This is a genomic window from Draconibacterium orientale, assembly GCF_900111425.1.
In the GTDB taxonomy this organism is placed as follows: Bacteria; Bacteroidota; Bacteroidia; order Bacteroidales; family Prolixibacteraceae; genus Draconibacterium; species Draconibacterium orientale.
This window is the reverse complement of the sequence record NZ_FOHT01000024.1, coordinates 1-89,928: the sequence shown is the minus strand read 5'-3', so window position 1 is coordinate 89,928 and position 89,928 is coordinate 1. Positions and strand designations below refer to the sequence as shown.

Sequence of the window (89,928 nt, the reverse complement as noted above, 5' to 3'; positions counted from 1 at the left end):
TCATCTTTTTTTGTTTCGCAAAAACTAATTTACAAAACTTGGATGCTTATGCACTTTTACAAACATACAGCCTTTCGGGAGCTCCCCTCACGAGGAGAGCCTGTTGTTAGGAAACTGTAATAGCAGCACCAAATCCTCTTCCGGTTACTAAAAAACTGTTTTCCCTTTATAAGGGAAAATGTCGACAGTTAAGCTTGGGAAATCCCGTACTTTACGTCGGGAACAAAAGGGTAGAAAGAGTTATGAAGTCCTATTAATTCCATATATTGACTTCCTTATGAGTTCATTTATCGTTAAAAAGTGAAAATGACAAAATTTATGCTCCCCCAGAAATTTCATGTGACCCAAATTGATCTAAAAATATTGGATCACCTATAATTCATAAATTTTGTTTTACATTACGAAATAAACTTATTTCTAGTAAGCATTATCTGCCTTAGTGTTAAGGTAATTAGTGCAGGCCAACGATAGGGATGATTGCCAATCTCAGAAAATAGCATAAAAAAACCTGAATGAGGTAGTCTCCTGAAGCCTTTCTTGCTTCTGAATTCCCCATTCAGGTTTTTTAAGTGAATTATTTCGTCGGTCAAAAAAAACAGTAGCAGTCTAATCGTTTTCCTTATTGGCTGTGGTTGGTTTTAATACCAGGAGCTGCAAAATAACTGCGGCTGCAACCGGAATGGCCAACATAGCCATGTCGCGGCCCAGGTTGCCCGAATCGGTTGATTTACCAAGCAATTCGGTAACAAACGCACCTGCAAATACCCCGGTAAGGTTCATCAGTCCGTAGCCCGCGGCACGATGGCGTGGCGAAACAAACTGACAAAGAATGGGCATATTGTTGGCATCGAACATTCCAAAACCAATTCCGAACAAAACGCCACCACCAATAATGCCGGCAAATCCTTGTCCCATGCCAAGCAAGAGCAAGGCCGGAATCATCAGCGAAAGTCCGATAGCGCCGGTATAAATGCGCCCGCGCACGTTAAAACCAATCCAGCGGTCGGCCAAAATACCTCCCGATATTACCCCGATAAACGACGAGGCAGCAATGGTAATGGTGGCCAGCGGTCCGGCTTTTGCCATGTCCATGCCCAGGCTTTCGGAGAATAAGGTTGGAAGCCAGTTTTTTGTTGCCCACCCCGGGAAACTTGGCGCTGCAAAATAAAAGAGAATCACCCAAAAACTGATGGTTCCGAGCAGCATGCCTAAACTTTTGGTGATGGATGAAAAACCACCGCTTTTAACAGCTGATGTTTCTTTTGTTGCCGGCGCACTGGCAAAGCGATCTTTTTTCTCGCGCAGGAAAAAAACAAGCACAAGACTGTAAGCAATACCAATCAACCCAAAGGAATGGAACGCGGTTTGCCACGAAAACTCGTGCGCCACGGTAGCACCAAAGCCACCAACTGCCTGCCCCAAATACAAACCGGTCATGTGAATACCAATGGCCAGCGAGCGGGTGCGTCCTTCGTGGTAGTCGGCAATAAGTGCCAGTGCTGCAGGAATATAAAGTGCTTCGCTAATGCCCATAATGGCGCGCAAAACATACAACACCTGGAAATTACTGGAGTAGCCCATCGACAGGGTTACGCCCGACCAAACGGCCAGACTGCCAACAATCAGCCACTTGCGATTCACGCGGTCGGCAATAATGCCGGCCACCGGGCTCATCAATCCGTAAATCCACAGGAATACTGCCATCAGGCGGCCAAAATTCTCGGCCGTTTCCAGTTCCTGAATGTCGATCATCATCGATACTTTCATGGTTGAAAGCATCTGACGATCCATATAGTTCAATAAAGCTACTACCCACAACAGGCCTACAACTACCCAGGGATAATATGATTTTTCTTTGATTTGATTCATTTTAATTCGTTTTGATTTATTTTCTAGTCAATGGTTAAAACCCTGCAATTTTATTGCAGCTACTCTAGTTTCTGTAAATTTCCATTTTAAAAGGAAGTAGATTTGAGTACAGAGATTTGAGTATTGAGAAACTTGTTCGTGTCTGTATTCTTCTCGCACTACTCATTACTTTATACTCATATCCTATTCTTTGTTCATTTTTAATTTCATTCAATTCTAAACCTATGTCTTTTCAGGGCATAGTGGTTTATTTTCCTTTGCTGTCTGTTTTTCAGCTTTCATCAGGTAAAAAAACTGGTATTATTCATACATGTCATTTAAATCAGCCGATGAAAGTTCTGCGATAAACTTTGCAATCTTCTTCGTTACATCTTTATAAAATTGTTCGCCTTTTTCGGCACTGGCTTGCTTCGGGTTTCCAACGCCGGTACTTTCCGTAATTGAAGTCCATTCCCGTTGAGCCCACGCCCAACGTTTCTTTAAACCTTCCGTTTTGAATGTTTTTGAAGCCCCGTCTCCGGCTATTTCTATTGGTAAAACCAAGTCAGGTTGGATGTGCATCATTACACTTGTTTCCAGTTCCCCTGCGTGATCTCCCGGTTCGGCAAAATACGCTTCTGCGTTAAAAGCTTTCCACCAGTCAATCGTACAAATAAAAACCTCCGGGTGAGTTACCGATAGCTCTCTGATCATTGGTGTAAAAATATTACCTCCGTGGCTATTAACAATAATCAGCTTTTTAATACCATGGCGCATAAGGTTTTCAACCATGTCCTTAAGGATAAGCATTTGCGTAGATGGCATCATGTTTAAACACAATTTCAAATCCAGCTGCCCGGTATTAACGCCCCAGGGTACTGCGGGAAGAACAACCGATCTGGCACCTTCCTCCCAGGCAAGCCGGGCGCTTTCCAAAGCAACTGCGTCCGACTCGTAAACGTCGGTTGCATAAGGCAAATGGTAATTGTGAGGTTCAATAGCACCCCAGGGAAGAATAGCTACATCGTATGTTTCATCCTTCACATCGGCCCAACAGCTCGCTGCTAAATTATACGTCTGTTTACTCATGCTTTTTTATTTTTCATTCAGTTTCTCCAGCGTTTTCCACACCTGGAACATGCCACGTGGTACATGGAAACAACCTTTCCATTTCCCGCCTTTTAAGGGCAGCAACACTTCTCCCTGACGATTCAGGTAGCCATACCATTCGCCGTATTCTGCGTCGGCAAAATGCGCCCACGAATAGTCGTGTACTTTTTCAAACCAGGCCAAACATTCTTCGTTTCCGGTAAGCGCATAGCCTTTAATCAGCGTAATTAATGTTTCGATGTGTACCCACCAGAGTTTCTGGTCCCATTCAAGCTGTTGCGGCGGATTTCCTTTTATGTCGAGGAAATAGAAAATACCGCCGAATTTTTCGTCCCAGCCGTATTTCAGCGTTCGCAATGCAATGTCAACCGCTTTTTGTGCCAGCTCCGGCCTTTTCAAGCGTTCCGACAAGTCCATGATAAACCACATGGCTTCGATGGCATGCCCCGGATTTAACAGGCGTCCTTCAAACGAATCGGAAAAACTTCCATCGGGATTTACATTTTCCAGAATCAGTCCCGAATCGGGCTGGTAGAACACCTCCATCACCTCGTGCAACACTTTCTCCACAGTGCTGTTTACCAATTCGGGGTCCAGCAAATGCTCGATTTCAAGCGCCAGGTTACACAAAATCATGGGCAGCGAAAATCCTTTTAATGGGCGGGTGCCGGGCACCAGTTTATTGTAGTCGCCTTTGGGGTTGTCGCTTCGTTTTAAAATATTCTGAAAGGTATCTTTTGAGATCGCAGCAAACTCGTCGTTTCCGGTGGCTTTGCTCAGCTGTCCAAAAGCCATTGTTGCAAAACAATCGGAAAAAATATTGTAAGGCTGCACCAGCGGTTTTCCTTCGCGGGTAAGCGAAAAATACCAGTTCAGCTTGCCGTCGTGGCCGTATTTCTGCAGAAATTCAGCACCATCAAGCGCAATCTGTAACCATTCCGGTTTTTGCTCTACTTCGTTGTATAATTTGGCAAACATCCATACCTGGCGGGCTTGCAGCCAAATAAATTTATCGGTATCAAACACTTCACCGTCGCGTTTCAGGCAGGTGAAATAACCGCCAAATTCTTTGTCGAGCGAATTGTTCTCCCAAAAGGGAACTACTTTGTTCAGCAGCTCGTTCTTATATTGTTCTGATAAAATTTTAAAATCCATCTCTTTCCGTTTAAACCATTATTTCTATTTGTTAACCGAAATTTCGGCGAAAGTAACTTTCGGAGTGCGCACACCCGGGCGGATTTCTCCGTTCGGAATAAATATCCGGTTCCCCGATTTTACCGTCAGGGTAGTTACCTGTGCCGGGAAGGGCAATGTGGCAGTCTCCCGGCATTCGTTGCTAAGCGTATTGTATAAAAATACTTGCTTGCTAAATCCCGGATGGCTTTCCAGGTGCTTAATTTTCCGGCTGTTGATTTCCGCTTTTTCACCGGGCGTTTCGGCTGCAGCAACAGCGTTGAGAAAGGCCTCGGTTTTGTTGAACAGTGTTCCATTATCGCCGCCAAAAAGCAGGATGTGATTTTCCCCCACAGCAGCGCCTGTTCCGGCGGCTAGAGTTACCGGGTTATTCTTATCCTGAGCGATATCGCCAACCTGCTCCCATACTTTTTTAGCAGGTGAATATTTCAGCACCGAACTAAAAAATGTGCTGAGCTCGCCCTCTCTGTTGCGGCCTCCCAAAACGTAAATACAATCTTCGTTTCCGTCGTTCTGACTTACTACCACGGCATTGGATAATGGGCCGGGCATGTCGGGAAGTGCTTCCCATTGGAAATCAGCTTTGGCCACATCGGCGCAATACAACGACGAGATATTCCCATCTTTTCCTGAGCCTCCAGCCACATAAACCACCGATCCTATAGTTGCCGCGCCGCCATTTGAAACGGCTACGGGAAAATCGGGCAGGCTGCTGATTTGCACTTCGCCCTGATCGAACTTCAGTTTTAAAACATCGGAAACAGGCCCGTTCACGTTTTCGCCACCAATGCAAATAACAGCGTCATTCACCGACACACAGGCTGAATAAGCCAACGGCTGCGGAAGTTTGTTATCGGCCACCTGCCATGCCGCATCCTTTTCGTTCAGGTTAAAAACGAAAATATCGTTGTAATAGGTTTTTGTTCCTCCCTGCCACGGAAAGGAATCCGGGAAATTGGAACCTCCGGCAACAATCAACATCCCGGAAGATACACCGGCCAAAGCACCTGCAAGCCCTTTTTGTTCCTGCTGCCCGGTGGCCGGTGGTATATCTGGCAAACTTCCCCAATTGATTTTCATTGTTGTATTTTTTTCGCCGGGAGAGCATTGTAAAATAATACCTCCCAGCATGAGTAATAAAATCAGGTTTACTTTTCGCTTAAAGGGTGCTGAAAAGTTCCTGCATTTGTAATTTCTGAACATCTTTTTCAAACGCTTTGTATGCTTCATTGCTCATATTTTTAATCGGCAAACGGAATTCGCCGCATTCAAAACCAATGTAACGCATGTAGGCTTTTCCGGTTGCAATACCACCGTATTTGCCCAACAGGCGAATCATGTCGATCGACAATTGTTGCAACTGACGTGCTTTGTCCAGGTCGCCCTTGTCGAAAGCATCAATAAGCTGGTAATACAATGGTGCTGCGTAGTTAAAGGTACTTCCAACACCGGCGCGTGCTCCCAATACCAATGCCGACAGCAGGTTTTCGTCGCGTCCCCACAGCATATCGTATTTACCATTTTTAAAGTTCATACAGCTCTGGAAATCCATAAAATCTTCGTGTGTGTACTTAATTCCAACTAAGTTAGGAATCATTGAATCGGCTTCCTGTACAAAGTCGAACATCGACACATTACAGCCTGTTAACACCGGAATGTGGTAAAAATACACCGGCATATTGGGTACGGCTTCGGCAACTTTTGCGCAAAACTCGGCCAACTGACCGGCAGCTCCCGGTTTAAAATAATACGGTGCCAGCAAAGCAATGGCATCAATACCTGCCTCGGCCGAATGTTGTGCATTCTCGATACACTCCTGGTACGATGTGCCACCAACCAGGTTAATGGTTTTAAGCTGTTTTTTATCCGACGTTGCTTTTACCCACGCTTCGGTAGTTTTCATTTTTTCTTTCTGGCTCAGGGCAACACCTTCGCCCGTAGAACCGTTTATAAATGCGCCAACTACCTTGTTTTTGTCCAACAATTCGGCATAGGCCGAAATTTTTTCATACACTACTTCTCCGCTTTTGTCCATTGGTGTAAACGGAGCAGCTACTAAGCCTTCGAATTTACTAATTGTTATACTCATAATTATTGTCTTTTATTTTATTACTAACCAATTTCATGGTCTATAAATGTCTTTTTATTGTTTTTGCCCAAACCCGGTAGCCTTCGCCTTTCAGGTGCAATCCGTCGTTGGTATAAATCGGATTCATCCAGTTGTTGCTGTCGTTTTTAAATGCCGCGAACAAATCCACAAAGCGAACATTGTTTTCGGCGCTCCAGTCTTTCAGGTGTTTGTTAATCCAGATTATCTCCTCAGTTTTTGAACAATGCCCGGCAAATTTCCCGAATTCGGGATTTACAGGTAAAATGCTCTGCAGGTAAAGCTGTGTTTTTGGCGAATCGGTTTTAATCTGCTCCGCAATTCTGCAGATGTTGTTAAAAACGGTGTCTTTCGAAATTCCCCTTGCCAGGTCGTTTATACCGATTAACAGAAACACTTTTGTCGGTTTCGACTTGGTTACTTCATTCAAACGAAACAACACTCCTTCGGTGACATCGCCGCTAATGCCGCGGTTTTTTATTCTTTTATTCTGAAAAAGCTCGGCCCATTCGCTACCGTCTGTTATGCTGTTTCCCAGAAAAATGATTTCTTTTTTGGTATTTGGAAGACTTTCAAACAGCGTTCGCCGCTGTTCGTAATACGTCGATTGAAATGCCTTTTTTGTTTCCTGTGCCTTTACTTGAGGTAAGAAACAAAAGGCAAAAAAGATGATTGTTATGACTTTCAGGTTTGGCATATTATTTTGTTTTAGTGGGGCACGAATCCGGGCATTCAACGCAAAAAGTTGAGGCCGGCCAGCCGTTTTCGTTTACCAGGTTGCCCCTGGAAAAAGGTTTCCAGCCGTAACGAACCTGTTCTATTATTTTATCTTTTGAATCGATAATGATTTTATTGTCTTTCAGCGTTGCCACAACCGGATGAAAAAGACCATCTGTTCCGGCCACTTCAAGCTCGCGAAGCGCTTCACCATCCGAAGTTTTTAACTGCGCTGCCTGCGAAAATGAAAGTATTACTTTTCCATTTTCCTGCGTTACCGTGCTGATTTGCGGGCCACCATCCGGAACGTCTTGCATCCCATAATTGCGCGATAAAGCCAGGTTGGCAAAACGTTCGCCAATTTCGATTTTATGCTTCGGATGCACATCCAGCGAATCGCCCAAATCGCTCGTTACCACCATCGCTGTGTTGGGAATAGTAAGCGCCAGCTCCCGTTGTGTTTCGCGGAAATATGGCCACGACGGACGGTTGATACTTGATAACTGTGCAAAATAGAAAGGCATTTCTGCATCGTTAAACGCCGAGCGCCACGATTTTACCAGCGCCGAAAAAGCATGCCTGAAATGTTCAGCATTGTGGGCATTCGACTCGCCCTGGTACCAGATGACTCCGGCCACCGGAATTCCTTGCACGAATGACATACCGGCTTCGTATATGTATGCCGGCTCGTAGGGATGACGCTGCAGTTTGTTTTCGGCCAGTGCAATGTTGGTAGCTGCCCGCTCGCGGCACCAGCCCTGTATAAAATCGTTGTGTTTCCAGTTGTTCAGTACATCCACCATGTACGGGTCGAACTCCAGCGTTTTGAGGTCGGTAAACGCTTCGGCCGGTGCGCCTCCAACGCTGAGTTGTATCAGTCCAACCGGAACATCCAGTTTTTCATTCAACAGTCGGCCAAACGTATAGCCAATTGCCGAGAATGTGGCTGCATCACCGGAATTGCTGCGCTTCCATTCGCCATCAAAAAAATCAAGTTGATTTACTTTTACCAGCGTGGTAGAGTCCCAGTTTTTATTATCGGTACGGGCAAGGTCTTTTAACTTGTAGAGGCGAAGATTGGTAAAGTCTGCCGCATTGTCAATCAGCGTTGAAGCATCGTTCGCCTGCTGCATCTGGAATTCCATGTTCGACTGTCCGGCACAAACCCACACTTCGCCCACTAAAATATCGTTAAACGTAATGGATTCCTCAGAATCGGAAGTTACTTTCAGCTCGTAAGGTCCCCCGGCAGCAACGGCATCAAAAGTTACCGACCATTCGCCATGTTCGTTGGCGGTAAACGTTCTTTTTTGCCCGGCAAAAGTCAGCGTAAGTTTGGTTCCGCTGTTGGCTTTTCCGAACACCGGAATGGGCTGCTTTTGCTGCAGTACCATGTGGTTCATAAAAACCGGCGCCAGGCTCAATCCGCCAAAATCGCCCGTAATATTTTCGTAAACGGTTTGCGCTAAAATTCCGGCTCCTTCCACATTTGGGTGAAGGGCATCGGGAAATAACTCGGGGCGGCCGTACAACGCCGGGTGCAAATCGATTAAACCCGTTTTGCTGTTTTTTGCCACTTGTTCGATGGCATCCTGAATTTGCCAGAACCAGTCGCGGGTGCCGGATTTAAAACGCGGGTGCGTATTAAAAATAGGAGTCATTTTGCAAACGAACACCTGTGGATTGCTGGAATTGTGCGTGCGAAACGAATCGATCAGCGCCATATAATCCGGCACAAACTCATCGCGGTAATTGGGCCAGTTCCGCGGGTCGGTATCGTTCAAACCAAGATGAATAATGATAATGTCGGCATCAAATTTCAGGGCCTCGGGATACTCGGGCATTTCCATATACGGACGGTGCCCTTTGGTTAAAAGCGTGGCTCCGCTGTGCCCGAAGTTTTGCACCTCGTAAGCATCGCCCAACAAACGCTGTAACTGCGAGGGATACGAATCGCGCTCTGGATTTTTCAGCAAATAGCCGCGTGTTACTGAATTCCCCACACAGGCTACTTTTATTTTCTTTTCTACATTTTGGTGTGATGAAATAGCATCCGCATTTCGGCCGATACCCGTCAGGAGCATCGCCAAAATAACCAACAGTACTATTTTTTGTAATTTCATTTGCTGAATTGTTTATTTTATTTCAGCTGAAAACTTCAGGCCTTCAACTTCTTTTATGGTTCCATTATCATCCTGCACGGGCACAAAAGTGAACATACGTTTCCATGTATCTTTTTTCACCGGAATTTTGAGCAGCACTTTGTTCCAACCTTTTTTCAGGTGAATGGAAGCCGGCTTTCTGAAAAAGTAATTTTCGTCGGTGAATGGAATTTCTTCGGTGTTGCTGGCCAGTCCCGGTTTATTCCATTTTGGCGCGGCAATCAGTTCGCCATTCAGCCAGGCTTTCGGATGGGTATTGTGCCATTCGCCATTTTGCGGAAACGGGCCTCCCCGGCGGCCTGCCGAGCGCGACCAGTCGTGAAATCCGATCCAGGCTCCAACCGTTTGCTCCTGTGGCGACCAAATTTGGGTGTACGCGTAATAGGTTCCCTCTTCCCGGGGGAAATATGACGGATAGCCAAAGTAGTGTGTCAATTGAATGGTGCCGCCAACAAAAGGCCCCTGCCAGGTGTAAGTGGCCGTATCAATTTGGTACGTTTCCTGCAAGGTATCTTCCACCGAAAACGCAGCATTAATATCGCCACCATTCGCTATCGGCCCCAGCACCTTCCACTTCGTGTTTGTTTGTTTCACATAAGGGAAAGGTTTGCCAGCGAAATATTTATCGCGGTGTTCGATCAACCGCTCTTCAAATGCACTGAATTCATTGAATAATTCACTTCCTTTTTCCGGCAGTATAGCCAGATAGTTCTCGCCAAAATCGGTTTTCTGGCCGGTCCACGAAGTTTCGGCGTAGGTAACAATTCCCGGATACACCGGATTTTGCACCAGAATGTCGTAAGCCTCGTTTACGTTGTTGTCGTTCCAGCAACAGAAAATGCCTCCCATTCGCAGCGAATCGCCGTGGGCAGCGCCGTTAATGTGGTCGAAGTACAACTGAGTGATGCCCGACAGTGGATCGAGATGGTTGACATAGTTTAAGCGGCAATCGATATAACGGTGCCCCGGTTTCGGATGCCCGTTCGACGACCACAATTGCGTAATGGAAACCGAATCTCCTTCGATATGCTGCCCCGGACGCCAAACAATGAGTTCGCGGCCATGGTGTTGCGTTACCCGCTCAAGCAGCGCCGGCAAAAGCGTTGGCGCCGGTCTTTCGTAGTCGTGCCATACCTCATCGGTTCCCAAATGAATGTAAGGCATAACCTCTGCCGGAGCCAGGCTGCACAATTCGTCAACCAGGTTGATTAAAACCGGCTGTACATGCGGATCGCTCATGGTTTCAAAGCCCATTGCTTTGCGGAAAGCAGCACTGTGCCCGGGAATGTCGAACTCGGGAATGAGCGTAATTTTTCGTTCCTGACAGTAAGCCACCAGTTCTTTAAAATCTTCCTGAGTGTAGAATTTTCCTTTTTCACGTGTCATACTTTCCGCCGCGTTCAACTGCGGATAGATTTTGCTCTCCAGACGCCAACCCGGATTTTCGGTCATGTGAAAATGAAACACGTTATACTTGTAGGCTGCCAATACATCGATTTGCTCTTTCAGCATATCCAAGGGCTGGAAATTCCGGCCCACATCCTGCATAAAACCACGAATGCGAAAAGCCGGCCAGTCAATAATGGCACAGCCTTTCAGATAACGTTTTCCATTTTTTTCGAAAACCAGCTGTTTTACAGTTTGCAGGCCGCGGTAAATTCCGGTTTCGCTTGTGGCTTCCAGAATCACCGAATCGGCTGAAACGCTTAATCGATAAGCCTCGTTATTATTCAGTTGAACTTCGGGGATTTCGGGAACAATGCGCTGCACAAAACACTGGCTGCTGTCGGCCAGGTTAAACTGTTGCGTGCGCCATTCCACTTGTTGTGGCATGGGGATTAAAGCAGGAGTAAAATCATTTTTACTCCTGCATGAAAAGAGTATTCCAACAACTAATAGAATTGTAAGGTATGGGTAATATTTTCGGTTTAAGTTCATTGAGGCATTAACTTTTTATTGTTGTAAAATATCCGCAACAGGAATGCTCTGAAAATAAAGTTCTTTTACCCCTTCATACAGAATCCCAACGGTTTCGTCATCAATCATAGTCATGCACGAATAGCCAAAGCCACCGGCTTCGTTAAGTTCTACCTGAGCGGCTTCGGGCCAGGTGATTCCTTCATCGAGGCTGGCTTTTATGGTCATGTTGGTACGATGATTTTTGTTATTTGGGTTTGAAAAGAACAGCACTCGTTTGTCTGCTCCATCGAAGGTTAAATCAGTAGCAATCAAACTGGCCATACAATTCGGTTCCTGCAGTGCCGAATTCGACGAAGGATGGATCTCCCAGGTTTTACCAAGGTCTTTTGTAATGGCAACGGCACGACCGTTTGTTTCCGATTTATCTTTTCGGTTGCGGTCGTCGCGCATGTTCAGCATCAGGCTGCCATCGCTTAATTCTACCACCTGTGCTTCGGTCGTATTTGTTTTGGCACCTGTTCCAATGGTCCATGTTTCGCCGCCGTCTTTGCTGTATATCAGTGTAGAATGTGGCGTGTAAGGGCCGCCATCAATTGCTTTTTCGTCCAGTTCGGCTTTAAACTGTGCCGGGAACACCAGGGTTCCGTCTGCCAGTGTAATTCCTTTTCCGGGGCCTTGCAGCAGGTACTGCCACGCCGGGTCTTTAATTTGTTCGGTAATATTAATTGGCTCCGACCAGGTTAATCCGTCGTCGGTACTTTTTACCAGCATAAACTGGCCGGTTTCCTCGGGCGACATTCCGGGTTTTGAAGCCCACCAGCCCATTTGACTTTTGTCGAATCCGTTCATCCAAACTGCGGCTACCCAAATGGTGTGGTTTACAGGATCGTACAACACGCTGGGATCGCCAATGCCATTTAACTCCTGCGGCAAACCGCCCCATTCGCCCATATCCATAATTACTTTCATGGGTTCCCAGGTTTGTCCGCCATCGGTACTTCGGCTCATACCTATATCAATGTCTTCCTGTAAATCTTTGCTGTTGTTGTAGCGGTTATCGTAAACGGCAATCAGCGTTCCTTTGTCGGTTGTAACTAATCCGGGAATGCGGTAAGTGTCGCAATTGTCCTGACCGGCAGCGCGTACCACCTTTGCGGGACGGAAAGCAAAAGGCTGCTCAACGTCGATGGCCAGGCGTTCGTTGCCCAATGTTAAAATGGCTTTTTCAACTGAAAAATGCTGTGTTAATACGGCATCATCTTTCACCTGAAACTGAATAGCCAGGGTATGGTTTCCGGAGGTAAGTACTGCATCGCCTTCAAGTACTATTTCATTACCGGCAAGAAGAAAGTCTGTTGCATAATTTGTAGTTATGGTGTCGTTGCTAAAAGCAGCAGTCCATTTCGCACTAAGTGATTTCAGCATTTCAGCGTTACTGCCTTCGGTAAGTACGAGGGTAATGTTTTTAAGGTTGAAAGTAATGCCCTGCTCAATGCCGAGATTTAGTTGAAAAACTTCGGGATTTTCGCGGTCCAAAAATAGCGGAACTCTTTTTTGACTGACAGAAGCGTTGGTTGCGCCTTCTATTTCGTTCTGGATTTTTGGGGTACATCCGGAGATGTACATTCCGCATACGGCTAGTAGAATAAGCAGGTAATTTTTCATTTTGTTAAATTGTTTGATTTCAAAGGTAAAAGATGAAACTCGCACTAAAAAAATTATCCTCGCGGATGAAATATGTTTGATATGCTTGTTGCATCTTAATTTATTTATTGTTGAGCAATTATAAAGACTAATCGGTAATTATCGAAATCTAAGGTCAGGGGCATCATTGCCCCTGACCGGATTTCATAACTAAACTAAATCTATGCGAAAATGCTATTTAATAACCACTTGTTTGTGTTAATTCCGAGTCGTTTGCAAGCATACTTTCTGAAATCGAATAATATATCTTATAAGCTTCAGAAGCATCAAGAGAAGCTACTTCGTTGAAAACATAAGATTCTCCGGCTCTTACAAGGTCCCACCATCTTTTACCTTCGCCAATAAACTCTTTGTAGCGTTCGTCGAGAATAGCCTGTGCATTTTGTTCCTGCGAACCATTTGTAAACTCGTGACCTGCAAAGTTATCGCCATAGGCACGGGCTCTTACGGCATTAACTTCTGCTGATGGATCTTCACCAAGATTATTTTTGGCTTCGGCCAGCAGAAGCAATACATCGGCATATCGATATACCGGTACATTGTTGTAGCTCTCGCGTGTACCATCATCACCAATAATACCCAGGAATTTTTTCATGATTGAGCCCTGATAATTTGGATCACCGGCCTGGAAAGGCACATGTGTGTTTCCATCGTCGTAAATACGGATAAAAGTATTGCGTCGTTGATCTTGCGGATCATCTAAAAGAAGCAAGGTTTTTTCCGATGCGCCGTAACGGCTTAATCCATTCACTACAAAATCACTCATTGAATTACTGTTTTCATCAAATAAAGGAGCCAAATCTACGGCTCGGGTAGTAAAGTAATTTCCATAGAAATTTCCTGCCTGATCCTTCTGATAATCAATGGTGAATATAAACTCAGCGTTGTTCTCATTCTCTTGTCCCCAAAGATTACTGTAGTCAACAAGGTCGAAACCATCAATTTGCTGAAGGGCTGTTTTAGCTGCAGTAAAATCGGCATTACCTCCACCAAGAACTTTACCTGACCAGATATAGGCATCGCCTTTAAGCGCTAGCGTTGCTGCTTTCGACCAGTAGGTTTGTTTACCCAGCCACAAGCTGTTATCGCTGCCAAAGTATTCCAGCGATTTTTCGATATCGCTTTTAACTTGTTGCATAACCTCTGTTTTTGGCGAGCGTGGTTTTTTCAATGCCAAAAGATCAACCTCCAAAAGTGGTTCAGTGTTAATGGGTACATCGCCCCAGGCTTTTAACATTGTATAGTAAATCTGAGCACGTAATCCATAAACCTGACCTAACATGTGGTTTAGTTCTGCTTCATTACTAAATTCTACATTCGGAGCACTTTGAATGAAATCGTTGATGTAATGCAACAAACCATAAAAATTTGCCCAGTTGCCAAAGTAAACCAGTGTAGAACTAATGTTGTTTGCCATCAAATCAACATCACTTGGCGAGTTGGCAAAAGTATTTCCTCCCCATATATCAGAACGAACTTCGCCCATTTGCCATTGCGTATAGGTATAATTCCGGTAATTGGCGTAAATACCTACATGTGCAGCTTTTACTGCTTCTTCTGTATCCCAAAATCCATTATAAGTTAAATCACTCTCCGGTTTCATGTCCAGGTCGCAGGACATCAGGAATACAATTGATATAAATAATAGAATATATTTCTTCATAATTGTAATTTCTTAAAATGTTACATTCAAACCAAGCGTATAAGTTCGCGGAAGAGGGAATCTTCCACTATCGATACCCGATGATGATTCTTCAGGAGTACTACCTGAGAATCCGTTAAAGTAGGCTAAATTCGAGCCACTTACGTAAAGTCGGACATTTTGAAAAACATTGTTTGCAATTTTTCCGTCAAGATCATAACTCAATGTTACTTCGCGTAATGCCAGGTAATCGCCTTTTTCCCACATGCGGGAGCTACTGCTGGTCATCGATCCCTGGTCGCCACCTGCTGCCATGTGGTTTCTTTGGCGGTCAACCAAAGTAAAGATAGGTACATTTGATGTTGGGTTTTCCGGTGTCCACGAATCAGCAATTTCTGCCGGTCCGTTTTGGTTACCCTGTGTTTGTGCAATACCTTTTACCCGGCGACCATTGATGATATAATGACCGATGGCAAAGTCGGATTTCATAAACAGGCTAAAATTCTTGTAATTCAGTTCGGTTGTTAAACCACCAGTAAAATCAGGAGTTCTGCGTCCGATAACAACACGATCAAGATAGTTGATTACATTATCACCATTCAAATCTTTCCAACGTGTATCTCCCAGGAAGCGAGTGTCTTTTTGGGTGGCAAACTCAACTACTCTTCCGGCATCCGCATCAATGTCGGCCTGAGTCTGGTAAACGCCATCAAATACATAGGCAGTAATTACGTCGTAACCAACTCTTTCACCTTCCTGCAATCCGCCAACGTATTTTGTACCACCCGTTTTAGGATCGTAAATTTCGGTACCGCCCTGACGGTTCTTTTCAACCCCATTTTCAGGAAGCGATTTTGCATAGTTTTTAACCGAATAGTAAGTTAAGCCAACATTCCATTTAAAATCGTTAGTTTTAATCACATCAGCATTAACCTGCAATTCCAACCCTTTGTTTTGAAGCGTACCGTTGTTGGTTGTAATTGATGAGAAACCTGTCCATAATGGCAAAGTAAGTCCGGCAAGTTTGTCTTTAACATCGCGAATAAAATAATCGGCAATTACAGTAACCCTGTCGTTGTAGAAACCAACATCAACACCCATGTTAAAAGTGGTTGAACGTTCCCATTTCAAATCGAGAAGTGGAAGATTTGTGTTGGCATAACCCGATTGGGTATCGTAAATGGCCGTTTTAGCATAAGTACCGAATACTCCAAAATTGCTTAATACGTCGATGTTTCCATTTACACCGTAGCTTAAACGAGGTTTAATTTTACTAACAACATCTTTAATTTTTGAGGTAGCGAAGAAGTCTTCGTTGTGAATGTTCCATCCTGCCGATACCCCGGGGAAGAAATCATATTTGTTATTTCCCAAACGTGATGTTCCATCATTTCGGAACGTAAAACCAAGTAAGTATTTGTAATCGAAATCATAATTAACCTGGCCGAAAACAGAAGCAATCTCATATCCGGTTTTGTACGAATAAGGTACACCGTTTGCTTCAGAACCAACATTCATGGTATAAATAAGGTCGGTTGGTGAAAGGCGTGTAGCTGCACTGAATGTAAAGTATTTTTCCTTAAAGTATTCAGTACCAACCAGCGCAGTAATATTATGCGAATTAAACGACTTCTTGTAATTTAATAAGGCAGTAACCTGGTCGCGCAGCGTGCGTGTGTGCGATGCCGATGCACTTCTTTCGGTGCGTAAACTACCCGAATTCAGATAAGCCTTATTAAAAGATTCGTTTGAATTATTTACCGAGAAATGGCTTCCGCGAACAGTTAAACTAAAATCATTCAGAAATTTATAATCAAATTGAACTGATCCTGTAAGTCTTTCTTCCAGGTTATTTCTGATGAACTTATCCTGGTAATACAGAGGGTTCCCAAATCCGAGATATGTTCCAGGTTGGTATTCTGTTGACAAACTTCCGTCAGGATTATTATTATATATTCTTGAAGTTGGAGCTAAACCTGCTGTACGTTGGAACAGGTTATAATCGCTGTCATAAGGAAGATCTCTTTTTGAATGAGAATAGATTAAATTTGATGAAACTTTTAGGTTATCCGTTATTTTGTATGAAGCATTAAAAGTTCCGGAAACACGTTCAAAAGAAGATCCATACACAAGACCATTATCATCCATATAACCAAGTCCCAAATAATAGGTGCCTTTATCATTACCACCATCGAATGACAAACTGTAATCCTGAGAATAACTATCCTGATAGAATAATTCATTCATCTGGTTATCCATAAAAATCAGTTGAGTTCCCGGATTAATAGGATCTTCAATGGATTGCCATCCTTCATAATTTAATAGATACCTGTTTTCATCGGTGAGAACCATTGTGGTATAAATGGAATTAGTGGTGTTATTACCTGTAGCGGCAGCATGGCCACCGGTTAGGAACACATCTAACCAATTGTACCCCATCACTTCCTGCGCAGCACGAACACCCAGACGATTGAACTTCACGTAATCGGCTGCATTCAAATATTCCATAGGATCTTCACGACGTTGATTTGAAGTAAATTTTGCCCTGAAGTTGATATTCGATTTTCCAACTTTACCTTTTTTAGTGGTAACCAAAATTACTCCGTTTGCAGCACGCGCACCATAAATGGCGGTTGACGCAGCATCTTTAAGTACCTCCATCGATTCAATATCGTCGGAGTTTAATGCATAGAAAGAACCGGGAACGCCGTCAATTAAGATAAGCGGACTTCCGGTGCCGTCGAAACTAGTACCACCACGAACAACAAGACTTGGAGTTGATCCCGGTTGCCCGGTAGTTTGCGTAACTTTAAGTCCTGCAATTGTTCCTTGTAGCGCAGTGGCTGCATTTGAGCGCGGTACACTTTCCAGCACCTTTGTGTCGAGCTTGGCAATTGATGTCGTCATCTCAGCGCGGGATTGAGTAGAGTATCCCGTTACAACAACTTCATCTAATGCTGTTGTTTCTGTTTCAAGTACAACAGTTAAGAATTGTCTGCCGGCAACCTGAACGGATTGAGATGTAAACCCAATCATTGAAAACATCAATTCTGATTCGTCAGAAGGAACTTCAATGCTAAATTCTCCATCGATGTCGGTTATTGTTCCTGTTGTAGTTCCAACCAGAACAATGGAAACACCTGGCAATAATTCGCCATTGTCAGCGGTTACTTTTCCTGTAACGGTTTGAGTTTGTGCAAAACTTTGCATTTGAATAAATGCTAAGCACAGCATTGCAAGAAAAATTCCCTTAGAATTAAAGAGCCATCTTTTCATCTTAAGCCCTCTCTTTGTCAATTTTCTCATAAGTGATTGTTTTAAATGTTTGATTCATATTTTGTTATCATCACTTAGTCTGCCGGGGCAGAACCTTGTCCGAATAACACATTTTTAATATTTATTTTTTTCACAGAACGATTTTAAATGCTTTATGTATGACATAATGCAGGCAAATATATATTTTTGTTTTAAATTTCAAAAGGTTTTACAACATTTGTATGTTTTTAATTTTTATAGTGTTATAATTACAATATGGCAGAAAATAACTTGATAAATCAGATAAAGACAGTTGATAACAGCAGTCTGGTTGATCGTGTGGAAATGCAGTTGATGGAGATTTTTGTTAACCGGGGATTGAAAACCGGAGATATGATTCCCAAAGAAATGGAATTAGCCAATGCGATGGGGGTAAGCCGAACGGTGATACGCGAGTCGTTAACACGGCTGAAGACAATGGGCCTGGTAGATTCTATTAAACACAAAGGAACAGTGTTAACAAGCCCAAACCTTGCACAAGTTTTGCAAAAATCGATGATTCCCAAAATTCTTGATGACGAAACGCTTAAGAATATATTTGAGATTCGATTGATTCTAGAGATAGGAATGGCGGACTCTATTTTTAGAAATATTACTGATAAAGATATCCGGGAGCTGGAGAATATTACAAACTCTGAACCGGAATCAACACGTGAAGTGTTATTTGATATCGACCACGAAGTTAAATTTCATGGTAAGCTGTACCAAATAACAAATAATTACACCTTAATGAATTTTCAAACGATTTTGCTGCCTGCTTTTAATTATGTTTACGATAGTGGGTTGATAAACCGACCGCTAAAAAAGAAAAAACACGTTTCACATAAACAGTTGGTTGAAGTACTAAAAACCGGAAGCCCAAAAAAATTCAGAGAAGGTATGCGGAAGCATTTGGATAATCACTTTGATAGGTTATTTGAATAAATAAATCTATTGAATTTAGCGATTTTGAATGTATATACAAAATGCCTAATTCAATTGTTTTATTTCGAAAGGGAAATTATGAGTTTAAATATTGCTTAAGGAAATTGCCGTATGGCCGTCGCCAATTTTTCGCGTCAATCGCATCAAATCCATTACAAGCTGAAAATCGGTTTTATTGCCGATCGAAGATTTGATTATTTCCAACTCTAAATCAAACTCAGTATCAGAAATTTTGTTGTAAACGTTAATGTGTTTTTGCTCTAATCCGGTTTTATAAGCTTCCAGGTCTTGTAGCCATAAATGGTTATCCATTTTCTGGGCGAGAACCTGAAAAGCGAAAGCAGTTACGATTAAAGTTACCAGTATATTTTTCATTTGTTTAACAGTTTACTAAGTTCGTCAATATTAGTTCCGCCAAGGATTTGCACCGATTGAGTAATTTTTTCAATATCCCAGTTCCACCACTTGAGTTTCAGTAACATTTCAATTTGTTCTTCCGAAAAACGTTTACGAATTGGCCTGGCAGGATTTCCTCCAACAATGGTGTAAGGTTCAACATTTTTTGTTACGGTTGAATTTGTTGCAATAATTGCCCCGTCGCCGATTTTTACTCCAGGCATTATTGTTGAATTGCTTCCAATCCAAACATCGTTGCCAATTTCGGTGTCGCCTTTATACGGAAATGTTTTTCCTTCCATTGCATTTGCCCAATCTTTTCCGAATATGGAAAACGGGTAAGTAGAAATAGCGTCTGTAAGGTGGTTTCCGCCATTCATAATAAATTTGGCGCCGGATGCAATCATACAAAACTTGCCGATGATAAGTTTGTCGCCCACAAAATCGAAATGGTATTTCACATTTTTTTCAAAGTTGTTTACATCTTCAAAATCGTCGTAATAGGTATAATCGCCCACAATAATATTCGGATTTTTGATGATGTTTTTCAGGAAACACAAGCGATTGTAGTGGGCGAGTGGAAATGTTTTGTTTTTATCCGGGATATTCATAGTTGATGATTTTAAAGTTGAGGCATCTACCTGACTGAAACATAAAAGCAATCAATAAGTTTATGTGTGCCAAATTTTGGAGCAACCATGTTGAACCCCATGGCGGTTAGGAAAAACTCGACAGGGCCGTAAGTTTTTTGTGAGAAAAAGATACGCATACAGCGAATACCAGCTTTTCGTAAGATATCGGGGAGGTGCACGATTTTAATCTTTTTCCCGCTGGCATGTAAAGCCATTTCGGCAATTTGGTTGTGCGAATAGATTTCAGGGCCACCAACTTCTAGTTCTGTTTTGTTTGCTTTTATGGCATTGAAACACACTTTTGCAAGATCGGCACCGTGTATTGGGTTTAGTTTTTTATTACCGTCTCCAAAAAGGTAAACGCAGCCTTTTTTTGCCATGTTCAGAAAGTCTTTCATATCCGAGAAAAATCCTGTGGGCCGGATAATGGTATAGTCAATTCCCGAATTTTTAAGCTCGTCAACAAATCGTTCCTTTGCTTCACAAATTTTCAGTTGCCGCATATTTTGTCCGTTCAGAACCGATATATAAATGAATTTCCTTACACCTGATTTTATTGCTTCAGTTAACAGGTTTTTGTTTGCCTGGTAGTCAACATTCATATAGGTAAGTCCATCTTTCTGGCGTGTTATTCCCACTGTTGAAATAACCGTATCAACTTCACTAAGCAACCCTTTTAACGATTCAGGCTGCGTAAATTCTGCTTTTACTTTCTGTAAGTACTCACTATTAAAAGCGGCCAGTTTTTCGGTGTTTCGTGCCAGTGCAATTCCTTCGGTATTTGATTCGATTAATTGCTCAACCAGAAATTTGCCCAAATATCCGGTAGCGCCGGCTATGGCTATTTTCTTCATTTCTTTTGAGTGTTATTTTATAATTCATTTTTTAGAATGGTCTCGATAATCTTGTTTCGGGTTGTGCCGCTGTTATATATGTTGATGGCAGCTTTGGTTGTGCCTTCATTTAGAAGATGTACATCCTTTAAAGATCGGAATAATTTTTTTGCCCTTTTTCGTAATCGGTTTGCCGGGTAGAATTGATCATCTTCAGCAGTAAAAATGTACAATGGGGTTTGAATTTTCACGGCTTCAATTTCTGAAATTAAGGGGATTCGGAACATGTCCATAGTCAGCTTTTCTTTTCTGAGTATTCTGAATTTTATTACTGAAAAAAGCACTTTGGAAAAATACCTGAACCGACTGGGTTTAACGATTCCTGCCGGTGTAATTAAGAAGACCCGGGCAATCCGTTTTTCGTCGAATGTTAGGGTTTTTAAAGCAATAAAACCACCAAACTCAATACCTGCCAAAACTGCATTATGTACATTTAAGCGTGATAAAATTTCGAACATCCATTCGCCATACGAGTCGTCTTCAAACTTCAATTGAAATTCTGTGCCCTGATTGGATCGTGGTGGAAAATCAATCCAATAAATCCGAAAATCATTTGCCAGTTCTATGGTTATTGCCATTGTAAAAGAAATGACTGAATCAGTGCCGGCTGGAAGAACAAGCGCAGGTTTATTCGCTGAACCTGTTATAATAATATTCGTATCGCCGTAAGTGGTTTCAATTTGCATTAGCTCGTAACTAAAGGGCAGCTCGTCAAGCTTTTGCCTGTAATTTTCTGCTATTTTATTTTTTGCCTGCATGGTGCAAAAAGGTGCTTTCATTACTTGTTTGTTCCGGAGAGATTCAACCGGGGAACAATGTCGCTGATGATTGTTTTCTGCATTTTATCGGTAGCAAATCCCGGAATGTTATGTCCCACATCCTCCAACCAAAAAAGCTTTTTTTCTGGTGCTTCGAGCTTGTAAAAATAGGATTCCGTAATTTTGAAGTAGGTAGTGAGATCTTTTTTACCTACAATAAAATATACGGGGCATTTAATGCTGCCTGATGAAGTTTCAAGGTCGCTTTTATACAATTCACTATAAAGCGGGAACCACATTTTTTCCCAGTGTTGAAAATAGCCCAGGAGCTGATCAAACTGATCGTCTGACATTAGCTCTCCGTTATAAACCGATTCCCAGCGGTACTGAATAAGCATTTGCTCTGCACCGGAGTAAGGAACCTTTACAGCTGCAAGTTGTTGAATGGCTTTGCCGTTTTCCTGCATGTTAAAATAATGCTGCAACAGTTCCAAAGTAGTTTGCTGGCTTCTTAGGTTGCTTACCACCGGACTTACAGCAATTAATGCACGTATTTTTTCGGGGTAATACTGTGCCAGGTGAAGTGCCGGTAATGTTCCCCACGAGTTCGCCAGTACAATTATTTTGTCGGTAGTAAAGCGCTTGCAAATGAAGTGCAGGATCTCTTCTGCATCTTTGTTCATTTGATCAAAGGTTGGAGGAGGAGCTGTTTCATTCTGTTTTAATGTTTTTCCTGAACCTCGCTGATCCCAGTGAACCACTGTGAAATACTTTTCCAATTCTCCGGTAACAACATCCTTATGTGCAGATACCGCAGTTCCCGGGCCGCCATGCAAATAGAACAAAACGGGTTTGCCGGGAGCTTCTCCGCTGATGGAAATGTACTGTTTAATTCCCCCTATTTCAATAATCTGAGTGGTGTCGGTTTCTGTGGCCGCAGTTTGGAGTTCTGCAAATACGAAACAAAGTATTGCGATGAGAATATACATTTTAAATGTTGGTTTTAATTGTTTCTGCATGGTTGTAATTGATTAACTGATGTTTAAAATAAACGAAAGCACTTTTACCATTAGCACTACCGATTCTTTTACTTCCTCGGTTTGATTTAATGTGCCGGCGAGGTAAACGTCCAATTCCGGACAATAAAACATAAAGGAACCTGTGCTTCCGGAATGCCCGATAATGGTTAAATCCGGCAGTGTTGGAAACAGTTTTCTGAAAGCGATTTTTCGCAGGCCGAACCCATATTCCATGCCGCGTGTTTCCGGTGTCCAGTTTTGCATTGCCTGTAGTGTTTCGGCTGAAATAATTTTACCCGAAAAAAGTGCGTGCTGAAATTTTATCAAATCGTTGCCGGTAGAAACCAATCCGCCTCCTGCCCAATCTGCACTGAGACTTTTAATTGTACTTACTTCAAAATCGCCGGCAAACGCTTCAGATAATTTTGGTGTTTTCTCCAATGGCTCCGATTGTAGGTGCATTGAAGTGTGATTCATGTTCAGCGGCTTAAAAAAGTGCTCCTCAAAATAATTGTGCAAGTTTGTTCCACTCATTTTCTCTACGATTAAGCCAAGCAAAACATATTCCGTATCGGTGTAATTGTATCCGTTGCCGGGAACAAAAAGTGGCTCCATTTTCTGTTTAGCAAACTCAATAGTTTCCACTGGTTTCCATAATTTGTCCGGTTCGCTAAACAGCAACTCCATCACATTGGCACTGCCGTCAATGGTTTTTCCTTCAAAATAATCGGGCAAGCCCGAAGTGTGTTGGAGTAAATGGGCAATCGTTATTTCAGCCGAGTAATCCAGTCCATTAAAAACATGAAGGCCGTGCATTATTGAATTGGGCAAATACATGTTTACCGGATCATTAAAATTCAGAGAACCTTGCTCAGCCAACTGCGCGATGGCAGTTGCAGTAAATGTTTTCCCAATGCTGGCCGTTAAAAACGGATGATCGGCAGTAACTTTTTGGCCGGTTTGAAATGTGCCGGCTGCAAAGTTCCAGTTGATAGAGCGCGATGGAGAATACACGCTCAAAAATGCATTTCGAATGTTGTTCTTCTTCAGTTGCTTTTGGAACAGTTTCTCCGTTTTTTGTTGTATGTCTGCAGTACTATTGTTTGAGCATTGCAGTACTATTGCCAGCAAGAAGAAAAGTACGACCACTCCGAATTTAGACTTATTAACGATGGATAAATACATTGTAGGAAATGATTTAAAATGCGTAGCCGATTGAAAATTCGCCTAAAAATCCATTCATAAAGGTGTAGTCGTCGCGAAATACATCGATGGCATCGATGGCCGCCTGGCTCGAATTATTCACTTTCAGCTCGTCGTAAGCATAGCCGTAACCCAATGCAAAGTTCAGCGAAAGTCCATTCTTCCATATCCAGCGTTTGCCAACGTTCAAGCCCAAAGTGCACTCGGGAAGTTTGAAATCAAAGTCTCCGTTTTCGAGCGAACCATCGCCTTTAATTTTGCGGTAACGCGCATAAGCTCCTGCATAAAACGAGTTTAATCCTCCGCCAATGTGGTAGCGGTAGTTTAAAATCACTGCTTTTCCACTCGATTCAATATTGGCGTCAGAATAGGTGTCGGGAATCGTTTCCAGGTCGCCGCGTAAAACCAAACCGTGGTTCTCGCCAAAAAGATGCTCAACATTTGCCGAATAGAATCCAAAAGCAACTCCTCCCGGACAAACGTTTATTGCCGTGCGGGCCGGACTGATCCAACGCTCATCCTGTTTTTTCCTGTTTTCCTGGCTTTGGGCACTTGCATTTTCTACGAAAAAAACTGTCATCAGCATTACTACTAAATAAGTCAATTTTCTTGTTTTTCTCCTCATTGTAATTTTTCTGAATTGTGTTTTCATTTTAATTAAATTTTTGTTTTCTGTTTTTGAATTGTTTTACGCTACAAAGATGGAGCAGAAAAAAGAGTCAATCGTCCGAAAATGTAATTCCGCACTCATTGGTGAAAATCCGTACTTTGAGGAGATTTGGAACGTTGGGAATTTTTGGAGGCGAAGATAGGTGTTACACTTTGCTATTTTTTAGCCAGCTGCCGGGAGTGGTTCCTTCAGCTTTTTTAAAGTAAGCGTTAAATACGGTTTTCGAATTAAAGCCGCTTTCGTAAGCCAATCCCAGAATGGTGAGGTGTGCGTTTTTCGGATCGGCGGCCAGTTGTTTAAAATGTACCAGACGGAATTGGTTTATAAACTCGTTAAAGTTCATTCCTGTTTTTTCATTGATCAGAAAGGAGAGTTTATTGGGGTGAAGATCGAGCATTTCGGCCAGCGTTCGTAAACTAAGTTGTGCATTCAGAAATGGTTGTTCCGATTCGATGAAATTAACCAGCTTTTTTAGTTGTTCATCTTGTGCCGTAAATTCTGATTCTGTATTTTTTTCGTTGGCAGGGAGATGTTTTATTTCGTCTTCGAGTACAAAATTTGAAATGTGTAATTTCCAAAAGGCATCAAATTTATGAAGTGGTTCCAGCGATGGGTCTTGCCTGAAATTGATAATTTGACCACGTTTTTGAGTAATATATTTACTCAATAATTCGATGGCTTCCTGTTGGTGTTCGGTGTTGGCCAATATAAAAAGTTCGTACGGAACCATTTGTTGTTTGTCTTCGGCGGTTGATTTCCAGTTTTTTAGAGTTGCTTGGGGCAGCGTTTTAAGCCCTTTGTTTCGCACATTAAAATAAATTTGTTTTACTTCGGGATTAGGCGTGTTGGTTATGGCCTGTAAAAACTGATCTTCTTTGTTCAGCCAGATGAGGCACAAAATACGCAGTTCCCATGCCAGCACAAAATCGGGATTAATTTCCAACGCCTTTTCAACAAGTTGCAGGGCAGTATCAAAATGGCGCTGGTAGTAATTTATGTGCGAAAGCGTGTAATAATGGTTGGCCGAAAGCGGATCTACTTTCATGGCTTTTCGAATATATTCTTCGGCTTCTTTAAAGTAGCCATGAGAAAGTAGCAGTTCGGCCATTGCCTCCAAACCGTCCGTAAATCGGGGGTGTTGACTCAATGTTTCAAGTAGTTGTTTGTAGGTGGCTTTAAAATCCCACTCCATCCAAAAAGTGCGGCCAACAAACGACTGGCCATATTCGGGAAGTGATTTATCAAGATCGCTGGCAATCATAAAATTTCTGATCGCTATTTCAAAACCTTCCTCAGCAGGCATATAACCCCAGGCGGCCAGCAAACCGTAACTTTGCACCAAACCGTAGTAGGCCCGTGCAAATTTTGGGTCGAGTTGCACGGCAGCCTCGTAATATTTTGTTGCTTCGGCTATCGAATCGGCGTCCCATTTCAACTGAAAAAAATGTCCCTTCAGGAAAAGCTCGTAAGCTTTCATATTTGTGGTTGGTTGGTTTACCAGCTGCTCCTGAATGTTAAAGTGCCCATAGTTTTCGCGAATCTGGTTGGCAATAAGTAAGCTTATCTCATCCTGAAGTGCAAAAATATCGTCAATCTCGCGATCGAAATTTTTCGACCAGAAATGTGTGCCGTCTGCTGCATTTATCAACTGAGCAGTAATACGAACGCGGCTTTGTACTTTTCGCACGCTGCCCTCAAGTACCGAGGAAACGTCCAATTGCCGGGCAATCTCGCGCACATCAATATGTTTGCCTTTAAAGGCAAACGACGAGGTTCGCGCAATAACTTTTAACCCGTCGATTTTGGTTAAAGCGTTAATAATTTCTTCGGTTATACCATCGCTGAAATACTCGTTGTCCGGATCGGAACTCATGTTCACGAAAGGGAGAACAACAATGGATTTATCGGCATGTATATGGGACGTTTCTTCACCCATTTGGTTGTTAGCTACTTGTTATTATGCTGTATCTAACAAAATAAGTGATTCTTGGTTGATAAGGCCTCAAAAAAAATGTAAATAATTAAACCGTCAGCGTTTTCTGTTTTCTGACAGCGGCAACAAGGACATAAACCAATAGCGAACCTGCAATTCCAAAAATATTGGCATCCAGATCAAGCGGAAGGTCCAATCCCGAAAGAATGAGAAACAATGTTAATGAACCGCCGGTTAACATGGATAACAGTGCTGCTACCTTATTCGGGTTTTTGGAAAACAAAGCCGCCAACACCGGAATAATCATTCCTGAAACCATAAATGAGTAGGAGTGGAGCATCAGATCCAGAACACTGGTCATTTTTAAGGCCAGTAACAAGGCAATTGAACCAATTATCAAGGTTAATAACTGCGAAAGAAGTAAACTCCTTCTTCCGTTGTGCAGACGAAATACATCGGTTAACAAGTTGCCCGATGCCGCCATTAAACAGCTGTCGGCAGTTGACATGATGGCCGAAAAATAGGCCGACAAAACAATACCCAGAAAACCAACCGGAAGTATTGTTTTTAGCAATACCGGAAGTCCCATTTCGGCATCGAGGTTGGCAGCGTTATAGCCTGGTAGCAAATGATTCTCCATTGCCACACGTGCAAACATGCCTAAAACTACTCCGATGAATGCCATTAACGGGTATTCAAACAGTCCGGCAATAAACCAGCCGCGTTGTGCTGTTTGTGTATTTTTTGCTGCGTAAATTCGTTGATAAAGTGTCATCCCGATAAACCAGATCGGAATAATGGTAAACATCCAGTTAACAATTTGCTGCCAGCTTACCGAACGCAGCGATAAAAAATCAGCCGGTAGTGTTGCCGAAATGGCTTCGTAACCGCCAATACTTGTATAGGCAAAGGGCAAACCAACAAATATCAGCCCGGCCATAAGAATGATCCACTGAATGGTATCGGTGTAAATTACCGCTTTTAAGCCTCCCAACACGGTGTAAACAATGGCAATCGTTCCCATAATCAGCAGTGCGTTGGTGATGGTAAGCCCATCAAAAGTTGAGGCGGCCAGTTTGGCACCAGCCAGAATTTGCGAACTGGTAAATCCCAGATAGCCGATGGCAGAAATCAGCCCGGCAATGAGGGCTACTCTTTTGTCGAAAACGTGTTCGAGGTACTGCGGAAAAGATAAAAATCCTTTACGGCGTGCCAGCCCCGAAACTTTTGGAATGAGCAGAACACCGCTAAGCCAGGCGCCCAGCAAACCGGTAAACAGCAGCCAGCTACCCGATAAGCCCATGGTAAAACCCAGTCCGCCCAGCCCGATGGAAAAACCACCGCCAACATCGGTAGCTACTACCGACAAGCCAATGTGAATACTACTGAGTTTACGTCCACCAACAAAATAGTCGTCTGTATTTTTATTTTTGCGCAGAAAATATACACCTACGCCAAGCATTGCCAGCAGGTACACGCAAAAAATAGAGAGATCGATCCACCCCATTAATTAATTTCAACATTTAGTTTGAGGTACGAAGTTTGATCAACACGCTTCACAAGGCCTTTGCTAATTAGTGAAGAGATTAACACCTGACCCTTCCTGGCCGACAGTTTAAGGTCTTTAATAATGTCGCCATAAACGTATTCCTCTTTTTCTTCTAAAAGTTTTAAAATGTCTTTTTCAAATTGATTACTGATTTCCTGAATGTCAATTGTTTTTTTACTCATAAATTTTTTAAACTCATTTTTCGTTCTGATTTTCCTCTTCAGTCAATTTGTTGAATCTGCTGCAGTTTTTCCATCCTTTCATTCCACGGTTACAAAACACGTTTCTAAAAAGTGGCAAAGGCATATCCTTCGCTTTCTCCTCTCCTTTATAAAGAGGGCAGGTTTTGGCAAAATGACATCGGTATCCCAGGTTCATATCAGATATGTTTATATAAAATGTTTAAACTTTCAATTTTTCCGGCAATATTCGTATTCTTTATCAGTGTTCCCGAATAACAATAATCCATTTTCAGGAAAGTTTTTGTCATGCCTATCGAATTTAGCCGGGCCATGGTATATAAGGTTGTAATTCCCTGTTCTTTCATCGATTTTTCGAGTGCGTTTAATAGTAGCACCGACAGGTTTTTACCACGCTGGTCGGGTAGGGTGGCAAAATCGGTCATTTCGGCATTTTTGCCTTCTTCGTCAATCTCGGCCGATGCCAGAGCTACCAGTTTTCCATTCGATTCGGCTCCGAAATACTGTGTTCCATCCTGAAATGTTTTTAGTACATATCCCGGATTATAGATCGGAAATGGATAAGTTACAAAAACTTCCCGATATATGTCGGTTATTTGCTCGTAGTCTTGTTTTTCCAGCTTGCGAACGCTTACATTCGAATAGTCTGTACCGTTGGGCGTAATCGAATCCTGTTTTTTCAACATCTGGCTAAGGTTATTCAGCTTTTCTGTTTCAATATCTAAAAGCCTGTCGGAGTTTAGAAATTTCGAAACAAAAAACGCTGCTACATTGTCGTTGTAGAACGCCGGTATTTGCGCCTCGGCTAAAAAACCGTTTGATAGAAATATCGGGGCGGCGTGCACCGGTACTTTACAAACTATTTTGCTGTACTTGTTTTCTCTTGCCAGTTTATTTATTTCTTCAACAATTTCCGACGGGCAATCCGTGCTACCCAATTTCATCAGGTAAACACGATCGTTTAATTGCCCGTGCTGAATTATGCTTCCGCTGCCTAGTTTTTCAATTTTATCCTGCATCTTCTTCCCTTCTTATCATTCGTTCGTTGTCTTCGGGTATCAACGATATCGCATCGTCGGTATCCGATAATAATTTTTCAATTCCAATTGCGTCTTCTTCTTGCCCTTCCTGTATGGGTAAATCAAGTTTGCAATTCTCACAATCTCTGTCGCACATTTTTGCTTCGTACGAATCAGGTTCTTTGTAGGTTGTAATAACACCTTCGTAGTTGCGCAACACCACTTTGTTGGTCGACCATGAAATAATATAATTGGGCATTACCGGAATTTTACCTCCGCCGCCGGGTGCGTCAACTACATAGGTTGGGCGGGCAAAACCACTGGTGTGCCCGATAAGGCTTTCCATAATTTCAATACCCTTACCAATTGGTGTTCTGAAATGTGATAACCCTTCAGAAAGGTCGCACTGGTAGAGGTAATATGGTCGTACCCGGTTTTCCACCAATTTATGAAGCAGCGATTTCATAATCCTTGGGCAATCGTTTACATCGGCTAACAGCACCGATTGGTTACCCAACGGAAATCCACCGTCGGCCAGTTTTGCCAATGCTTCTTTTGATGAAGCTGTAATTTCTTTCGGATGGTTAAAGTGGGTGTTGATCCAAAGCGGTTGGTATTTCTTTAAAATAGATACCAGCTTATCGGTAATCCGGTAAGGAAGTACCACGGGCATTCGTGTACCAATTCTTACAATCTCAACATGTGGTATTTTGGTGATTTCCGACAAAAGCCAGTCGATTTTTTCATCGGGCAACATAAACGGGTCGCCTCCCGATAACAACACATCGCGCACATGCGGGTTGCCGGCAATATAGTCGAGCCCTTTTTGCAATTGCTCTTTTGACGGCACATAGTCGATATCGCCAACTTTACGTTTGCGCGTGCAGTGGCGGCAGTACATCGAGCAAATATTACTCACATGAAATAATACGCGGTCGGGATAACGATGCGTAATTCCTTCAACCGGGCTGTCGCTGTCTTCCGATAGCGGGTCTGCCAGTTCCGATTTTAAAGTAATAAGTTCTTCAACCTGCCCAAACGATTGTTTAAAAACCGGATCGTTTTTGAAATCTTTCTTATTAATTAGCGAAAGGTAATACGGCGTGATAGACAAGGGGAATTTGTCGAATGTTTCTTTTAGACCTTCCCGTTCTTCCTCATCAAATTTAACGCCCAATAGTTCTTCAAACTTTTCCAGGGTTTTTATGGAGTGCCGTAGCTGCCATCTCCAGTCTTTCCATTTCGAAAGTTGCGCTTCTGTTTCAATTTTGTGGGCAATTGTCTGCTGTCTGTTATTATAAATCATAAATATATATTTACTCAAAAAACCCTTTTTCTGAGCATGTTATGAACTAAAGTGATGAATCTATTTTCAAAGCGGGTTAAATTAGTTTGGAACATACATTAAGCTAACATTGCGGATGTCGTTCTCGACAATTACTTTCTCTGCTGCACTTAAGTTGGGCTCGGGCACAATAATGTGAAGTTTACCGTGTCGTTCTTTTGTAAAGTGCGCGAAAAAACTCCATTTTTCTGTGTTGATATTATTGTTCAGTTGAATTTCGTAAATGTTGGTTTCACCGTTTTTTTCGGTGGTAATAATATCCGGAATAAAACCATTATCCTCCGTTTGCGTTGTAATAGGAGAAGAAGGGCTATAGTTTTTTAACAACCCGGTTTGTAACGACATTTCGTATGCCTGTTCTTCCAACTGGGGAACAATTGATTTTGCTACCTGCTTTTTTGTTAAAGAAGTTATATTCATTTGTGAAAATAGTTTCTATGCGAACAAAAATACAAAAAAAAGCCGGCATGCAAATTAGAGGCGGCATTAAATACATTGTTAATAATGTTTTTACATTGCTGAAATGTAAGTTGCTGCGGATAATAATATATTTGTAAATCAGAAATAATTTCTATAGAAATAAAACAATATGAGTAGATTAATAATTGCCTCAAACAGGTTACCTGTGATGATAAACAGAAGCGCAGACGGAATGACAATAACTCCAAGTGCCGGAGGTTTAGCAACAGGATTAAAATCATATCACAAAGACAGCGACAGCGTATGGATAGGCTGGCCGGGTGTGATGCCCGAAACAAAAAAAGAAGAAAAGGAAGTTATTGGTTTGCTGGAAACCGAGCAGTGCCTGCCTGTATTTTTAAACGAAGAACTAATTAGTAATTACTACGATGGCTTTAGTAATGCAACGCTTTGGCCTTTGTTTCACTACTTTGCCGAGTTTACCGAGTTTAACGAATCGTATTGGGAGTCGTACTGCAAAGTAAATGAAATGTTTGCCGATGCCATTATTAAAAATGCAGAAGAAGGCGATGTGGTTTGGGTACACGATTATCAATTGTTGCTTTTGCCAAACATTCTTCGCGAAAGGCGCCCCGATTTAACCATTGGATTCTTTTTGCACATACCGTTTCCATCGTACGAGTTAATACGAATACTGCCATGGCGCGAGCAAATTGTAAATGGCTTGCTGGGAGCCGATTTGATTGGATTTCATACCTACGATTATGCCCGGCACTTTATTAGTTCGGTGAAACGCTTGCTGGGACACGAGGTTGATTTTAATCAGATAAAACTCGAAAACCGCCAGGTAATGATCGACGTATTTCCAATGGGAATCGATTATGAGAAGTTCGAATCGCATGCCCTGGAGATACAAAGCAAACCTATTCAGGACCGATCGAAGGAGCACCAGGACATCGACCGTTTCCTGTTAAGTATGCCCAACCGTAAATTAATTCTGTCGATCGACCGTTTGGATTATACCAAAGGTATTCCGCAGCGACTAAATGCTTTCCGCGAATTTTTGGTGAAACATCCGGACTACCGCGAACAAGTTTCGTTGATTATGCTTACGGTTCCTTCGCGAACCGACGTAGAGCAATACCAAAACCTGAAAAACGAAATTGATGTGCTGGTGGGAAATATTAACGGCGAATTCGGAACGCTGAACTGGAACCCGGTAATTTATTTCTACCGTTCGGTTCCGTTCGAGAACCTGATTGAGTTGTACAGCTCGGCCGATGTGGCCTTGCTAACGCCGCTAAGAGATGGGATGAACCTGGTGGCCAAAGAGTATATTGCATCGAAAGTCAACAAGAAAGGTGTGCTTATACTTAGTGAAATGGCCGGTGCATCGAAAGAGCTTGGTGAGGCCATTTCGGTAAACCCGAATAATATTCCCGATACGGCCGATGCAATTTACAGGGCACTTACGAAGCCTGATAAAGAAATGGAGAAAGCAATATCGGCCATGCAACAGCGTATAAAACGTTACGATATTCATAAGTGGGCATCGGAGTTTATGAAAGCACTGAATAAAACCATTGAAAAACAATCGGAACATCATGCGCGAAAAATTACAGCCCAAATAAAGAATAAGATTTTCGCAGATTACCGGGAAAAACAGTCGAAAGTGCTGTTCCTGGATTACGACGGTACATTGCAACGTTTCTTTGCAAATCCGCAGGCCGCTAAACCCGACGAGGAATTGTATAAGTTGCTCGATAAACTGGCCGCTGAGAAAGATATAACGCTGACATTGGTAAGCGGGCGCGACAGAGAGACTTTCGACCGCTGGTTTGGGAACCGGAAATACAATTTAATTGCCGAACACGGAGCCTGGTTAAAAGAAGTTGGCAAAGGTTGGGTGGAACGTAAGCCGGTTCATTCCGAGTGGAAAGAGAGTATCCTGCCGGTGCTTGAATCGTATGTCGATCGTACTCCGGGGAGTTTAATTGAAGAGAAAACTTATTCGCTGGTTTGGCACTACCGCAAAGCCGATATTGAATTAGGCGTGTTGCGTGCCCTCGAATTGGTACATGATATTTCAAACCTGATATTTAACCAGGATTTGGAAATACTGGAAGGGAAGAAAGTTGTTGAAATAAAAGTTTCGGGAATTAATAAAGGAACGGCAGCAACCGAATTTTTGCATATGCATCCTGCTGATTTTGTGCTGGCTATGGGCGACGACTGGACCGATGAATTCCTGTTTAAAGAGTTACCTGAGCAGGCTCACACCATAAAAGTAGGTACCGAGAATTCGGCCGCAAAATATTTCGTAAGCAACCACAAGGAGGTGCGAAGTTTTTTGAATGATCTTGTAAAATCATAGTTAAAAATACCTTCGTTTATAAGCTTTCTGTTAATACTAATTCAAAAATCATTAGGTTGCGGCCATGGATAATTTGAACTACTCGATAATGGGAAATTGCAAAAGTGCTGCCTTAATTTCCGAAAAGGGATCGATTGATTGGTGTTGTTTGCCCGATTTTAACTCATCGTCGGTGTTTGCAAAAATACTCGACGAAAAAAAAGGCGGGAGCATGGAGTTCCTGGTTGATGACAGTTACGAGATAAAGCAAACATACATCAGAACAACCAATATTGTTTCTACATTCTTTCAGAATGAAGATTCGTGTTTTGAGGTTGTTGATTTTATGCCTCGTTATATTACAAAGGAGTTTGGATACTTTACTCCGCCCGATATTATTCGGTATATAAAATACAAATGGGGCAAGCCCAAATTTAAGGTTCGGTACAACCCAAAAGTTGAATATGCACGTTTTAATACAAAAACGATAGCCGACGAGGAATACATAAAGTGTTACACCACCGAAGGCGATTACGACTCGTTGTACTTATATACCGACCTCAACAAAGAAGATATTTTGCAGGAAAACGAAATTACCTTAACCGATAATGCGTTTATCCTTATTTCTTACGATCAGAAATTGCTGAACCAAACCCTGGAGCGGCAATACCTGAAACTTCAGAAAACAAAAGTGTACTGGCTGGAATGGGCTAACAAGCTAACATCGTTTAAAAAATACAACAACGAAATTGTTAGAAGTGCGCTTGTTCTGAAGTTGCTGAGTTACGATAAATCGGGAGCCGTTTTGGCGGCTGTCACCACTTCGTTGCCCGAAACAATTGGCGAAGAACGAAACTGGGATTATCGGTTTTGCTGGATCCGCGACGCGTCGATGGTAATAAAAGTGATGTCGAGCCTCGGACATTTGAATACGGTAAAGCGTTTTATGAAGTTCATCATCGATATTATTCCCGATAAGGATGAAAAGATACAGATTATGTACGGCATAAATCGCGAGAAAGTGCTCGAAGAGGAGACGTTGGAGCATTTAAGCGGTTATAAAAATTCGTACCCGGTTCGTATTGGGAATGCTGCCTACATTCAAAAACAGAATGACATTTACGGAATTCTGATGGATGTGATCTTTCAGCAGTTTACCGAATTTAAAATTTCGTTGGAAGACAGTGAGTCGCTGTGGACCATCGTGCGTAGTATTGTAAAAACGGTAGCCAATAACTGGACGAAACCGGACAAAGGAATTTGGGAGATTCGGACCGATGACCGCCATTTTACCTTTTCGAAAGTGTTGTGCTGGGTGGCTATCGACAGGGCGGTTAAAATTGCCCGCTTTATTCACAAAGAAAGATATGTGGAGGAATGGCAACCGCTGGCCGACACCATTAAAGAAGATATTTTCACCAATGCCTGGAACGAAGAAGTTGGCGCATTTACACAGTCGTACGGATCGAAAGACCTCGACGCTGCCACGCTGCTCATGCAATCGTACGGTTTTATTGATGGAAAGGACGAGCGTTTTGTAAAAACCGTGCTGGCCACCGAAAAAGAACTTTGCGAAGATGGATTAATGTACCGCTATAAAAACGAAGATGATTTTGGTTTGCCGAGTTCTTCGTTTACGATTTGTACTTTTTGGCTCATTAATTCATTATATGCCATTGGGAAGCGAAAAAGAGCAAAGAAATTATTCGATCAGCTGCTGTCGTACAGCAACCACGTGGGGCTTTTTAGCGAAGATATCGATTTTAATACCAAACGTTTGCTGGGGAATTTCCCACAGGCATATTCGCATTTGGCTTTAATCGAAACGGCTATAAACTTCTCGAAAGGAGAAACCACCGAGGACGAGCAAATACTGGATGCGATTCATTAATGTTTGGGTTGAAGTAGTTATTGCTCAACTTCAAGTGCTCATTGCTTGAGTTAAAACTGGTATTGTTTCAGCTAAAGCTGCCATTGTTTCAGTCGGAATGGTCGTTGCTTTAGTTGAAATGGTCGTTGCTTTAGTTCAAGTGCTCAATGTTTTAATCGAAACGGTCGTTGCTTTAGTTCAAGTGCTCGTTGCTTGAATCGTAGTGTTTATTCTTTGAGGTGAAGCAGTTCTTGTTTGATGTTGGTTTAAAAAAACGTAACCAGGGAAATTATTGGCCAGGTTTAAATTTATTCGCCTAAATCAGAGTCCGAAGTAATTAACGGCGAAGCTTGAATTTTTTCGATATCGAGAATTTGTATCAGTGTGTTTAATCCTGCTTCAACAACCTCTAATTCCTTGTTGCTGAGTTGTGTGAGCTTTTCCGATAATTGTTCGTGCAACAACGATGGCATGGTGCTTAGCAATTGATCGCCCGACGAGGTAAGAGCAATATTTACAACACGTTTATCACCCGATTTGGGAAGACGGGCCAGGTAGCCTTTCTTCTCAAGGCGGTTGATAATACCGCTAACTGTACTCGGATTCAGGTTTAAAAATTTCCGTAGCTCGCCCTGCGTTGTTTGGTAATTTTGTGATTCGCGCAGAAAGTTTAAACAAAGAACCTGCGGAATACTTACGCCATGTTCTTTCTGAATTTTCTTTGATTCGATGTCAACCGACCGAACTATTTTGCGAATTTTAATTAGAATATCTCGTGTTTCCATTCCTTCCCCAACAAAAATTTTTGCTAATATATTAAGAAAAATTTAGAGCCACTATTTCGGGGAACGACGATTGTAGGAATAAAGATTCAATTAATTCAGCGACTTCGTTATTTTCGCATTATATCAGTGAAAGCAAAATGCCGACAGCAAAAAAACGTAAAATAATACATGTTGATATGGATGCATTTTTTGCGTCGGTAGAACAATTGGATCATCCCGAGCTGCGCGGAAAGCCTATCGCTGTTGGAGGAACCAGCGACCGGGGAGTTGTTGCTGCGGCCAGTTACGAGGCCCGAAAATTTGGCGTTCGGTCGGCCTTGTCGTCGAAAGTGGCAAAGCGCAAATGTCCGAACCTGATTTTTGTAAAACATCGTTTTGAGCGCTACAAGGAAATCTCGGCCCAAATACGAAGCATTTTCCTGGAATATACCGATTTGGTTGAACCGCTTTCACTCGATGAGGCCTATCTTGATGTTACTTACGCCAAGAAAGGTTTGCCTTCAGCCACATTAATCGCCAAAGAAATCCGCCAGCGCATTCTGGAAGAAACCGGTTTAACTGCATCGGCAGGCGTTTCGTACAACAAATTTCTGGCAAAAGTGGCTTCCGATGTCAATAAACCCAACGGAATGTTTGTGGTAACTCCCGATAAGGCACAGGATTTTATCGACCAGCTGGAGATCCGGAAATTTTTCGGAATAGGCAAAGTAACCGCTAAAAGGCTGAATGATATTGGTGTGTGGTATGGCCGCGATTTGAAATTGATTGATAGGCTGGAACTCACGCGAATGTTTGGTAAAGCCGGCAATTACTATTACGATATTTGCAGAGGCATTGATAATCGCGAGGTGCAGCCATCGCGCGAACGGAAATCGGTTGGCGCTGAAAATACTTTTTTGCAGGATCTGTTTTTAGAAGATGAACTAAAAAAGGAATTATTGATAATTGCTGAAAAAGTTTGGGAGCGTGCCGACCGATCGGGAGTAAAAGCAAAAACGGTAACCTTGAAGTTTAAATATGCCGATTTTGAGCAACACACCCGAAGTAAAACAATGGAACCTTACATAAACACTAAAGAGCGGTTTGTTTACGAAAGCCTGAAACTAATGAAATCGGAAGGTGGGTTTTCGAAAGGAATCCGTTTACTGGGGCTTACACTCTCCAACTTTTTACACGAGCAAGCGTGCGAAATGGGTGTTCAGCTGGTGATTGAATTTTGATAAAATTATATTCTGAATTACTTTATTTTCTTTAAGTCTTGTATCTTTCCGTTAAAATAAAAATGCAGCAGATTGTTTCGGGATAATACTTCCGGCTTCGGTCTGTGGTCTTCCTATTTTCTAAATATGAAACGAATAAAACGCTTTTTACTGATCGTGATTCTTTTGGCAGTTGTTGGTTACCTGTTGGGGCCAAAACCACCAAAACCGGAGTTGAATAAAGACCTGCCTTCGTTGTCGGCAAGTATTGCCAATATCGAGACTTTTGTGCAACGAAAAGAAGCAGCTTTTTCCATAAAACCCGATAACGAAAGCCGCATTTTCTGGGCAAACGATTCGTTAAAAGAACGAACTGATTATTGTGTGTTGTACCTGCACGGATTCTCGGCATCGTGGTTCGAAGGGCACCCTGCACACGAGCGTTTTGCACAACATTTTGGCTGCAATTTGTACATTCCGCGTTTGCACGATCATGGATTGGTTACCGAAGATCCTCTGATTGATATGACTCCCGATAAGTTATATGCATCGGCAAAAGAAGCCATGATGGTTGCCCGCAGCCTGGGCCGAAAAGTGATTGTAATGAGCACTTCAACAGGAGGAACACTGGGATTAAAACTGGCGGCTGATTTCCCTGAGTATGTTGACGGGCTGATTATGTATTCGCCAAATATAAAAGTAAAAAACAGCTCGATGGCTTTACTGTCGAAACCCTGGGGCCTGCAAATCGGACGAAAAGTAATTGGTGGTAAATATCGTGTTTCTGATGATGATCCGGAGTCGGAAGATTGTAAATACTGGAACTGCAAATACCGGGTGGAGGCGCTGGTTTATTTGCAACAACTGCTTGATGCTACCATGACTAAGGAAACCTTTAACCGTGTAACCGTGCCGGTATTTCTGGGCTACTATTACAAGGATGATGAGCATCAGGATCAAACAGTAAGTGTTGATGCCATGCTTGATATGTTCGATGAACTGGGAACCTTGCCCAATCAAAAGGTGAAAAAAGCCTTTCCTGAAGCCGGTGATCACGTTATTGCATGCGACCTTACTTCCGGTAGCGTGGAAGAGGTAATTGCCGAAACCATCCGTTTTGGAGAGGAGATTTTGGGATTAAGCCCAAGCCGCTAGCTGTCATTTCGAAGGAGGAACGACTGAGAAATCTGAAACCTATGAAAGACCACAATTATTTCGTATACATTGTTACAAACAAAAATAAAACGGTTTTATATATAGGCGTTACGAATGATCTCCAAAGGCGGGTATTCGAACATGAAAATGGATTAATTCCCGGTTTCTCAAAAAAGTATAATTGTAATTACCTTGTTTTTTATGAGCATTTCCAAAATATTGAATATGCCATTGAGCGGGAGAAAGAAATAAAGAAATGGAGGAGAGAAAAGAAAAATAATTTGGTAAAAAACTTTAATCCAAGCTGGGAGTTTTTGAACCAAAAGATATATGCTTCATTGTAACAGATTTCTCCTCCTTCGTCGTCGAAATGACAGCATTAGTCAATCTTTACTGAATTTGAGCAGCTGCCTCTTCGTCTAAAAACCAGGTTAAGATTCCGTTTGTAGGAGAAATATAGTAGGCCGGTAGCAATTGTGCAGCATCATTATCATTCATAATTTCTGCAACCCGCAAGGCTTTATTCGATCCTGTTACCAGGAAAAATATCTGGTTGGCATTATTCAGCACATTTCCGGTAATGGTAATGCGTTTTTGCCCGCTTAGCGGATGAACAGCAACTGCACAGTTTTGCTCGTCTTCAAACAACTCCATCTGGTCGGGGAAAATTGATGCTGTGTGTCCGTCGTCGCCAAGCCCCAGAATGATTAAATCGAAAACCGGATCTTTACCACGCGAGTTCAGGCTTTTTTCCATCTCTTTCGAGTAGCGCAGTGCTTCCTGCTCCGGATCTTGCTCGCCTTTTATGCGGTGTATGTTTTCTTCGGGAATGGAAATATTTGATAGCAGGTAGTCAACCGTCATTTTATAGTTGCTTTGCTCGTCGGTTGGCGGCACACAGCGTTCGTCGCCCCACCACAAATGGATGCGCTCCCATGGAATTCGGTCGGCATATTTTTTACTGATCTTCTTAAAAAGTCCTTTGGGTGAATTTCCACCGGACAGTGCGATATCAAACACTTCCTGATTCGAATTTTGTACCATCTTAATAATTGCTTTCGCGATGGCTTTGTAAACATCTTTTGGCTTCGAATAAATTTTTACTTCTGTAAAAGTTTCCATGTCAGATCGTTTGTTGCTGTTAGTTAATACAATGCAATATGCAGATTAAAGTTCACAATACAAGCCGTCGTTATGTAAATTTTTACAAGGGTAGCGCCAATCTCCGTTTACAATCAGTTTAGCCGATTCTTCGGGTCCCCAGCTTCCGGCCGGGTAGCCATAAATCGGAATTTCAGGATTGGTTTCCCAGGCGTTAATTATGGGCTGCACAAACTCCCACGCAGCTTCTACAGCGTCGCCGCGCGAATACAGTGTGGCATCGCCCTGCATGCAATCCAGCAAAAGGCGTTCGTAGGCTGTTGGCACTTTTTTGTCGGCCAGGTCAGAGTAATGGAAATCCATGTTTACCGTTTGCACTTTAAATCCGGCTCCCGGAGTTTTCATCCCAAATTTCAGTAAAATTCCCTCGTCGGGCTGAATTCGGATGATCAGCTGGTTGTTACTGTTGGAAGTGGCATTTCCAAACAAATGGTGTGGCACCTTTCTGAAATGGATAACAATTTCAGTTACGCGTGTCGGTAATTTTTTCCCGGTTCGAATATAAAATGGTACACCGGCCCAGCGCCAGTTGTCGATAAAGAATTTAAGTGCAACAAAGGTTTCGGTGCGCGACAGCTTGTCCACGCCTGGCTCCTCGCGGTAGCCGGCAACTTTCTGGCCTCCAATGCTTGAGTTGGTATATTGGCCGCGAATAACGTAACGCGACACTTCATTTTCTTTAATTGGTCGTAATGACTGAAATACTTTTAGTGTTTCGTTTCTTATGGCATCGGCTTCCACCACAACCGGTGGTTCCATGGCTACAAAACCTGCTACCTGCAGCAGGTGGTTTTGCAACATGTCGCGCAAGGCTCCGGAGCTCTCGTAATATCCGCCACGTCCTTCTACACCCAGGCTTTCGGCCGAGGTTATTTCCACCCGCTCGATATAACGCCGATTCCAAAGCGGTTCAAAAATTCCGTTCGAAAAGCGTGTTACCAACATATTTTGTACCGTCTCTTTTCCCAGATAATGATCGATACGGTAAATCTGTTCCTCTTCGAAATAATGAAGCAGTTGTTTATTTAATTCTTTTGCCGATTTTAAATCGGTTCCGAACGGTTTCTCAACGATCAGTCGCCTAAAATTATTCTCCGATTTTGAAAGACCATTCAGGCAAAGCATTTTAGGAATTACCGGGTATAAGGACGGTGGAGTTGAAAGATAGAACACGTAATTCGGCTCAATTTCCAGTGAGCCGGAAAGCTCATCAAGTCGCTCTTTTAACGGAATAAAATCATCGGCCTCGTTATTCTGAACGGATTGATAAAACAATAGCTTTTTAAATTCTTCGCGTTTTTCATCGTCGGGAATAAATTCATCAGCCCGGTTTCTGAATTCATCATCGGAAAGTGCCGAACGGGAAGCACCCAGCACCGCAAACTTCTGAGGTAACAGGTTTTGTTTGTAAAGATCGAAAAGTGCGGGTATCAATTTACGTTTGGTGAGGTCGCCCGATGCGCCAAATATGATGAGAATTTGATCTTCTGCTTTCTTCATGGTGAAATTTTAGTGTTGAACGCAATAAACCAGAATATTGTTTTTAATTGTGCGAAAAAATAAATCGTAACCTATTTCCTTTTCTGGATGCTTTAAAGCCCCGGAGAAACTGGAATGAACATGGTAATCGAAGGGTGTAATTTCAATTTGCCGGTTAAACTGAATGCCTTGAATTTCAGCGCATTTAAAAATAGCTTCTTTCGCCGCCCAAAGCAATATCTTTACGAATTGCGGATCCTTACTGTTTTCAATAAACTCTATTTCTTCAGGGCTTGCATAACGGGTAACAACTTTATCGATGTTACGATGGATTTGCTCAACATCGATTCCAATATTTTTATCGGATAGAATAATAGCTGCCAGATCGGCAGAGTGTGTGATGCTAATGTTCAAACCGGAATCCTTTAGCGATGGTTTGCCAAATTTATCGCGATAAACGATTTCAGGACACTCGGGCAACAGCTGTTGCAGCAATAATCTGCTGGCCAGAAATTCTTTTCGGCGTTTTTCGGCTTTAAAAGTTGCCAAACGCGCTGTTTCGACGGGAGTTAGTTTGACTTCTTTTAATAAATCATCAGCTGCTTCTTTCAGCTCCCAAATACCGATTGTGCTGTTTTGATTTTCTATTTTTTCAATCAGCGGCATTATTTCCAGCTTGTGGTTTCAATCATATGAATTATATCGGGTTCGATAAAGTTAATTACCGGTGTCAAGGAATCGATATCGGGAACTTCGCGAATGTAGAACGCGCCGCGTAAAAAATGTCGCGTACTGTCGGTTAAAAAAAATTGCATCGGCGAGGCGGCATTTCCTTCAATGGAATATATGGTTCCGTACACTTTCTTTGCATGATTCATAAATAAACGCTCTTCAATTGCATCAGCTTTTATGGAATGTTTGTAAGCCAGCGTGCGCGTCTCTTCCATTAACTCAGCCAAAAGGTTGTAGTCGTCTTTTTGGCTGTTCAGGTCGTAATACGAAATGTGTATTTCCACTTTATTTTCGGGCACAGCTACGTTTATCCAGTAGGGTTCGTTGCGGTTTCTGGAGTCTTTTTCAACACGTGCATATTCCGGTATTTCAAAATCGTACGGAAATGTTCGGTTCAGATCAGTGTAGCTTTTTTCAGGAAAATCGATGCGGTAATAGCCTCGCGGTTTTGGGGTGTAGTCTTCTTTACATCCCCATAAAAATAGCAGTAAGAAAAGTATATACGAGAATCTCATTCCCTTAAATTTTAAGTCATATTTATTTGTTAAGAACCACCTTTATCTGTTTGATACGGCGGTTATCAACCTCTTCAATGGTAAATGTGAACGGTTTACATTTTACCTCTTCCTTTAACGAAGGAATCTCGCCTTTTATTTCAAGAATAAGGCCGGCAAGCGTATCAGCATCACCTTTTACTTCGTCAAAAATAGTATCGTCGCAATTTATAACCCTGTAAAAGTCGCCCAGTAAAACCTTGGCGTCGAACAAGTAGGTGTTTTCTGATAGTTGGGTGAAGAAACTTTCTTCATCATCAAACTCATCGGTAATATCGCCAACAATTTCTTCCAGAATATCTTCCAGCGAAACGATCCCTGAAGTTCCTCCGTACTCATCAACCACAATGGCAATGTGTACTTTGGTTTTCTGAAATTCTTCCAAAAGCGAACTGATCTTTTTGGTGTCGGGCACATAAAACGGTGGACGAATTAAAGTTTGCCATTTAAACGTTTTGTTTTTATGGCTGTGCTGAAGAATATCTTTAATGTATAACAGACCGCTAATTTCGTCGAATGAATCGATATAAACCGGAATTCGCGAGTAGCCCGAATCGTTTATAATTTCCAGAACCTCTTCAAAATTTGCTTTTATATCGATTGAGACCACATCAACGCGGGGAGTCATAATTTCTTCCACGCTTTTGTTTCCGAATTTTACAATTCCTTCGAGTATATCTTTCTCGTCCGAAAGTTCCTGGTCAGATGTTAATTCAAGCGCCTGCGAAATCTCATCCATCGAGATATTTTTTACATGCTTTTGTAGGCGGCGGTTTACAAATCCGGTTGAGTAGATCAATATTGCATTTATCGGGCGAAACAACTTTTCGAGCGTTTGCAATGGAAATGCCATAAAACGGGCAAAACGCAAAGTAAAGTGTGTTGCATAAACTTTCGGAAATATCTCGCCAAACAGCAACAGGAAAAAAGTTATGAGCACCACCTGGAAAACAAACTGCAATGTTGGTGCATTAACAAACGATACTAAATTGTTTGAAATAAAGGCCGTTAATATTACAATGCCAATATTTACAAAGTTATTTGTTACCAGTATGGTAGCCAGAAGCTTTTCCGGGCTTTCGAGGTTGTGTAATACGCGCTCGTTGTTTTTGCCTTTATGCCTCAGTTTGTGTTTGTCGCTGGCCGACAAAGAAAAGTAAGCCACCTCGGATCCACTTATCAGTGCCGAAGTAAATAGTAAAAACAATACGATAATAATTGAAACTATTATTCCGGGACTGATAGGGTGTAATTGAATTTGCCAGGAGCCGATAGCGGCTAAACTTAAAAGCGGTTCTGTTTCCAAATTTAAAAGTTTTGGTTAGAATGGAAGATCCTCGTCTCCCTCCGGTTCTTCAATGTCGGGTTGCGAAACCTGCGGAGTGGATGTTGCACCTGAGTTTTGCATTGCACCGCCCTGATCTGGCGAGCTCTGGTTGTCGGCGCGGTTGCCAAGCATTGTCATCTGGTCGCCATAAATCTCGGTAACATAACGTTTATTGCCGTCTTTGTCGTCGTACGAGCGGGTTCTTATTCGTCCCTCGATGTACAGCTGGCGACCTTTGGTAACATATTTTTCAGCCACTTCGGCCAGGCCTCTCCACAATACAATATTGTGCCACTCGGTTGTGGTAACTCGCTCACCGCTTTTCGAGTTATAACTCTCTGATGTTGCCAAAGGGAAATTAGCTACTGCAACACCCGAATCGAGGTGACGTACTTCAGGATCTTTTCCAACGTTTCCGATAAGAATTACTTTATTTACTGACATAATCTAAAATTTATATGGTTAACATTTTCAGGTTGTTACTACGCTGCAATTATAAACCGGTTTTTTTATTATTGTCCCAAACCGGCTTCCTGTAAAAACTGTTCAACCAGTCGGGATACAGCAAATTTAGAAATATCTTTTTTATTTACCCGAATAAGAGGCGACTGATTATTAAAATTGCCCTGAACTTCAAGATATATCAATTTTGCGTGAATAATCTGGTGGCTCAAAACATGCTTTTTTTGCCCGCTTATACTTTTAACATTAACCTGCATCGTTTTTACCGGAAGATCTGCATGTAACAGTTCCGCATCAGAAAGTGCTTTTTCGCGCTCAATCAGTGGCAATTGATACAGGTTTTGCCAGATGTCGTTGCCCGATCTTTTATCCAGCAGAATTGAATCGCCCATATCATACATATAATAGTAGAAATAGCGGTGCCGCTGTTTGGTCTTTTTTTCTTTTACCGGGAGCTGCGCTACCAGCCCGTTTTTGTAGGTAAAGCAAGATTCAACAACCGGGCAGTTCTCACATTTCGGCGATTTTGGAACACATTGCAAAGCGCCAAATTCCATAAGCGCCTGGTTGTGCATGCCCGGATCCTGTCCCTGAATCAGTTCTTCGGCCAACTGCTGAAACTCTTTTTTGCCCGCCGACGAGTCAATCGGAGTCTCAATCCCATAATATCTCGACAGTACCCTATATATATTACCATCAACCGCAGGGTAGGGCAGGTTGAATGCAATGGATGCAACAGCAGCAGCCGTATAAGGGCCAACCCCTTTTAGTGCTAAAATGCTTTTATAATCGTTGGGGAAAGTTCCGTTGTACTGCGATGCAATAATTTTTGCCGAAGCATGCAGGTTTCGGGCACGCGAATAGTAACCCAGTCCCTGCCAGAGTTTTAGCACCTTGTCTTCGTGGGCATTGGCCAAATCATTTACCGTGGGATAATTCTCTACAAAGCGGTAAAAGTAGTTTTTGCCCTGCTCAACGCGCGTTTGCTGAAGTATAATCTCTGAAAGCCAAATCTTATAAGGATTTCGGTCTTTTCGCCACGGTAAATCACGCTTATTTATGTTGTACCAATTGTAAATGTTGGTATGAAAATTGTCCATTCTACGCTAACTGGTTAAAAATCTTACAGAAAAACAAAAATAATTTATTTGAAATGCTTTCCGGTTTTATAATATTTTTTATTTTTGCATCCTCGAATAAAAACGATTAATATATTGAAAATTAAATATTTTAAGAGATGACTAAGGCAGATATTGTAAATGAAATTTCGAAAGAAACGGGAATTGAAAAGGTAACTGTTCAGAAAACGGTGGAAGCTTTTATGGAAACTGTAAAAGATTCACTGGTTGATGGCAAAAATGTTTATTTAAGAGGTTTTGGTAGTTTTGTTGTTAAGAAAAGAGCAGAAAAAACTGCCCGTAATATTTCTAAAAATACAACCATTATCATTCCTGCACACAATATTCCTTCGTTTAAACCAGCGAAAACATTTGTATCAGAAGTTAAAAATCAAGTAAAATAATAGAGTTATGCCAAGCGGAAAGAAAAGAAAGAGACACAAGATGGCCACTCATAAGCGCAAAAAAAGATTGCGTAAAAACAGGCACAAAAAGAAAAAATAAGATTTTAATGATTTAATTTCTTATAGTTGATGATTAAACCTAAAGCATTTTAATGCTTTAGGTTTAGTCTGTTATAACGATTAGTATTAACCAAAAGAAGTAGATGATTAAAGGTTGTGAGTAGCGATTTAATAATTGATGTAACTCCATCCGAAATTGTTATTGCCTTACAGGAAAAGAAGAAGCTTGTAGAATTATCAAGAGAAAGAAGCGGGGCAAAATTTGCTGTCGGAGATATTTACCTCGGCAAAGTGAAGAAAATTATGCCCAGTTTAAATGCTGCTTTTATCGATGTAGGCTACAGTAAAGATGCTTTTTTACATTACCTCGACATGGGGCCACAATTCGCCACGCTAAACAAGTTCCTGCGAATTGCCTCATCACGAAAAAACAAAATTTCTTCTATCTCACGGATTCATTCCGAACCCGACATTAACAAAGAAGGTAAAGTAAACGAGCTGCTAAAAGTTGGTCAGAAAATTTTGGTTCAGGTAGCAAAAGAACCAATTAATACAAAAGGCCCGCGGTTAACTTCCGAAATCTCCATTGCAGGGAGGAATTTAGTTTTAATGCCGTTTAGCGACAAAATATCAGTGTCGCAAAAAATCAGGTCAACCGAGGAGAAAAACAGGTTGAAAAAACTGATCCAAAGCATTAAACCGCGAAAATACGGAGTAATAATCCGCACTGTAGCAGAAGGAAAAAAAGTAGCAGAACTCGACAAAGAGCTTCGACGTTTGGTTGAAAAGTGGGAAACCACCTTTCAAAAGCTTAACAGAGCACAAGCACCATCGCTGATAATCGGCGAGATTGACAGAACAACAGCCCTGTTGCGCGATATTTATCATCCCGACTTCAACAGCATTATTGTAAACGACCAATCGGTAGCGTCAGAAATTGCCGATTACATAGGTAGCATTCAGGCCGACAAAAGAAAGATAGTTAAATACTACAAAGGACGTCAGCCAATTTTCGAACATTACGGCATCGATAAACAAATAAAAGCCTCGTTCGGAAAAACCGTATCATTTAAAGATGGTGCCTATTTAATCGTAGAACATACCGAAGCGTTTCATGTAATTGATGTAAACAGCGGGAATCGCGCAAGGGCCGGAAACGACCAGGAGAAAAATGCCCTGGAAGTGAACCTGGCTGCCTGCGACGAAATAGCAAGACAATTACGGTTGCGAGACATGGGAGGAATCATTGTTATTGATTTCATCGACATGCATGTCGCGGCCAATCGCCAGAAAGTGAACGATCACATGAAGGAGATTATGGCCGACGACCGGACCAAGCACAACATTCTTCCACTGAGTAAGTTTTGCCTGATGCAAATTACCAGGCAAAGAGTGCGTCCGGAAGAAAAAGTGGAGACTGCCGAGAGCTGTCCTACTTGTAAAGGAAGTGGAAAAGTTGTGCCTACAGTGTTATTTGCCGACGATATCGACGGTAAAGTAAACTACGCGCTAAAGGAATTGAACAAGAAGAAACTGAATCTGAAAGTTCATCCTTATACAGCTGCTTATCTCACCAAAGGTTGGAAAAGCCGGCAAAACAAGTGGTTTTTCAAGTACCTGAAATGGGTAAGCGTTGAAGCTGTAAATTCATATTCCTATCTGGAATATCATTTTTTTGATGAGAATGAAGAAGAAATTATTTTATAAAAGGAAAGCCGTTCATTATTGAGCGGCTTTTTTTTATTTTCGCAGTAAGCAAAGTAATTCTCATGGCGTTTAAAAAACTGGTCTATATCATTCTTTCTCTTTTTATTGCAGGTTCTTCCAGTGCGTTGGAAATAAAAGGTACGATCGATTTGTCGGAGCAGTGGCAGCCAAAGGTTTTTCTGGCCTTGCTAAATACACCCAATGATATCTTTGTAGCCTCGCCCGATTTTATTATTGCCGAAACCTTTATAAATCCCGATGGTAGTTTTGAAATCAGTACGCAGTCGGTTCCCGACGACGATCGTTTTTACCGCCTGTATCTGGTGCAGGGCGATAATGCCTCGGTAGAATTCAGTGCCACTCAAAACAAAAACTATTTTCACTTGCTGTTAAACCGGCAATCGGAAATTGTGCTGAGCGCCACAACCCGCAATAATTCTCTGGAAGTAACAGCCTTGAATGGAAGCGATGATACAAAGGCAATTTTTGATTTTGATGAAAAGTTTCAGGAACAAAGCAGCGAGTTAAGTGGCCAGTTGCCAAAAGCGCAAAGTACTTTCCTGTCGCAGGAGCTGGAAAACTTAATTCATGCTGTGGTTGCCGAGGCTAACAATCCATACGTCGGGCTTTATGCCTTGTATCACATCGAAGATAAAGAGACCGATTTTCTGCGGAACAGCGATTTCTATTTCAACTTTCAAAAGCGCCTGGAAGATGAACTTCCGGTAACGCCTTACACCGAAGCTTATTCTGCATTGTTGGATGAATTGATCGGTTTTCGTGAATTTGTTTGCGAAATGCCGGGTGTACAACCTAAGTGGAAAGATTGGATGATGATAATTGAAGCGGTAATTATTCTCGTTCTTCTTGTTATTTTGATCGGTTTATTCCAACAATTAAAGAAAATGCGTAAGCGGGAAAACGATCCGGCAAACAATTTGAAACCGCTTTATGAAGGATTAACCTTAAAACAGCAGGAAATTCTGAGCCTTTTAGCTGCCGGAAAGACCAATAAAGAAATTGCGCAGGAACTTTTCGTAGAACTGAGTACGGTAAAAACGCACATTAATAACATTTACAGGCAGTTGGGTGTGTCAACCCGCAAAGATGCTGTCGGCTTTTTCAACGCCGTAAAAAAGCAATACCAGGGGGTCTAGACCCTATTTCAAACCCCGACTATACTCTTTTTGTTAAACAGGTTGAGTCATTTTGTTGTTTTCCATCATAAATTTGTGCTATTCGTAAAAACGCAGGAGTCGTGATAAGCGATTCGAACGTAAAACACAATTTAGAAAGTAAATCGAAGTTTATTTATAAAACCACAAAAAGAATGAAACGCATACTGTTTAGTGTCTTTTTACTTACAACAGCTTTACTGGCCTCCTCGCAAATTGTTGAGCCGGTTAAATGGAACTTTTCGCAAAATAAAATTTCTGACAATGAGTTTGAACTGGTTTTTACTGCCATCATTGAAGAAGGTTGGCACATGTATTCAACCGATTTGCCGGAAGGTGGCCCGATTAAAACCAGCTTTTATTTCGAGAATGTAGAGAATGCTGAATTAGCAGGAGAGCCAACACCGAATAAAGAAGTTGTTGAAGAATTTGATAACTCCTTTCAGATGGATTTGCGGTGGTTTGAAGAAGAAGTAAGCTTTACGCAAAAAGTAAAAGTTACGGGAACAGGAACAGTAGTCGGTTACGTGGAGTTTATGAGTTGTGACGACGAAACCTGTACACCTCCGATGGAAGCAGAATTTTCGTTTGAATTAACCGGAGGAGCACAACAAACTGCAGCTGCCGAAACCACGGACGATAGCAGTAACAGAAATTACTGGAGCATTTTCTTTCTGGCATTTTTAGGTGGTTTTGCAGCTTTGCTAACGCCATGCGTTTTCCCGATGATACCAATGACGGTAAGCTTTTTTACCAAACAAAGTAAAACCAAAGCCAAAGGAATCCGAAACGGAATTTGGTACGGAATATCAATCATACTTATATATGTAATTCTCGGAACAGTGGTAACGGCCGTATTTGGAGCTGAGAGTTTGAACAGTCTTTCTACCAACCCGTGGTTTAACCTGTTTTTCGCCTTGCTGCTTTTTGTATTTGCCTTCTCGTTTATGGGGGCGTTCGAAATTGTATTGCCCAGCAGCTGGGTAAATGCGGTGGATAAAAAAGCCGACAAAGGTGGTTTACTGGGCATATTCTTTATGGCCTTTGCTTTGGCACTGGTTTCATTTTCGTGTACCGGACCAATTGTTGGAGCCCTAATTGTTGAAGCTGCCAGAAGTGGTGGTTTGGCACCGGTTGTTGGAATGTTGGGGTTCTCGCTGGCACTGGCCATTCCTTTTGCCTTGTTTGCGGCTTTCCCGGGCTGGTTGAACTCACTGCCAAAATCAGGTGGTTGGTTAAATTCGGTGAAAGTAGTGTTGGGTTTCCTTGAGTTCGCTTTTGCGTTCAAATTCCTGTCGATTGCCGATATGGTTCTTGATTTACATATTTTGGAACGTGAGGTTTACATTGCCATTTGGATTGCCATTTTTATGGGACTGGCGCTGTACTTGTGGGGCAAAATAAAATTACCACACGATTCGCCAACTACACATTTGCCGGTTTCGCGCTTTGTGTTGGGAACCATGGTATTTGCCTTCGTAATTTATATGATTCCGGGATTGTGGGGCGCACCGGTGAAACTGATCAGTGGTTTTCCGCCGCCGGTTGATTATGCCGAATCGCCACTGGGTGTTGGACGCACACAACCTGCCGGAGCTGTTGCTACAGGACATTCATCGGGAACAATGGCATCGGGAATGCACATTGGCCCGCACGGAATTCCTTTGTTCGACGATTACGACAAAGCTTTGGCGCATGCCCGCGAAACGGGAAAACCGTTACTGATTGATTTTACGGGAAAAGGTTGTACCAACTGCCGGAAAATGGAGGACAACGTATGGGTAAAACAGGAAGTAAAAAACAAGTTCCTGGAAGATTATGTGGTGGTATCGTTGTATGTTGATTTAAAAACAAAATTACCGGAAGAGGAACAATATGTTTCGGAAACAACCGGAAGAAAAGTGAGATCTGTAGGAAATAAATGGACGGATTTTCAGATATCGAGATTTCATCGAAATACGCAGCCCTATTACGTTATATTGGACGAAAACGAAAATCAGATAGGAGAGGGATACAGTTATGATCCGGATCCGGAAGATTTTATTGAGTGGCTAAACGAAGGATTAACAAAATTCAAAAAATAAACAGATGAAGAAGCTAATTTTCGCACTGGGATTTATTGCTATTGCAGCCTTTGCTCAGGCGCAAATGATAGTGCCTGTAAAATGGGACGTTGAAATTAAACCGTTAAAAGGTGGTAATCAGTATGAGATTGTTGCTACGGCAAAAATCGATATGGGTTTTAAACTCTATGGCGTAAACATGGAAGATGGCGGCCCGGTAAAAACCTCGTTTAATTTCGAGACATTGGAGAACTGCAAGGATTTTGGAAAGGCTGTTGAAGTGACACCATCGCAAACCATGCACGACAAAATTTTTGATATGGAGGTAACTTATTTTAAAGACAAGGCGGTTATTTCGCACAAAGTGTGGGTAACAGAAAAGCCTGCCAAGGTTGCCGGTTATATTCAATGGATGAGCTGTAACGACGAAATGTGCACGCCTCCAACCGATGAAGAATTTGAGTTTGTGATCGAGTAATCGATCGCTATTCAGATAGTTAAAAGTAAAAACTGCACTAAAGCCGGGAGCGAAAGTTTCCGGCTTTTTTTCTGAAAGTCACCTTGGTAAAAACAAAAAAGTTCACGCAGAGTAGATCACTAAGTTTTCGCAAAGCACGCAAAACAGATTCTATACCTTTGCGCTTCTTCTTTTTCTTTGCGTGAAACAATATTGATGTCCTTTCATCCCTGTTGGTGATTCCCGGGAATCATGAATGTTCTATGGCGGACGTCAATTTAAAACACTACCCCTTTGTCTGTTGACATTTCCCCTCACGAGGGGAAACAGCTGCGATGTTTAATCCGAAGGCTTCGATGTAATACTAGGAACTCCATTAATGCGTGCTCCCCTCAGGAGGGAAGTTTTTTCTAAAAGTCCAATAACAATTTGACGCAAAATGTGGTTGAAAACCTATTGACTCACCTTGATTATGCCTTCAACACAATCGTCCCTTTATGCAAGAAGATAAGGAGTGAGGGAGATTCAGTTGAATATCGTTTTTCTTTCAGCCCTTTTGATAATTTCAGAACATATAAATATTTTTTTACGTCGGAGGGCTTAAACTAAAGTTTATGAACAGAAAGTTTGTCCCGACGGTGTTTAAACGAACTTTTAAGCCGCGAAAGTTCGTCCCGAAGCGTTTAAACTAAAGTTTAAGGCGTGAAATTTTGTCCCGGCAGTGCTTAAGCAAAAGTTTAAAGGTAAAACGGAAGCCCGAACGCGTTTAAACAAAAGTTTAAGGCCTCAACGGAAGGCCGGAGGCATTTAAACAAACTTTTAAGCCTCGGAAATGTTTTTTGCTTTAAACTTTCCGAAAATATATTTGGCAATTTTTTCCTTAAAAATTTAACTCACCTCTTTTCTGTCTTTCCCTTTGCAGCAGGAGACGATTGGCTTCAAAAAGTTAGGAGGAATTAGAAATTCTGATTGGATTATTTTTTGAAATATGAGGGTGTCGTCCTTCCTTGGATGCAGGGAAGGAAAAGAGGATGGGTATATTTTTATTGTATGAGTTGGCAATAAAAAAGTCCATGATTTTAAAACCATGGACTTTCTTCTATCGTTGATATGACTTATTTATTCTGCTTTTTTCGGTAGAAATACCACATCTACAACATCGGCATCGGTATAAAATGCTTTTGCGAATTCTTGAATTTGAGAAGTAGTTAAACCGTCTAAAATATCATCGAAATTTTCTGCGGCATCAGGATTAAAGCCGTGGTAATAGTCGTTATAAAGCGCATTCATCCAGTAATTGTTGTGCTCTTTAGCTTGTGCACGGTCTTTTTTCATGTTCAATATAACCTTATCCAGATCTTCCTGCGTTGGGCCATCGGTAACAATTTTGTCAATCTCGCGGAAGATAATCGATTTCAGATGATCGGCTTTTTCCGGGTCGGTATCAAAATTGATTTGCAAGGTTTTGCGTTCGTATGGGTATTGGTTCGATGATGATCCAACGCCAACTCCGTACGTACCTCCTTCTTTTTCACGTACTTCTTCGGTATAACGTAAACGAAGAATGGCATTTAGCACTTCCAGCTCAACATTGCTTTGTGGAGTGTAAGCCATTTCTTTGCGAACTAGAATGTTAACTGTTCCTTTTTCGGTTTGTAAAGGCACCTCAATTTTCTTTTCGGTGGTTCCTTTTGGCATTCTTACTTTGTGGTCAACCCACTGCTCTTCGCCCGGAAGGTCTTTTAACGAACCGATGTATTTAACGGCCATTTCTTTTGCTACAGCCTCATCGATATTACCAACAATAAAGAAGGTGAAATCGCCCGCATCTTTAAAACGGTCGGTATAAAGTTGTTCCATTTGAGCAAAATCAATTTCATCGAACATGGATGCCGACATTAGTTTAGTGCGCTCGTTGTAGTTGGTTGCAATTAACGAAAGTGAGTCGCTCATAATCTTTTGTGGATTATTGGCCATGTTTTGCAAGAATGCTACGTAGCGGCTTTTTAATGCTTCATAAGCTTCTTTATCGAAACGCGGATTGCTGAATTGCAGGTAAAGCAACTGCATCATTGTCTCAAAATCTTTTGGCGTACTGCTGCCGTTAAATCCTTCGGTAAGATCTCCCAGGCTGGTAGCTACTGCTGCCGTTTTCCCGGTTAATACTTTGCGTAAGGCAATGGCATCGAAATCGCCAACACCAAACGAACCAATAAACTGAGGAAGCATTGCGGCAGCCTGAAGATCGTTGGTACCCAGCAGTGAGTTTCCTCCCGGACTGTAAGCACGCAGTGAAACTTCATCTTTTTCGTAATCGGCATGTTTAAACACCACGGTGGCATTATTGCTCAGTCTCCATTCTACGGCGTCAAGGTCTTCCAGTTTTTTTGTTGAAACAACTTCAGCTCCCGGCAATTCATCTTCAACCAGCGATGCAGCTTCAGCTGTATCTTCATACGGATCGATAGTTGAATTTTCAACCTCGGCCAAAATCGCAAAAGCTTCGTCCTGGGTAAGGTGTTTTACGTCGCTGTTTGGCCCCGTGATTACGATTACACGGTTTTTGTCAACGAACATATCGGTGGCCATCTTGTTTACATCGGCCAGCGTAATGGTTTCCAGAATTGCCTGCCCGAATTGCCAGTCGAATTCGGCATCGGTAACCGGTTCGCCTTCCAGAAAATAGTCTTGAATGCCTCGTACATATTGATCGTTACTGATTTTATCGCGTTGTTTATAGGCACTTTCCATTGAGGTAAGCAGGTTTACTTTGGCGCGGTTCAATTCGCCCTCGGTAAAACCATGGCGAACGATTCGTTGCGCTTCGGTGTAAATTGCTTTCAGGCCTTCGTCTTCTTTATTAGGGTTGGCTGTGGCCGAAATAAACGCTGCATCGTAACCTCTCACAAAACCTCCAACCTGAACACCTCCGGAAATAAAAGGAGGATTTCCTTTTTGTAGCAGTTCCGAAATACGTTCGCCGCTCATTTGATTCAGAAGAGTCTCGATATAATCTTCGCGCAGGTAACCAATGTTTTTGTCTTCGCGCGGAGTAGCTTTGTGTTTAATATAAATTGAAATGCTTGAGTTGGTAGCTTCTTCGTCGGTTGCCAAAACAAACTTTGTTTCATCGTGCTCCGGAATTTCAAATTGCGGACGTGGTTGCGGATTCTCAACGGCAGGAATCTTCGAGAATAACTCTTTTACTTTTACTTCTACCTGGTCAACATCGATATCGCCAACAATGGCAATGGCCTGCAAATCGGTACGGTACCAGTCGTGGTAAAAACTGCGTAAAGTTTCGGGCTCGAAGTTTTTAATAATGTCCAAATCGCCAATTATATCGCGTTCGGCCCATTTCGATCCTTCAAAAACAACAGGAAACCACTGGTTGCGCATTCTGAAACTTGCGTTGCGTCGTGTTCTCCACTCTTCGGAAATAACACCGCGTTCCAGGTCGATTTCTTCCTCGGTTAGCAACAGGTAGTTCGACCAGTCGTTAAGCACCAAAAGGCACGAGTCGATCAATCCTTCGCGGGTAGCAGGTACATCGCTCAGGTTATAAACCGTTTCGTTAAATGCCGTGTACGCGTTAATGTTACGACCAAAAGCCACGCCGTTTTTTTCCAGGTAATCCAGGAATCCTTTTCCCGGATAATGCTCGGTGCCGTTAAAGGCCATGTGCTCGAGAAAGTGCGCCAGGCCGTTTTGGTTGTCGTTTTCAAGCAGGGCACCTACATTTTGTATCATGTAAAAACTTACCCGTTCTTTTGGCTCCTGGTTGTGACGGATAAAATAGGTCATTCCGTTTTCCAGTTTCCCGGTTCTAATGGCGGGATCAACCGGAACTGCTTGTTTGAGCATGTCTTGTGCCGACACAAAAAATGGGGCAATTACTAAAAATGCCAGCATTGATAAAACAAATTTCTTCATATTTTCTTTTTTGTAGTTCGTTGATGAACTGTGTTTGAATTTAAGTATTACTATGTGAGTATAGTATTAACAGCTGAAATTACAGAAAGGATGAAAATAGTAATTATTTTTTTGTTTTTGTACTTTTAGAGAATTGAAACGGAGAAGTTGATGAATGGATTGAACGCCGAATTTAAACCACAGCGAAAATGGAAAACGAGAAACTTATTTTTTGGAACGTTGATACGCAGATAGATTTTGTAGAACCCCAGGGGAAATTATATGTTGAAGGGGCTGAAAAGATAAAACCTTTGTGGCAAAAAATCACTGCTTTTGCCAAACAGAAAAATATACGGGTGGTAAACACGGCTGATTACCATTATCCGGAATCGGCAGAGCTTGCTGATGAACCGGACTTTGTAAATACCTTTCCGCAGCATTGTATGGCCAACACTCTGGGAGCAGAATATGTTGCTGAAACGCAACCTGAAAATGCAGTAGAGTTTGACTGGGACAAAGACTATGATGCTTTTGATGCCGTTGAATCAGTAAGAAATATTGTTATTCGGAAAGATGCTTTTGATGTATTTGCCGGAAATCCTTATACCGATAATATTTTGCAGATGTTCAGTCCCGAAACCGTTGTGGTTTATGGGGTAACAACCAATGTTTGTGTAAACGATGCAGTTGTTGGTTTATCGAAAAGGGTAAAGCGTGTTATTGTTTTGCAGGATGCAATAAAGGAACTACCGAACATTCCTTTGCCTTTTGACGAGTGGGAAAAACTGGGCGTTGAAATGATAGCTTTCGAGGATTTAGCAGCTAAACTTTAAACTGTCATTTCGAAGGAGGAACGACTGAGAAATCTGTCTGATAAAAAAGATACAGATTTCTCACTTTGTTCGAAATGACAATAAAAAAGAGCCGCTTCTCGAAAAAAAAACGGCTCTTTCTCAGTTAACTAAAACTGTGTGCAATATTTTTATTTCTTGCAGTCTTTACAAGCGTTGTAAATACCGTCGAATAATTCTTTTACGTCGGAAGCAGCTACTGCCGCGAAGGCCACTCGTAATACGTTACCCAAAGCAATTACTCCGATTCCGTATTTTGTAATCAGTAACTGGCGAACTTCGTCTCCAACCAAACCTTCTGCCAACTGAACACACATAAAATAGCCCGAGTTGTATGGAATAGCTTCAAAACACTCTTTGTATTTTTCTTCGGTTAAAGCTTTTTTTACCGCATCGTAACGTTTTTGCATAATGTGGTATTTTGCTTCTTTTTGCTGTGCATATTCTTCACTTTCGAAAGCCGAAAGCAGTAACGATTGCGAAATATTGGCTGCGTTGGAAATGTTTCCACGAATGGCTCCGGCTGTTTTCGATTCCAGTGCGCTGTATAATTCGGCATCGCCACCTTTAATTCCGTAGGTGATGAATCCAACGCGGAATCCCCAAACGTAATCTTCTTTTGTCGCACCATCAACTTTTACGGCCAACACATTTTCGTGTAACTGGCTCAATGGTGCGAAAATACTTTCGGTAGCAATTCCTTCTTCGTAAACCAAACCGAAGTAAGCATCGTCGGTAATGGTAACAATTTTATTACCGGCATCAGCAGCTTTTTTTATGACGGCAACAATGGCATCCTGCTCTTCAACGGTTGGTGTATAGCCCGATGGATTATTCGGGAAATTCAGAATAACTATTTTTTTACCGATTCCACCTTCGTTTAATTTGGTTTCAAACGATTCCAAATCGAAACCTCCATCTTTAAAAAGGTTGAATTTGCCCAGCGAACAACCGTAAGCATTGGTAAGCGTCAGGTTGTAGTTTCCCCAGAAAAGGTCGGGAACAATAATTTCGTCTTGAGCATCGGCAAACATATAACCTGCCATGCTTATACCATGCGTAAGAGCGTTGGTAACTACCGGCAAACTCAGTTCAACTCCGGCAATTGACGGGTTTTTCTCGTAGATCATGCTTTTCCATTTTGCCCTGATATCGGGGCGGCCAAAACTTGGTGCATACGGAAAAACCAGCGATGGATCCATATTGATCTTTGAAGCCACAGCTTCCAGGCGCATAGGTGTTCCGTCGTCCTCAATTGCGGCTCCAATGGTTGCATTAATCTTTGTTCCTTTAGCTTCAGCTGTTTGTCCCAGAATTCCTTTTTTAGGGAAGAAAATATTCTTTCCTCTTTCAGAAAGCAGTTCAAAAACGGGTGTGCTTTTTGCTTGAATTACGCTGTTAAGTTCAGCAGCCTGTGGATTCATAATCAATAATATTTGTCTGTTATAATTTTGGTGCAAGATAGGAAAACCCTTAGTGAAATACGTAGTTTTTTTAACAAGTTGAATTGATTTTTTATAAATAGCTAACATTTTGAAAGTGCAGGCTTGGGGAATATTTGGAATATGTAGGAACTAGTAGCTTAACGAAACTATACCGAACGTACGGCGCCAACAACGATAAAAAAGCCAAGTAAAGCCACCAAACCTGCCAGAACGGTGAATAAACGATATTGTTTTTTATTCAGCCAGTCGAGTACCAAAGCCACCAGTGCCAATACGGCCGAACCAATAAAGCTCAGGTAGGCGGGCAAAAGCTGTGCTTCAATGGGTGCTTCATTAATAATTTCGTCGTTTAATTCTTCGTGCATTATCTCTTCGGGAGTTAAAAGTTGTCCGGGGGCAAGGTAGTCGCCCAGAAAAACATATACCGAAAACAAGCCCAAAGCAATAAACGCTGCCAGGCCAACTAAGCGAAAGGCTTTTTTGTTTTCAACCCAGCCGTAAATTATGCCAAACAATGCGGCGAAAACGATCCACTGAGGAAAGGTGTAAAGAAATACTTCTGTCATTGATTATTAAATTAGCGGAAACAAAGGTTAAAATTTTTCTTAAATGTAAAAAGCCTTTCGTGCTAACAAGTAGTAAAACCTTATTTTCGCCTGAAATAATTGGAAAACAATGCAAAAATTAGAAATAGATCCGAAAGCAAAAGGTTTAATATTTGATTTAGACGGCACACTGGCTGATACTATGCCCGTACATTTTGTTGCTTACCAGAAAATCCTTAAAAAGTATGGTATTGATTATTCAGCAAAAATGTTTTTGGCACTGGCAGGTGTTCCGGTTGTGGAAACCATTATTAAAATTAACGAGGTTTATGGTTCGTCGCTCGATCCGGAGCAAGTGGGGAATGAAAAGGAGGCCGAATACGAACGTATGATGCACAAGGTTAAACCAATTAATCCGGTAATTGATTTGGTAAAACAATACCACGGAAAGCTGCCAATTGCAGTGGGAACCGGCGGTTATACCCGCCTTTCGTGGAAAACACTGGAAATTGTCGGGTTAAAAGATTATATCGAAATTCTGGTTTCTGCCAACGATGTGCAAAACCCAAAACCACACCCCGAAACATTTTTACGTTGCGCCGAACAGATGGGCGTAAAACCCGAAGACTGCCAGGTTTTTGAGGACGGCGAGCCGGGAATGCAAGCCGCACATGCCGCCGGAATGATGGCCACACTGGTAACCGATTATTACGATGTTTTTAAAGCATAACAAATTGTGATGGCCACGAAGCAATTCACCTTCCGACAAAATAATTGTGTGCAAAAATCGGGAGAAAGAATATGCCGGTCGTTTTTTTACGACTAAATTTGGAGGGAATAATACTTAAAAAGGCGCATGGATTTTAACGTAGTATCAGATTATAAACCTACCGGAGACCAGCCCGAGGCGATAAAGCAACTTGTTGAAGGAATTGAGAACGGAGAGCGTTTTCAAACCTTGCTTGGGGTAACCGGCTCGGGAAAAACCTTTACTATGGCCAACGTAATAAAAGAGGTGCAGCGCCCCACTTTGTTGTTGAGCCATAACAAAACGCTGGCGGCCCAGTTGTATAGCGAAATGAAACAGTTTTTCCCGAATAACGCTGTGGAATATTTTGTTTCGTATTACGATTATTACCAGCCCGAAGCCTATTTGCCCACTACCGGTACTTATATCGAAAAAGACTTATCGATTAACAAAGACATTGAAAAACTCCGGCTGAGTGCCACTTCGGCTTTACTGTCGGGAAGGCGCGATGTAGTGGTCGTTTCGTCGGTTTCCTGTTTGTACGGAATTGGTAACCCAAAGGATTTTCACGAAAATGTAACTAAAATTAAAATGGGCGACGAAGTGTCGCGCAATGGGTTGTTGTATCAGTTTGTAGAGGCCATGTACAACAGGAGTGAGGTGGAGTTTGAACGAGGTAATTTCAGGGTGAAAGGCGACACCGTTGATATTTTTCCGGCCTATGCCGATGTGGCTTACCGCATAACATTTTGGGGCGATGAGATTGAAGAATTGTCAAGTTTTGATCCTGAAGACGGACTTACAATCGAAACGCTGGATGAGATTGTTATTTACCCGGCCAATATTTTCGTTACCACAAAAGACAGCATGAAAACGGCCATTCATCAAATTCAGGATGATTTGGTGAAGCAGGTGGCGTTTTTTAAAGAAATTGGCAAACCACTGGAGGCAAAACGCCTGTTGGAACGTACTGAATACGATATGGAAATGATGCGGGAACTGGGCTATTGCCCGGGAGTGGAGAACTACTCGCGTTATTTCGACGGGCGCGCACCCGGAACAAGGCCATTCTGTTTGATGGATTATTTCCCCGATGATTTTCTGGTGGTAATCGACGAAAGCCATGTTACCATTCCTCAAATACGAGCCATGTATGGCGGCGATAATTCGAGGAAAGTAAATTTGGTGGAATACGGTTTTCGTTTGCCTGCAGCCATTGATAACCGCCCGCTAAAATTTGAAGAATTTGAGCAGCTGGTAAACCAGGTGGTGTATGTAAGTGCTACACCTGCCGACTACGAGCTGACAAAAAGCGAAGGTGTTGTGGTGGAGCAGATCATTCGGCCAACAGGTTTGCTGGATCCGATAATTGATGTGCGGCCAAGTACCAATCAGATTGATGATTTGCTGCACGAAATTCATGTCCGGATAGATAAAAACGAGCGGGTATTGGTTACTACGCTCACCAAAAGAATGGCCGAAGAACTGTCGAAATACCTGGTGAATATGGGCGTTAAAACCCGCTACATTCACTCCGATGTTGATACGATGGAACGTATTGAAATAATGGAGCAGCTGCGAAAAGGGGAGTTTGATGTACTGGTGGGGATTAACCTGCTGCGTGAAGGACTGGATTTGCCCGAAGTTTCGTTGGTTGCGATTTTGGATGCGGATAAGGAAGGCTTTTTGCGTTCTGAACGATCGCTGACACAGACAGCAGGACGTGCTGCGCGTAACCTGAACGGCATGGTAATTATGTATGCCGATAAAGTTACCGACTCTATGCAAAAGACCATCGACTCGACCAACTACCGCCGCGAAAAACAATTGAAGTACAACGAAGAAAATAACATTGTACCAAAAGCGATTGTAAAACCAACGCGCGAAATTATTGGCTACGAGTACCGGAGCGGCAAAACTCAGGAATACGAAGGAGGAATGGGACAGCTCGATATTGCTGCCGACCCGGTGGTGCAGTACATGAGTGTTGAAGGTCTGGAAAAAGCAGTTGAGAAAACCAAAAAACAAATGCAGGCATCAGCTAAGGACCTTGACTTTATTGAGGCTGCCCGTTTACGCGACGAGATGTTTGCCTTGCAGGCATTAATTCAGGAGCGTAAACAAGGAAAAACGAAGAAGTAAAGCAAGTTCCTGGTTATGAGTTACGAGCTGCGAATTACGAATATCCAGTATCCAGTATCCAGTATCCAGTATCCAGAATCCAGAATCTAGTATCCAGTATCCAGAATGCGGTATCTATGAATAAAGTTCATATTTTCAATTTTTAAATGGCGAGCAAAGGTGCAGAAATAGCATGTTCTTTAAAAAAGTGTATTTTTGCCGCAAAATTGTGAGGGATGGAGTTTTCATTTTCAAAATTGATGAGCGACGTTAAGCTGGTACTTGTAAATCCGAATGGATTTTGGGTGGAGCAAAAAGAAACTGCCGATAGTAAAAGATTGTGGCTGACTTACCTGTTGCCGATAGCATTGGCCGGAGCAGTTGCTGTTTTTATTGGCGAGTTTTTTAAACGCACCGACTTTTTTATCCAGTTCCCCTTGTTAAAAGCTGCACGCGAGGTTTCACTTTTTGTTTTGCAATACTTTATCAGTGTGTTTTTTACCAAAGAGCTGATGAAGACTTTTGGCGCAGAAAAGAATATTGAACTGGCGCGTAAACTGGTTGTCTATTCTATGACTCCGATGCTTTTGGTTTCGGTAATTACCGGATTGTTCCCGTTTTTATACGTGGTTGATATTTTTGGAATTTACAGCTTTTACCTGTTTTGGATTGGTGCAAAAGAGTTGCTAACTTTTCCTGAAAATAAGGAGCACAGTTATATTATTCTTACAATTGTGGTTAACTTTTTTATTTTTAGTTTTTTAAGTGTATTCTTGTCGAAAGTGCTACTGATTTTTTAATATAAACACCGGAAATATGTCACATAAGCCACAACAAAATATTAGCATAAAGAACCGTAAAGCCTCGTTTAATTATGAACTTATCGAGCGTTTTGTGGCCGGACTTAAGTTGGTTGGAACCGAGATAAAATCTATCCGCAACGGGAAAGTAAATCTCACCGATGCCTACTGTACGCTTATCCGGGGTGAGATGTATGTGATCAATTTACACATTGCCGAATACGAACTGGGTACCATTAATAATCATATTGCCAAGCGCGACCGAAAATTATTGCTGAATAAAAAGGAAATTGAAAAGCTGGATAAAAAGGTAAAAGAATCGGGACTTACAATTGTTCCTATAAAACTGTTTGTTAACGACCGTGGCCTGGCAAAACTCGAGATTGCACTGGCGCGTGGTAAAAAAACATACGATAAGCGCGAAACTTTAAAAAGCAAAGATGCTAAACGCGACATCGACCGGGCAATGAAGTTTTAGCTTTCGAGAATCCAAAATCAAGTATCCAGCTGCGAGCCACTAGCTACAAGTATCATTCAGCATCCAGTATCCAAACAATTTGTCAGTTTCCAATCTTTCAAAAAAAGAGTTAACCACAAAGTTGCCCAAAGGAGGCACAGAGTTTCACAAAGTCGTTGCTCATTTAAGCATTAAAGCATTAACGCATTTCAATCCTTCAATCCCTCAGTCCATCGCGAGGCAAAAGTAAAAAGTAAAAAGGCAAAAGTAGCCACTAGTTTCTGGTTACTAGCCGCGTGTTCTCATTAAAGCATTTAAGCATTATTGCATTCAAGCATTTCAATCCCTCAATCCCTCACTTAAAAGAGTTAACCACAAAGTTGCACAAAGGATGCACTGAGTTTCACAAAGTCGTTGCTCATTTAAGCATTAAAGCATTAAAGCATTTCAATCCTTCAATCCTTCAGTCCCTCACTCCTAAACGCTTTCCAGATTCTCAAAAGGAATTATCTTATCGCCTTTGTATTTTAACAGCAGGTTGGCAACGGCCATTGTATCTTTTTCGCAGTATTTTACAATGCGGTCGATATCTTTTTCTTCCCAGTAAACTTTTGCCACCTGGCTGCCGTCGATGTCATCTTTTGGCGTTGGAATATTGAATAATTCGCACAACAGGGATAACGATGTGTAATGTTTGTAATCGCCAAATTTCCAGAGTTGCAAGGTGTCTATCAGAATATCTTTTACTTCCCATGGTTTTGCACCGGCAATGTCGAGTACTTTCGGAAGCGTTAAATTGTTCACCAAAGCTCTTCTCGAAATGTAAGGGAAATCAAATTCCTGACCGTTATGCGCACAAAGCCGGCGTTTACCGGCGCGTGCAAAGCTATCCAATGCATTAAAGAAATTCTGGATCAGCTTTTTCTCGTCGTCATCATAAAACGATTTTACCCGAAAATAGGGTTCGCCTTTTTTCTGAACAACGTAACCGGCCGAAATACAGGCAATCTTACCAAACTCGGCATAAATTCCTGCGCGCTCGTATAGCTCGTGCGGTAATTTGCCATCGTTAATCTGGAACTGCATTTTGCGCTCCCACAGTTGTTGCCATTTTTCGTTTAGCACAGTATATTCCGGTGCCAGCGGAACCGTTTCAATATCAAGAAAAAGAATCTCTTCGATGTTTAAATTTTTAAGCATCAGGTTTTGTTTAAAGTTTGTAGTATGTGGTTGGTTAATATCTGGATGGCAATTTTGTTATTTCCACCCTGTGGTACAATAATATCGGCGTAACGTTTTGTTGGCTCTATAAACTGGATGTGGCTTGGGCGAACTGTTTGTTTGTAGCGTTTAAGTACCTGTTCAACATCGCGGCCACGCTCCTGAATGTCGCGCTGTATTACGCGTGTCAGCCGAACATCCGAGTCGCAATCAACATAAACTTTTATGTCCATTAAGTTGCGTAGTTCAGCATTTGTCAGGCATAAAATCCCCTCAATTATTAATACTTGTTTGGGCTCAACAATATTTGTTGCTTCTTGCCTGGTGCAGCTGATAAAGGAATAAACCGGTTCTTTAATCGATAAACCTTGTTTTAGCTTTTTTACATGATCGATCATCAGATCGAACTCAATGGAGTCGGGGTGGTCGAAGTTTTTTTGCCTCCGTTCTTCCAGCGAAAGGTGGCTGTTGTCGTAGTAATACGAGTCGTGCGAAAGTATTGCCACTTCGTTATCGCAGAACTTTTCTCTGATTTTTTTTACAACTGTAGTTTTTCCCGAACCGGTGCCACCTGCAATGCCAATTACCAGCATATTCTTCTATTTATTTGTTAAATGATAATTGAAGATTAAAATTAAACGCTAAGAAAACACTATTTTCGCAGCCAGAAAAGCACAAGTTACAAAAAATAGACAGCAATGATTAATCACGTCGTTCTTTTTAAATTGAAGGATTATCCGGCCGAAGAGAAATTGGCAATAATTGCCGAACTAAAAGCTATGCTTTTAGGTTTAAAAGATAAAATTGCCGAACTGAAGCATATTGAGGTGGGCGAAAATTACGAGTTAAACTCAAAAAGTTACGATATGGCCTTGCTTTCGCATTTCGAAAGTGTTGCAGATCTGGATGTTTACCGCGTGCATCCCGAGCATTTAAAAGTGGTAAAACGTATTGGCGAAACCACTGAAGCACGCGCTGCTGTTGACTTTAACTTTTAATTTTAGTATTTAAAGATAATCCGAAGGAATTATGAGTAATCTGTATCCCATAAAATTCAACCCAATTTTTCACGAGAAAATCTGGGGTGGAAACCGAATGAGAACCATCCTTAACAAAGATTTTGGCAACCTGCCCAATTGTGGCGAAAGCTGGGAGCTCTCGGGTGTTAACGGAAATATTTCGGTGGTAAGTAATGGCTTTTTGGCCGGCAACGACCTGAACGAGTTGATTGAAATATACATGGGAGATTTGGTAGGCGACAAGGTTTATGAAAAGTTTGGAAACGAATTTCCGCTGCTCATTAAATTTATCGACGCGCAAGACGATCTTTCCATTCAGGTTCATCCCAACGATAAATTGTCGAAAGAGCGACACAATGCCTACGGTAAAACCGAAATGTGGTATGTGGCCGGAGCCGAAAAAGGAGCACTCATTAATTCGGGATTTAACCAGGAAGTAGATCGCGAAAAATACCTGGAATATATCAACTCGGGCAAATTAACCGATTTGCTGCATTACGATGAGGCCGAAGTGGGCGATGTTTTCTTTATTCCGGCAGGGCGTGTTCATGCCATTGGTAAAGGCTGTTTGGTAGCCGAAATTCAGCAAACATCGGATGTAACATATCGTATTTTCGATTACAACCGCAAAGACGATAAAGGAAACGAACGCGAATTACATACCGATCTGGCATTGGATGCCATCGATTTTTCGTATTCGAGGCAGTATAAAACAGATTACAAAACCGAGGAAAACAAAGCGGTAGAAATTGTAAGCTGCCCATATTTCACTACAAATATCATCGAATTCAACAAAGAGCAGGATAAAGATTACAACCAGCTCGATTCGTTTGTTATTTATATGACGTTGGAAGGCGATTTTGAAATTATTACCGAAGGCGGATCAGAAACAGTGGCGATGGGAGAGACCGTTCTTTTACCGGCCAGCCTCGAGTCGGTTCAGTTGAAGCCAAAAAGCGAATCGGTAAAAATCCTCGAGGTTTATATCAAATAGAAGAATATTTCTTAACTTAAGAAATCATTCAAAAAAAACACCTTTTATGGAGATAAAAGAAGCTCAGTTTGTGATGAGCAATACTGCAGTTGACAAATGTCCGGCACCCGATCGGCCGGAGTACGCTTTTATAGGCCGGTCGAATGTGGGCAAGTCATCGTTAATAAATATGCTTACCAACAAAAGATCGTTGGCAAAAATTTCAGGCAAGCCCGGAAAAACGAGGTTGATCAATCATTTTCTTATCAATAAAGAATGGTACCTGGTTGATTTGCCCGGCTACGGTTATGCGCAGGTACCAAAAGCCGAGCGCCTGAAATGGGAGAAAATGCTCAAAAATTATATCCTGAAACGGGAAAATCTGTATTGCCTGTTTGTATTGATCGACTCGCGCCACGAGGCACAAAAAGTGGATATTGAATTTATGGAATGGCTGGGCATTAGCGAAATTCCTTTCAATATAATTTTTACCAAAACCGATAAGCTGAAGCCTCAGGAGCTGGAAAACAATTTGAAAGCCTACGAGGAAAAGATGTTTGAAATATGGGAAACAATGCCCGGGTATTTTATATCATCGGCTGAAAAGGGACTTGGAAAAGACGAAATTCTGGGATTGATAGACGAGGTGAATAAAGCCCACTAGATTTTCGTTGAACTGAACAAACTAAATAAGCGTACTATTATTTTAGAAACATGTAAAGTTGTTAACTTTGCTCAATCTTTACTATTTAAAGAAATCATGATGGCGAAACAAAAAGTAATGATGAATTTTACTTCTGAAATGAGGTCATACAAGCCCGCCATATCTACTCCAACACAATTTGTTGAAACAAAAAATCATTAAATAAATGGAGATGAAAACTCACCCACTGAAAATTTTTACCGGACGAGCAACCCGACATTTAACTGAAAAAATTTGCGATAGTCTGGACGTTGATTTGGGGCATTCGTCGTGCCCGGTTTTTGCCGACGGCGAATTTGAACCCTGCTACGAAGAGACGATTCGTGGCTCGCATATTTTTATCGTGCAGTCGACACCACCAACTGCCGATAACCTGTTGGAGCTGTTGTTAATGGTTGATGCCGCAAAACGTGCAAGTGCCTACAAGGTAATTGCAGTAGTGCCTTATTTTGGTTATGCGCGCCAGGACCGTAAAGACAAACCAAGGGTTTCTATCGGTGCAAAACTGGTGGCCGACTTGCTTACCGTTTCCGGAGTCGACAGGCTGATTACAATGGATTTGCATGCCGACCAGATTCAGGGATTTTTTAATGTACCGGTAGATCATTTATACGCATCAACGCTTTTTGTTCCGTTTATCGAAAAAATGGGCCTTGATAATGTAATTATCGCATCGCCGGATGTGGGGGGTACAAAGCGTGCCAATACCTATGCAAAAATGTTGAACACCGGTATCGTAATTTGTCACAAAACAAGGGCACGCCCGAACGAAGTGGGGAATATGACTGTTATTGGTGAAGTTGAAAACAAAGATGTGATTATTGTTGACGACATGATCGACACTGCAGGAACAATTACCAAAGCAGCCAACCTGATGAAGAAAAAAGGTGCCAGAAGCGTTCGTGCTTTTGCAGCACACGGAGTACTGTCGGGGCCGGCCCTGGAACGAATTGAAAAATCGGAGCTGGAAGAAGTGTATTTTACCGATTCGATTAAACCAAAAACAGGCTGCGATAAAATTAAATACATCTCTACCGCCGAGGCTTTTGGAGAAGCTATTCGCAGGGTTTATAAAAATCAGTCAATAAGTTCGTTATATTACAAATAATTTCTATTTTTGCACCGCTTTTTCCATAAGCAGACGCATTAATGATGTGTATGCTGTTTGCCCGACCCACAGGAAGGGAGGACTGAGTACCATATTTATTAACGTAAATTATTTAAAATGAAATCAGTAGTAGTTAAAGGAGAATTAAGAAGTTCTCTTGGAAAGAAAGACGCAAAAAAACTTCGTGCAGAAGAGAAAGCTCCTGCAGTATTGTACGGTGGCGATCAGCCAATTCACTTCGCAGTTTCTTTTGCCGAGTTAAGACAATTGGTTTATACACCAAGCGTATATCTTATCGACCTTGACATTGACGGTACTGTGCATAAAGCAATTATGCAAGACATTCAGTGGCATCCGGTTGAGGAGTTGGTACTTCACGTTGATTTTCTTGAAATTAAAGATGACAAACCAGTAAAAATTAACATTCCTGTTAAAATTGAAGGTTTTGCGAAAGGTTTAAGAAAAGGTGGTAAATTAAACAGCACTCTGCGTCGTTTGAGCGTAAGAGCATTAGCTGCCAACTTGCCTGATACGATCAATATTGATGTTACAAAACTTGATATCGGCCAAAGTATTAAAGTGGCTGACCTGGATATTCCTGGAATCGAGCTGTTAGATCCTAAATCGAACGTAATCGTTGGTGTTGGTATTACAAGGGCTGCAAGATCGGCTGCCGGTGCAATGGTTGACGACGAAGAAGAAGAATCAGCAGAAGGAGCAGAAGCTTCAGAAGCATCAGAAGAATAAATTATATTCAAGTGAAACACGTCTTGTTTAGTCAAGGCGAATCATCTGAAATAAAACGAAAAACAGATGAAGTACTTAATTGCCGGACTCGGTAATATAGGACCAGAATATAAAAATACTCGCCATAATATTGGCTTTCAAATATTGGACGCACTCGCTGAGGCGTCCAATATTAGTTTTAACGATAAGCGTTACGGTTTTGTGGCTGAATATAAGTTCAAAGGCCGAACGTTTATTTTGTTAAAGCCAACCACCTACATGAACCTGAGTGGGCGGGCAGTAAGTTACTGGTTACAAAAAGAGAAGATCGATATAAAAAACATGCTGGTGCTGGTTGATGATCTGGCACTGCCTTTTGGTACGCTGCGAGTGCGCGCAAAAGGCGGAGCCGGCGGCCACAACGGGCTCGAAAACATTAACCAGGTACTGGGACGAAACGATTATGCCCGTTTGCGTTTTGGTATTGGCGACGATTTCCATAAAGGCCACCAGGTAAACTACGTGTTAGGCGAGTGGTCGAAAGATGAGCAAAAAGAATTGCCCTTTAAAATCGACGATTCCATTGAAATAATAAAAAACTTCGGAACAATTGGAGTCGAACGAACAATGAATTTTCATAACAAAAAATAAATGGCTGAAGGAGTTCGCATAGATAAATGGTTGTGGGCCGTGCGGATTTTTAAAACCCGCAGTCAGGCTACTGAAGCTTGTAAAAAAGGCCATGTAACAATTGGTGATTCGGTAATAAAAGCCTCGCGCGAAGTACATGTGGGCGAGGTAATAAAGGTGCGAAAATCGCCCATTACCAAAAGTTTTAAAGTGCTGGCACTTTCGGGAAAAAGAATGGGAGCCAAACTGGTTACCGATTTTGCTGAGGATGTAACGCCGCCCGAGGAAATAGAATTGCTCGAGATGCAAAAAAACATGCGCTGGAGTGTTCGTGAAAAAGGCACCGGACGACCAACTAAAAAGGATCGCCGCGATTTGGATGACTTTTTTGAGTGGTAAGGGGTTGAAGGACTGAAGGATTGAAGGGATGATACTCGATAATTGATTCTGGATATTGGATATTGGATATTGGATATTGGATTCTTGATACTTGGTACTTGATACTTGCACTTGCAACTGATTTTCACAACTTTTGCCTTTTTACTTTTGCCTTTTACCTTTTAGTTAAATCATCGAAACATAAAACAAAAAGAAATGCTTGTAGCAAAACAAAAACGAAAAGAGAATATAGCCGAATACATCCTGTATTTGTATCAGATTGAAGACATGATCAGAGCTTTTAAACTGGATATGAAGCTTATTGAGGAGCGTTTGGTAGCCAATTACAAAGCCGACGATAAAACAAAAGCAGCCATTACCGACTGGTATGCCAATTTGGTGCTGATGATGGATAAAGAGAAGATCAGGGAGAAAGGGCATTTTCAGTTTCTTACCAACCTGGTTTCGGATGTAAACGATTTCCATTTAAAGCTTATGGAAACCTCGAAAGACGGTATGTATGTGCAAACCTACAAAACTGTTGCGGGGCTGGTTTCGGAGCTGAAAGAGAAAAACCCGGAGGCCAAAAACGATGTTGACCTGGGAATTACCGCTGTTTATGGTTTTCTGCTGCTTAAAATGCAACAAAAAGATATTTCAATTGATACGCTGGAAGCCATAAAACGCATCAGTAAATGGCTGGGTGATCTGTCGAAATTATACCGCGATTTCGAAAACGGCGATTTCGATTTCTAAACAAGCTTTTCGTTCATTCCCCCGACACATAGTAGCCAATCTCTTTTGATTTTCAGATACTCCTGCTATAAAAACAGGGCTGCGAGCCAGTAAAAATGCCTTGCGAGTATAAAATATAAGCTCGCGAGGTACAAATAATAGCGTGCGAGCAATAAATAAACACATGCGAGCTGCAATAAAACGGTAGCGAGCTATACTCGCACGGTAATATTATTAGCTCGCACACTTGTATTTATGGCTCGCATGGCGATAATAATAGCTCGCGCCTTAATATTTAAAGCTCGCATTATATTTTTATCTACTCGCAGGGTAATAATAGATGCAGGGAAGGAGTTTATGCGTTAGAAACTACGGCAGCTGGTTCGTTTTCCAAACCATTTGTAGCGGTTGTTGGCTACGAAACGATATAAATTGTCGCGCCAGCTTTTGGGCAGTAGCTTAAATGCAGTCAGCCAGCTCCAGGGAGCTTTAAGGTGCTTGCAGATTTCAATTACCGCATCCGATTCGGAAAATACCTGGTTGTTTTGAATTAGCACTACGGTGTTAATTTCAAGCGGTAACTTAAACTCCTTTAATAGTGGTTGTCCTTCTTCCGATTGTAGCGCAACAAGCTTAAAATCGTCCTCCTGCGCTTTTTTTAGAATTAAATCGACTGCAGAATTACAAAGATTACAAACGCCGTCGAAAAGTAGTATCATTTGTTTTTGCTTCACACTAGCATAACAACGTGTAATCGTTTAGGTTGAAGGAAGGATTAAGGATTAAGGATTGAGGGATTGAGGGACTGAAAAACTGAAGGATTGAAATGTTTGAATGCTGAATGCAATAATGCTTGAATGCGTAAATGCTTAAATGAACAACGACTTTGGGTAACTCCGTGCCTCCTTTGAGCAATTTTGTGGTTAACTCCTTTATTGAAACGATTGAAATGCTTGAATGCTTGAATGATTAAATGAGCAACGACTTTGTGAAACACCGTGCCTCCTTTGAGCAACTTTGCGGTTAACTCCTTTATTGAAACATTGGACACTGACAAATTGTTGGATGCTTGATTCGAGATACTTGATACTGGATTCTGGATAGTCAACGCTACTTGATTTCACACGCTAGTAGCTTTATTCTTTGCGTAACTCTGAGATTCCTCCGTGAATCTCTGTGGTTAACTTTCTTAATTATGGGATTGAAGAATTGAAATGCTTGAATGCTTTAATGCTTTAATGCGTAAATGAGCAACGACTTTGTGAAACTCCGTGCCTCCTTTGAGCAACTTTGCGGTTAACTCCTTTATTGAAACATTGGACACTGACAAATTGTTGGTTACTGGTGTTGGATACTTGATACGAGATACTAGATTCTGGATACTGGATAGTCAACGATACTTGATTTCACACGCTCGTAGCTTTATTCTTTGCGTAACTCTGAGATTTCTCCGTGAATCTCGGTGGTTAACTTTCTTAATTTAAGGATTGAGGGATTGAAATGCTTGAATGCTTAATTGAGCAACGACTTTGTGAAACTCCGTGCCTCCTTTGAGCAACTTTGCGGTTAACTCTTTTTTTGAAAAATTGTAAGATTGCCTGTCGCTATTTTGCGTCAGCTAGTGACTAATGACCAATGACCAATGACTAATGACCAATGACCAATTGACTGGCAGCCCTCTACTTATTGGTTTTATAGTCGGTTATTAACCCCAATGTTAACCAGTTGGCCACTGCCTGGCGGTTATCGGGAATAACCAAACGTTTAACATCGCGCTGGTGGTTCATGTTGCCAAGCTCAATAAAAATGGCTGTAGGCCACGTACTTCTCACAACGTATAAATTTCTGTTCGATACCGTGCCGGTGTAACCCCGGTTAGGCTGATGTTCGTGGTATTTCTTTTCAATCGTGTCGCGAAGAATTTTACATGCTTTTTCTCCTGTTTCGCTGCGTTTATCGTGATAGAAAAAGATATCGATGTTTTCGCTTCTTGATCTTGAATCCACGTGTACGGCAATCATACGCTGAAAGGACCCCTTGTGTTTTTTATAAAGCTGGTTGACCGCATCAGTTCGTTGACGCAGTCGCTTGGTTTGGTTCAACGGAATTTTTAAGTTCGGATAACAAACTTCGTCTTTATCCGCTTTCAGGCTGTATTCATCACGTATTCCGTCGTTTTTGTCGCGGGTGATCATATACACTGTAGCGCCATTTTCAATAAGCTTTCGTGCCAGGCGTAAAGTAACATCGTAAGCGTATTCATCTTCATAAACATGGTAGCCATTGTATTTTCCAACAGCGCCGGGATCGGGGCCTCCATGGCCTCCTACCAGGTAATAAACAGCTCCTTTCAGGTCGTTACTTAAAATCTCAACATCGGCATACTTACTGCCAAAAATATCGTAGTGTACCATTTTGCCGGTTCCTTTTGAAGGAGTGGTACTTGCAGCAGGCGTTGCCGGCAATTTTGCCGTATCAGGAAGTTTGTATTTTACGCCGGCAAATAGGGTATTATTTTGCCCCAGGTTGCTTTTGTTTAAGGCAATAAAATCATCCATATATTCTACTGATGATAAACCATACCTGGTAAGCAAACGGTAAATGCCATCGCCTTTTAGTGCAACAACTTCTTTGGTTTGCGACTGGCTGTTTAAGGGAAGTAGAAATATTGCCAGAAATAAGATGAAAAGTATTTTGGTAACTGAATTTATATGTAAGTTTGACCCGAACATGTTTACTACTATTTTGTTTCCTTTGAACAACATTTAATGCTAAAATAGAATTAACGAAAAAAACTATAATTTATTTATGCGACAAACTATCAGCTATCTGTTGTTAATAACTTGCCTGTTGTTCACTTTTTCGTGTAAAACACAGTATGTTCAAAAAAGTTATGAAGTCGGTAATATTTCTGTGTCAGAGGAAGTTGGAACAATGGACAGTACTATTGTTCAGCTTTATGCGCCCTACAAAATCATTCTTGAAAAAGATATGAACCGGGTGTTAGCCATCTCTGAAAATGAATTGGTTAAAGGCAAGCCTGAAAGCCTGCTCACAAACTTTCTGGCCGATTTACTACTTGCACAGGGAGCAGTGGTGGCCAACAATCAGCAACTGAATATTACTCCTGCCGTATCGTTTTTTAATTATGGCGGTATTCGGTCAACGCTCCCCAAAGGTGAAATAACCGTGGGGAATATCTTTGAGTTAATGCCTTTTGAGAATGAATTGGTTTTATTGGAATTAAAAGGCGACAAAATGCAGGCCTTTCTGGATTATATTGCCGATCATGGAGGTGGAAGTGTTGGCGGTGTGGAAATGATTATTGCCAATGATAAAGCTACTGATGTGAAAATTCAGGGCGAGAAAATAGATTTCAATAAAAGTTACTGGTTGGCAACTAACGATTATGTAGCTGCCGGTGGCGATGGACTGGAAATGCTGGCCGAAAATGAGCAGTTTATAAACAGTGGCGAAAAAATACGTGATCTGATAATTAATTACCTGGAAGAATTGAGCGGTAATAATAAGCATGTTAACCCAAAGCTGGATGGGAGGATAAAATAATGGATAGAAGAAGATTTATAAGAAATGTGGCCGCCGGAACAGCCGGAATTACTTTAGGAGCGGTACCTTACGAATTGTTTGCTCACGAAGATTTTACCACGATATCGATACTGCACACCAACGATATTCACTGTCATATCGAACCATTTACAGGAAGTAACGAACGATATGCCAACAAAGGCGGTTTAGCACGAATTGCCAAACTGGCTGCGCTTGAGCGTCAAAAAAATCCGAATACCCTGTTGCTCGATGCCGGCGATATGTTTCAGGGAACGCCTTACTTTAACTACTTTAAAGGCGAGTTGATGTTAAAGGTGATGAGCGAGGCCGGTTACGATGCAAGTACAATTGGTAACCACGAATTTGATAACGGATTACAGGGAATAAAAGATCCGCTGCCCAATGCCGAATTCCCCATCATTTCTTCGAATTACGATTTCTCGGACACCATATTATCGGGAAGTTTCCCCGAGTATAAGATTTTTAGGCGCGATGGCGTAAAAATCGGAATTTACGGGGTCGGTATCGAGTTGGAAAACCTGGTTGGGAAGAAAAATTACGGAGCAACCGTTTATAACGATCCGGTGGTTGTTGCACAGCGAATGGAAAGTTTCCTGAAAAATGAAAAGAAATGCGATTTGGTAATCTGTCTTTCGCATATCGGATTACGTTACCGCGACAACAAGGTAAGCGATATGGTTCTTGCTGCCGAAACATCATTTACCGATTTAATTATTGGCGGACACACACACTCGTACCTTGAAAAACCACTGGAAGAAAAGAACAAACTCGGACAGACTGTAATTGTAAACCAAGCCTGGTGGGGTGGTCTTGTGGTTGGAAAAATAGATTTTGTTTTCGAAAAATCAAAAAGGAATAAAAAAGCAGTTTATTCCGATCTGCTATAAAAATTCAGCTGCCGATGCAACGATTTCACAGGCTATTGCTTTCTGCTGGTACCGGTGTATTGTTAAGTCTGCCCTGGCTGGGATTTCCCGGCTGGGTACTTTTTATTGCATTGGTTCCGCTGCTTTTTCTCGAACATTTCTTTTATAAGTTTAAAGAAGGTTTTCCCCCGGTTTCGCTGTGGGGGCATGTTTTTCTGGCAGCCTTGATTTGGAATATTCTGGCTTCGTGGTGGATGGCAAAAGTTTCGCTGGCAGGAGTGGGGTCGGCCATGATTTTCAATGCCTTTCTGCTGTCGTTCGTTTGGTGGGGAGCGCATTCCATTCACCGAAAATTATCATCGCCACTGGGCTATATTTCGTTGGTTGTTTTTTGGATTTCGCTGGAGTACCTGCAGTTTAAATGGGATATTGAATGGCCTTGCCTGCAACTGGGGAGTGTGTTAGCCACCGATGTAAAAATCATTCAGTGGTACGAATATACCGGAACTTTTGGCGGATCGCTGTGGATTTTGCTTGTGAATTTATTTCTCTTTCAGCTAATTCGGAATATTCAGCTGAAAAGTTCATTAAAAAAGACCGTTACAAGTTCAACTGCAATGCTGCTTTTGCTGGTCGTTCCGTTAATCATTTCTTTTCGGATGTACGCTTCATACCGGGAAACGGAAAATCCCATAAACATTGCCATTGTTCAACCCAACGTCGATCCGTATAGCGAAAGGTTCGACATGGAAGCAGAAACGCAAAAACTGGATGATTTTCTGCGGTTGGCCGCCGAAGTTACAAGCGATAGTGCCGACTTTATTGTTGGCCCGGAAACTTTGTTTGAACATCAAACCCTTTGGAATGAAGCAACTTTTGATTCGAATGCATTTTTAAACCGTTTACACAACTTTCTTCAGCAGTATAACCAGGCGGAACTGGTGTTTGGCGTTTCGTCTTACGAAGTGTACGAAAACAAAGAGGATATTACATACACCGCACAGCAAAACGATGGCGTAACTTACGATCGCTACAACACGGCAATGCTTTTTACCAAAGCCGGTGAGATACAGATTTACCATAAATCGAAACTGGTGGCCGGAGTTGAAAAGGTACCTTTCCAAAAATATCTTTCCTTCCTTAAGAACAACTACATTGATTTGGGAGGGGCTTCCGGTTCGCTGGGAAGCCAAAAAGAATCCTCAAACCTGGTAGCCGAAAAAGCTGTTATTGCACCCGTAATTTGTTTCGAGTCAGTATTTGGTGACTATGTGACCGGTTACATTAAAAAAGGAGCTGAAGTAATTTTTGTTATCACCAACGATGGATGGTGGAAAAACTCGCGCGGATACAAGCAACACCTTCTGTTTTCGCAGTTGCGGGCCGTTGAAACGCGGCGAAGCATCGCTCGGTCGGCAAACACCGGAACCTCGTGTTTTATTAACCAGCGTGGCGATGTTTTGCAGGCTACAAACTGGTGGCAGCAAACGACTATTGCCGGAACAATCAACAAAAATCAAGCACTGACTTTTTACGTGGAACATGGCGATTTTATCGCCCGTACTTCGGTGTTTATAAGCGTATTAATGGTGTTGCTGGTGTTGGTGAGAAGGTTCGCGTAAAGACAAAAAAAATCCGCACTAATCCATTGTGTATAACCCCTGTATAACAGGATTTGAGCGCCCGGCTGATCAAACTTCCATCGGTCCGAAGACTCACCCCGATAAATCGGGACTACAAGGCCTGCTTTTACAACCATAAAGAGCTTACTCGGTTTAATTTTTTCTGTTGAGTTTACCAATTTATAGATTAATGCGGAAAATATTTTTTCTCTCTCAAAGAACTCGTTTTCTATACTTCAAATGTAGGCGTAAGCTTTGGTATATGCAAATTTTGGAGGTTAATTTTAATGAATGAAAAGGTAATGTGTTGTTGGATAGTTTATTAAATCGTAACGATTTTTATGAAACTTTTATCGTATTATGTGAGTTGTTTTACCGCGTAGATGTTTATGATATGTTATCGTAAATTCCGAACTCCATTATTCGATTTTACGCGAACAAAATGTAATGCTTAAAATAATAGGGTGGAGTAATACAGGAGCTTTATTATATCGTATTTATGCGGTAACAAACAGTAATTTTTCACTAACGTAATAAGTAGGCCTTGATTTTTTACGCATTTATTTAACGGCCATCCCTATTAATTACTACGCGTTGTTGGATTTATTTCCTGCTTCCTCACACCAATAATTATCGGTAAAAAAAAGCAAAACCTTTATCCTGAATTCTCGCCTCAATGGTAATCCGTGGTACATGTGGAAACACCCTTTTTTTCGCATGTTACTCGCTCTTTTTGTGGCACTTAAATCAGCCGGTTTACGAATTCGTAACGAAACTATTGTATTAAAAAGTCGTGTATAACAGAATAATTTATAACATAAAAATAAATGTTGTTTATAGGCTCAGCGAAGCTTTTAAAATAATTGGCACAGAAGGTAAAATACACAAAAAAACGTATGCAATAGATCTCTTTCCGATTGTAAAATCCCTATTAATAGGGATTGCCGGCGGGTACTCAAAAATTTAATTTTGCCCTCATAATGATAATGATTCGGAGTGAAAACAATTATTACTGTAAAACAATAAAAGAATTGGGAAGAGACAGATGACTATAAGAATAATTACAGTAATAAGTGAAAACATAGCACCGTCGAAGTCCGGAGAGAATAGCATTACCAGTACTGATTGATTTTTTTTAGTCACTCATTTATATCAAATCTTAATAAAAATAAAAATTTAAAATACCTGTAATGGGCAAATATTTCCTCATCTTATTCTTTATGGCCGTAATGTCGGTTTCTGGGCAAAACACCAACCACAGTTCGGTTTATGGCAAAATAATTTCGGATGATGGCAGCCCGCTGGTATTTGCATCGGTGGTAATTAATGGCACTGCACAAGGTACGCTTACCAACGAGAAAGGTGAATTCGAAATTCATGTCCCATATGGAAAACACAAAGTTTCGGTTTCGTTTATAGGCTACGGCAAAGCTTCAAAAACTATTGAAACAAGTGCCGCAAACCGGCGGGCGAAACTCGATTTTGTGCTAAAAGAAAGCGCTGAAACCATAAATGAAGTTATTGTTAGCGGAAAATCCAGGAAAACAGAGCTGGAGACCCAGGGCTTTGCCATGAGTGCTGTTGAAACCGAAGAAATAAGTTTGCGCAGTGTTCAGGCTAACGAATTGTTAAACACAACCGCAGGCGTAAAAATACGTCAAAACGGAGGCTTGGGCTCCAACGTGGAATATTCGCTAAACGGTTTATCCGGAAGCGCTGTTCGAATTTTTATCGATGGTATTCCCATTTCAACCTACGGATCTTCGTTTAACCTAAGTAGCATTCCGCCGTCAATGATTAAGCAAATTGAGGTTTATAAAGGTGTGGTTCCGGGGCATTTAGCTGACGATGCTTTGGGTGGCGCCATTAACATTCAGCTTCATAAAAAGGCCAGAACCAGTTTCAATGCCTCCGTTTCGTACGGATCTTTCAACACTTTTCAAACAAGTGCTAACGGCACTTACCGCTTCGATAAATCGGGTTTAACCGTTAAAACATCGCTGTTCCATAATTATTCCGACAACGATTACAAAGTGTCGGGCCGAAGTGTTGTGGTTACCGGTTTGGGCGGTGTGCAAACTCCTGTTACTGCCCGGCGGTTTAACGATGCCTATCGCTCTACCGGCGGTATGGTGCAAATTGGTTTTATCGACGTAAAATGGGCCGATCAGTTTTTTGTTGGCGTTACCGGCTCCGACGACTATAAAGAAATTCAGCACGGCGCTTTTCTTACCATTACCCCTTACAAGGACCGGTTTATGGAATCGGATGCGCTGCTGGCCAACCTGAGTTATCAGAAAACAGATCTTTTTATCCGCGGATTGGACTTGAATGTGAACGGTTTGTACGGCAAACGTAATCGCGCCCTGGTTGATACGCTAGCCTGGGCTTACAGCTGGAATGGCGAGCGGGCCATCGATTTCAGAGGCAACGAATACCGGTATTCATGGGGATCGCAGCAGGAAGGTGGGCCAACGCTATCTGAAATTAACCGAAACGTATCGTCTATCCGAACAGGCCTTTCCTACACCATCAATCCCAATCACCGGATTTTGCTGAACCACGTTTTCAGCGGAATAGACCGGGAGGACAGTGATGAAATGCGATCGGTAATGGAAAATACCTTTAGCGGAACACGAGACTTGCGTAAAAACATATATTCTTTTACCTATGAATTTAATGCCTTCGACAACCGCTTAAAAACCAATGTGTTTGGAAAGCATTATCAGCAAAAAACAATTAGTGTCGATCCGGCCATTGAAACCGATGCCGACGGAAAAGATCAGATTGTTGACGAAGTGGTAAGCAGCAACAAAGAGCACAACGGATATGGTTTTGCCTTGTCTTACGCACTGATTTCTAAGGTTACGGTGTTAACATCGGCCGAAAAAGCAATACGCCTTCCTAACGAAACCGAAATATTTGGTAACGACGGGGATAACGTAGTGGCCAATTCAAGCATCAATCCCGAGCAAAGCAACAACTATAATGTGGGATTTCGCCTGGGAACTTTTTCGCTACGAAAGCATAATTTTGGACTTTCGGCTAACTTTTTCACCCGAAACATAAAAGACCGCATTGGCCTTCCCATCGAAACATCGCTCAATGTAAATGATGAACTCATTTTGTATGTAAATCAGGGAAGTGGCTCTTCAAAAGGCGTTGATGCTCAGCTGGATTACAATTACAATCGTAATTTCGGGCTTAACTTTAATATCTCGCGCTTTAACCTTACGGTTGAAAACAGGGGTGTGGAAATTGATGTTCCGAACACGCCATTTTTTACCATGAACGGAAGCCTGCGATACACTTTCAATAATTGGATACAAAATAACAGCCGGTTGAACCTCTTCTGCTCATTCTATTTTACCGAAGAGTTTTCGTACCTAGTTCCGCAGGGATCGAACACCGTTGGCGACGACTTTTTTAAAGTGCCCGAACAATTTACCCACGATGCCGGGCTGAGTTATACATTCCCAAACAAGGCATTTACTATGAGTTGCGATGTGAAAAATATTTTCGACAAACCGGTGTACGACAACTTATCGGTACAAAAAGCCGGTAGGGCGGTGTACCTGAAATTAAATTATACAATAAACTCTTTTTAACTACTAAAAATTTTATACGATGAAATGTAATTTTTTAAATACCAGAATTTTAGCTTTTGTTCTTGTTCTTGGCGGATTACTGGCTTCGTGCAGTAGCGATGACGACGAATTAATTCCAACACCTGATCCGACAGAAACAAGATGGATTACTGTGGCTGCAGCCCGAATGGGCGAAAACCCCGGAGATGGGAACGGCGGAACATTAATTTATGCGATTAATAGCGAAGAAGCGAAAGACCCAACAGTGTCAGTCGATCCTTTCGAAAACGGATTTATCGTTCCATCGAACAGAACGGCCAGGTTGCAATCTTCAGAAGATGGCAATACCATTTTCAACATCAGTTATGCCGGCGATACAGGCGGAAACTACACGAAATACACCGTTGAAGGTGGCCAAAACTTTACACAAAGCGGAACTTCAATCAGTATTGCGCCTTACGTTGGTTCTGCTCCCCGCTGGATAAAACTTTTTGATGGCGACCAAACCGGCGCCGCCGTATATGTTTCTACCGAGCATCAGTTCGACGAAAACGAGAATTACGTTCGAACCGAAGCTACCATGGGCGTTTTAACACTGGATTTGGCAAATTCTCAAATTAAAGAATTTCAGGAGCACAGCATCGCATTAAGTGCCGAAGAAGAAGCCGAAGGTTATTACATTTCCAGAATAGATATGCCCGTGTTGAACGCTGCCGGCGATAAACTTTATATCGGAGTGCGTTTGAGCAAGGTTGACCCTGCAACTGCTGAAAGCGAGAGTAACTTTGAAATTTTAGGCTCAAAAACCATTGTTCTGGATTACCCGTCTTTACTGAATCCTTCGGTTATCACTTCTTCAGTGGGTCACGGCAATACCAATGGTTACCGCAGTATCAACGCATTTTTGTATAACGGAAGCGTTTACCAGGCCAACCAGGCCGATCCGGATGGTTCGCATATTCTGAAAATTGATGCAAACAACGAATATGACGATAGTTACGATTTTAATTTAGACGAAGCGTTAGGTATCGAAGATGCTTATATTCTTGCCTGGCGACCAGTTTCAAACGGTAAAGCTGTTTTGGCTTACCGCCATGCAGGCTCGGTAGAAGGAGTTGCCGGAGCGCAGGGATTTTTTGCCCTGGTTGATTTAGAAGCGAAAACTGCCGTAAAAATCGATGACATTCCTTACGACCCCGATTTTTATTTGTTCCAATACCAGGGTTTTGCTGTTGACGGAACAGAGGTTTACGTTACTCAGGCCCCGGTAGGCGAAAACGGAAACATTTATGTAATTGATACCGAAACCGGTGAAGTAACAAAAGGAGCTGAAATGGTTAATGCCGAAGGAAGCCACTTTATCGGAACATTCTAGTCTTTTTAAATTACAAGTTGAATGAAAAGCGCTGTGGGATATTTTGCTCCACAGCGCTTTACTCACAAAATATCTTTCAAAAATTTAAATTGAATCAATAATGAAAACACAAACTTTAAGGTTTTTCTTTTTCGGAATATTCGCCTTACTAACGGCTTTTACAAGTATGGCGCAGCGCGGCAGTCAGAATCCGTTTCTGGACAGAGAGTACTGGGCTGCACATCCCGATCTTAACGATATTGAAGCCAAAGTTGCCGAGGGACATTCGCTTACCGAGGCCAACGGCGCCGGATACGACCCTACCACTTTTGCTATTTTTGGCGGAAACCCGGTAGCTACCATCAATTATCTTATTGAAAAAGGCAACGATGTAAACCGTCGTACACACGATTCGCGTACTTATATTTTTTGGGCCGCTTCCCGTGGAAATCTCGAGCTGGTGCAATATCTGGTGGGAAAAGGGGCCCGAATTGATTTAAAAGATTCGCATGGCTATTCTGCAACGCAGTTTACGGCTGCTTCGGGCCAAAGCAACACGAAGATTTACGATTTCCTGATTGAAAGCGGGGCCGATTTAAAGAACGAAAAAGACCACGACGGACGCGATGTGCTTTTGGTAGCCGCGCCAAGGGTGAAAAATCTGGATTTAATTGATTATTTCATCAGCAAAGGGCTACGTTTAAATACAAGCGACAACCATGGTAACGGATTGTTTAATATTGCTGCTCAGGGAGGAAATATCGATGTGCTGAAGGCTTTGGTTGCCCGAGGAGTTACAATCGATAAAAATACCAACACCAACGAAAATGCCATCTTGTTTGCCAGTCGTGGCGGAAGAGGCAGCAGCAACAGTTTGGCTGTTTTTCAATATTTGGAAGGATTAGGACTTGAGCCGAATATTACTTCAAACGATGGAGTAACGCCGCTGCACAATCTTTCGCGCTCTGCCAGCGACCTGGCAATTTTCCGGTATTTTATCGCTAAAGGAGTAAATCCAAATTCGGCAGATAAAGACGGAAACACACCGCTTTTGAATGCCGTATCGCGCAACAAACAAGAGGTGATTAGCTTTTTGGCCGAACATACAAGCGATATCAACCAAACGAATAACGAGGGGCACTCTGCCTTAACGCTTGCCATTCAGACTAACAGTGCTTCGGTAGTTGCTTATCTGCTTGAAAAAGGTGCGCAAACGAATATTCTGGATAAAAAGGGAAATAATCTGGCCTATTATCTTTTTGAAACTCGTGGCAATCCGCGCGATTTCGACGAGAAAGTGGCAGCACTACGCAAAGCCGGTTTCGATTTCAAAAAACGACAAGCCGACAACAGTACCATGTGGCATTTGGCCATTTCAAAAAACAATTTGGAGCTGCTGATAAAAGTTCAGGCTTTTGATGCCGATATCAATGCAAAAGACGACCAGGGAAACACTGTTTTGCACTATGCGGCCATGAAATCGAGTGATGCAGAAATACTTAAGTTTTTGGTGGCCAACGGTGCCGATATTAACGCAACAACTGAGTTTGGCGAGACCGCTTACGACCTGGCTCAGGAAAATGAATTGCTGAGTGAAAACAATGTGAGTTTAGAATTTTTGAAATAATTGAACACAATGAGTAGAATAATAAAACGGGCCTTATCAGTTATCGTACTTGCCCAGCTTTTCTTTTTACCTTCTTTTGCGCAGGCACCGGCTACGGTGTCGTACAAGTGTATGATACAAATGGCAAACTATACGGGCGAATATGCCTATGTGGTGGTGTCGTTAATGAATCCCGATGGCGATTATGTAAAAACCCTGTACATGCAGGGCGATGACCCGGAATGGTATCCCGACCTTAAAGATTGGTGGGCATTCAGCCACGCTGAAAACGAGAATATTGATGCTGTTACCGGAGCAACAGTTGGTAATGGCGAACGCAATATTATCGCTTTGGTACTTGATGCTTCACAAATAGACAGCGGCTATAAAATACGCTTCGAGTCGGCTGTCGAAAATCAGGAGTATCATAAGGTTGATGCTGAAATAGAGCTGAATTCGGCCACCATCAGAAACAAAGTTGACGGGAAAGGTTATATCCGTTATATCCGCATGATGCCAAATTCGTAAGTTATGGTTTTTTCGATATGGCGTATCAGCCACTTATTGCTTGCAGTAGTAGCCTCCCTGTTTTTATTGGTGGCTTCGGTTACCGGTGTAATTCTGGCTGTTGAGCCGATAACGAATAAAATACGTCCCTACAATATCGAACAGGCCGATGAACTTACACTTGCCGAGACATTAACAAACCTGAATGCGCGATACGACGAAATTCTTTCCATCTCACGCGACCGCAACGGGTTTGTTAGCGTTCAGGCTATTATTGACGGAGAAAATGAGCAGTTTTATGTAAATCCATTTAACGGAGAGAAACTGGGGCCAGCGATTGAAAAGGCTCCCATTTTTCAGTTCAGTACCAGTTTGCACAGGTCGTTGTTTCTTAAAGCTCCCGGTCGTTTTCTGATTGGCCTGGCAGCCTTTTTACTTTTTCTGATTGCCGTATCGGGTATTGTGCTTATTGCCAAACGCCAGGGCGGGATGCGCTATTTCTTTGCGCCGGTGGTTCGCGAAAACTTTTCGCAGTTTAACCACGTTGTTTATGCCCGGATGACCTTATTACCCATTATTGTTTTATCGCTAAGCGGTTCGTACCTGTCGTTACTGCGATTTAATCTCATTCCCGGGGAACAGATTATTCACGAAGTGGATTATGAAACGCTGACCGATGAACCGAAGCTTCCGCTGCATACTTTCGAATTCTTGAATACTACTACTCTGGGAGACCTTAGAAAAGTGGAGTATCCTTTTTCCGATTTTGTTGAAGATTATTATACCATCAGTTTAAAAGACCGCGAGGTGTTGTTAAACCAGTTTAACGGGCAGATTATTACCGAAAAGAAATTCCCTTGGGTTAGTGTGGCATCATCGTGGGCCACTGTAATACATACCGGCGAAGGAAGTATTGTTTGGAGTGTAATTTTGGCAGCCGGAAGCCTGGCCATTCTTTTTTTAATGCTTACAGGTTTCGTTATTTATTTTAAACGGCCGCGGATTCAGATTAAAAACAACTATTCGCGAAACGATTGCAGCCATATTGTATTGGTAGGTACCGAAGGAGCTACCACCCTGCAATTCGCTCACGAATTTCACCGGCAATTGCTAAAGGCCGGCATTAAAAGTTATTTAGGATTGATGAACGATTATGGGCCGTTCAGAAACATGAAACAGCTCATTATTTTTACCGCTACTTACGGGCAGGGAGAACCACCAGCCAGTGCCAGTCGCTTCAGGGAGCTGGCAACAAAATACCACCAAAAACAGCCATTCGCTTTTTCTGTTGTGGGATTTGGCTCTACTGCCTATCCGAATTATTGCCGCTTTGCCTACGAGGTTTTTGATTTACTGAAAAATCTTCCCAATGCTAATAGTTTAGGTGAAGTACACACTGTAAACAGTCATTCTTTTGAAGCGTTATCAAGGTGGGTAACGCATTGGGCCGAAGCAATGCAACTGACTCTTCAACTCGAGAAACCCAAACTAAAACTTTCTAAAAATCCGGTTTCCGATTTTGAAGTGATCGACCGTGTTGAAAATGAAAAAGAGAATACTTTTTTACTTACGCTAAAAAATACGAAAGGCGCAAAAGTTGTTTCGGGCGATCTTTTATCGGTTATTCCCGAGGACGATCCGCGAGAGCGGCTTTATTCCGTCGGAAACCTGGGAAATAATACTTTGGCCATAAGCGTAAAAAAATACCCCAATGGAATTTGCTCAACAATGTTGAGCCAACTGGAAAAAGGAGAAGTATTATCGGCTGAGGTAGTCAGAAATCTGAACTTTTATCTTCCGAAAAATACAAAAGAGGTGGTGCTTATTGCCACAGGAACTGGTATGGGGCCTTTTTTAGGAATGATTGCCTCGAACACCGGCCGGCAAAAACTGCACTTATACTGGGGCGGCCGAACCCTCGATTCGCTATTACCTTACAGAATGTATATTAATGAAGCGCTGCGCGACAAAAGGATACATAACTTTAGTCCGGCATACTCGCGAATGCAAACTCAAAAAGTTTATGTACAACACCTGATTAAAAAAGACGGGGCTAAAATTGCCGGTATTTTAAAGAAGGGCGGTTGTGTAATGATTTGCGGCTCGATTGCCATGCAGCATGATGTAGTGAAAGAACTGCAAACCATTTGCAGCACCTACCTGCAAAAAGACCTGAGCCATTTCCAAAACCGGAAACAGGTGAAGATGGATTGCTATTGATCTATGGAAAAGGATTATTTAGAGTTATTTAAAAGCAATTTTGATAGAAATAATTGCAGCCGACGGGCTTCAGGCAAAAAATAAAAAAGGGGATTCCATCATTTCTGATAAAATCCCCGCTTTGTGATCCCAAGCGGCGAGATGTCGAACTTTATGAAGGAGGATTTTGAGGGTGTGCTGAATTTTATGAATACAAAACAACAGAATAGGAAATTAAGAATGTAAGAGTTCAATAACTGTTTAAGAAACTAAGCAATTGGAATTTTGAAAAGCAAGTTTACTACAAACTAAACGAAAGGTATTTTCATCTATTTGCGGAATAAGTATCTTTGAGAGATGTTGTTCGAGAAGAATCATATCAACTTATACAAATCACTTTTCCGAGGAAGAACAGATATTTATGCAGTTCGTTGGGAAAAGAACGGAAGAAGTGGTTATATGTCGGTATACAAAGTTGATTGGACGGATTACAACAAACACAAAGCTCAAGGAGGAACTTTTAAAAACTATAAAAACAAAGAGTATTTGCCCTTTGATAATTCAGCAATAGAAGCACACTTTTCGGGAAAAGAAACGTGTGGAATTTATCCGTTACTCGAAGATAATACATCCTATTTTATTGCGGTTGATTTTGACAAGCAAAACTGGCTAGAAACAATTTTAAAACTACAAAATACTTGTTCAGCATTTAAAATCCCATCTTATATAGAACGTTCCCGTTCGGGCAATGGAGGTCATTTATGGATTTTCTTTGAAAATGCTTTTCCGGCACAACAGAGTCGAAAAATTATGTTTGAGTTACTGCGACACGCAAATATTATTTCGCATTTTGAAAAAGAACCAAGTTTTGACAGGTTATTTCCAAATCAGGATTATCATTCAGGCAAAGGAATGGGAAATTTAATTGCACTTCCGTTCCAAGGAAAATCAATAGCAAATGGTAATTCTTGTTTCATTAATCCCAAAAGCTTTGAACCAATTGAAAATCAGTGGAAGTTTTTAGAATCAATTAAGAAGGTTTCTATTTCGGAACTAAAAAACCTGTATGAAAAATTATTCGATGTTCAACCTAATGAAGTTTTTGTATCCTCTCCAGAGTTTAACAAGCCGTATGAACTAGAAATAGTCATAAGTAATCAGATTTACCTTAAACGTACACAGTTAAGCCAAAAGCTAATCGTTTTTCTGCGAGAACAATTGAATTTTTACAACTCAGATTATCTTGCAAAAAAGAACCTTGGAAAGAGCGTTTTCAATACCGAGAAGTTCTTCAAGTTAATTGAGGAGTCAGAAAATGAGGTAATGATTCCAAGAGGTTTTTCTGCATCATTGGTTCAATTCTGTACTAAAGAAAAAATTCCTTTCAAGATAATTGATAGACGAGAGAAAAAAGATTCCATTGATTTTGATTCGGAGATTACATTACAAGACCATCAGGAAATTGCACTTGAGAAAATACGTGAAAAGGATTTTGGTGTAATTGTTTCACCGCCTGGCTCAGGAAAAACAGTAATCGGACTTGAGATAATTGCAGAAAAACGACAACCGGCTCTAATCATCGTTCATAGAAAACAGTTATTTGACCAATGGATTGAACGCATTCAGGATTTTCTAAAAATTCCAAAAAAAGAAATAGGACAGTTCGGAAATCAAAAGAAAAAGATTGGCAAGCAAATTACTATTGCAATGATTCAATCTTTATCGCGATTAGATGACTACAACGAGGTAGCGAATGCCTTTGGAACAATTATTATTGATGAATGCCATCATATTCCTGCAAAATCATTTCGAGAAGCAATTGTCAATTTTAATGCGTTCTATTTGTATGGTTTAACAGCAACTCCCAAAAGAAAAAACAACGACCAGAAACTGATTTTCGTTTATATCGGAAATATTCTTTATCAGGTTAACCAGCAAAAGTTTTTGGCGGAAAGAAATATCCAAACAGAAATTAACATCAAGGAAACCGAACTATTCGCCCCTTTCGATTACAAGATTGACAAATACGAAACTATTTCGAGAATTTTGGTTCATGATACGCAACGAAATTCGCTGATTCTTCAGGACGTCGAGAACAATGCAAAAAGATTCAAAACAATTTTGATTTTATCTGAACGAAAAGCGCACGTTGATATTCTCAATCTATACTTAAAAGACAAGTATGAAACAATTACAATTCATGGAGATGATGCGGAAAGTGCAAGAAAAAGTAAAATTGAACAAATAAAACAGGGACATTTCAAGATTGTAATTTCAACGGGGCAATTCTTTGGAGAAGGTATTGATATTAGTAACTTGGAGTGCTTGTTTATTGTTTACCCTTTTGCTTTCGAGGGAAAACTAATTCAATACATTGGTCGAATCCAACGTTCAAAAAATCCACCAGTAATTTTTGATTATCGTGACTCAAAAATTGATTACTTTGAAAAGATGTTCAAACAACGAAAACGATATTATAATAAACTACTAAAATAGATGCCGGAAAGTCAAAATATAGAATGGAAAGAAAGTTGGAGGGACGAATACCTCAAGTGGATTTGTGGTTTTGCCAATGCCAAAGGAGGAAAGATAATCATTGGTAAAAATGACAATGGAGAAATTGTCGGGGTTGCAAAGGCAAAGCGATTAATGGAAGATATTCCAAACAAAATTCAAACACAACTTGGAATAATATGCGACGTCGATTTAAAAGAGGAAGACGGAAAAGATTATATTGAGATTGATGTAAAACCATACGATGTACTCATCTCATACCAAGGAAAATATCATTACAGAAGTGGAAGCACCAAACAAGAACTTAAAGGAAATGCTCTAAATAATCTTCTGCTTAAGAAAGCAGGAAAAACATGGGACGATGTTGTTGAACCACGTGCTAACTTTGAGGATATTGACCTTTCTGCTATTGAAGCCTTTAAAAAAGGAGCTACTATAAGTAAAAGATTGCCATTTCTTGCAGAGGGAGAAAACTTGGAACAAATACTTGACAACCTTTTACTGTTGGAAGGTGGGAACCTCAAACGTTCGGCAATACTGTTGTTTGGCAAAAATCCATGTAGATTTTTCATAAATGCTTTTGTGAAAATTGGCAGGTTTGGACAAACTGATGATGACTTGCGATTTCAGGAAGTAATTGAAGGAAATGCTTTTCAATTGGCAGATAAAGTCTTGGAAGTTCTTGACCGAAAGTTTTTTGTTTCTCCAATTTCGTACAAAGGTTTGCAACGTGTTGAGAGTTGGGAATATCCTTATGAAGCTATTCGTGAGGTTATTTTGAACGCTATCGTGCATCGGGATTATATGGGAGCGCCAATTCAAATAAGTGTTTATGACGATAAACTCATTGTATGGAATGAAGGTTCGCTGCCTGAAGACTTGACATTTGAGGATTTGAAAAAGAAGCATTCATCTCGTCCGCACAACCCAATTCTTGCGAGTGCATTCTTTAAAGGCGGTCTAATTGAAGCATGGGGACGTGGAACAATAAAAATCATAAACGAATGTAAAAAGGCTGGGCTACCTGAACCTGTGATAGAATCTTCTTCTGGAGGAATTAGTGTTACAGTTATGAAACCAAGAGAAACAGTTGATGAGGAATATTATTATGAAGGTTTAAATGCAAGACAAATAAAGGCAGTTGAGTTTGTTAAAGAGAATGGAAAAATTAAGAACAGCGAATATCAAATAATAAACAGCATTTCACAAAGAACCGCAACTAGGGAGTTAAAAGAACTAGTTGAAAAAGGTTTTTTCACTTTAACAGGTATTGGTGCAGGGGCGGTTTACAAAATAGAATGGAAGCTCAACAAATAATCGCGCCATAATCGCGCCATAATCGCGCCATAATTGCGCCAAGGTCAATTTAAGAGGGGCCGTCGAAAAGATGGATATGATATAGTTTTCAAAAAAGCTAAAAGGGTATGAAGCCAAATCATACCCTTTTGAAGACAAATGAAGCCAAGTGATCCCACCGGGACTCGAACCCAGATCGCAAGAACCGGAATCTTGTATTCTATCCATTGAACTATGGGACCGGTATCGGCTGCAAAAGTAACAAAATTCCCGAATGTCCATAGTTCAAATTCAAGTTAGCTTACCAATAAATGTTGATAAAATCGCCCTCTTCACTTACCGCACATTTTTTTATATCGCTACATTTGTCGGCATAAAGCTATGAATATGGAGGAGAAAACAGGACTGGCCATAAAGAAGTTCAATGATTACATTGACTCTTTTACAGGACTTAGCGAGGAGCAGCTTACGAATTTCGAGATCAAGAAAAATCATTCACTACGCGTTGCTGACCTGGCTTTACTATTGGCTAAAAATATGGAGCTTAACGAAACGGAAGCTCAATTGGCCTTTTTTATTGGATTATTTCACGACATTGGAAGGTTTCGGCAGCTGAAAGAATACAACACCTTTAATGATGCCAAATCGGTTGATCATGCCGAATTGGGAATTGACGTTTTACAGCAAGGCGACTTTTTTAATGATCTGGATGAAGGTCAGGAAGAATTAATATTACTGGCAATCGGGCAACACAATAAGTTGGGCCTTACAAAAGATATGACCGATAAAGAACGGCTTTTTGCCAAATTAATTCGCGATGTCGATAAGCTCGATATACTGCGGGTAATAACCGATTATTATTCCAATCCGAAGGCAACGCCAAATCATACTTTAACCTGGGAAATGCCAAAAGGCGTATCGGTATCAAAAGATGTGTTGAAACAGATTTTAAAAGGAGCTTTAGTGGCAAAAGAAAGTATTACCAACGAACTTGATATTAAAGTTATGCAGCTTTCGTGGGTGTACGATTTAAACTACAGGCCGTCGTTCGAGTTGATGATGGAAAAACGTTACCTGGAGAAAATCTATAATTCGATGCCCAAAAACGATACAGTGATTGAAATCTATCGAAAAGTAAAAGTATTCGTAGAGAATAAGTTTATTGCCTGATGAAAAAATTTATTCGGGCTGCTGTTTGGGAACGGAATGCCACGATAATAATGGCGATTCGTACCTTACTGCCTGGGGCGATTGAAACAATCCCTGCTAAAAATGGTTTTATCTATTGGTAAAACAGTTTTTATGCGAATTCGAGGGGTCTGGAAATGCCCGAAATATTGTTATAATCCTTATTAAATTTCAGAAATAATGGCAAACCGACTGGTATGTATGTGTAATTTTGTTGATGAGGCAGAGATTAAAAAACTGCTGGAAAAAGGAGCCGATTCTACTTCGCAGATTCAATCGTTAACACGTGCCGGAACATCTTGTGGTCGTTGTTTGCCTGTTATTGATGGTTTGGTTGAAGACCATTTAAAAACAAAACCCAAGCCACAACAAGGAAAGCTGCGACTCGGGTTCTAAACACAACATCAAAATATTTTCGTTAGAAGTATCTTGGCGATACCACTTCTTCTTTCTTAAATCTTAGTTCGTACGATATCATTACTTCGTGT

General features: G+C 41.7%; 75 protein-coding genes and 1 tRNA gene. 36 read left to right on the top strand and 40 right to left on the bottom strand.

From position 1 onward, the window contains the following. Nucleotides 1-606 precede the first annotated feature (606 nt). The 11 genes from BMW53_RS13755 to BMW53_RS13705 form a co-directional block, all read right to left on the bottom strand. Nucleotides 607-1,869 (bottom strand): MFS transporter, encoded by a 1,263-nt coding sequence (locus tag BMW53_RS13755; RefSeq protein ID WP_081804842.1) that lies wholly within the window; start codon nt 1,867-1,869, stop codon nt 607-609. Nucleotides 1,870-2,169: 300 nt separating this feature from the next. Continuing rightward, complete coding sequence (locus BMW53_RS13750) at nt 2,170-2,937, bottom strand: creatininase family protein (protein ID WP_038559592.1); 768 nt, start codon at nt 2,935-2,937, stop codon at nt 2,170-2,172. Nucleotides 2,938-2,943: 6 nt separating this feature from the next. Continuing rightward, nucleotides 2,944-4,113 carry a n-acyl-d-glucosamine 2-epimerase gene (locus tag BMW53_RS13745; protein WP_038559594.1) on the bottom strand — a complete coding sequence of 390 codons (1,170 nt, stop codon included), beginning with the start codon at nt 4,111-4,113 and terminating at the stop codon, nt 2,944-2,946. 24 nt (nt 4,114-4,137) lie between these two features. Beyond that, nucleotides 4,138-5,382: a Kelch repeat-containing protein gene (locus tag BMW53_RS13740; RefSeq protein WP_081804843.1), complete on the bottom strand. Its 1,245-nt coding sequence runs from the start codon at nt 5,380-5,382 to the stop codon at nt 4,138-4,140. Beyond that, nucleotides 5,312-6,241, bottom strand: a complete 930-nt coding sequence (locus tag BMW53_RS13735) for a dihydrodipicolinate synthase family protein (protein ID WP_038559596.1) — start codon at nt 6,239-6,241, stop codon at nt 5,312-5,314. Before BMW53_RS13735 ends, BMW53_RS13740 begins: the two co-directional genes overlap by 71 nt. A 40-nt stretch (nt 6,242-6,281) precedes the next feature. Next, nucleotides 6,282-6,956 carry a GDSL-type esterase/lipase family protein gene (locus tag BMW53_RS13730; RefSeq protein WP_038559599.1) on the bottom strand — a complete coding sequence of 225 codons (675 nt, stop codon included), beginning with the start codon at nt 6,954-6,956 and terminating at the stop codon, nt 6,282-6,284. A 1-nt stretch (nt 6,957) separates the two neighbouring features. Next, nucleotides 6,958-9,099, bottom strand: coding sequence for a GDSL-type esterase/lipase family protein (locus tag BMW53_RS13725; protein ID WP_081804844.1), 2,142 nt, complete (start codon nt 9,097-9,099; stop codon nt 6,958-6,960). A gap of 12 nt (nt 9,100-9,111) precedes the next feature. Beyond that, nucleotides 9,112-11,076 (bottom strand): family 20 glycosylhydrolase, encoded by a 1,965-nt coding sequence (locus BMW53_RS13720; RefSeq protein ID WP_081804845.1) that lies wholly within the window; start codon nt 11,074-11,076, stop codon nt 9,112-9,114. Between the two features lie 15 nt (nt 11,077-11,091). After that, a complete protein-coding gene (locus BMW53_RS13715) occupies nt 11,092-12,723 on the bottom strand; it encodes a sialidase family protein (protein ID WP_051567877.1) in 1,632 nt (543 codons plus the stop codon). Between the two features lie 217 nt (nt 12,724-12,940). Further along, on the bottom strand, nt 12,941-14,425 hold the full coding sequence (locus BMW53_RS13710) for a RagB/SusD family nutrient uptake outer membrane protein (protein ID WP_038559601.1): 1,485 nt from the start codon (nt 14,423-14,425) through the stop codon (nt 12,941-12,943). A 12-nt stretch (nt 14,426-14,437) separates the two neighbouring features. Continuing rightward, nucleotides 14,438-17,614 carry a SusC/RagA family TonB-linked outer membrane protein gene (locus BMW53_RS13705; protein WP_217642951.1) on the bottom strand — a complete coding sequence of 1,059 codons (3,177 nt, stop codon included), beginning with the start codon at nt 17,612-17,614 and terminating at the stop codon, nt 14,438-14,440. A gap of 321 nt (nt 17,615-17,935) precedes the next feature. Here BMW53_RS13705 and BMW53_RS13700 point away from each other — a divergent pair, with 321 nt between their 5' ends. Beyond that, nucleotides 17,936-18,643, top strand: coding sequence for a FadR/GntR family transcriptional regulator (locus BMW53_RS13700; protein WP_038559608.1), 708 nt, complete (start codon nt 17,936-17,938; stop codon nt 18,641-18,643). Nucleotides 18,644-18,727: 84 nt separating this feature from the next. On the opposite strand, the gene BMW53_RS13695 is transcribed toward BMW53_RS13700, so the two are convergent. From BMW53_RS13695 to BMW53_RS13630, 13 genes are all read right to left on the bottom strand, one after another. Next, a complete protein-coding gene (locus BMW53_RS13695) occupies nt 18,728-19,018 on the bottom strand; it encodes a hypothetical protein (RefSeq protein ID WP_038559611.1) in 291 nt (96 codons plus the stop codon). Further along, nucleotides 19,015-19,650 carry a CatB-related O-acetyltransferase gene (locus tag BMW53_RS13690; RefSeq protein ID WP_038559614.1) on the bottom strand — a complete coding sequence of 212 codons (636 nt, stop codon included), beginning with the start codon at nt 19,648-19,650 and terminating at the stop codon, nt 19,015-19,017. Before BMW53_RS13690 ends, BMW53_RS13695 begins: the two co-directional genes overlap by 4 nt. Nucleotides 19,651-19,676: 26 nt before the next feature. Continuing rightward, nucleotides 19,677-20,525, bottom strand: coding sequence for an SDR family oxidoreductase (locus tag BMW53_RS13685; RefSeq protein WP_074780794.1), 849 nt, complete (start codon nt 20,523-20,525; stop codon nt 19,677-19,679). Between the two features lie 17 nt (nt 20,526-20,542). After that, nucleotides 20,543-21,343 carry an alpha/beta fold hydrolase gene (locus BMW53_RS13680; RefSeq protein ID WP_038559617.1) on the bottom strand — a complete coding sequence of 267 codons (801 nt, stop codon included), beginning with the start codon at nt 21,341-21,343 and terminating at the stop codon, nt 20,543-20,545. Further along, nucleotides 21,343-22,341, bottom strand: a complete 999-nt coding sequence (locus BMW53_RS13675; RefSeq protein WP_038559620.1) for an alpha/beta hydrolase — start codon at nt 22,339-22,341, stop codon at nt 21,343-21,345. The genes BMW53_RS13680 and BMW53_RS13675 overlap by 1 nt, the downstream gene beginning before the upstream one ends. Before the next feature lie 12 nt (nt 22,342-22,353). Further along, nucleotides 22,354-23,526, bottom strand: coding sequence for a serine hydrolase domain-containing protein (locus tag BMW53_RS13670; protein WP_081804846.1), 1,173 nt, complete (start codon nt 23,524-23,526; stop codon nt 22,354-22,356). A 13-nt stretch (nt 23,527-23,539) separates the two neighbouring features. Further along, nucleotides 23,540-24,148, bottom strand: a complete 609-nt coding sequence (locus BMW53_RS13665; protein WP_168136417.1) for a DUF3575 domain-containing protein — start codon at nt 24,146-24,148, stop codon at nt 23,540-23,542. A gap of 211 nt (nt 24,149-24,359) precedes the next feature. Continuing rightward, a complete protein-coding gene (locus tag BMW53_RS13660) occupies nt 24,360-26,150 on the bottom strand; it encodes a helix-turn-helix domain-containing protein (RefSeq protein ID WP_051567878.1) in 1,791 nt (596 codons plus the stop codon). 85 nt (nt 26,151-26,235) lie between these two features. Then, nucleotides 26,236-27,654, bottom strand: a complete 1,419-nt coding sequence (locus BMW53_RS13655; RefSeq protein ID WP_038559628.1) for a sodium:solute symporter family protein — start codon at nt 27,652-27,654, stop codon at nt 26,236-26,238. Further along, the gene (locus BMW53_RS13650; RefSeq protein WP_038559631.1) at nt 27,654-27,878 is read right to left on the bottom strand and encodes a hypothetical protein; all 225 of its coding nucleotides are present in this window, start codon (nt 27,876-27,878) and stop codon (nt 27,654-27,656) included. Before BMW53_RS13650 ends, BMW53_RS13655 begins: the two co-directional genes overlap by 1 nt. Before the next feature lie 197 nt (nt 27,879-28,075). Further along, the gene (gene ablB, locus BMW53_RS13640; RefSeq protein ID WP_038559637.1) at nt 28,076-28,915 is read right to left on the bottom strand and encodes a putative beta-lysine N-acetyltransferase; all 840 of its coding nucleotides are present in this window, start codon (nt 28,913-28,915) and stop codon (nt 28,076-28,078) included. Next, entirely contained in the window at nt 28,905-30,221 is a 1,317-nt protein-coding gene (kamA, locus tag BMW53_RS13635; protein WP_038559640.1) for a lysine 2,3-aminomutase, read from the bottom strand. The genes ablB and kamA overlap by 11 nt, the downstream gene beginning before the upstream one ends. Nucleotides 30,222-30,302: 81 nt before the next feature. After that, nucleotides 30,303-30,680 carry a hypothetical protein gene (locus BMW53_RS13630; protein WP_038559643.1) on the bottom strand — a complete coding sequence of 126 codons (378 nt, stop codon included), beginning with the start codon at nt 30,678-30,680 and terminating at the stop codon, nt 30,303-30,305. A 169-nt stretch (nt 30,681-30,849) separates the two neighbouring features. Between BMW53_RS13630 and BMW53_RS13625 the strand changes: the two genes are divergently transcribed. Together BMW53_RS13625 and BMW53_RS13620 are read left to right on the top strand one after the other, a co-directional pair. Further along, on the top strand, nt 30,850-33,054 hold the full coding sequence (locus BMW53_RS13625; protein WP_038559645.1) for a bifunctional alpha,alpha-trehalose-phosphate synthase (UDP-forming)/trehalose-phosphatase: 2,205 nt from the start codon (nt 30,850-30,852) through the stop codon (nt 33,052-33,054). Nucleotides 33,055-33,142: 88 nt separating this feature from the next. Beyond that, entirely contained in the window at nt 33,143-34,924 is a 1,782-nt protein-coding gene (locus tag BMW53_RS13620) for a glycoside hydrolase family 15 protein (protein ID WP_245749047.1), read from the top strand. Between the two features lie 287 nt (nt 34,925-35,211). Here BMW53_RS13620 and BMW53_RS13615 read toward each other — a convergent pair whose 3' ends face one another. Further along, nucleotides 35,212-35,688: a MarR family winged helix-turn-helix transcriptional regulator gene (locus BMW53_RS13615; RefSeq protein ID WP_038559651.1), complete on the bottom strand. Its 477-nt coding sequence runs from the start codon at nt 35,686-35,688 to the stop codon at nt 35,212-35,214. Nucleotides 35,689-35,825: 137 nt separating this feature from the next. Between BMW53_RS13615 and dinB the strand changes: the two genes are divergently transcribed. The 3 genes from dinB (at nt 35,826) to BMW53_RS13600 (ending at nt 38,386) form a co-directional block, all read left to right on the top strand. Continuing rightward, a complete protein-coding gene (dinB, locus tag BMW53_RS13610) occupies nt 35,826-36,908 on the top strand; it encodes a DNA polymerase IV (protein ID WP_038559654.1) in 1,083 nt (360 codons plus the stop codon). 126 nt (nt 36,909-37,034) lie between these two features. Further along, nucleotides 37,035-38,042, top strand: a complete 1,008-nt coding sequence (locus BMW53_RS13605) for an alpha/beta hydrolase (RefSeq protein WP_038559658.1) — start codon at nt 37,035-37,037, stop codon at nt 38,040-38,042. Between the two features lie 41 nt (nt 38,043-38,083). Next, nucleotides 38,084-38,386, top strand: coding sequence for a GIY-YIG nuclease family protein (locus tag BMW53_RS13600; RefSeq protein ID WP_038559660.1), 303 nt, complete (start codon nt 38,084-38,086; stop codon nt 38,384-38,386). A gap of 46 nt (nt 38,387-38,432) precedes the next feature. Here BMW53_RS13600 and pgl read toward each other — a convergent pair whose 3' ends face one another. The 7 genes from pgl to mutY form a co-directional block, all read right to left on the bottom strand. Further along, nucleotides 38,433-39,164 carry a 6-phosphogluconolactonase gene (pgl, locus tag BMW53_RS13595; RefSeq protein ID WP_038559662.1) on the bottom strand — a complete coding sequence of 244 codons (732 nt, stop codon included), beginning with the start codon at nt 39,162-39,164 and terminating at the stop codon, nt 38,433-38,435. A 45-nt stretch (nt 39,165-39,209) separates the two neighbouring features. Further along, complete coding sequence (gene zwf, locus BMW53_RS13590; protein WP_038559665.1) at nt 39,210-40,703, bottom strand: glucose-6-phosphate dehydrogenase; 1,494 nt, start codon at nt 40,701-40,703, stop codon at nt 39,210-39,212. Nucleotides 40,704-40,712: 9 nt separating this feature from the next. Then, nucleotides 40,713-41,348, bottom strand: a complete 636-nt coding sequence (locus tag BMW53_RS13585) for a 4'-phosphopantetheinyl transferase family protein (RefSeq protein ID WP_038559667.1) — start codon at nt 41,346-41,348, stop codon at nt 40,713-40,715. Continuing rightward, complete coding sequence (gene gldD / locus BMW53_RS13580; protein WP_038559670.1) at nt 41,348-41,929, bottom strand: gliding motility lipoprotein GldD; 582 nt, start codon at nt 41,927-41,929, stop codon at nt 41,348-41,350. The genes BMW53_RS13585 and gldD overlap by 1 nt, the downstream gene beginning before the upstream one ends. Nucleotides 41,930-41,951: 22 nt before the next feature. After that, nucleotides 41,952-43,274 carry a gliding motility-associated protein GldE gene (gene gldE / locus BMW53_RS13575; protein WP_038559673.1) on the bottom strand — a complete coding sequence of 441 codons (1,323 nt, stop codon included), beginning with the start codon at nt 43,272-43,274 and terminating at the stop codon, nt 41,952-41,954. 15 nt (nt 43,275-43,289) lie between these two features. After that, complete coding sequence (locus BMW53_RS13570) at nt 43,290-43,739, bottom strand: single-stranded DNA-binding protein (protein WP_038559676.1); 450 nt, start codon at nt 43,737-43,739, stop codon at nt 43,290-43,292. A gap of 68 nt (nt 43,740-43,807) precedes the next feature. Continuing rightward, nucleotides 43,808-44,857, bottom strand: a complete 1,050-nt coding sequence (gene mutY, locus BMW53_RS13565) for an A/G-specific adenine glycosylase (RefSeq protein WP_038559679.1) — start codon at nt 44,855-44,857, stop codon at nt 43,808-43,810. A 137-nt stretch (nt 44,858-44,994) separates the two neighbouring features. Between mutY and BMW53_RS13560 the strand changes: the two genes are divergently transcribed. From BMW53_RS13560 to BMW53_RS13540, 5 genes are all read left to right on the top strand, one after another. Further along, on the top strand, nt 44,995-45,279 hold the full coding sequence (locus BMW53_RS13560; RefSeq protein WP_038559683.1) for an HU family DNA-binding protein: 285 nt from the start codon (nt 44,995-44,997) through the stop codon (nt 45,277-45,279). 216 nt (nt 45,280-45,495) lie between these two features. Beyond that, nucleotides 45,496-47,046 carry an Rne/Rng family ribonuclease gene (locus BMW53_RS13555; RefSeq protein ID WP_038559686.1) on the top strand — a complete coding sequence of 517 codons (1,551 nt, stop codon included), beginning with the start codon at nt 45,496-45,498 and terminating at the stop codon, nt 47,044-47,046. A 62-nt stretch (nt 47,047-47,108) separates the two neighbouring features. Then, entirely contained in the window at nt 47,109-48,203 is a 1,095-nt protein-coding gene (locus BMW53_RS13550) for a helix-turn-helix domain-containing protein (RefSeq protein WP_051567879.1), read from the top strand. A 173-nt stretch (nt 48,204-48,376) separates the two neighbouring features. Next, the gene (locus tag BMW53_RS13545) at nt 48,377-50,305 is read left to right on the top strand and encodes a protein-disulfide reductase DsbD family protein (RefSeq protein WP_038564863.1); all 1,929 of its coding nucleotides are present in this window, start codon (nt 48,377-48,379) and stop codon (nt 50,303-50,305) included. Between the two features lie 4 nt (nt 50,306-50,309). After that, a complete protein-coding gene (locus BMW53_RS13540; protein WP_038559690.1) occupies nt 50,310-50,762 on the top strand; it encodes a protein-disulfide reductase DsbD domain-containing protein in 453 nt (150 codons plus the stop codon). A 1,098-nt stretch (nt 50,763-51,860) separates the two neighbouring features. On the opposite strand, the gene BMW53_RS13535 is transcribed toward BMW53_RS13540, so the two are convergent. Continuing rightward, entirely contained in the window at nt 51,861-54,674 is a 2,814-nt protein-coding gene (locus BMW53_RS13535; RefSeq protein WP_038559693.1) for a M16 family metallopeptidase, read from the bottom strand. Nucleotides 54,675-54,862: 188 nt separating this feature from the next. On the opposite strand from BMW53_RS13535, the gene BMW53_RS13530 reads away from it, so the two are divergent. Beyond that, nucleotides 54,863-55,486, top strand: coding sequence for a cysteine hydrolase family protein (locus BMW53_RS13530; RefSeq protein ID WP_051567880.1), 624 nt, complete (start codon nt 54,863-54,865; stop codon nt 55,484-55,486). A 149-nt stretch (nt 55,487-55,635) separates the two neighbouring features. On the opposite strand, the gene BMW53_RS13525 is transcribed toward BMW53_RS13530, so the two are convergent. Together BMW53_RS13525 and BMW53_RS13520 are read right to left on the bottom strand one after the other, a co-directional pair. Then, the gene (locus BMW53_RS13525) at nt 55,636-56,928 is read right to left on the bottom strand and encodes an aminotransferase class I/II-fold pyridoxal phosphate-dependent enzyme (RefSeq protein ID WP_038559697.1); all 1,293 of its coding nucleotides are present in this window, start codon (nt 56,926-56,928) and stop codon (nt 55,636-55,638) included. A gap of 167 nt (nt 56,929-57,095) precedes the next feature. Next, a complete protein-coding gene (locus tag BMW53_RS13520) occupies nt 57,096-57,515 on the bottom strand; it encodes a hypothetical protein (RefSeq protein WP_038559700.1) in 420 nt (139 codons plus the stop codon). 109 nt (nt 57,516-57,624) lie between these two features. Between BMW53_RS13520 and BMW53_RS13515 the strand changes: the two genes are divergently transcribed. The 4 genes from BMW53_RS13515 (at nt 57,625) to smpB (ending at nt 61,641) form a co-directional block, all read left to right on the top strand. Continuing rightward, nucleotides 57,625-58,224 carry an HAD family hydrolase gene (locus BMW53_RS13515; protein ID WP_038559703.1) on the top strand — a complete coding sequence of 200 codons (600 nt, stop codon included), beginning with the start codon at nt 57,625-57,627 and terminating at the stop codon, nt 58,222-58,224. Between the two features lie 126 nt (nt 58,225-58,350). Further along, nucleotides 58,351-60,384, top strand: a complete 2,034-nt coding sequence (uvrB, locus tag BMW53_RS13510) for an excinuclease ABC subunit UvrB (protein ID WP_074780788.1) — start codon at nt 58,351-58,353, stop codon at nt 60,382-60,384. Between the two features lie 215 nt (nt 60,385-60,599). Further along, entirely contained in the window at nt 60,600-61,163 is a 564-nt protein-coding gene (locus tag BMW53_RS13505; RefSeq protein ID WP_051567881.1) for a Yip1 family protein, read from the top strand. A gap of 16 nt (nt 61,164-61,179) precedes the next feature. Beyond that, nucleotides 61,180-61,641 carry an SsrA-binding protein SmpB gene (gene smpB, locus BMW53_RS13500; RefSeq protein WP_038559706.1) on the top strand — a complete coding sequence of 154 codons (462 nt, stop codon included), beginning with the start codon at nt 61,180-61,182 and terminating at the stop codon, nt 61,639-61,641. A gap of 456 nt (nt 61,642-62,097) precedes the next feature. On the opposite strand, the gene BMW53_RS13495 is transcribed toward smpB, so the two are convergent. Continuing rightward, nucleotides 62,098-62,820 carry a 3'-5' exonuclease gene (locus BMW53_RS13495; RefSeq protein WP_038559709.1) on the bottom strand — a complete coding sequence of 241 codons (723 nt, stop codon included), beginning with the start codon at nt 62,818-62,820 and terminating at the stop codon, nt 62,098-62,100. Then, nucleotides 62,820-63,434 (bottom strand): uridine kinase, encoded by a 615-nt coding sequence (gene udk / locus BMW53_RS13490; RefSeq protein WP_038559712.1) that lies wholly within the window; start codon nt 63,432-63,434, stop codon nt 62,820-62,822. The genes BMW53_RS13495 and udk overlap by 1 nt, the downstream gene beginning before the upstream one ends. Before the next feature lie 105 nt (nt 63,435-63,539). Between udk and BMW53_RS13485 the strand changes: the two genes are divergently transcribed. From BMW53_RS13485 to BMW53_RS13450, 8 genes are all read left to right on the top strand, one after another. Next, nucleotides 63,540-63,839, top strand: coding sequence for a Dabb family protein (locus BMW53_RS13485; protein ID WP_038559715.1), 300 nt, complete (start codon nt 63,540-63,542; stop codon nt 63,837-63,839). A 31-nt stretch (nt 63,840-63,870) separates the two neighbouring features. Further along, entirely contained in the window at nt 63,871-64,854 is a 984-nt protein-coding gene (locus BMW53_RS13480) for a type I phosphomannose isomerase catalytic subunit (RefSeq protein WP_038559718.1), read from the top strand. Nucleotides 64,855-64,900: 46 nt separating this feature from the next. Beyond that, complete coding sequence (yihA, locus tag BMW53_RS13475; protein WP_038559721.1) at nt 64,901-65,497, top strand: ribosome biogenesis GTP-binding protein YihA/YsxC; 597 nt, start codon at nt 64,901-64,903, stop codon at nt 65,495-65,497. 211 nt (nt 65,498-65,708) lie between these two features. After that, nucleotides 65,709-66,644 carry a ribose-phosphate pyrophosphokinase gene (locus BMW53_RS13470; RefSeq protein ID WP_245749046.1) on the top strand — a complete coding sequence of 312 codons (936 nt, stop codon included), beginning with the start codon at nt 65,709-65,711 and terminating at the stop codon, nt 66,642-66,644. 117 nt (nt 66,645-66,761) lie between these two features. Then, nucleotides 66,762-67,391: a 50S ribosomal protein L25/general stress protein Ctc gene (locus BMW53_RS13465; protein ID WP_038559728.1), complete on the top strand. Its 630-nt coding sequence runs from the start codon at nt 66,762-66,764 to the stop codon at nt 67,389-67,391. 66 nt (nt 67,392-67,457) lie between these two features. Next, nucleotides 67,458-68,021, top strand: a complete 564-nt coding sequence (pth, locus tag BMW53_RS13460) for an aminoacyl-tRNA hydrolase (protein WP_038559730.1) — start codon at nt 67,458-67,460, stop codon at nt 68,019-68,021. Beyond that, entirely contained in the window at nt 68,022-68,399 is a 378-nt protein-coding gene (locus tag BMW53_RS13455; protein ID WP_038559734.1) for an Hsp15 family ribosome-associated heat shock protein, read from the top strand. Nucleotides 68,400-68,594: 195 nt separating this feature from the next. Further along, the gene (locus tag BMW53_RS13450) at nt 68,595-69,134 is read left to right on the top strand and encodes a DUF4924 family protein (RefSeq protein ID WP_038559737.1); all 540 of its coding nucleotides are present in this window, start codon (nt 68,595-68,597) and stop codon (nt 69,132-69,134) included. A 341-nt stretch (nt 69,135-69,475) separates the two neighbouring features. On the opposite strand, the gene BMW53_RS13445 is transcribed toward BMW53_RS13450, so the two are convergent. Both BMW53_RS13445 and BMW53_RS13440 read right to left on the bottom strand, forming a co-directional pair. Continuing rightward, nucleotides 69,476-69,832 carry a thiol-disulfide oxidoreductase DCC family protein gene (locus tag BMW53_RS13445; protein WP_038559740.1) on the bottom strand — a complete coding sequence of 119 codons (357 nt, stop codon included), beginning with the start codon at nt 69,830-69,832 and terminating at the stop codon, nt 69,476-69,478. Between the two features lie 960 nt (nt 69,833-70,792). Next, nucleotides 70,793-71,845: an N-acetylmuramoyl-L-alanine amidase family protein gene (locus tag BMW53_RS13440; RefSeq protein ID WP_074780797.1), complete on the bottom strand. Its 1,053-nt coding sequence runs from the start codon at nt 71,843-71,845 to the stop codon at nt 70,793-70,795. Between the two features lie 202 nt (nt 71,846-72,047). On the opposite strand from BMW53_RS13440, the gene BMW53_RS13435 reads away from it, so the two are divergent. The 10 genes from BMW53_RS13435 to BMW53_RS13390 all read left to right on the top strand — a co-directional run bounded on the left by BMW53_RS13435 (nt 72,048) and on the right by BMW53_RS13390 (nt 88,273). Beyond that, nucleotides 72,048-72,680, top strand: a complete 633-nt coding sequence (locus BMW53_RS13435; protein WP_038564883.1) for a 5'-nucleotidase C-terminal domain-containing protein — start codon at nt 72,048-72,050, stop codon at nt 72,678-72,680. After that, nucleotides 72,680-73,588 (top strand): bifunctional metallophosphatase/5'-nucleotidase, encoded by a 909-nt coding sequence (locus tag BMW53_RS13430; RefSeq protein WP_038559743.1) that lies wholly within the window; start codon nt 72,680-72,682, stop codon nt 73,586-73,588. Before BMW53_RS13435 ends, BMW53_RS13430 begins: the two co-directional genes overlap by 1 nt. Before the next feature lie 14 nt (nt 73,589-73,602). Beyond that, nucleotides 73,603-75,189, top strand: coding sequence for an apolipoprotein N-acyltransferase (gene lnt, locus BMW53_RS13425; RefSeq protein WP_038559746.1), 1,587 nt, complete (start codon nt 73,603-73,605; stop codon nt 75,187-75,189). A 1,190-nt stretch (nt 75,190-76,379) separates the two neighbouring features. Then, nucleotides 76,380-78,797, top strand: coding sequence for a TonB-dependent receptor (locus BMW53_RS13420; RefSeq protein ID WP_038559749.1), 2,418 nt, complete (start codon nt 76,380-76,382; stop codon nt 78,795-78,797). 19 nt (nt 78,798-78,816) lie between these two features. Further along, a complete protein-coding gene (locus BMW53_RS13415) occupies nt 78,817-80,151 on the top strand; it encodes a DUF4374 domain-containing protein (protein WP_038559752.1) in 1,335 nt (444 codons plus the stop codon). Between the two features lie 100 nt (nt 80,152-80,251). Further along, entirely contained in the window at nt 80,252-81,757 is a 1,506-nt protein-coding gene (locus BMW53_RS13410; RefSeq protein ID WP_081804848.1) for an ankyrin repeat domain-containing protein, read from the top strand. 9 nt (nt 81,758-81,766) lie between these two features. After that, entirely contained in the window at nt 81,767-82,264 is a 498-nt protein-coding gene (locus tag BMW53_RS13405) for a DUF2271 domain-containing protein (protein ID WP_038559754.1), read from the top strand. Nucleotides 82,265-82,267: 3 nt separating this feature from the next. Further along, complete coding sequence (locus tag BMW53_RS13400; protein WP_038559757.1) at nt 82,268-84,463, top strand: PepSY domain-containing protein; 2,196 nt, start codon at nt 82,268-82,270, stop codon at nt 84,461-84,463. A 336-nt stretch (nt 84,464-84,799) separates the two neighbouring features. Then, on the top strand, nt 84,800-86,938 hold the full coding sequence (locus BMW53_RS13395; RefSeq protein WP_074780781.1) for a DEAD/DEAH box helicase: 2,139 nt from the start codon (nt 84,800-84,802) through the stop codon (nt 86,936-86,938). Next, complete coding sequence (locus BMW53_RS13390) at nt 86,939-88,273, top strand: ATP-binding protein (protein ID WP_038559760.1); 1,335 nt, start codon at nt 86,939-86,941, stop codon at nt 88,271-88,273. A 149-nt stretch (nt 88,274-88,422) separates the two neighbouring features. Here BMW53_RS13390 and BMW53_RS13385 read toward each other — a convergent pair. Next, nucleotides 88,423-88,494: transfer RNA gene (locus BMW53_RS13385), tRNA-Arg, on the bottom strand. Nucleotides 88,495-88,639: 145 nt separating this feature from the next. Between BMW53_RS13385 and BMW53_RS13380 the strand changes: the two genes are divergently transcribed. Together BMW53_RS13380 and BMW53_RS13375 are read left to right on the top strand one after the other, a co-directional pair. After that, nucleotides 88,640-89,422, top strand: a complete 783-nt coding sequence (locus BMW53_RS13380; RefSeq protein ID WP_038559763.1) for an HD domain-containing protein — start codon at nt 88,640-88,642, stop codon at nt 89,420-89,422. Between the two features lie 198 nt (nt 89,423-89,620). Then, entirely contained in the window at nt 89,621-89,836 is a 216-nt protein-coding gene (locus BMW53_RS13375) for a (2Fe-2S)-binding protein (protein ID WP_038559766.1), read from the top strand. The last annotated feature ends 92 nt before the right edge of the window (nt 89,837-89,928 follow it).

What these genes read in the sequence shown, in the direction of transcription:
- BMW53_RS13630 (WP_038559643.1), bottom strand. Translation starts at nt 30,680, where the DNA reads ATGAATATAACTTCTTTAACAAAAAAGCAGGTAGCAAAATCAATTGTT.
- BMW53_RS13620 (WP_245749047.1), top strand. Translation starts at nt 33,143, where the DNA reads ATGGGAAATTGCAAAAGTGCTGCCTTAATTTCCGAAAAGGGATCGATT.
- BMW53_RS13505 (WP_051567881.1), top strand. Translation starts at nt 60,600, where the DNA reads ATGGAGTTTTCATTTTCAAAATTGATGAGCGACGTTAAGCTGGTACTT.
- BMW53_RS13480 (WP_038559718.1), top strand. Translation starts at nt 63,871, where the DNA reads ATGAGTAATCTGTATCCCATAAAATTCAACCCAATTTTTCACGAGAAA.
- BMW53_RS13495 (WP_038559709.1), bottom strand. Translation starts at nt 62,820, where the DNA reads ATGCTTAAAAATTTAAACATCGAAGAGATTCTTTTTCTTGATATTGAA.
- BMW53_RS13670 (WP_081804846.1), bottom strand. Translation starts at nt 23,526, where the DNA reads ATGTATTTATCCATCGTTAATAAGTCTAAATTCGGAGTGGTCGTACTT.
- BMW53_RS13525 (WP_038559697.1), bottom strand. Translation starts at nt 56,928, where the DNA reads ATGAATCCACAGGCTGCTGAACTTAACAGCGTAATTCAAGCAAAAAGC.
- BMW53_RS13570 (WP_038559676.1), bottom strand. Translation starts at nt 43,739, where the DNA reads ATGTCAGTAAATAAAGTAATTCTTATCGGAAACGTTGGAAAAGATCCT.
- BMW53_RS13680 (WP_038559617.1), bottom strand. Translation starts at nt 21,343, where the DNA reads ATGAAAGCACCTTTTTGCACCATGCAGGCAAAAAATAAAATAGCAGAA.
- BMW53_RS13745 (WP_038559594.1), bottom strand. Translation starts at nt 4,113, where the DNA reads ATGGATTTTAAAATTTTATCAGAACAATATAAGAACGAGCTGCTGAAC.
- BMW53_RS13545 (WP_038564863.1), top strand. Translation starts at nt 48,377, where the DNA reads ATGAAACGCATACTGTTTAGTGTCTTTTTACTTACAACAGCTTTACTG.
- BMW53_RS13380 (WP_038559763.1), top strand. Translation starts at nt 88,640, where the DNA reads ATGGAGGAGAAAACAGGACTGGCCATAAAGAAGTTCAATGATTACATT.
- dinB (WP_038559654.1), top strand. Translation starts at nt 35,826, where the DNA reads ATGCCGACAGCAAAAAAACGTAAAATAATACATGTTGATATGGATGCA.
- smpB (WP_038559706.1), top strand. Translation starts at nt 61,180, where the DNA reads ATGTCACATAAGCCACAACAAAATATTAGCATAAAGAACCGTAAAGCC.
- BMW53_RS13515 (WP_038559703.1), top strand. Translation starts at nt 57,625, where the DNA reads ATGCAAAAATTAGAAATAGATCCGAAAGCAAAAGGTTTAATATTTGAT.
- BMW53_RS13450 (WP_038559737.1), top strand. Translation starts at nt 68,595, where the DNA reads ATGCTTGTAGCAAAACAAAAACGAAAAGAGAATATAGCCGAATACATC.
- BMW53_RS13375 (WP_038559766.1), top strand. Translation starts at nt 89,621, where the DNA reads ATGGCAAACCGACTGGTATGTATGTGTAATTTTGTTGATGAGGCAGAG.
- BMW53_RS13415 (WP_038559752.1), top strand. Translation starts at nt 78,817, where the DNA reads ATGAAATGTAATTTTTTAAATACCAGAATTTTAGCTTTTGTTCTTGTT.
- uvrB (WP_074780788.1), top strand. Translation starts at nt 58,351, where the DNA reads ATGGATTTTAACGTAGTATCAGATTATAAACCTACCGGAGACCAGCCC.
- BMW53_RS13540 (WP_038559690.1), top strand. Translation starts at nt 50,310, where the DNA reads ATGAAGAAGCTAATTTTCGCACTGGGATTTATTGCTATTGCAGCCTTT.
- BMW53_RS13720 (WP_081804845.1), bottom strand. Translation starts at nt 11,076, where the DNA reads ATGAACTTAAACCGAAAATATTACCCATACCTTACAATTCTATTAGTT.
- BMW53_RS13435 (WP_038564883.1), top strand. Translation starts at nt 72,048, where the DNA reads ATGGACAGTACTATTGTTCAGCTTTATGCGCCCTACAAAATCATTCTT.
- BMW53_RS13660 (WP_051567878.1), bottom strand. Translation starts at nt 26,150, where the DNA reads ATGGGTGAAGAAACGTCCCATATACATGCCGATAAATCCATTGTTGTT.
- BMW53_RS13390 (WP_038559760.1), top strand. Translation starts at nt 86,939, where the DNA reads ATGCCGGAAAGTCAAAATATAGAATGGAAAGAAAGTTGGAGGGACGAA.
- BMW53_RS13725 (WP_081804844.1), bottom strand. Translation starts at nt 9,099, where the DNA reads ATGAAATTACAAAAAATAGTACTGTTGGTTATTTTGGCGATGCTCCTG.
- BMW53_RS13410 (WP_081804848.1), top strand. Translation starts at nt 80,252, where the DNA reads ATGAAAACACAAACTTTAAGGTTTTTCTTTTTCGGAATATTCGCCTTA.
- BMW53_RS13685 (WP_074780794.1), bottom strand. Translation starts at nt 20,525, where the DNA reads ATGAAGAAAATAGCCATAGCCGGCGCTACCGGATATTTGGGCAAATTT.
- BMW53_RS13695 (WP_038559611.1), bottom strand. Translation starts at nt 19,018, where the DNA reads ATGAAAAATATACTGGTAACTTTAATCGTAACTGCTTTCGCTTTTCAG.
- BMW53_RS13440 (WP_074780797.1), bottom strand. Translation starts at nt 71,845, where the DNA reads ATGTTCGGGTCAAACTTACATATAAATTCAGTTACCAAAATACTTTTC.
- BMW53_RS13560 (WP_038559683.1), top strand. Translation starts at nt 44,995, where the DNA reads ATGACTAAGGCAGATATTGTAAATGAAATTTCGAAAGAAACGGGAATT.
- lnt (WP_038559746.1), top strand. Translation starts at nt 73,603, where the DNA reads ATGCAACGATTTCACAGGCTATTGCTTTCTGCTGGTACCGGTGTATTG.
- ablB (WP_038559637.1), bottom strand. Translation starts at nt 28,915, where the DNA reads ATGCAGGATAAAATTGAAAAACTAGGCAGCGGAAGCATAATTCAGCAC.
- BMW53_RS13750 (WP_038559592.1), bottom strand. Translation starts at nt 2,937, where the DNA reads ATGAGTAAACAGACGTATAATTTAGCAGCGAGCTGTTGGGCCGATGTG.
- BMW53_RS13585 (WP_038559667.1), bottom strand. Translation starts at nt 41,348, where the DNA reads ATGCCGCTGATTGAAAAAATAGAAAATCAAAACAGCACAATCGGTATT.
- BMW53_RS13520 (WP_038559700.1), bottom strand. Translation starts at nt 57,515, where the DNA reads ATGACAGAAGTATTTCTTTACACCTTTCCTCAGTGGATCGTTTTCGCC.
- kamA (WP_038559640.1), bottom strand. Translation starts at nt 30,221, where the DNA reads ATGATTTATAATAACAGACAGCAGACAATTGCCCACAAAATTGAAACA.
- BMW53_RS13420 (WP_038559749.1), top strand. Translation starts at nt 76,380, where the DNA reads ATGGGCAAATATTTCCTCATCTTATTCTTTATGGCCGTAATGTCGGTT.
- pgl (WP_038559662.1), bottom strand. Translation starts at nt 39,164, where the DNA reads ATGGAAACTTTTACAGAAGTAAAAATTTATTCGAAGCCAAAAGATGTT.
- BMW53_RS13530 (WP_051567880.1), top strand. Translation starts at nt 54,863, where the DNA reads ATGGAAAACGAGAAACTTATTTTTTGGAACGTTGATACGCAGATAGAT.
- BMW53_RS13710 (WP_038559601.1), bottom strand. Translation starts at nt 14,425, where the DNA reads ATGAAGAAATATATTCTATTATTTATATCAATTGTATTCCTGATGTCC.
- BMW53_RS13445 (WP_038559740.1), bottom strand. Translation starts at nt 69,832, where the DNA reads ATGATACTACTTTTCGACGGCGTTTGTAATCTTTGTAATTCTGCAGTC.
- BMW53_RS13605 (WP_038559658.1), top strand. Translation starts at nt 37,035, where the DNA reads ATGAAACGAATAAAACGCTTTTTACTGATCGTGATTCTTTTGGCAGTT.
- BMW53_RS13755 (WP_081804842.1), bottom strand. Translation starts at nt 1,869, where the DNA reads ATGAATCAAATCAAAGAAAAATCATATTATCCCTGGGTAGTTGTAGGC.
- BMW53_RS13535 (WP_038559693.1), bottom strand. Translation starts at nt 54,674, where the DNA reads ATGAAGAAATTTGTTTTATCAATGCTGGCATTTTTAGTAATTGCCCCA.
- BMW53_RS13655 (WP_038559628.1), bottom strand. Translation starts at nt 27,654, where the DNA reads ATGGGGTGGATCGATCTCTCTATTTTTTGCGTGTACCTGCTGGCAATG.
- pth (WP_038559730.1), top strand. Translation starts at nt 67,458, where the DNA reads ATGAAGTACTTAATTGCCGGACTCGGTAATATAGGACCAGAATATAAA.
- BMW53_RS13485 (WP_038559715.1), top strand. Translation starts at nt 63,540, where the DNA reads ATGATTAATCACGTCGTTCTTTTTAAATTGAAGGATTATCCGGCCGAA.
- BMW53_RS13600 (WP_038559660.1), top strand. Translation starts at nt 38,084, where the DNA reads ATGAAAGACCACAATTATTTCGTATACATTGTTACAAACAAAAATAAA.
- BMW53_RS13455 (WP_038559734.1), top strand. Translation starts at nt 68,022, where the DNA reads ATGGCTGAAGGAGTTCGCATAGATAAATGGTTGTGGGCCGTGCGGATT.
- BMW53_RS13730 (WP_038559599.1), bottom strand. Translation starts at nt 6,956, where the DNA reads ATGCCAAACCTGAAAGTCATAACAATCATCTTTTTTGCCTTTTGTTTC.
- BMW53_RS13470 (WP_245749046.1), top strand. Translation starts at nt 65,709, where the DNA reads ATGAAAACTCACCCACTGAAAATTTTTACCGGACGAGCAACCCGACAT.
- BMW53_RS13690 (WP_038559614.1), bottom strand. Translation starts at nt 19,650, where the DNA reads ATGAATATCCCGGATAAAAACAAAACATTTCCACTCGCCCACTACAAT.
- mutY (WP_038559679.1), bottom strand. Translation starts at nt 44,857, where the DNA reads ATGGACAATTTTCATACCAACATTTACAATTGGTACAACATAAATAAG.
- BMW53_RS13705 (WP_217642951.1), bottom strand. Translation starts at nt 17,614, where the DNA reads ATGCAAAGTTTTGCACAAACTCAAACCGTTACAGGAAAAGTAACCGCT.
- yihA (WP_038559721.1), top strand. Translation starts at nt 64,901, where the DNA reads ATGGAGATAAAAGAAGCTCAGTTTGTGATGAGCAATACTGCAGTTGAC.
- udk (WP_038559712.1), bottom strand. Translation starts at nt 63,434, where the DNA reads ATGCTGGTAATTGGCATTGCAGGTGGCACCGGTTCGGGAAAAACTACA.
- zwf (WP_038559665.1), bottom strand. Translation starts at nt 40,703, where the DNA reads ATGAAGAAAGCAGAAGATCAAATTCTCATCATATTTGGCGCATCGGGC.
- BMW53_RS13615 (WP_038559651.1), bottom strand. Translation starts at nt 35,688, where the DNA reads ATGGAAACACGAGATATTCTAATTAAAATTCGCAAAATAGTTCGGTCG.
- BMW53_RS13675 (WP_038559620.1), bottom strand. Translation starts at nt 22,341, where the DNA reads ATGCAGAAACAATTAAAACCAACATTTAAAATGTATATTCTCATCGCA.
- BMW53_RS13465 (WP_038559728.1), top strand. Translation starts at nt 66,762, where the DNA reads ATGAAATCAGTAGTAGTTAAAGGAGAATTAAGAAGTTCTCTTGGAAAG.
- BMW53_RS13740 (WP_081804843.1), bottom strand. Translation starts at nt 5,382, where the DNA reads ATGAAGCATACAAAGCGTTTGAAAAAGATGTTCAGAAATTACAAATGC.
- BMW53_RS13400 (WP_038559757.1), top strand. Translation starts at nt 82,268, where the DNA reads ATGGTTTTTTCGATATGGCGTATCAGCCACTTATTGCTTGCAGTAGTA.
- BMW53_RS13405 (WP_038559754.1), top strand. Translation starts at nt 81,767, where the DNA reads ATGAGTAGAATAATAAAACGGGCCTTATCAGTTATCGTACTTGCCCAG.
- BMW53_RS13650 (WP_038559631.1), bottom strand. Translation starts at nt 27,878, where the DNA reads ATGAGTAAAAAAACAATTGACATTCAGGAAATCAGTAATCAATTTGAA.
- BMW53_RS13625 (WP_038559645.1), top strand. Translation starts at nt 30,850, where the DNA reads ATGAGTAGATTAATAATTGCCTCAAACAGGTTACCTGTGATGATAAAC.
- BMW53_RS13715 (WP_051567877.1), bottom strand. Translation starts at nt 12,723, where the DNA reads ATGAAAAATTACCTGCTTATTCTACTAGCCGTATGCGGAATGTACATC.
- BMW53_RS13550 (WP_051567879.1), top strand. Translation starts at nt 47,109, where the DNA reads ATGGCGTTTAAAAAACTGGTCTATATCATTCTTTCTCTTTTTATTGCA.
- BMW53_RS13395 (WP_074780781.1), top strand. Translation starts at nt 84,800, where the DNA reads ATGTTGTTCGAGAAGAATCATATCAACTTATACAAATCACTTTTCCGA.
- BMW53_RS13735 (WP_038559596.1), bottom strand. Translation starts at nt 6,241, where the DNA reads ATGAGTATAACAATTAGTAAATTCGAAGGCTTAGTAGCTGCTCCGTTT.
- gldD (WP_038559670.1), bottom strand. Translation starts at nt 41,929, where the DNA reads ATGAGATTCTCGTATATACTTTTCTTACTGCTATTTTTATGGGGATGT.
- BMW53_RS13430 (WP_038559743.1), top strand. Translation starts at nt 72,680, where the DNA reads ATGGATAGAAGAAGATTTATAAGAAATGTGGCCGCCGGAACAGCCGGA.
- BMW53_RS13700 (WP_038559608.1), top strand. Translation starts at nt 17,936, where the DNA reads ATGGCAGAAAATAACTTGATAAATCAGATAAAGACAGTTGATAACAGC.